Raw genomic sequence first — 112,989 nt, forward strand, 5'->3', positions numbered from 1 at the left:
CGGCACAAGAAGATCGCGCCGATGCTGGGTGAGCGCATCGACGACGACACGGTGATCGTGCATCCGTCCGAACGCGGCCACATCAAACAGATGTTGCTCAAGATCGGCTGGCCCGCCGAGGACCTGGCCGGTTACGTCGACGGCGAGGCGCATCCGATCGAGCTCGACTACACCGGCGGGGCCTGGCATCTGCGCGACTATCAGGAGATGGCCGCCGATTCCTTCTGGGCCGGCGGCTCCGGTGTGGTGGTGCTGCCGTGTGGTGCGGGCAAGACGATGGTCGGCGCGGCCGCCATGGCCCGGGCCAAGGCCACCACCTTGATCCTGGTCACCAACACCGTCGCCGGCCGGCAGTGGCGGCGCGAGCTGCTGGCGCGCACCTCGCTCACCGAGGACGAGATCGGCGAGTACTCCGGTGAACGCAAGGAGATCCGTCCGGTCACCATCGCCACCTACCAGGTGATCACCCGGCGCACCAAGGGCGAATACAAGCATCTGGAACTGTTCGACAGCCGCGACTGGGGCCTGGTCATCTACGACGAGGTGCATCTGCTGCCCGCGCCGGTGTTCCGGATGACCGCCGATCTGCAATCGCGGCGCCGGCTCGGGCTCACCGCCACCCTGGTGCGCGAGGACGGCCGCGAGGGCGACGTGTTCTCCCTGATCGGCCCGAAACGCTACGACGCGCCGTGGAAGGACATCGAGGCGCAGGGCTGGATCGCGCCGGCCGACTGCATCGAGGTGCGGGTGACGCTCACCGACGCCGAGCGCATGGCCTACGCCACCGCCGAACCGGAGGAGCGCTACAAGCTCTGCTCCACCGCGCACACCAAGATCGCGGTCGTCGAATCCATCCTGGCCAAGCACAAGGACGCGCCCACGCTGGTGATCGGCGCCTATCTCGAGCAACTGGAGGAGCTGGGCGCCGCCCTGGACGCGCCGGTCATCCAGGGTTCGACGAAAACCAAAGAGCGCGAAGCACTGTTCGAGTCGTTCCGGCGCGGCGAGATTCCGGTGCTGGTGGTGAGCAAGGTCGCGAACTTCTCCATCGACCTGCCCGAAGCCTCGGTCGCGGTGCAGGTTTCGGGTACCTTCGGGTCCAGGCAGGAGGAGGCGCAGCGACTCGGCCGGCTGCTGCGCCCGAAGCAGGACGGGGGACAGGCGCATTTCTATTCGGTCGTCGCGCGCGACACGCTCGATGCGGAGTACGCCGCGCATCGGCAGCGTTTCCTGGCCGAACAGGGGTATGCCTATCGCATTACCGATGCTGACGACTTGCTGGGACCGGCCATCGGATAAGCGGAGGCCCCACCTCCACAACCTGTGCTAGGAATGAGACGTGCGACGCTTCGAATTCGTGGTGGACCGCAGCCATGCCCATGCGGTCAACGAAGTTGTCGCGGATCTGCGCCGGTTGCGCATCAGCGCGGTGATCGCCGCCGCCGTCGCGGCGGCCGTCACCGACTACCTGGTGTGGTTGAACCATCCCTGGTCCTATCTGCTGGCGGTGGCGTCGGCGCTGGGTGCGGTCACTGCGCTGTGGGTGGCGCTGTGGGCGCCGCGGCGCTCCCGCATCGACCGGCTGTACGCCGAAGGTGAACTGGTCCCGGCCGTCGTCTCGCACACCTACCCGAGCGGGATGGTGCTGCTCGCGCTGGTGAACCTCGGCCGCCCGGAGGCCGGCGAGACCCGCTACGCCCTGGTGGTGCGCAAGGTGCGAGCGCTGCCGGGTCATGAAGCCAAGACCGGCGAGCGGGTGCCCTCGATCGCGGTGCGCGGCGATCGCACCTCGCGGGCCGTCGGTGAGCTGCGCCAGAGCGTCAATGCCATGCCCATCGCCTGGGGCACTCGCGACGGCGGCGTCATCGAACGGGCCCGCGCCGCGATCAGCGAGGTGGAGTGGCGGCTGCTGTCGGACAACCTCGCCCTCGCTGACAAGGTCCGCCGTAGCTCCGCCAAACGTTTGCTGCTCGACCCCCAGCACCTACCCGGCGACCTCGGCTCCTGAGCGGCCGCGGATGGTCGCGGCCCCGGCGAGTCGGCGGCGTCGGCCGCAGCGGCGGTCGAGGCGACTACCATCCATCGGGGCCGGTGCGCCGGTACCGGATGCTGTCGAACGAGGGGTGTGGGTTCGTATGAGGTTGTCCGGCTGGTCGGTCGTCGCGGTGGCGGCGGCGCTGGTGTTCGGGCTCGCGGGCCCGGCGGGCGCGCAGTCGGCGAACGATCCGCTGGCCGGGTCGCCGGGGCTGGGCGATCCGTACTATCCGCTGGACGGCAACGGCGGCTACGACGTGCGCCATTACGAGGTCGGGATCGGCTACGAGCCGATCTCCCGGCAGCTCACCGGCTCCACCCGCATCGACGCCACCGCCACGCAGGCGCTGACCGCATTCAATCTGGATTTCGCCGGGCCGCCGGTGCAGCGGGTCACGGTCAACAACATCCCCGCCGGATTCGAGCGCCACGGCGAGCACGAACTGACCGTGCGGCCCTGGCTTCCGCTGCTGCCCGGACTGCCGTTCACGGTGACGGTCGAGTATGCGGGCCCGGCGGTCGACGGGGAAGACTCGGGCTGGACCTTCGCGCCCAGCGGCGGCGCCTTCGTCGCGGGTGAGCCGCATTCGGCCACCAGCTGGTACCCGCTCAACGACACCCCGCGCGACAAGGCCACCTTCACCTTGCACGCCACCGTCCCGGCCGAATGGGAGGTGGTCTCCAACGGCATCCGCACCCGCGACGAGGTCCGCGACGGCTCGCGGACGGTGAGCTGGGAGGCGCGCCAGCCCATCCTCGGCTACCTCACCACCATCGCCATCGACAAGTTCACCTATCTCGAACAGCGCCGCGCCAACGGCACCCCGCTGCTGAGCGCCTTCGCCCCCGGCGCCGCCGACAACCGCGAGCACGAACAGCGCCTGCCGGAGATCCTCGATTTCACCGAATCCCTGTACGGCCCATACCCGTTCGATACCTCCGGCGGCATCTACGTCGATGCCGAGCTGTCGTTCTCGCTGGAAACCCAGACCCGCCCGATCTACGCGCCGTGGACCGACCTGCAGACCGTGGTGCACGAGATCGCGCACCAGTGGTGGGGCGATTCGGTGTCGGTGTACAGCTGGGCCGATATCTGCCTCAACGAATGCCTCGCCAGCTACACCGCCGACTATCTGTGGCCGGAACGGATGGAAGGCGCCGACGTCGACGCGATGTATCGCGCGACCATCGCGGAGGCGGCATCCATGCCGCATTTCTGGGACATCCCACTGCAAAACCCCGGCGCCGGAAACGAATTCACCTCGGTCTACTACCGCGGGCCGCTGTTCCTGCACGCGCTGCGCAAGCAACTCGGCGATGACGTCTTCTTCGCCGCGCTGCGCGAGTTCGTCACCGTCCATGCCTACGGCAATGCCTCGATGCCGCAGTTCCGCGAATTCATGCAGTCGAAGTCCGGTACCGATCTGAGCGGTTTCTTCGCCGCATGGCTCGATCAGGCCGCCCCGCCCGCGGACGAGTACCTGTACCCCGGTGACCTCAGGACCTGAGTGGCGCACACACGCCACTGTGTGAGCAGAGTCACTGGCAGGCAGGAATATTGAGCTCAGCGGGGGTGATCGCAGCGGTCGCGGCGATCGGGTGGCCGGGCCATACTCGTGAGGCGTAACAACGCGCCATCCGGCACCGACTCAGTGTTCGGATTGGACGTACGTCCATTACGTGGGCGGAATGTGGAAGGCACTACTGGTGAATTATTTCGGTTTCCAAATGCTCGGCCGGCTTCTCCCGAGCATCCTCGCCTTGTCGATTCTGGGCTTCTCCAGCATCTACTGAGCCTCGGTACTGTGCTCCGACCAGATGCGGTCGTCGTGATCGTGCGGGTATCCTCACCCGCGCGTTCATGATCCAGTGAACGCTTCGGTGAGAGAGGTTTTCACGTGAAGTTCCCAGGAACGCGGCTGCTGGCGCGCATCATGCTCGCCTTCGTCGCAGCGGTCGCGCTGGCGGTTGCGGTGACCGGCTGTTCGATGTTCGAAGACGCGGGCAAGTCCGACACGGCGAAGTCCGAGGTCGGCGACTGCATCAACGTCATCAGCAGTTCGGCGGTCGACTCCGAGACCGAGCCGGTGGATTGCTCATCGGACAAGGCCGTCTACAAGGTCGTTCAGACCCACGACACCAAGACCGAATGCGCCGAGGACTACACCTCCTACGAGGAGACCCTCAACGGCGGAACCACCGCGTTCCTGTGCCTGGCGCCCAATTTCAAGCAGGGCAGCTGCTACGCCGACAGCATGCTCTCCGGCTACAGCTTCGCCGACTGCGCCTCCCCGGAAGCGAGCTTCCGGGTGATCCAGCGCATCGATGGTGAGGTCGACGAGCTGCTGTGCGGCGCGGACGCCAACAAGTTCATCACGGTGGCCGATCCCAAGACCACCTTCTGCCTGGGCGACCCCAAGGCTTGATCCGCGTATTTCCAGCAGGGCCGTGCCATCCCGGCACGGCCCTCGCTGTTTGTGCGCCTATTCCAGCAGCGCGACCGACGCGATCCGGTGCAGCGTGAAGTGCCGGACCGCGCCCGTCACCGGATCCAGCGCATCGAGCTGACCGTTGCCGATGCGCACCGGTTCCACCACCCGCTGGATCGCCGTTCCCGCCGCGTCGACATAGCCGATGTTCACCGCCCGGCGCCCGCGCGCGGCCAGTTGCAGCAATGCCAGGGTCGCTGCGGTGCCGGTGCGGGTGCCGTCGGTGCGCACCGATTGCGTCGAGCGGGCGCCGGCCGCGCGCTCCCCGGCGCGTAGTTCTCGAACGAGTAGTTCCAGTTGTTCGGTGCTCGGCGGCACCGGTCGATAGGCCTGGCGGGCATTCGGGCGCACGGCGATGCGTGCGCCGCGTCGCCGCAGATCCACGATCATTCCGGCCGAATCCTCTCCGGCGGGAGTGAAACCCGCGGCGCGCAACCGGTCCAGCAGCTCGCCCAGCGGCGCCTGCGAGATGGCCACGGTCGGTGCGATCGCGCGCAAGGCCAACTCCGCCGCCACCGGGGCATTGAGTACCTGGGTCAGCAGGGCGGGGTCGTCGCTGCGCACGAACGACTGCGCCATTCCGGCCCGCAATTGGCCGTGCCGGCGTGCGACATCGTCGATCAGGTAGGTCAGCGCCTGCGGGATCGGGGTGCGCGAATGCCGGGCGAACAATCCGTGCAGTTCGGCGGCGGTGAGCCCGGAGTCGAGCGCGCGCCGCACCGAGGTCTCACCGATGCGGTATACGGTGGCCGCACCCGCTGACTCCACATCGGCGACCAGTTCGATCCGGCTCTGCAGATCGGCAGTCAGCGGACCGGGCGCGATGACCGTCAGATCCGCTTGCACCAGCACATGATCCACCGGATCGGGCAGCGCCTGCTCCATCGCCGCTTCGGCCGCACCCGCGTGGTCGGGCTGCTCGCCCAGCAGTGCGCGCCCGGGCGCACTCAACGCGCCGCGACCGATGATGCCCAGCGCCGTCGCCTCACCGAAGGTGCGCTCGACGGCTTCGAGCCGGAAATGCCTGCGCCAGCGCGGTGCCCGCCAGGCCAGCAGCCGCGCCGCACCGGACGGCTCGAGTGCGGTGCCCGCGGGCAGTTCGGCCAGAACCGCCAGCATGGCGCGCCGGTCGCGCATCGCGTGCGGTGAGCGCAGTTCATGGGCGAGGGCGGCCAGCGGTTTGTCGTTGGCGTCGCGCATGCCGATCATCCACGGCACCCGATCCGATTCCAGCCAGGCCTGCGCCAGCGTCACCCAGCGCCGGGCCGGCGGGGCTTCCAGCCAGGAGTCGGCGGCGGGGGTGGGGGCCCAGAAATCGTCGGTGGTGTCGATATCGGGCGGCGGATCGGGCAGGCCGCGGTCGATCAGCTTGGCGGCGGCCAGCAGTTCGATGAGCAGACCGGTGCGTTGTTCGTCGGTGCCTGCGTGTTTGGCGATCCGGCGGGTCTCGCGCACCCCGAGTCCGCCCGCACGCAGGGCGGGCGCAGGCACCTGGCCGAGCACCTCCAGCACGCTCGCGCAATGGCGCAGCAGCTCACCGACCTCACCGGCGCACACCGCGTTCACCTCGTCGGGTGCGTGGCTGGTGGTGGCCGGCGTCGGCGGGGTGAGCGCATGCGGGTCGGTGACGGGCTCGCCGCGCAGCACCTGGGCGACGGTGAGCGGCAGCTCGACGGTCTCCGCGTCCAGCGGCCGCAGCAGCCGGCGGCTCAGCAATTGCTGCACCGGCCGATCGGGTGGGGTGCCGGGGGCGGCGTCTTTGGTGCGCCCGCGCGGTCCGGTCGCGGCCAGCTTGTCCAGCAAAGCCCGTTCGGTGGGGGAGATCTCGGCCAGCTCGGCCGTCACCTCCGGTTCGGTCAGCCCGTCCGGCAGTTCGGTGGTGCTGCCCATCGGCCACGGGAGTGCCTCCGCGGCGGCGGGAACCACACGCAGTGCGTCACCGTCGGACCAGACCAGGGCCCGCTCGGTCAGTCGCTTCAGCGCGGCGTCGACCGGTGCGGCCTTGACCCGATCGCGCAGCGTCTTCTTCAATTCGCGACGGGTCAGCGGCGGCTGCGCGGAGGCAGCTCGCACGGCCAGGGTCTCCACGATGGCGAACTCGAGGGTGTCGAGCTCGTCGGCGGCGCGCAGCACCGAGGCCCGCTGTTCGGCGCGCGCGGCGAGCACCGTCATCGAGGAGGGCAGCGGCACCGCCAGATCGGGCCGCAACTCGAGCAGCGACACCAGCTCGGCATCGCTGCGGGCGCCGAGCCAGTCGGCCAGAGAGTCGGTACCGGTCATCGGATTCAGCCTACGATGTGTGCCCGCACACCGCCGGAGCAGGAGCCGCGGCCGGCCTGCCACCGCAGCCGGGCCGACCATGTGCCCGGTTCGATGCGGGCACATGCCAGAATGGGCGCGTGGTGAACAAATCGAAGAAGCCCTACGTCGACAACGGCTGGCCGCAGGTCGAAGACGGTGAGCATGCGGTGACCGAGCTGTCGTCCTCGCGCTCCGGCAACCTGTCCCCGTTCGGCGAGGACACCGAGTTCCCGTTGCCCGTCGACCAGCTGCCGTACGTCCACCCCCACACCGTTATCAACCGCTGAGCCGCGCGCCCCGGCCGCCGACGTCGTCGCGGCCCGTGGGCGCCCCGGAGGCCTGGCTTCCGGTAGTTCATCGCATTCGGCGATGCTCCGCACCCGCCGTCCGCGTCGACGCCTGTCCGCGGACGGTTTTGGTGTGTCCGGACACGTTCCGGTGCGGCCGGCGCCGAAGCACCTTCGCGGGCAGAGTCTCTGGGGACCGCGGTGTGCACCGTCGGAGCCGCGGCCGACGTATTGCGAGCCCGCATAACACGTGAAAACGACTGTGGCCCCGGCATCCGATGGGATGCGGGGCCACAGTCGTTTATGAGACTCGGGCTCAGGAGGGGAGCAGACCCTTGTTCGCCTCGAAGAAGTTCACGACGGCCGGGTCGAGCTTGGTGCCGTTGGCCTTGGCGGCGTTGAACACATCCAGCGCCTGCTGCGGCACCTGGACGCCCTGCGCCTGCACCACCGCGATGGCGCGGTCGACGGCGTCGAAGACCTGCTGGCTGCTGTCGGCGGCCGCCTGCTGCGGCGCGGCCTGCTGCTGCGGGGTGGGCTGCCAGCGCGGGCTCTCGGACTCGGCGGGCACCGAACGCTGGGTGGGGCCGCTGCTGAGGCCGAGCGAGGCCGAGCACGAGGGCCAGGCGCCCCAGCCCTGGGAGGCGAGCACCTTCTCGGCGACCGCGATCTGCTGTTCGCGGGTGGCCTGGTTCGCGGTGGGGGCGTACTCGCCGCCGCCATGGGCCCGCCAGGTGCTCGGGGAGAACTGAAGTCCGCCGTGGTAACCGTTTCCGGTGTTGATCGCCCAGTTACCCCCGGCCTCACACTGCGCGAGTCGATCCCAGTCGGAGTCGGGTGCCGCGCTGGCGTTTCCGGCGAAGGCCACACCGGCGGTGCCCATGATGGCGCCGGTGACGGCGACCTTGGCTACGGTGCGCCCGGTGGAGGTTGGCTTGCGATGGCGTCCACTCATATCGGGTTCGTCTTCCTCTCGTACGCACCTGCGAGGCGCTCTCGCTCGGGTTCGGACTGAGAGGTCGTCCGTCCCGCCCTCACCCCTCAATTCCGTCGGGGGTCCGGTACCCGCGGGGTGAGGTTCGGTGCGGCGGGCCGGTGGTTGGTTGCCGGGTGGACCGGCTGGGTAAGACGGTACGACGAACTCCGCGAAAAATCACCATTTGGTAACCGGCGTGTATGTGGGGGTCTCGGAGCGGTCTCGGACCGGCATAGACCCCTCTGTGCAGCTAGGCGGGGTGCGCGATGGCCGAGGCGGCTGCAAGAACGTTCTGTTATCTGGCCGTTATGTGACGAGGATCACAGGCGGGATTGGGTAACGATTGCCCTGGGTAACTAGTTGTAGTCACTTGGCTCGTCGCCCGGAGCGCAGGGTGAACACCAGCGCCAACACGAATCCGATCGGCGTCAGCATCGCCAGTAGGTACAGCCACAGCCCCGGTTCGCCGTCGGTGAGGATGGGCGTGAGGAAAATGGCGACGATCGCCAGCAGGCCGACCGTGAAGACACCGAGCGCGAGCTGGAGCAACCAGTCCCCGGAACGACGCGGCGGGCGACCCGATGGCGGCTGCGAGGGAGTGTTCGTCACCGCTGCACCGTAAAACTGATGTGCTTACGCGGTCGGCACCGGGGTAGACTCGACGGCAATGCGCGTCCTGCATACCTGTGGGGCGCGTTCTTTCGCACAAGGGCAAGACCTGATCGCGGCACGGCCGCGCGGGTGCTTCGCATAGGGATCTGCCCGGGCCGCAAGGGTCCGGGTTTCGAATGATGAACGGGTGAGCGCAGTGCCGACCGGCAGGGTGAAGTGGTACGACGTCGAAAAGGGCTTCGGCTTCCTTTCCCAGGACGAGGGTGAGGACGTCTACGTCCGCTCTTCTGCGCTGCCCCAAGGCATCGAGACCCTCAAGCCGGGCCAGCGCGTGGAGTTCGGGATGGCCGCGGGCCGTCGCGGACCGCAGGCGCTGAGCCTCAAGCTGCTCGAGGCGCCGCCGTCGGTGCGACAGGGCCAGGAGCGGGCCGGGCGCAAGGAGCCGGCCGCGCGCAGGCATACCCCCGACGAGCTGCACGGCATGGTCGAGGACATGATCACCTTGCTCGAGGCCAAGGTGCAGCCCGACCTGCGTAAGGGCCGGTACCCGGATCGCAAGACCGCACAGCGGATCTCCGAGGTCGTCCGGGCCGTGGCCCGCGAGCTCGATCACTGAGCGTCGTCACCAGCTGACAAGAAAACGGTCGCGGGCATCGTGGATGCCCGCGACCGTTTTGCTGTGACGAGATCTACTCGGCGGTCCTGATCGACCACGCCGCGTGCGGCACGTAGAACTCCGCGCCGGTTTCGTCGCGCGCCAGGATCGGCAACTGCATCTCCACGCCGACCAGCCGCAGATCCGGCTCCGGCTGCGACTCGACGGTGATCGCGCGCACTCCGTCCGGGAATTCGGTGTGCCTGCGCACCTGCGCGATCTCCTCACCCGACGGCAGCGCGTACACCTGCTGGATCAGCCAGGGGGCGTCGGCGATCTCGCTGGGCAGCGACAGTTGCAGCGGATAGCCGGGCGGCACCTCGAGGCTGACGGTCTCGCCGTAGCGGCAGTCCTCCATCCGCACCGTGCAGTACATGAACGGAGCCACGGTGACCGTGCGGCCGTGCGCGTAGGCGGTGATCTCCGGATCGTGCTCGTCGGCGTTGCGGACCAGCACCGTCAGCACGCCGACGAAGGCGGTCGAGAGCACGAGTACACCTGCGGTGAACAGCGCGACGATGGTGCGGGCGTTGGGTTTGCTCACCGGATGGGGTCTCCTCGTTCGATGTCGGCGGTGCGGCCGCGGCGGCGGGCGGCGACCGGGGTGTCGGCGGTGCTGTGGTGCGGGACCACCTGCTCGGCGTGCTGGGGCCGGTTGCCGCCCAAGCCGGGCAGCAGCGAATGGCCGCGATAACTCACCACAGTCTGGACCAGGCCGGCCACCAAGATCACCGACACCACCGCGAAACCCTTCCAGTAGTCGGTCGGCAGCAGCACACCGGCCGCGCCGCCGGCTACCCAGCTGAGCTGGAGCACGGTCTCCGAGCGCCCGAACCCGGACGCGATCGACTCCGGCGGCAGATCGTCCTGGATCGCGGCGTCCAGCGACACCTTGGCCAGCGCGCTGGCGCAGGCCGCGACCAGTGCCGCTAGTGCCGCGCCCAGCAGGTTGTCGGCGAAGATCGCGAACAATGCGACCACCGCGCAGGCGGCCGTGCAGTTGACCACGATCAGCGAGGGCCGGCCCAGTTTGATCCGCGCACCGCTGGCATTACCGGCGAAGTTGCCGATCGCCGCGGCCGCGCCCACCACGCCCAGCATGGCCGCCTGCTGCACCGGACGGTGTTCGGTGGCCTTCGCGACGAACGCCACATAGAAGGTGAGGAAGCCGGTGAGTACGCGGATGCTGCTGTTACCCCACAGCCCGGTCACCACCGCGCGGCCCAGCGGCTGACGTCGTTTACCGGCGGGTACCGCGGACTTCTTGCCCGACGGGATGACCTCGGTCTCGGGGTCGTCGCCGTGATAGCTCAGCGTGGCAGGCACCTCGCCCTCGGTGATCTCCACCCAGCGCGGGATCCGCAGGCTCAGATAGGTACCGGCACAGGCGATGCCGACCGCGAGCACCAGCGCGCCCGTCGAACCGAAGGCGGCGGCCGCCAGCGCGGCGATCGCGCCCGCGCCCATCGTGCCGCCGACCAGGCCGAACACCGTCAGCCGGGAATTGGTGCGCACCAGGTCGATTCCCGGTGGTAGGACGCGTGGCGTCACCGCGCTCTTGAGCACGGCGAAGGATTTGCTCAGCACCATCATGCACAGCGCCAGCGGATACAACGCCCAGGTGTCGAAGTCGACGACGAGCACCACCGCCAGCACCGCGCGCACCGCGAACGACGAGGCCAGCGCGAGTCTGCGGCCGCGCTGCAACCGGTCCAGCGCGGGCCCGATCAGCGGTGCGATCACCGCGAACGGGGCGATGGTGATCAGCAGATACAGCGCCACCTTGGTCTTGCTCTCGGCGGTGGCGCTGGCGAAGAACAAGGTATTGGCCAGCGCGACGGCGATCGCGGCGTCGAGAGCGAAGTTCGTCATCGTCGCGTAGGTCAGCGCGGTCAGGCCGGATTTGTCGGCGCCGTCGGCCTTGGCCGCGCGCTGGAAGGTGGCGAAACCCTTCTCGGTCAACTCCCGGCCGCGCAGCGCGGCGACCCGGGTGACGGTGAGCTTGCGCGGGACGCGACGGTCGTCGACGCGGCTCTCGGTGCTGTCGGCCTTCTCGCGCCGGTCGTCGACCCGGCGCGGCGGTTCCTCCTTGCGCATCGACCGCGTGAAGCGCCCACCCGAACTCCGGCCGGGCTCGTGCTCGACCTCCGTCAGCGGACGGGTCGGCGGCGGGGCGGTGCCGGGATGGTCCGGCGGCAGCGGCGGCAGCGGACGACGTCGCCGCGGCGCATTCGGTGGCGGATACCGGTCGAACCCGGGATGCCGCTCATACGGTGGATACTCTTCGCCGTCCCACCGACCGCGCGCGGGACCGGGGGGATCGCTGGGAGTATTGGCATCGCCCCGGAAGCCGGGGGGTTCCTGCTTCTTCAACGGTTGCCTCCCAGCTCTAAGAGCGGGGTGGACTCACACCATCTCCACAGGCTGCGACGGCCAGCCCGGCCGCCAGAATATTCTTCGCCGCATTGACGTCGCGGTCGTGCGAGGTGCCACAGGCGCACGTCCACTCTCTCACATCGAGCGGGAGCTTCTCGATGATCGCTCCACACGCCGAGCATCTCTTGCTCGACGGATACCAGCGATCGATCGCTATCACCTGTCGGCCGTACCAGGCTGCCTTGTACTCCAGTTGCCGCCTCAGCTCCGACCAGCTCGCGTCGACGATCGCACGCGCAAGGGTGCGGTTGCGCATCATGTTGCGTACCGGCAAATCCTCGATGATGATCACTTGGTTTTCGTTGATCAGCCTCGTGGACAGTTTGTGCAGGTGATCCCGCCTGCGGTCGGCGATACGGCCGTGGACTTTCGCCACCGCGGCGCGGGCTTTCGCCCGGTTCTTCGATCCTTTGTGCTTTCGGGCCAACCTGCGTTGCGCAGATGCGAGCCGCCGCCGGTCTCGTTGCTCGTGACGGGGATTGACAACCTTCTCGCCCGTCGAGAGCGTGACGAGTGATTCGATGCCGACGTCGATCCCGACGGTTCCGGACACCTTGGGTAGTTCGTCGATCGCGGTCTCGACAAGCACGGAGATGTAGTACTGGCCCCGAGCGTTCAGGGACACAGTCACCTGGGACGGCACCGCGGACTTCGGCAGAGGACGTGACCAGCGGATGTCCAGCGGCTGATCCTGCTTCGCGAGTGTGATCCTGCCGCCACGAAAGGTGAAACAGTTTCGGAAGTAGGTTGCCGAGTCGAGCGTCCGGCCCTTCCGCTTGAAGGCCGGGTACTTCGCGCGCTTGGCCCAGAAATTCACGAATGCGGCGTGCAGATTCCGCAGCGCTGCTTGCAGAGGACCCTTCGACGGAGCCCGCAACCACTCCGTTTCGGGGTTTCGTTTCCAAGCCGTGAGCATCTTGTCGGTCTCGGCGTGTGTCAACCGCCGCTGCTCCTGCTTCCACGCCCGGGAACGTTCGGCGAGCGCCCGGTTGTAGACGTAGCGGGTGCACCCGAATGTCTTCGCGAGTTGATCGATCTGCTCGGGGGTTGGGTAGAAGCGATAGCGGTATGCACGCTTCACCAGCTTGTCCCCCATACCTAATAGGGTAGCGCGAGGTTCTCTCGTCATAGGTCGATCGCGCTATCCCCGGGCAGGAGGCCAGAGCCTGCGCGTTACGCGGCTGGGTCACAACGTCAATTCTGGCGCACAACCGCGGGTGGGGCTCACGCACTCTCCGGCGAATCCGCCGAAAGTGACGTGGTTCGCCTAGGGGGCGGGGACGAAACGGACCTCGAACATGGTGGGCCAGTACTTGCCGGTGAGCAGGAAGCGGTCGGTGCCGGGGATCTGGGCGATGCCGTTGAGGACGTCGGTGCCCGCGCGTTCGCCAGGGCTGAGCAGGCCGGAGGCGTCGATGACGGCCAGGACCTGCCCCGTCTCGGGGTCGATGCGCAGAATCTCGTCGGTGGGCCAGGTGTTGGCGTAGACAGAGCCGTCGGCGGCGCATTCCAGCTCGTTCAGCCGGGCCGACGGGCGGCCTTGCAGCTCGACCGAGCCGGTCGGGGCGAAGGTGACCGGGTCGCGGAACGTCAGCGTGGCCGAGCCGTCGCTCATCACCAGCTGCCCGTCGCGGGTGCACAGCCCCCAGCCTTCGCCCTCGTAGGAGACCTGTCTGCGTTCGGCCAGCGTCTCCGGGTCGCGGGCGAAGGCGATGCCGTCCTTCCAGGTGAGCTGCCACAGCGTGTCACCCGCGACGGCGATTCCCTCACCGAACAGCGGTGGTGGAAGTTCCGCGGTGGCGAGTTCGGCGCCGGTGGCGCGGTCGACGGCCCGCACGCCCGAATCGCCCGACATCCCGGTGCTCTCGTAGAGCACCCCGTCGGTGATCTGCAAGCCCTGGGTGAAGGCGCGCCGGTCGTGCGGTGCCGTGCCGACGACCTCGACGACCAGGTGCGGCGCGCTGTCGGCCGGGTCGTCGGCCCGCGCGCAACCGGTCGCGGTGAGCAGGCAGAGCAGGGCTGCGACGGCCAGCGAACGCCGATCGGTCTCCATACGGCAAAATGTAGGCCGTGAGCGCAGTTTCTGTTTCGGACTCCGGCGTGCGGCCCGTGCTGGCCGACGCCGTCGAGCTTGCCCGTCGTGCGCTCCTCGAGCTGGAGCCATCCGGGGTCGGTGCGCATCTTGGTGTGTCCGCCGAGGACGACAACGCGGCAACCCACCGTTTCGAGGCCACCCTGACCGGCTATCGCGGCTGGCAGTGGGCCGTCGTGGTGGCGGCCCCGCCCGGTGCGGACCATCCGACGGTCAGCGAGTCGGCCCTGCTGCCCGGCCCCGACGCCCTGATCGCGCCCGAATTCGTGCCGTGGGATCAGCGCGTGCGCCCCGGCGACCTGGCCCCCGGCGACCTGCTGGCCCCGCCGCCCGACGACCCGCGCCTGGCCCCCGGCTACACCGCCACCGGCGATCCCGAGATCGACGACGTGGCGTACCAGGTGGGCCTGGGCCGCTCCCAGGTGCTCAGCCTCGAAGGCCGCGAGGAGGCCGCCCAGCGCTGGTACACCGAGTTCGGCCCCGACACCGAGATGGCCAAGGCCGCCCCCGGCACCTGCGGCACCTGCGGTTTCTACCTCCCCCTGGCCGGCGCCCTGCGCGCAGCCTTCGGTGTCTGCGGTAACGCGATGGGCGCCGACGGCCACGTCGTGCACACCGAATACGGCTGCGGCGCGCATTCCGACGTCACCGTGCCGACCGGCGCGGGTTCGCCACTGTACGAGGCCTACGACGATGCGGCGGTGGATCTGGTTCCGACCGAATCGCTGCGCGGCGCGGGCAGCGATGCGGGCGCCGGAGAGACGGCGTCGGCTGAGAGCGCTTCCCGATCCGCTGGTGCGGACGGCAGCGTGGACGGGCCGGCCGATGCCTCTGCGAGCAACGGGGTTGCCGAGGCGAGCGGCGTCACCGACGAACCCGGCCAGAAGCAACCTGCCGATTCCGCAACGGACCGACCCGCTCAGGTCGCCGAAGCCACTCCCGCAGCCGGCGCCCGCGAGGCGGACACCGCTGAGCGCGTCGAGTCGGCCGAAACCGCTGCGGCTGATGCCGGCGCGCCTGTCGGCGTCGAGGTTTCTGATGCCGCCCAGACGGCCATTGCCGCCGAGCCCGCTGATGCTTCCGGCGTGACTTCAGCTGCCGAGGCTGCCGAAGGCGCACCCGAGTCGGACACCGCCCGGCCCGCTGACGCCACTGGTGGCACTACAGCTGTCGAGTCTGCAGAGCCCGCTGATGATGAGGCCGCGGTGGCCGAGCGCGCAGATGCTTCCAGCGGTGCTGCTGACCAGCACGCCGACGCGATGAACACCGTCGAGCCCGCCGACTCGGTCCGCGACCGGTCTGCTGACGCGGCGGAAGCGAGCAGCGACGAGGCAGCTTCGAATGTCTCGCGGGCGGAGCAGTCCGGCGCTTCGGTCCCGGAATCCGGATCCTCCAATGGCACCGGGGAATCCAGGGAAACCGCTGAGCCCGGCGATCTTCCGGCGACGGATGCCCAGTCGGAGTCCGGGTCATCGGCGCTGAGCTGAACGCGGCGGGGGACGATCCGTTCGGTACGGCGTCCCTGCGTGCCGGTGTGCTCACGGCCTGGCGGGATTCGCCGACGCGGTTGCGGGAGGATGCGGCGACCGAGGCCGATCTGGTGCGGGCCGGGTATCGGGACCGGCTGCTGACGGAGTTGGCGCAGAATGCCGCCGATGCCGCCGCCAAGGTGGACGCGCCCGGCCGGCTCGCGGTCTGGTTGGCCGGCGACGCCCTGCACATCGCGAATACCGGTGCACCGCTGGATCTTTCCGGCGTCCATGCGCTGACGGCGCTGCGTGCTTCCGGCAAGTCGGACCCGGCCGCCACGGTCGGCCGCTTCGGCGTCGGTTTCACGGCCGTGCTGACGGTGAGCGACGAGATCGAGATCCGATCGACTACCGGCTCGCTCCGATTCTCCCGCGCGGAGACGCTGGAGGCGCTGCACCAGAACGACATTCATGTACCCGGCGAGACGGAAACCACCGCCGCCGAACGCTGGCAGCCACCCGCGTTGCGTTTGGTGTGGCCGAGCGCGGACGGCCCCGCACCGGGTTTCGATACCGAGGTCGTGCTGCGCCTGCGCGATGACGTCGACCCGCAGGCCTTGCTGACGGCCCTGCGGTCCGAAGCCGCCGAACTCCTGCTCGAACTCCCCGCCCTCCGTGAGATCCAGGTCGGCGACGACGAATTCATCAGCACCACAAGCGATTCGGCACACGGTCTCCAAGAGCTGCACATCACCGGCCCCGATCTCGATCAACGCTGGTGGCAGTTCCGCACCGCCCGTGCGCGCTGGCTGCTGCCGATCCGCGACGGCCGTCCGGTACGTGTCGCGCCCGACGCCCTGCGTGCCCCGACCCGCTCCGACGAGGAGCTCTCCCTCCCGGCCCTGCTCATCGCCGACATCCCCATGCAGCCCGACCGTCGCCGCCTGCTCCCCGGCGCCCACCTGGCGGAACTGGCCTCGGGGTACGCCGATTTCGCCCGCGCCCTGCCCCCACGCGACCGCCTCACGCTGGTCCCCGTCCCGGGCTTCGCCCGCAGCGACGCCGACGGACTGCTCCGCGAAGCCCTCCTCCGCGAACTCCAAACCCACCCCTGGCTCCCGGTACTCGCGACCGGCCAGGGTTCCGGCCCAACCGTCACCTCGCCCGATGAACCCGAAGCCTTCATCGAACCGCCCGATACCGCCCGACTCGCCGCCCACGACACTGATCTCTCCCGCCACGCCGACGGCGCCGCCATCCCCACCCGAGCCAGCGTCTTCCCCGACCTCACCCCCGAACTCGCCACGCTCTTATCGGATGTCCTAGGCCCCCTTGTGATCCCGGAACTCTCCGGCGGCCCACATGCCGAAGCCCTGTCCGTCCTCGACGTGCACCGCATCGGTCTCGCGCGCCTGGCGGAACTGTCGGCCGGACTGGACCGCCCGCCCTTTTGGTGGCAGGAGCTGTACGCGGCCCTCGAGCCGTACGTCACCGACCCGCTGGCCGTCGAAGAGCTCGGCGCGCTCGCTGTCCCGCTGGCCGATGGGCGCCTGGTCACGGGCCCGCGCACCGCCGTCCTCGATGACGAACTGCACGCACCGATTCCGGTGCACTGGGCGCGGCTGATTCATCCGGAGGCGGCGCATCCGCTGCTGACGCGGCTGGGCGCACGGCAGGCGACGGTGCCCGATCTGCTCTCGGATCCGGGGCTGCGCGCTGAACTCGAGGATCACCCGGGCGATCCCGACACCACCGACGCGGTACTGCGGCTGGCGGCCCAAGCCGATCCGGCGAACCTTCCGTCATGGCTCGGCCTTCTCGAATTGCCCGATGACACAGGCGAATTGCTCCCGGCCGATGAGCTGCTGCTACCCGGTGCGCCGCTGCGGGCGGTGCTGGTCGAGGATTCTCCGTTCGGCACTGTCGACCAGGATGTGGTCGACCGCTACGGAGCCGATGCCTTGCGGGTGGTGGGTGTCGGCTGGGATTTCGCGATCGTCACCGAGACGGACCCGACCGGTCCCGATCACGACCTCCCAGACGAAGAGGCCTGGTGGGCCGGGCTGCCCGAGGATCCGCCGGAGCTGATCGCCGTGCGCGACCTGGACCTGGTCGACGACGTCGCCTGGCCGCAGGCCCTGCGCCAACTGGCCACCGCGGAACGCACCCGCCCTCTGCTGGCGGACCCGAACGGCTACACCGCCTGGTGGTTGCGCCGCTTCGCCCGGATCGACGGCACCGAGCTGGGCCTCTTGCGCCATCCCGACGAACCCGAATTCGCCGGTCTACTCCCCGAATTCACCGCACCCGGCTTCTCGCGCGCCGAGATCGACGCCCTCCGCCCGGTCCTCGCCGACCCCGCGACGATCACCCCGCCGCTGGCCGAGGCACTGCTCGCCGCCCTCGCAGACCCGGCGAAATCCCCGACCCCGCAGGTCATCGCGCGCACCCACGCGCTGCTCGCCGCCGCCGAGGAACATCTCGACCTCACCGAACTGGAACTGCCCGACCTGGTGCGCGCACTGTCGGGCGAAACGGTCGATCCGGGGGAGGCGATGGTGCTGGATCAGCCATGGTTCGGCCTGGCGATCCCACCGCACAGGCTGGTCGCGGGCGCGGTCGAGTCCGCCCCGGCCTTGGCCACTCTGCTGGATCTTCCACTGGTGTCGGAAGTGGTGACGGCGGAGGTGATCAGCACCGGACGCGCGAGCAGCTGGGCGAGCGAACCGATGGGCGTGGTGCTGCGTCAGCTGTTCGATCTCCCCGGCGACGACGGTGAGCTGATCGTGCACGACGAGTTGCGCGTGCGGCTGTCCGGCGCGGTGCAGCACACGGCCGAGGTGCTGTGGTGGCGCGACGGCGACACCACACACATCCGGAACCCGCAGGCCCGCGGCTGATCCGGGCGGAATCTACTTCGCGTAAGTGCTCAGCATCTCGCTGAGCACATCCAGCTGGGTGCGTACGCTTTCGCTGTCGTTGTCCACCAGCCAGCGAAGCACGATCCCGTCGATCACGCTGAGGGTGAACCGCGACAGGGTCTGTACCGGCACCGACCATTCCGTGGACGTCGCGTCGCGGGCGTGGTCGAGGATATCGGCGACGGTGGAATCGTTGAACGCGTACTGTTCCCGCGCGATCGCCAATTTCGCCGGTGTCTGTTCGCCTTCGCGCAGCGCGTAGGTGGTGGTCTCGTAGGTGAGCAGCTGACGTTCCGGGGTGGCTTCGATGTTGAGCCACATCAGTTCCAGACCGTTGCGCACCAGAGTTTGCAGGGCCGCTTTTCCGGTTCCGGCTTCCTGCCAGACTGTTTCATTGGCGTCGACGGAATCGCGCAATTCCATCGATAGCGCTTTGACCAGCTCGGTCATCAGCGCGTCCTTGTTTTCGAAACAGTAATGCACCACACCGAGCGAGACGCCGGCCGCTTGCGCGACATCGCGCGTGGTCACGCCCGCAACACCCTTTTTCTCGGCAAGGCCGATCGCGGCCTCGATAAGGTGGGCCCGTCGTTCTTCGACGCTCAATCGGGAGGACACCTGAGCGAGTTAAGCGCTCGCAGGGCGAACAGTCAATTCGCCGTCCCGGAAAACTCGTACTGGACGACTGTCCAGATCTGTGGTTCGCTGCCAGGGATCGAAGGGAGTCTGTGATGCCGGTTACCCGCAGGATGCTGCTCGCCCGGACGGCGGTCGGCTCGGCCGCCCTCGCGGCGGTGCCCGCATTGCCGGGCGTTTTCGCGGCGACGGCGGGCGCGGCAGCCGGCGAATACGAGATCGGCGCGGGCCTGTCCGACATCACCGGACCGGCCGCCGAATGCGGCATGATGGGCTACTCGCAGCTGGAACAGACCACCGCGGGCATCCATCTGCGACCCCGGGCCAGGGCGTTCATCATCGGCGCGGGCGGGCGGCGGATCGTGTTCGTCGTCGCCGACAACGGCATGATCTTCCAGTCGGTGCACCGCGGGGTGCTGCTCGCCCTCGCCGAGCGCTTCGGCGACCTCTACACCGAGCAGAATGTGCTGCTGACCTCGACGCATTCGCACGCCACCTGCGGCGGCTCCAGCCACGACTACGCCTACAACCTCTCGATTCTCGGCTTCCAGCAGCAGGTCTACGACGCGGAGGTGCAGGGCATCGTCGAGGCCATCGCGGCCGCGCACGCCGACCTCGGACCCGGCTCGCTGGCGGTGGGCCGCGCGCAGTTGCGCGACGCCAGCGTCAACCGGTCCCGAATCGCCTTCGACCGCAATCCCGATGCCGATAAGCGCTATTTCCCCGACGCCATCGACCCGGCGGTGACGGTGCTGTCGTTGCGCAAAGGCGGTCGTGAGGTCGGCGCCATCACCTGGTTCGCCACCCACAACACCTCGATGACCAATGAGAATCGGCTGATCAGTTCCGATAACAAGGGCTACGCCTCGTTCAGTTTCGAACACACCGAGCACGGCGTGCGTTATCTGGACGGGCGTGCCGATTTCATCGCCGCCTTCGCGCAAACCAATGCCGGTGATATGTCGCCGAATCTGAATCTGCGGCCCGGGTCGGGACCGACCGATGACGAATTCGACAACACCCGCATCATCGGCGATCGGCAGTACCGCGCCGCGAAGTCGGCTCTGTCGGCGGCGAAGTCGATCAACGGTCCGGTGGACGCGATGCTCTGCTACATCGATCTGGCCGATATCGCCGTCGACGGCCGCTTCACGCCCGATGGCCTACCGCGCCGCACCGCACCGGCCGCCGCCGGTGTTTCGCTCATCGCGGGCAGCGTGGAGGACGGCCCCGGCCTGCCGGGCGGCCCGATTCCGGAGGGCGTGACCAACCCGTTCCTGGCCGCGCTCGGTGATCCCGGCGCGCCTGCGCCGGCGTGGCTGTCCGACGCGCAGGCCCCCAAGGCGATCGCGGCGCCGCTCGGGCTGCTGCCGCCGGTGCCGTGGGTGCCGAATGTGGTGCCGATTCAGCTGGTGCGCATCGGTGAGCTGTATCTGGCGGCGGCCGGTGGTGAATTCACCATCGTGTCCGGGCTGCGGGTGCGCCGGGCCGTCGCCGCGGTGCTCGGCGTGGATGTCGAGCAGGTGCTGTTGCAGGGCTATGCCAATGCCTATCACGAGTACGTGACCACGCCGGAGGAGTACGACGTCCAGCAGTACGAGGGCGCCTCGACTCTCTACGGCCGCTACACCCTCTGCGCTTATCAGCAGGAATTCACCCGGCTGGCAACGGCTTTCGCTGCTCGTCAGCAGATCGCGCGTGGCCCGGCCCCGCGTGATGTCTCGGCCTTGCAGCCGAATTTCGTCCCCGCACCGGGACCGGATGCGACGCCGCCGGGCCGCGGTTTCGGTGACGTCCTGGTGCAACCGGCGCCCACCGCGGCACCCGGGACGCGGGTCGAAGTCGAGTTCGTCTCGGCGCATCCCAAGCACAATCCCCGCCGCAACGGCACCTTCCTGGAGGTGCAGCGCCGCACGGCCGCGGGCCGGTGGGAGCGGGTGGCCAACGAGGGGGAGTGGGCGGTGCGGTTCCATTGGCGCTCGCCCGGCCCGGGAATCTCGGTGGCCCGGTTCACCTGGGATATTCCGGGTGATGCGGCGCGCGGACGGTACCGGTTCGTGCATTTCGCCGACCGGCTGGGCGCCGATGGCTCGCTGACGCCGATCGTCGGCACCAGCAACGAATTCGGTATCGCCTGACGGCGCAGCCGGGGCCGGGCTCAGAGCCCGGTCTGCGCGCCCTTGTCGCCGCGCCGAGCGCCACGGCGCTGGATGAAGAAGATCGTGTACCCGAGCAATCCGACCGCAAGTCCCATCAGGCAGACCGGACGCGCGGTCTCCCAGCGGTCTCCGCTCACCCACACCACGACCGTGGCCAGCGCCCACAGCGCGCAGCCGACCGCGAGCACCGGCCGTGGGTCGGTGAGCCGGGGCGGGATCTGCGGCACCTTCGGGGTCACGGAACTCAGCCTAGGCGAACATGCGTGAACTCCGGGCACCGTCCCGTATCGTGCTCAACTGTGACAACGCCATCGGAAGTTCGGGAGCTCGCGGGTGAGCTGTCGCTGGCGGTCGTGCGTTTGACGCGGCATCTGCGCGGGCGACGGACCGATTCGCAGATCTCGCTGACCCAGCTGTCGGTGCTGGCCACCCTGCACCGCGACGGCGCCATGACCCCGGGTGCGCTCGCCGCGCGCGAACGGGTGCAGCCGCCGTCGATGACCAGGGTCATCGCCTCGCTCACCGATCTCGGCCTGGTGGTGCGCAAACCGCATCCCACCGATGGCAGGCAGATCATCGTGTCGCTGTCACCGTCGGGCCGTGCCCTGATCGCCGATGAGGCCAGCGCGCGCGAAGCCTGGATGACCGATCAGCTGTCCACCCTGGCCCCGGAGCAACTCGACGTGCTGGCCCGCGCGGTCACGATCATGAAGCAGATCGTCGCCGAATCCGAATAACCGGCTCAGGACGAGTAGCGGTAGTTCGGCGCGAACGCCTGATCCGAATCGACGATGTCCTTGCCCAGCGGGAACAGCGCCAGCGGGATCAGCTTGAGATTCGCCCAGCCGAACGGGATGCCGATGATCGAGATGAACAGCGGAATGCTGGTGAGCAGATGGCCAAGCGCCAGCCACCAGCCCGCGACCACGAACCAGATGATGTTGCCGATCAGCGATCCCGCACCGGCGCCCGGCTTGTCGACGGTGGTGCGGCCGAACGGCCACAGCACGTAGGCGGCATTGCGCAGCGCGGCGATGCCGAACGGGATGGTGATGATCAGAATGAAGCAGATCACCGCCGCCACCAGGTAACCGACCGCCATCCAGAAGCCGGCCAGGATCAGCCAGAGGATATTGAGGACCAGCCGGATCACCTGCATGCCTCCAGCATGCCAGGACCGGCCCGGGTTGCGCATCCGATCGGGCCGGTCCGTGGCGGCCGCGGTCAGAAGAACCAGCCGACCTCCGCGTCGCGATCAGCGGAAAAGGCCTGCTCCATCGCACGCACCAGCCCGGAATCCTTGGCCCGCAACCGGTTCGCCGCGGCGAACGCGCGAGCCGGATGGGCGCCGAGATACATGCTGCCGAGCACGTCGATGCCCAGTTCCAGGTCGGCGTCACGGTCGGTCGGCGCACACTCGGCCACACCGTCGCGGACCCGCAACGCGAAGGTACCGCCGGCCTCGCGGAACGGATCGTGCACCGCGAGCACCACGTCCAGATCGGCTGCGTAGGCGCGGGCGGTGAGCGCGGCCGGAATGTCCATGAGCCGCAACCACAGTCCGTCGAAGCGGCCGGTGGTGCGGACCTGACGCGGATCGGTGAGCAGATAGGGCAGCGGATCGTCGTCGGTGACCACGGCCTCGATCCGGTCGATCAGATCGAGCCCGAGCAGTACCCGCCACAGCGCCGCGTGCGCGTCGGTGGTGATGGCGCGCAGTTCGCTCACCTCGACCACCGAGCCGTCGGCGCCGTGCCGGTAGCGGTAGAGGGCGTAGCCGTCAGGATGCACCAGGCTGAACAGGTCGGTCCCGCCGCCGCGGAACCGCTCGGGATCGGCGAAACGGATCGCCCACGCGCCATCGGGCCGCACCTGCGCGCCGGGGACGAGCCTGCGCCAGCGGTCGTAGACATCGCGGATGCGCTCCTGCGCGGCGCGCAGCGGAATCAGCTCGACGCCGCCCGGATCGGGAACCATCGGCAGGAAGGCGGCGCGCCGCCGATCCACCCGGATGGCCTTCTCGACCACCGTTGGCCCGTAACCGAAGCGCCCGTAGATGCTGCCCTCGCTGGCGGTGAAGATGGTCAGCGGCAGCCCGGCGGCCTCGGTGCGGCGATGCTGCTCGGTGTACATCGCGCGCAGGATGCCCCGGCGCCGATGCGTTGGCGCCACCGCGACGCCCGCGATCCCGGTGACGTCGACCTCGCGGCCACCGGGGACGGTGAGCGTCATCGTGGTGGACTGGGTGTGCCCGACCACCCGGCCGCCCACCTCGGCGACCAGCGCCTGCTCCGGCGGGAAGATGCGCGGGATCTGCTCGTTCTCCACCGCCGAGGTCCGGGTGGCGAAACACGTCTCGAGCAGCAGCAGGATCGCGTCGCCGTCGTCCGGGCGCGCCGATCGGATGACGATGTCGTCGTGGATGGCCATACCTCGAACGATGGCACTGTCGCGCCGCCCGCGCACCCGATTTTCCGGTCGGGCCGCCGCCACCGCGGCCGGGCGGGATTGGCAGGATGTCGGCTGTGGCGGTGGTTGTGGATATCGACGAGGTGGACGATCCGCGGGTCGACGACTTCCGGGATCTGAAGTCGGTCGATCGCAGGCCGGACCGTCCCGGCGGCAAGGGCCTGGTGATCGCGGAGGGCACCGTGGTGGTGCGCCGGATGCTGGACTCGCCGTTCCGCCCGCACGCCCTGCTCGGCACCGCCAAGCGGTGCGCGGAACTGGCCGGCGACCTCGCCGATGTGGACGCGCCGTACTACCGGGCCTCGCCCGAGGTGATGGCCGAGGTGGTGGGCTTCCACCTCAATCGCGGGGTGCTCGCCGTCGCGCATCGCCCGCCCGAACGCACCCTCGACGAGGTGCTGGCCGGGGCCCGCACCGTCGCCGTGCTCGAGGGCGTCAACGATCACGAGAACCTCGGCTCGATGTTCCGCAACGCCGCGGGCCTGGGCGCCGACGCGATCCTGTTCGGCGAACGCTGTGCCGACCCGCTGTACCGGCGCGCGGTGCGGGTGTCCATGGGGCATGTGCTGCGGGTGCCGTTCGCGCGGGTGCCGGACTGGCCCGGCGGCCTGGACCTGCTGCGCCGGGAGGGGTTTCAGATCATCGCGTTGACGCCCGACCCGTCGGCGGCCAACCTGGCGACGGCCATGACCGGCGCACGCGTCGCGCTGCTGCTGGGTGCCGAAGGCCCCGGCCTGACCGAAGAAGCCATGGCCGCCACCGATATCCGGGCCCGCATTCCGATGAGCCCGGGCACCGATTCGCTGAATGTGGCGACCGCCGCCGCGATGGCGTTCTATGAACGGGTGAGGACGACATGAGCGATCTGTCGAACAACCGCTACGACCCGTACCACGACTGCCAGGATCCGACCCCGTGGGCGGCAGGTATCACGGTGACGGTGCTGGTCGCGGCACTGACGACGGTCGCGGTCTACGCCTTCGGCGCGGCGCTGGCCGAGGTCCATCCGCTGCTGGCGGTGGGAGTCAATGTGGTCGCGGTCGGTGGGGTGGCGCCGACAGCGTGGCGCTGGCGTAGCGCGCCGGTGACCCGCTGGGTGCTGGCCGGTGGAGCCATTGGGGTGCTGCTGGCCTGGATCGGTCTGCTACTCGGGGTGTGAGCGTTGAGCCGGTCGGTAGAGCCGGCCGGTCGGGAGAGCGGGCCGGTCGGGAGAGCGGGCCGGTCGGGACAGCGGGCCGGTCGGGACAGCGGGCCGGTCGGGACAGCGGGCCGGTCGGGACAGCGGGCCGGTCGGGAAAGCGGGCGCGCCTCAGCCCGCGTCGTCGATGATCCGCACCTCGCTGCTGACGCCGAGGAACGCGGTGGGCGTCAGCCCGAACATCGCCCGGAACACGTCGCTGAAATGCGAGGGCGAGGCGAAACCCGCGTCGACCGCCGCCCTGGTCAGATCGTGGCCGGCGGCGTAGGCCCGGCCCACCCGCAGCATCCGGGCCCACTGCACGTAGCGGCGGAAGCTGGTGCCGGTCTGCTCGGCGAACGTGCGCAGGAAATGTGAGGTGGAAAGCCCGGCGAGACCGGCACTTTCCGCGGCGCGCTGGGGCCGGGCCGGGTCTGCGCGAATCGCGGCGGCGATGGCGGCGATGCGCGGATCCCGCACCGCGGGCACCGGGATGCTGGCCAGCTCGAGCAGCTGTTCCACCTCGGGCTCGGGACCGTCGCACAGTGCGATGAGGTCGGCTTCGCGCACCTGGTCGGCCGAATAGTCCCCGATCGACCTGGTCATCCCGCCCAGGCAGCGCGCCACCCGCGCCGAGGTCGGATCGAAGAAGCAGAACAGCATGCGCCCCTGGCTCTCGACCAGATGATGCGTCACCCGGGCCCGGAAAAGGAAGCTGCGCGCGGTGATATCGGGTCCGTCGGTCACCCGGACCCGGAACGGCGCGTCGACCCCGACCCCCAGCGAGGCGATGGCGGTGGAATGCGCGGCCAGACCCAGGCTCGGCCCCAGATAGACCGCATGCCCCGGCCGGATCCACAGCCGCGCCGTCGCGGTGCCGGAGCACGTTTCCGGAAGTGCCGACCGTGTCATGGGCGCGACGATACCGGGACGACAACGCGCACGGCAGGCACCTCAGCCAGACCGACCACGCGGCGGCACCGCCGCGACCAGCAACGACGAGCAGGAGGCGGCATGACCACCGACCGAACCCAACCGGCAACGAAGCCCTCGGCGATCGCGCTCCGCGACGTCACCGTGGACGACGCCCGCCTGCACTACGCCGAGGCGGGCACTGGCGACCCGCTGGTCCTGCTGCACGGCTGGCCGGAAGACCACCTCGCCTGGGAACACCAGATCGCACCGTTGTCGCGGCTGCGCCGGGTGATCGCACCGGACTGGTTCGGCTCGGGCGAATCCACTCGAGCCCCCGGATGGACCTGCGACTACGACAGCGAGGTGGACCGGATCGCCCGGATGCTGGACGCACTCGGCCTGGACCGCGTCGATTTCGCCTGTCACGACTACGGCGGCTTTCTCGGCCTCGGTTTCGTGCAGCGTCATCCCGACCGGGTCCGCCGTTTCGCGCTCCTCAACTCACGCGCGCAGAGCACCTTCACCCCGGCGTTCTACCTGCTGTTCGGGCTGTTCACCGTCGCCGCCCGGCACCGGCTACTGCGGCCGCTGCTCACCACCCCGCCGATCTACTACGTGCACCGCCTGGGCTTGGCCGCGTTCCTGCGCGACGGCACCTTCGACGCCGAACGGCTCGACCACTACCTGGCCATGCTGCGCACACCGCAAGGCCGGCGCGACTATGCCCACTTCTGGGCGGGCTACGAGGTGAAGGACCGGCCGGAACTCGCCATCCGGCTGGCCGAGATCACCTGCCCGACCACCATCATCTGGGGCACCCGCGAATACGCCATCCCATTGAGTACCGCCGAACGACTCGCCCGCGATATCGACGACGCCGAACTGGTGCGCATCGACGCGGGCCATTTCCTGATGGAGCAACGTCCGGATGAAGTGACCGATGCCCTCCGCCGCTGGTTGCAACGGCCCGCGCCGTGAACCGCGCTCGGCTCACCCCACCGGATCCCCGCGGCGCAACCACGACAGCAGCCCGCGCCGCGGCTTCCCGTTCGCGATATGCGGTTGACTCTCACCGACCGGCGCCCCCGGATCGGGCGCCTGACCTTTCGGGTATAGCGTGAACCCGCAGACCGAGATATCACCGGGCAGCAGCGCGCCCTCCGCGGCCGGTGCGCGGTAATGGAAACCGAGCCATTCGTTATTGGCGGCGTCGGCGAAATCGGGCGGATCGAACGGCAGGATCTGCGGGTCGGGCATATCGCCCACCTGCAATCGGACCGGATGCTCACCGGCCCAGTACGAGCGTTCCCACACCAGCGGCAGGCCTTCGTCTTCCAGGATGTGCACCCGGTTGGCGCTGAACGAACGCCGGAATTCCCCACGCTCCCAATGCGCGAACGAACCCCAGCTGTGCGCGGTGTCGAAGGCGATCAGATAGGTGTGCTCGGAGGCCAGCGGCCGGATCAGCGGCGTGGGCAGCGCGGTCGGCCGCACCCGCGCCACCTGCGGTGAACACACCACGGTGACACCGGGATAGCAGCCGATGTACACCTCGTCGGCGTCGGGACCGGCGCAGCCGCCGAGCGTGCCGACCATGATCGGCACGACGTCGTTGCCGGGATGCAATTGCTCGGCCAGCGCACGCGCGGCCTCGGGATCGCATTCGTGATCCGCGCGCAGCACCGCCTGCGGGTCGGATGCGTCGACGTACCAGAGCGACGAAGCCTTGGACAGCATTTTCGGCACCTCCCGAGTTGCACGAAAAGAGCTCCGCGAACTTCGGGCAATCCCCGCCGCGCCGAACGCGTCCGGGCCTGCCCGGCGCCGACCTAGATCGACCCCGCGTCGACCGAGATCGACCCCACACCGAAAAATCTACTCGCCCCGGCCGCGTCATGCGGCGGCTTCGCTGGGTTACGACATCGGCCTACCTGCGCCGACGCGGCTCAGTGGCCGGAGCTGCGAACGCCGAGCAGCACGTCTTCCCACGACGGCATCGGCGCCTTGCCGCGCTTGGTGCGGGCGGGCTTGGCTTTCGCGGCGGCCGGCTTGGCGTCCTCGGCCGCGGCGCTCTTGGTTTCCGGCTGGGCCGATTCCGTTGCCGCCGCGGGAACCTCGACGGTGCTCGTCGCGGCGCGCTCGGCAGTGGGCTCGGCCCGCGGTGCTTCGGTCCGGACCTCGGGCTCGGTCCGCGCGGCGGGCTCGGCCTCGACGCGGCCACCGGCCGACGGCGCCTTCGGTCCGACCGCGGCGCCACCGGCGGCCGAACCACCGGCTGCCGGAATCGAACCCGTGGTCGAGGCCGGAGACGGCAGCGCGGTGGCACCACCGGCGGCGACCGCGCGCTGCCCGTAGAACTCCTCGATCACCGGCTGCTGCGGCGCGAGTGCGGCGGATTCGCGCGGCTCGGCGGGCGGTTCGACCGGGGCCGGGGCCTCGGGCTCTTCGGGCAGGATCGTCGCCAGCCCGCGCAGTGCGCGACCGAAATCGGGATCGATCAGATCGGCGGCCGGATCATCGAGCGGGGAAACCGTGCCACCGTGCGCGTCCGGCTGGTAGCGCCAATGCGCTGCGATCTCCGAACGCCCGTTCTGCCACTGCAGCTGGGCGACCCAGAAACCCTTCTCGTCTTTCCAGGCATCCCATTCGGCGTTTTCCAGCGTGTGCCCGCGCGCGGTGAACGCGGCGGTGACGACATCGATGAGGATTTCCACCGCGGGACCGTCGGGCCGCACCGGATGCGCCTTCTGTGCGAGTTCGGCGGCGCGGGCGCGTTCGAGCAGCACCGGATAGGCGAAACGTTCCACCCGGCTGGCCGGCATGCCGGATTCCTGGGTGACCTGCTCTACGGAGGCACCGGCGCGGATACGGGCCTGGATATCGCGTGGTCGCATAGTCGCTTCCATTTCGATCTCGATCTGGCCGAATCGGGCAAGGTCTCCGCGGGCAGCGGCACGCAGTTTGTCATCGGCGGGAAGCCGGAATTTCTGGCCGCTTTCGGTGTCCACACAGACGATATGGGCGGAATCGGGCGTCACGCCGATCACTCGAAGTTCACGCACCGTTACCTCCTTATCGCGTCGGCTCGCGACACCGCCCACGTTCTGGAACAGTAGTGCACTTCTGTAAATCCCGCCGCAAGACACGCGGCATCGAAATCTACCCCCAGGGCACCGCGCACGGCTAATCTGCTCTATTCCGTTGCGAACCAAGCAGTTTCCCGGGCTTGACAAAAAGCGAACCCGCCACGCGGTCGGCGCGGCGGGTTCGGGCTGGTTTCGGGTGGGTCAGCTGAGCTTTTCCACGACCCAATCGACCGCCTTGGTCAGCTGGCTGACGTCGTCGGGATCGATGGCCGGGAACATGCCGATACGCAGCTGGTTACGGCCCAGCTTGCGGTAGGGCTCGGTGTCGACGATGCCATTGGCGCGCAGCACCTTGGCCACCGCGGCGGCGTCCACCGAATCGGCGAAATCGATGGTGCCGACGACCTGCGAGCGGTGCGCCGGATCGGTGACGTACGGGGTGGCGTATTCGCTCGACTCGGCCCACGAGTACAGCCGCGACGACGAATCCAGCGTCCGCTTGACCGCCCAGTCCAGGCCGCCGTTGCCGTTGAGCCATTCGATCTGGTCGGCGAACAGCAGCAGGGTGGCCAGCGCCGGGGTGTTGTAGGTCTGGTCCTTGGTGCTGTTGTCGATGGCGATCGGCAGCGACAGGAAGTCCGGGGTCCAGCGGCCCGAGGACTTGATCTCCTCGACCCGGGCCAGCGCGGCCGGGCTCATCAGCGCGATCCACAGGCCACCGTCGGCGGCGAAGCACTTCTGCGGGGCGAAGTAGTAGACGTCGGCGTCGGTGATGTTCACCGGCAGCCCGCCCGCGCCGGAGGTGGCGTCGATGGCGATGAGGGCGTTCTCCGAACCGGCCGGACGCTGCACCGGGATCGACACACCGGTGGAGGTCTCGTTATGGGCCCAGCCGATGAGGTCGGCGGACGGGTCGGCGACCGGCTCCGGCGCGCTGCCCGGCTCGGCCGAGACGATAATCGGGTCGCCGATGAACGGGTTGTTCTTGGCCACCGAGGCGAACTTCGAGCTGAACTCACCGTTGGTCAGGTGCAGCGAGCGCTCCCGGATCAGGCCGAAGGCCGCGGCGTCCCAGAACGCGGTGGTGCCGCCGTTGCCCAGCACGACCTCGTAGCCGTCGGGCAGCGAGAACAGCTCGCGCAGCCCCGAGCGCACCCGCGCCACGACGTCCTTGACCGGCTTCTGGCGGTGCGAGGTACCGAATACCGAGGCGCCCACCTCGACCAGGGACCGCAACTGCTCCGGTCGCACCTTGGAGGGGCCGCAACCGAAACGTCCGTCGGCAGGCTTGAGGTCGTCGGGGATGGTCGGGAACGCACTGGTCATGGCGAACAGCGTAGTCGCGGTATCGCTGTGGTGTGTACCACCCTCCGGCTAACCTGAACCCTCATGAGCATGCTGTCGGCAAACTCCGGGCGGCGATGGCGGGCGCGGCGACTACGGGGTGGTGCGGGGAGGTGGGGGACACGGCACGGCCTGCGTTCGATGCGGGCGAACCGCCGTGCTCAGCGCGATGCCGGACCGCCGGCGATGCGGCGCACGGGCATCGGACTGTGGTTGCTCGGCGTCGGCCTGACATTGTCGAGCCTGCGCCCGCGCCTGCCCTGGCGGGCCGGCGCACGATCGGGCGTGCTGAGCGGGGCCGCGCGCCGTGAGCTGCTGTTGCGCGGCACGCACGGCACGGCCACCGTGCTCGGGGTGCGCCCGCGCCGCAGCGAGGCCGGGCACGTGTTCTGGGTGCGGGTCCAGCTCGACGGCGAACCGCCCTACGAGACCCGGGTGCGGCAGCGGGTGCGCGAGGCGGATCTGGACCGGATGCGTCCGGGTGACGTGATCTTCTGCCGGGTCGACCCCGGCGACCGTGAGCGGGTGGTGCTGCACGTCTCCAATGACGCCGATCCCGGCCGGGTCGGCATCGCCAAGATCCTGTCCGACGGCCGCCGTGCCCAGGCCACCGTGCTCGCCGCCACGCCCATGGCCGCCGACTACTCCGGCCGCGACGATCCGGTGCTGCGATTGGACCTGGAGCTGCAGGCCTGGGACGAACCCGCGCCCTGGCGGGTCCGGCTGGTGCAGCCGGTCCCGCTGTCCGCGATCAGCCTGGTCGACCTGGGCAAACGGCTCGAAGTCGCCTTCTTCACCGTCGACAAGGGCGAATCGGTGGCCGTCGACTGGGCCGCATCGCTCGGCGAGCGCTAGACCGGCGCGAACGCCGACACCCGTGGGCGGACCGGCCCGTCATGCGGTGATGCGGGCCGGCGAGGCCGCAGTGGTCGGGTAGCGACACAAGCCGCAACCCGGCGGAATCAGCTGTGCGCGATCGACGCCCAGCCCGCGACCTCTTCGGGCTTACGCGGCCCCGGCCCGGTGTAGATGGCGGCCGGGCGCACCAGCTTGCCCAGCTGCTTCTGCTCCAGGATGTGCGCACACCAGCCCGCGGTCCGGCCGCAGGTGAACATGGCGGGCATCATGTGCGCGGGCACCTCGGCGAAGTCGAGGATGACCGCGGCCCAGAACTCCACATTGGTCTCGATGGCGCGATCCGGGCGACGTTCGCGCAGCTCGGCCAGCGCGGCCTGCTCCAGCGCGGCGGCCACCTCGAAACGCGGGGCGTTCAGCCGCTCGGCGGTGCTGCGCAGCACCCGGGCACGTGGGTCCTCGGCCCGGTAGACCCGGTGGCCGAAGCCCATCAGCTTCTCCTTGCGGTCGAGGATGCCCTTGACCAGCGCGCGGGCATCGCCGGTGCGCTCGACCTCTTCGATCATCGGCAGCACGCGTGCCGGGGCGCCGCCGTGCAGCGGACCCGACATGGCGCCGATCGCGCCGGACAGCGAGGCGGCCACGTCCGCGCCGGTGGAGGCGATGACGCGGGCGGTGAAGGTGGAGGCGTTCATGCCGTGCTCGGCGGCCGAGACCCAGTAGGCGTCGATGGCCTCGGTGTGCCGCGGATCCGGGTCACCCTTCCAGCGAGTCATGAACCGCTCGGTGACGGTGGTGCATTCGTCGATCTTCTGCTGCGGCACCGCGGGCTGGTAGATGCCGCGCGCGGACTGCGCCACATACGACAGCGCCATCACCGAGGCGCGGGCCAGGTTCTCCCGCGCGGTCTCGTCGTCGATGTCGAGCAGCGGCTCGTAGCCCCAGATCGGGGCGAGCATGGCCAGGCCGGCCTGCACGTCGACGCGGACGTCGCCGGTGTGCACCGGCAGCGGGAACGGTTCGGCGGGCGGCAGGCCACGGCCGAACTCACCGTCGACCAGCAGCGCCCAGGCGTCACCGAAGGTCACCCGGTTGGCGACCAGATCTTCGATATCCACCCCGCGGTAGCGCAGTGCGCCGCCGTCCTTGTCGGGTTCGGCGATATCGGTGGTGAACGCGACGACACCCTCGAGACCGCTGACGAAATCCGGGGGAACCGCGGGGCTGGTAGTCATGTGGTGACTCTCCTTGCACGTCGGGTCGCATGGCTCGCGGTGCACGGTGGTCGCGGCACATGCCGATCACCAAAACCTTAGCCCCTGGCTACTGCGGAGTAACGTCTGCCCCATGCGTGACCTGGACAATTCCTACCCGGATCTCGCCGCCATGCGCGTCGAGTACGGCGGCGGGCCTTTCGACAGCGAAGGCGCACCCGGTACCGGCGCCCGCGATGCCGATCTGGACGAAAACTGGCTGGCCGGCGGCTGGGAACCGTTGCTACGGCACTGGATCGAGCAGGCCACCGCCGTCGGGATCGCCGAACCCAACGCCATGGTGCTGGCCACCGTGGCGCTCACCGCCGACGGCACGCCGCGTCCGGTCGCGCGCACGGTGCTGTGCAAGGGGCTCTCGCCCGAAGGTGTGACTTTCTACACCAATTACGACTCGGCGAAGGGCACGCAATTGGCCGCGGTCCCGTTCGCGGCGGCCACCTTCGTCTGGCCTGCGCTGGGCCGGCAGGTGCATGTGCGCGGTCCGGTGCAGCGGGTCTCGGCCGAGACCACCGCCGTCTACTGGCGCTCGCGTCCGCGTGATTCTCAACTCAGTGCGTGGGCCTCGCATCAGTCCCGGCCGATCGCCTCGCGCGCCGAACTCGATCGCGCGCTGGCCGAGACCACGGCGCGATTCGCCGGCGTCGACGAGATTCCGGTGCCACCGCACTGGGGCGGATATCTATTGCGGCCGGACGAGGTCGAGTTCTGGCAGGGGCGGCAGGGGCGTCTGCACAACCGCATCCGGGTGAACGTCGACGGCGACACGATGACGGTCCAGCGCTTGCAGCCCTGATCCCCGAATCCATCCAATGATGTGATGAATAAGGTCTGGCCCGATCGGGTCCGGCTCGCATAATCTGCGGCTGGTGAGACTGCTCGCCGACACCAGGCCACTACGCGATCCGGACTATCGCAGGCTGTGGACCTCCGGCATCGTCACCACCATCGGCGCGCAACTCTCGGTCGTCGCGGTGCCGACGCAGATCTTCCAGCTCACCGGCAGTTCCGGCTATGTCGGGCTGGCCGGGCTGTTCGGGTTGGTGCCGCTGATCGTGTTCGGGCTCTGGGGCGGTGCCCTCGCCGACGTGATGGATCGGCGCACCCTGCTGCTGATCACTAATACCGGCACCGGACTCACCGCCCTCGCCTTCTGGATCCAGGCCGCGACCGGCGCCGGGAATGTGTGGCTGGTGCTCGGCCTGTTCGCCGTGCAACAGGCCTTCTTCGCCGTCAACCAGCCCACCCGCAGCGCCACCATTCCCAGACTGCTGCCGGAAAGCCAACTCGCCGCGGCCAATTCGCTGTCGATGACGGTCACCCAGTTCGGCGCCATCGCCGGGCCGGTGCTCGCGGGCGCGCTCATCCCGCTGATCGGGTTGTCCACGCTGTACCTGATCGACGCCATCGCGCTGCTGGTCACGCTGTGGGCGGTGTGGCGACTGCCGTCGCTGCCGCCGACCGGATCGGTGCGGCGCGCGGGTCTACGCACGGTGTTCGACGGCTTCGCCTACCTGGCCACCCAGCGGATCCTGCTCGCCTCCTTCGCCGTCGACATCATCGCCATGGTCTTCGGCATGCCGCGGGCGCTGTTCCCGCAGATCGCGCACGAGACCTTCGGTGATCCGGCCACCGGCGGCGTCGCGCTCGGGCTGTTGTTCGCGTCGATGTCGGTGGGTGCGGTGCTCGGTGGCGTGTTCTCCGGGTGGATTCCGCGGGTGCGCAGACAAGGCCTCGCGGTGATCGTCTGTATCGCGTTATGGGGGCTTGCCATGGTCGGCTTCGGGGTCGCGGTCGGGTTCACCGGGCGCGGTCTCGGCGTCGCCGCCGGGCTGTGGATCGCGCTGGCCTGCTCGGCCTTCGGCGGTGCGGTGGACATGGTCTCGGCCGCGCTGCGGATGACGATGTTGCAGACCGTGGCGACCGACGAAATGCGTGGCAGGCTGCAAGGAGTGTTCATCGTCGTGGTCGCGGGCGGCCCGCGAATCGGTGATGTTGCGCACGGTTTTGCCGCCGCGAGCCTGGGTACCGCCGTGGCCGCCGCGGGCGGTGGAGTGCTGGTGGTGGTCGGTGTGGTGCTCGCGGCGCTGGCTTTCCCGGCCTTCGTGCGATACCGGGTGGGCCGGTCAGAGCCGAAACCGGTGCTCGCTTGAATACCCCGCACCTCACCGCTCGCCGGTACGTTTGTGAGATCGTGCGGTGGGCACCCTCCTGCCCGAGCCCGGCGAAGCAGCGACTAGCGTCATGGTCAAGCGCACCGCCGTGCCGACCGCACCCGGTGCCGACGGTCATAGCCTGAGAGGGATCCTTCCGTGCCCGAGAATCACATCAACGACGCCAAGCCGGTGCTGACGTACCCCGGCGGCGAGTACCCGATGACGATCGCCGACGCCTCCGAGGGCAACGACGGTATCGATCTGGGCAAGCTGCTGGCGAGCACGGGATACACCACCTACGACCCCGGCTTCGTCAACACCGCCTCCACCAAGTCGGCCATCACCTACATCGACGGCGAGGCGGGCATCCTGCGCTACCGCGGGTACCCGATCGACCAGCTGGCCGAGCGCTCGACCTTCATCGAGGTCAGCTACCTGCTCATCTACGGCGAGCTACCGACCCAGGCCCAGCTCGAGTCGTTCACCGACAAGATCCGCCGCCACACCCTGCTGCACGAGGATCTCAAGCGGTTCTTCGACGGCTTCCCGCGCAACGCGCACCCGATGCCGGTGCTGTCGTCGGCGGTCAACGCGCTGTCGGCCTACTACCAGGACTCGCTGGACCCGCGTGACCCCGAGCAGGTCGAGCTGTCCACCATCCGCCTGCTGGCCAAGCTGCCCACCATCGCGGCGTACTCGTACAAGAAGTCGGTCGGCCAGCCGTTCCTCTACCCGGACAACTCGCTGAGCCTGGTGGAGAACTTCCTGCGGATGACCTTCGGCTTCCCGGCCGAGCCCTACGAGGTCGACCCGGAGATCGCCGCCGCGCTGGACATGCTGCTGATCCTGCACGCCGATCACGAGCAGAACTGCTCCACCTCCACCGTGCGCCTGGTCGGCTCCTCCGACGCCAACCTGTTCACCTCCGTCTCCGGTGGCATCAACGCGCTGTGGGGCCCGCTGCACGGCGGCGCCAACCAGGCCGTGCTGGAAATGCTCGACGACATCAAGGCCCAGGGCGGCGATGTCAAGGAGTTCATCCGCAAGGTCAAGAACAAGGAAGACGGCGTGAAGCTCATGGGCTTCGGGCACCGCGTCTACCGCAACTACGACCCGCGCGCGGCCATCGCCAAGAAGCACGCCGACGCCATCCTGGCCAAGCTCGGCGGCGACGACGAGCTGTTCGACATCGCCAAGGCGCTGGAAGAGGCCGCCCTCACCGACGACTACTTCGTCGAGCGCAGGCTGTACCCGAACGTCGACTTCTACACCGGCGTCATCTACAAGGCCATGGGCTTCCCGACCCGCATGTTCACTGTGCTGTTCGCGATGGGCCGGCTCCCGGGCTGGATCGCGCACTGGCGTGAAATGCACAGCGAGCCGCTCAAGATCGGCCGCCCGCGCCAGATCTACACCGGTTACGGTGCGCGCGACTACAACGAGATCACCAACCGCTAGAACACACATATCGAAGGGGATATGCGAATGAGCAAGCCGGAGATCGAATTCCAGGCGGGCCCCGCGCCCACCGAGCTCGTCATCAAGGACATCACCGTCGGTGACGGCGCGGAAGCGGTGCCCGGTGGCACCGTCGAGGTGCACTACGTGGGCGTCGAATTCGACACCGGCGAGGAGTTCGATTCGTCGTGGAACCGCGGCGAATCGCTCACCTTCCCGCTGCGCGGCCTGATCCAGGGCTGGCAGGACGGCATCCCCGGCATGAAGGTCGGCGGCCGTCGTCAGCTCACCATCCCGCCGGAGCTGGCCTACGGCCCCGCCGGTGCGGGCCACAAGCTCTCCGGTAAGACCCTGGTCTTCGTGATCGACCTGCTGGACGTCAAGTAAGTCCCGGCTTCCGACCGCGGCCCGTACTCCTCGAGTGCGGGCCGCGGTCGTGTTCCGGGCAGGTCAGGACGCGGGATTCGCGGCGGCCGCCTGGGCGGCGTCGAACGGGGCGCGGTCGAAGATGATCCGGATATGGGTGATCCGGCCGTCGGCGACGGTGTAGAGCTCGGCGCCCGGTGCGTGCGGCACCGGGATGGTGGTGGTGTCGTACATCAGCATCGCGGTGTCGTCGTCGCCGAACGCGGCGAGCAGCTGCGAGCTGGTCATGATCTGGCTGAACGGTTCCATGAAGCCGCGGAACTCGGCCAGACCGGTGATCTGCCCGGACGGCGCCTCGCAGACGAGGTCGTCGGCCAGGTAGGTGATGGCACGGTCGAAGTCGTGGCCGGTCCAGGCGCGGTGGTAATCCAACGCGGTCTGCAAGGCAGGGCTGGTGGTCATGATGTCCTTCCGGGTCGGTGGGCCGCTCGCTGCCGCCCTCACCAGTTCTGACACCGCGGCGCCGGCGAACGGAACGCGGCGGGCGAATCCATTCGGATGGCACGATGGCCGGGTGGAGCAGACCGTCCTCGAACGGGCCCGCGCCGGTGACGAGCGGGCATTCCAGGAGCTGACCGAGCCGTACCGCAGGGAACTGCTGGTGCACTGCTACCGCATGCTCGGCTCGCTGACCGAGGCCGAGGACACCCTTCAGGAGACGCTGCTCGCGGCCTGGCGGGGGCTGCCGGATTTCGAGCAGCGGTCGTCGGTGCGGACCTGGCTGTATCGGATCGCGACCAATCGGTGTCTCAACGTGCTGCGGGCGGCGCGGCGGCGTCCGCCGGAACCGGTGCCGCCGTTTCGTCCGCCCGAACCGACGCGCCGGGATTCGATCACCTGGCTGCAACCGGTCCCCGACGACGTGCTCGCCGGGGTGGCCGATCCGGCGCCGGGGCCGGAGGAGAAGCATGAGGCTCGGGCGACGGTCGAGCTCGGCTTCGTCGCCGCGCTGCAACGACTTCCACCCCTGCATACCGCGACGGTCGTGCTGCGCGATGTGCTCGGGTTCCCGACCGCCGAGGTCGCCGAACTGCTCGACAGCACTCCGACGGTGGTGAAGGGCACGCTGCAACGCGCGCGAGCCACCCTGCACCGCGAGCGCGGCAGCCTGGAGCGGACGCGTCCGGGCTCGTCCACCGAACAGTCGCTCGCACAACGTTTCGCGGAGGCCTACCTGGCGGGTGATGTGGACGGTGTCGTTGCCCTGCTGACCGACGACGCCTGGCTCACCATGCCGCCCGCACCGCACGAGTACCACGGGCGGTCCGCCATCGCCGAGTTCCTGCGCGCCTCGTTCGGTTACCGCGGCGACCGGCGGGCGCACCTGTGGGCGACGAGCGCCAATACCCAGCCGGCCTTCGCGACCTACCTCGATGATCCGGACGGGTCGTCCGCGTCACCGGCCGGGCTGATCGTGCTGACCTGTTCGGGGGAGCGGATTTCCGCGCTCACCCGGTTCCACCTCTACGATCTCTATCCGCGTTTCGGAATGCCGGATCGGCTGCCGGCCGAGAACGATTCACCTGCCTGATCGCTCATTCCCGCACGATCTCCACCGGATCGGTGAGGGCGAGCGCCACCGCCGAATGCTGCGCCTTGCCTCGCTGCGGCAGCGCCGCGAGGGCCTTGCCGGTCTGGGTGTTGAGGTTGGTGACGATGCCCTGCAGCTGCCCGATGCCGGTCTCGATCATGCCGATGGCGGCCAGCAGCTGGGCGCCGCCCTGTTCGGCGAGCTGCGGCAGCGATTCGGCGAGCTGGGCGCCCTGAGCCAATTGATCGCTCGCACCGGTCAATCGGGCCACCACGGTGCGCAGCAGGGTGCCCAGATCGGTGTTCGGATCGACGGCGGCCCCGGTTAGCGTGCCGAGGCCGGTGAGTTGCGCCCCCGCCTGCCCCGACACATCGCGCAGCGCCTGCAACTTGTTGATCACGTCGGCCACCTGCGGATCTCCGGCGAACGGCAGCCCCCGCAGCAGCGGCAGGATCTGATCGAGTCCAGAACTCATCGTGTTCGCCGTCTGCTGTACCTGGGCGATGGTCAGATTCGTGGAATCCAGCGCCGCCGCCAGCTGTTCGGCCTGCGCCGCGGCCCCGTCGACGGTGTTGTTCAACAGCTCGATCGCCGAAGTCAACTGCGCCGAACCATTCTTGGCCATATCCAAGAACCCCAGCAACTGATCGGCCCCCGCCGTGAACTGATCCGCTCCCGCAGCCGCCGCATTCACCCCCGCGTTCAACAACTGCGCACTGAACTGCACACTCGTCATCTGCGTCCGCGCCGCCGCCATAGCCGACAACGCCGCCTCCACCCCCACCGCCCCGATATGCTGCCGCACCACCGCAACAGCCCCGTCCACAACTTCGTCATCGGCCTGGGAATTCGCCGCCACCGTCACCTGCGCCCGCCGCGGCTGCGCCCCCACCAACGTCCCCATCGATTCCGTCAGATCAGCCGGCAACGTGATCACGGCCGCATAGTCGCCGCCGTCCGCTTCCCCCGGCGCCACCGTGGCCCACTCATAACCACCGACCTGCTGAACCGCCTGCACCACCTGCTCACCCGTCGGCCCGGAATCGGCATTGACCAGAGCGATCCCGCTCGGCGCTGCTGACGACCGAGCACAGGCAGCGAACCCACCCACAGCCCCGGCCCCGACAACAACAGCAACGACAAGTGCCCACCGGGCCCGTTTGTTGATCACCCGGGAGAGGCTAGAGCCCAGTTATGGCGCGCCAGTGGGTGATTCTCTGAGGATTCGGTAAGGGCTGCCGCGGTTCCCCTGGATGCACTCGGCCGACTCCCGAACGCTATGTGGACGATGGTATGCGTTGAGAAAAACTGCGACTTCCAGAACTTGCTGCCGCCCGCTGTGACTATCGGGCCGACCAGATTGCCAGCTGCCCACCCGGCAGGCATACGACACGGTACCCCCGTGGACCGACGAGACTCCACGCCTCGTATTCCATGTCCGGAAGCACGCGGACGCTCACGCCCGTATCCAGTCCCAGCTCCAACGAGCCCGAGCTATCGATGGTGGCAGTCTCGACCACTGCACCGACCAAGGTTTGGATCTGCTCGCGGTGTTCCTGGTAGCGCTCGTACTCAACCTGGTTTGCCGGTTGAGATCCGTCCGCGATCTCGAGATCACACTCGATCTGCAGTTCGTATTCGAACGATTCGCCTAGCCATGCGGTAACCGTGTAACCGATGGTCACGCAGGACACTCTCATGCCGGATACTGGTGTCCTCATAAACCCTTAGTATCCGCTCTGGCTCCGCGCAAGGTAGGCTTGATTGAAACGGCGCAGCGGGCGTTCATCGGCACGTCTCCCGCGGGGTTCCACGCCACGGATCGCCATAACTCTCATACGGATTGCCGAGTTCTCTCAACCTCTGTTCGCCGACGACAATGAGATCGGCCCGGAACGCCTCATTCGAACCGATGGCATCATCGTCGATCTGAAGGTAACCGGGAACTCCGTTGTAGCCATGGGTAATTCGATCGATTGCTTCATCAATCGATACAGGCCATGGCTCCCAGGAACTGTAGTCCCCACCCGGCGGTTGGGCCCCGAACAACTGCAGAGCAACTTCCCGCAGCTACTGCCGTAACAACTCTTCGAGTATCGGCCCGGAGTCGGGGATTCGATGCCACCACCAGGGGCGTGCAGAGGTATCTTCATCGGCAAATGATTGTACGAGTCCCTTTGTGTCTGGAACGGTTATCGATCGAAACCTATCGTCAAACGGCTTGATCGTATCCATCAGTCGACTCACAATCGGTCCCGAGAAGGCGTGGAGGCAATTTTCGAAGGAGCTTCGCATCGACATGGCGGCCAGCAGGTCGTAGCCGCCCCACGCAGTGCGGTCCATCATCGACTTGGGGCGGTCCGTGTCAATTTTTTCAACATGTGCCGCCCAGGACGCCGCGAGATCGAGAATTGTCACCTCGGTTGATCCGAGACGATACTTGTTGACTTCGATCTGACGAAGGTCCTCTTCGTCGAAGTTGTCGGAAAGATCTTTCGGAGTGATGATCATTGCGATTACCTTTCTGGGTAGTAGGTCGTGCTCCTCCAAGGCATGTCGCGATTAACAATCACTCTTACGCCATTGTAATCGTAGCGAACTGAGTTTCCTTTACCTGGCGAGGTTGTTCCCTTTTCGAGGGCTTCCTCGATCTCCCGAAGGCTTGGCCTACGCATCGTTGGGTGGTCATCTCCGGCGTGGCCGCGGGCAAGTTCTGCAATCTCTTCTCGTGAGAACCCTGTCCCCTCGAAGTCATGATCGCCGGCTTGATCGTCCGGGATGTCGTCAGGGAGGTCATCGTCGATGAAAACCTTCATCGCGATGATCCCGGCGAGCCCACCGATTACCGTGCCGAGGGAGGGCACGTCGTCGAACGCACCCACCTTGCCTGCTGTGACGGCGCCGCCCGCGGCAGCGGCTGTCAATCCGATGGCCTGAAACAGTTTGCTGGCTCTGTAAGCGGTGCCGATGGCGACGGCGGCGTCCGCGGCGACGACGGTGACTGTTCCGCCGGCGGCGGCGAGGCTTGCGCCGAAGGTGAACCAGGCCGATGCGGCCGCGACGACCAGGGTCGCGGTGATCGCGACAAGCGCAGTCTTCAAAGCCGATTCGAAAGCAGCGCGGACATCGACTGTTCCCGTGTGGAATTCCGTGACCGGTGCCGCGATGCTGCTTGTGGCGGCCGCGAGTTGAGTGGCACCGCCGTGCAGCGTGTCGAGATAAGCGTGGATCTTGGGGAGATTTTCTGGGTCGACGGTGTCGTCAAACAGGGATCTAATCGATTGGATTCGGGCGGCCGCGCCGGTAATGGCTTCGTGTTCGGCGAAGGTCTTCCAGACTGAGGATGCTTTGTCGAGCTTGTCGGTGTCGCCGTTGGGTAGCTTGCCGAACTCTTCGCCTACCTTGGACAGCACCGCGTCGAAGAGTTCTTCGACACCGACGGAGTCGTCGCGTTTGATCCCGTGTCCGTTGTCCGCGGTCGACGTCGGAATTGAGACTCTATGCTCAGACATCGCATGAATCGTTGGTTGTGGCGCGCGTATCCCACCAGGCTCTTGTCCGTAGTGATAGCCGATGGCGTATAGCGAATAGCCGAAATTCGTGAGCGCATCAGCGAGGTGAGTGCAGGTCTGCATCGTGTCGAGGGCGACCTGATCGTACTTCTCGCCCCACTGTTTACAGCCGGGTGCATCTCCGGCCATACCAGCACATTCACCCTTTACTGCGTCGTGTACTGGCTTGTCGGCGGCTCGCAGGTCTTGTGCGAGCTCATGACACCGTGCCGCTGCCTCATAGAAGGTCTGCCAGTCGACACGCAACGTGTCGTTCATGCTTGCCCACTCGACAGGATTCGAGAATTTGCGGCGATCGCCCGCGTGTACCGGCCGTGCGCGGTCTTCGCGGCCTCGCTCATATCCAGAATGCCTTCTGCGAATTCGCGTGCGCCGACGGCCCATTGCCGGTGCGCGTCGGCGTATGCCTGAGCCGCTAGGCCTTCCCATCCTGTGCCCTGGAGCCCGGCAACTTTGTCATCAATGTCATCGAGATGATCGGCGATGAAACCGGCCAGGCCGGCCAACCGGGCGACCAGATTCTCCAGTTCGGTGAGATTGACTTCGAACTCGGTACTCATGACACGATGTTCAAGCTCGACTGCGTGACCGCGGCCGCAGTGCCTTCGTCGCTCGCCTGATAGTTATCGGCCGTCACACCCAGCTTTTCGGCCATCCCCGTCAGCGCCGCAATGATCTGCACACCGCCGTCGCGTAGTTCGGTCCAGCCCTCGGTGAACTGGGTGGCCGCCCCGCCCCGCCAACCCCCGTCGGTCAGCGAATCCACGTCCCGAGCCGCAGACTCCAATGCTGACCGCAGTGCGTCAGCCACTCCGTAGACATACTGGCCGACCGCACGCACCTGCTCGGGCACAACCATGATGGTTTCGGCGGATGCCGGATTCTCCCCCGTACTCACGGCCCGAACGATACATGCCGGCAGCAGCGGAGGTCCACATCCGTTTGGGCCGATCGTTCGCAGTCAGAGCCGCTTCGGTCGGTGTAAACGAGGTGAAGCTCGGAGACCTGCCGCCATTGCGATTATGTGCTATCCGGCTCCACCCGGCCGAGCTGGAAGGTCGAGAACCAATCGGACCCCGCCGAGAGTTCCGTTGTCGAAATATGCGCGGCCGCCGTGTAATTGGGCTTGCTGGGCGACCAATGCCAAGCCCAGCCCCGATCCACCTTTGGTGGCTTGGGAGCCGCGGTAGAAGCGGTCGAAGACGGCTTGGCGTTCGGCTTCGGGGATGCCGCGGCCGTTGTCGTCGATGGTGACGATGATGTGGCCGGCGGGGGCGCGGTGGGCGGAGACTAGGGCTTCGGTGGCGCCGCCGTGTTTGACGGAGTTGGCCAACGCGTTGTCGACGGCCAGGCGCAGGCCGGCGGGGAGGCCGCGGGTGACCAGTTCGGCGTCGGTGTCGATGCGGACGGTCAGGCCGGGGAAGTGGCGCATGGCGTCGTGGGCGGCCTGGTCGCACAGGTCGCCGACGTCGGTGTCGACGTGGTCGCGTTCGTGGGTGAGGTCGCCGGAGGCCAGCCGTTCCAGCGCGGACAGGGTGGCTTCCACGCGGCCCTGGCTGCGATGCAGGTCGTCGAGGATTTCGGCGCGCTGGGCCTCGTCCAGGTCGAGGGTGCGCAACACCTCCAGGTCGGTGCGCATGGCGGTGAGCGGGGTGCGCAGTTCGTGGGCGGACACCGCGGCGAAATCGCGGGCGGTTTCCAGGGCGGCGGCGGTTTCGCCCTGGGCCTGGTCGACTCGCGACAGCATGGTGTTCACCGCTTGGGCGAGTTGCTCGGCCTCGAGCACACCGGAACCGTCCACCGGCTGCGGCGGATGTTCTGGATCGCGGTAGCCGCTACGCGCCCCCACCTGACGGGTGAGGTCGACGATCGGCCGCACGGCCCGTCCACCGAACAGCCAGCCCAACCCGGCCGCCGCGGCGATGGCCACCAATCCGCCGGCCAGCACCCACCGCTGCTGCTCGGCGGTGGCGCGGGCGGCGTCGGCATTGGGGATACCCAGCGAGACGGTCCGGCCGGCCTGCTGGTTCTCGGTCGTGGTGAGCACGCGATAGGACGCGCCGTCCACGGTGACGGTGTGCGAACCCGTTGGCAGATTGGGCAATTCGATGGCGGTGGTCGCGGTGAGTTCACCGCTGTCTCGGACGGTGAGCGCCAGATTCTCGTTCGGCCCGATCAAGTTGACCAGCCCGACCGCGATCACCGGATCGATCAACACCAACCGCGACGCCAGAGTGAGCTGCTGATCGGTCTGCTCGACGTTCACGCGCTCGATCGCCTGCAACGTGATGACGCTCAGAATCGTGATGATGAGAATCGCACCCGCCGCCGCCGCTCCCGCCACCCTGGTGCGCAACGAGTAGGCCCGGCGTCGACGCGAAGACGCGCCACGATCGGACGGGTCACTACCGCCCGGTGGCGAGCCCGCACCAGGAGTTTCCGGCGACCCGGCGCTCACAATCGATCACTCATTTCGGCGCCCGCAATACGAACCCCACCCCGCGAATCGTGTGCAGCAACCGCGGCGTCCCTTCCACCTCGAGCTTGCGCCGCAGATACCCGACGAACACATCCACCACATTGGTGTCGGCGGCGAAGTCGTAACCCCACACCAGCTCCAGCAGCCGTTCCCGGCTCAGCACCACCCCGGCATTGCGGGCCAGCGTGGACAGCAGTTCGAATTCCCGCTTGGTCAGGTCGATTTCGCGGCCGTGCAACAGCGCGCGATACCCGGCGACATCCACCTCCAGCGGCCCGACGGTCACCGCGCCCGGTGTGGCGGCGGCGGGGGTGTCGGTGCGCCGGCGCAGCAACGCCTTGATCCGCGCCACCAGCTCTGCCAGCACGAACGGCTTCACCAGATAGTCGTCGGCGCCCGATTCCAGCCCGGCGATCCGGTCGTCGACCGAACTGCGGGCACTGAGCACACAGATCGGGACCTCGTTGCCCATGGCGCGCAGCGCGGTCACCACCCCGGCGCCGTCGAGCACCGGCATATTCATATCGAGCACGATGGCGTCGGGGGAGTGCTCGTTGACCGCGCGCAGGGCCGCACCACCGTCACGGGCGACTAGGACCTGGAAGCCGGACAGGCGCAGCCCGCGCTCCACCGAGGCGAGCACGTCCTCGTCGTCGTCGACGACGAGGACGGTCGGGTTCGTTGTGCGATCGGCGCTCACGTCGTTCATTCTGCCGTCGATTCCCGGCTCGCCCCGGTCACGACGCTCGCCGGGTTGACGGGCGTGAGCACCGCTGCGCTCAGTAGTTCTTGCAGGTGTCGGCGACCTTCTGGATGGTCTGGCTCACGCCCGCCGCGCGCGGGTCGTTCTGGGCCTGCTGGGCGGCCTCGGGGTTCTCGTCGAGGTAGCGCTGGAGTTCGGCGCGACGCTGTTCGACCGGCTGATCGAACTTGGCCTGGAGTTCGGCCTTGATCTCCGGGTTGGCGTCCAGCATCGCGGCCAGCTGCGGTGCCTGATCGTGCAGCGCGGCGTCGACCTGGGCGAACGAACAATCCGATTCCAGCAGCGGCGCCGCCAGCTCCATCGGGCCCGCGGACGCGATGGCCGGGCTGAGGAAGGCGGACACGGTGGCGGCCCCGGCCACGGTGAGTGCCGCGAGGGTGGCCTTGCCACGAAAACGTTTCATATTGCTGCCTCCTACAAGATCGGTGACGGACGCCTCGACGGTATTGCCCGGTGCTGGCACGCGTGTGAACCGTTCCTGTGAAAACTCTGAGGAGCCGAGCAGATCCGTTACGGGGCGACCGGATTCGAATCCGGCACGACCTCCCCGTTGCCATTGCCGTCGCCGTTGCCGGGGCGGCTGGTGAACAGTTCGGGCTGCGCGGCCAGGATCTGATCTTCCAGCGCAACAAGCACGGCCGGGTCCTCGATCGTGGATGGGACCTCGTATTCCTCACCGGCGGTGATCTGCCGGATGGTCTTGCGCAGGATTTTGCCCGACCGGGTCTTCGGCAGCCCCGCCACGACCACGGCATCGTGCAGGGTCGCGATGGCGCCGATCTGCTCGCGTACCCGCTGGATCAGCTCCTCCTTCAGCTGCTCCTTGTCCACCTCGACGCCGGTCTTCAGCACCACGTACGCGATCGGCCGCTGCCCCTTGAGTTCGTCGGGCAGCCCGATCACCGCGCATTCGGCCACCGCCTCGTGACCGGCGATCGCGGCCTCGATGCTGCCCGCCGACAGCCGATGCCCGGCCATATTGATCACATCGTCGCTGCGGCCGAGCACGAACAGATAGCCGTCATCGTCGAAGTAACCGGAGTCGCCGGTGAGGTAGTGGCCGGGATAGGCGGACAGATACGAACGCTGGTACCGCTCGTCGTCGTGCCACAGCCCGCTCAGCGCGCCCGGCGGCAGCGGCAACCCGATGACGATATTGCCCTCGACATTCGCCGCCACCGGATTGCCGTTGGAGTCCAGCACCCGCAGCCGGTACCCGGGCACCGGCACCGAGGCCGAGCCGGGCTTGATCGGCAGCTGTTGCAACCCCAGCGGATTGGCGCAGATCGGCCAGCCGGTTTCGGTCTGCCACCAGTGGTCGACCACCGGGCAGTCCGGACGGTCGGCCAGCAGGGTATCGACCGCCCATTCGTAGGTCGTCGGATCCAGCCGCTCGCCCGCGCAGAACAGCGCCCGCAGCGAGGACAGGTCGTAGGTGTGGGCCAGCGTGGCCTCGGGGTCGGCACGGCGGATGGCGCGCAGCGCGGTCGGCGCGGTGAACAGCACGTGCACCCCGTATTCGGCGACCACCCGCCAGAAGGCGCCGGCGTCCGGGGTGCCGATCGGCTTGCCCTCGTAGAGCAGCGTGGTGGCGCCGACCAGCAGCGGCGCGTAGACGATGTAGGAGTGGCCGACCACCCAGCCCACATCGGAGGCCGCCCACATCACCTGACCAGGCCCGACGTCGTAGATATTGCGCATCGACCAGCTCAGCGCCACCGCGTGCCCGCCGTTGTCGCGGACCACGCCCTTGGGACGGCCGGTGGTGCCGGAGGTGTAGAGAATGTAGAGCGGATCGGTCGCGGCGACGGTCACCGGCTCGGCCAGTGGCGCGTCCCGTACCGCTTCCTCCCAGTCCATCCAGCGCGCGGCCACGGTGTCGGCCGAGCTCGGCAGCGATTCGGTGGCGGGCTGCGGCGCCGGGAACGGGATGGTCGGGAAGGCGGCACGCTGCTTGACGATGACGTTGCGCGGCGCCGTCGTCTGGGCGAGGTCCAGCGCCTGCATGACGATCGGCGGATATTCGATCCGCCGCCCGGGCTCCAGCCCACCGGAGGCGGTGATGATCAGCACCGGCTCGGCGTCATCGATCCGGGCGGCCAGTTCGGGCGCGGCGAACCCGCCGAAGACCACCGAATGCACCGCTCCGATCCGCGCGCAGGCCAGCATGGCGATCACGGCCTCGGGGATCATCGGCAGGTAGATCACCACCCGATCGCCCTTGGCGACACCGAGTCGTGACATCGCACCCGCGAAGCGTGACACTTCGGTCAACAGCTCGGCGTAGCTGTATACCCCTCTGTTACCCGTCATAGCCGAGTCGTATATGAGGGCGGGCTGGTCGGCTCGGCCGCCGGCGCCGTCGGAACCTTCGGGCAGTTCCCGGACGTGCCGGTCGAGCGCGTTGAACGAGGTGTTGAGCGTGGCGTCGGGGAACCAGCGGGCCGCGGGCTTGGCCGTGGTGTCGATCACCTGCTCCGGGGGTACCTCCCAGTCGATGGCGGTGGCAGCATGGGCCCAGAACTCGGCGGGATCGACGAGGCTGGTCTGGTAGACCGGTCGGTACTCGTTCCTCGCGTTCAACCCGTGCTCCCTAGCCTCGCTTCGATGCCCGCTCGATAGATCAGCACGATTGTGGCAGACTTCACGCGACGCCCGGGTGGGTGCCGCGACCTTTGGTTTTGCCTGGAACAGGCTGGTCACTGGGCGAGTGCCGATGCGGGGTCAACCAAGAAGTTATTGATCCGTTAGAATCTGATGTCACTTATTCGGTCCGTCGAAGACGCAATTTCTCGGCCAGCCGCAGATCTCGGCCAGCACTGTCTGTCGAGCCAGCATGCGATTGTTGAGGTTCCGCTGATGGCGCGTGGCTGGGGCCAGTTTGGAAAGTGAGTGGGAGATGCGTGACGCCGCTAGGTCCGGCAGAAAGCGCTGGGCGCTCAGCAACTGGGACCTGCGCTGGAAGGTTACGGCGGTTCTCGCCGTGCCGCTGGCGGTCGCGGTCGGACTCGGCGTGTCCAAGATTTCGTCCGAGTGGAGCGAGGCCAATCGCCTGGCCTCCGCCGCCGACAACGTCGAGGTCATTCCGGTCGTCACCGGTCTGAGTGCCGCGACCTCGACCGTCGCGGGTTCGCAGGTCATCAATATCGGTGGCCGGTCGCTGGTCACCGAGGAGAACCTGGTCGACCTGGACAAGGCGATCACCGCCGCCGAAGACGCCATCGGTGAACTCGCCGATCTGCCGAGTGCGCAGCAGCCCTTGCAGGAGATGCTCGATCAGGCCAAGCAGGTGCGCGCGCAGGGGCTGGCCCCCACGACGCTGCCGCCGCTGGCGGCCCGAGACCAGATCGACCGATACCGCAGCAACGGTGTCGAGGCGGTCGAGCAGATCGTGGCCCAGGTCAGCGACCCGAACATCGATGCGGCCAAGCTGCGCCTGGTCGACGCGCTCAACATGCGCGCCACCATGCTCGGCGAGGTCGTCGGTCTCGCGGTGTATCTGCAAGACCGCGAGGAGGGGACGCAGACCTACCTGGTCGCCACCAATACCGAGCGTGCGCTGCTCGGCCTGCTCGCCGAGCGCTTCCCCGCCGACGACCGCAACATCAACGATCTGCGCACCGGGATCGAAGCCCGTGAGGGCATGCTCACCGGCCCGCAGGCCCAGTCCGGGCAGCTGCCGCTGGGTGAGGCCCGGCAGTCGATCCTGTCCAGCCTCGACACCACCGAGGCACTGGTCGCCTTCTCCACCGACGACATCGTCAGCGGCGTGCGCGATCTCGCCGACAACGCCCGCTCCGACGCCATCATGTACAGCGTCGTGGTGCTGCTGACCATCCTGGCCGCGCTGCTGCTCGCGGTGTTCGTGGCCCGGTCGATGATCGTGCCGCTACACCGCCTGCGCCTGGCCGCGCTGCGCGTCGCCGAGAGCGATCTGCCGCACGAGGTGGCCCAGCTGCGTAACGGCGCCTCGCCGGAGGAAGTGCCGCTGGAGCCGATGCCGATCCGCTCCGAGGAGGAGATCGGTCAGCTGGCCCGCGCCGTCGACGACATCCACGGCCAGGCGCTGCGCCTGGCCAGTGATCAGGCGCAGATGCGCTCGCAGGTCAACGACATGTTCGAGACCTTGGCTCGCCGCTCCAAGTCGCTGGTCGACCATCAGCTCACGCTGATCGAGGCGATGGAGTACGACGAGAAGGACCCGCGCCTGCTGGAGAACCTCTTCCGGCTCGACCACCTCGCCGCGCTTATGCGCCGAAACGGCGACAACCTGCTGATCCTGGCCGGTACCAAACAGCGCCGGGCCAAGTCCGCGCCGGTCGAGATCGCCGACGTGCTGCGTGCCGCGATCTCCGAGGTCGAGGACTACGAGCGGGTCAAGCTGGGCGCCACCCCGCGGGGTTCGCTGAAGGAACCGGCCGCCTCCGATCTCGCGCACCTGTTCGCCGAGCTGCTCGACAACGCGCTGCGGGCCTCGCCGCCGGAAACCGATGTGAAGTTCACCTTCGCCCAGGCGCACGATCAGGGCCTGCTCATCGAGGTCGCCGACCGCGGTATCGGTATGCCGCCCACCGAGATGGCCGAGATCAACCGCAGGCTCGAAGCCACCGCCGAACCCGGCCCCGACACCGCCCGCCACATGGGTCTGTTCGTGGTCGGCCGGCTGGCCGAGCGGCACGGGCTCACCGTGCGGCTGCGTCCGACCTTCGACACCGCGCGCGACCCGGGCGTCACCGTCACCGTGCATGTGCCGGTGGGTCTGATCGTCGCCGACAAGAGCGGCTCCGGTCCGCTGGTTCCGCAGCCGTCGCCGACCCCGCCCGGTGGTATGCAGCGGCCCTCGGCGCCGTCGTCGATGCAGATGCGCTCGGTCAGCCGCACTCCCGGCGGCAACATGATGGTCACCGTCGATCCCGGCGTGAGCGGTCCGATCCCGGCCAGTGCCGAGGATCGCGCGGCCGCGGCCGGTGCGGCCGCCACCGCCGGTGGTGGTCTGCCGCAGCGTCAGCCCGGTTCGGCGATGGCCTCGGGTCTGCGCGGTGAGGCCGAGCAGTCCGGTGCCACCCTGCGTCCCGCGCCGGGGCAGCAGCAGGGCACCGGCCCGCAACGCGGCAAGCTCGCCGCCGCGGCCATGCCCAAGCGCAATGTCGTTCCCGGCGGCCCGGTGCCGCCGCGTCCGGGTGGGCCGCAGGCCGAGCGCCCGGCCGCCACGCCGCCGCCGCGCGATCCGAACACCGGCTTGCCGCAGCGTCAGCCGGGTTCCAACGGGGTGCCGCAGCCGAGTGGCGGGCTGCCCCAGCGTGAGGCCGGTCCGGCCGCGCAGCCCAGTGCGAACGGCGGTCTGCCGCAGCGTGGTCCGAGTGGGCTGCCGCAGCGTCAGCCGGGTCAGGCCGGGCCGGGCGCTGGTTTGCCGCAGCGCGAGCCCGGGCAGAGCGGTTTGGCGCCGCGTGAGGCGGGCCCGAGTGGCTTGCCGCAGCGTGAGCCTGCTGCCGGTGGGTTGCCGCAGCGTGAGGCTGGTCCGAGTGGGCTGCCGCAGCGTGAGCCTGCCGCCGGTGGTCTCCCGCAGCGTGAGCCTGCCGCGGGTGGTCTGCCCCAGCGTGAGGCCGGCGGATTGCCGCAGCGTGAGTCGGGTGCGAGCGGGTTGCCGCAGCGTGAACCTGCTGCAGGTGGTCTGCCCCAGCGTGAGTCCGCCGCGAACGATATGCCTCAGCGCGAAGCCGGCGGTCTGCCCGAGCGTGAGGCGGGCGGACTCCCGCAGCGTGCGGCGGGCGGTCTGCCGCAGCGTGGGCCCGGTCAGAACGGCCCCGCGCCGCGTGAGGGCGGCCCGAGTGGTCTGCCGCAGCGTGGGCCGGGTCAGTCCGGTCTGCCGCAGCGTCAGCCCGCGGCGGCGCAGTCCGGTGAGATGCAGGCCGCCGGTGCCGCGGCCAACGGCAGCGCGCAGCCGACGGCGGCCCCGCGCCGACCGGAGGCCAACCCGCGTCACACGGAGCTACCCCAGCGACAGATGGATCTACCCCAGCGTTCGACCACCGAACTACCACAGCGTCAGACCGAACTGCCCTCGCGTTCGACCGGCCCCGGTGGCCTACCGCAGCGTCAGCCGGGCAACGGCCTGCCGCCGCGGATCGAGAACGCGCCGGGTGTCGGTCTGCCGCAGCGCGACAGCGCTCGCCCCGCCGGCGAGTCCGGGGAATCCAACGGCTCCGGCGACGCCGGCCGCGATCGCGGCAGGCACAGCTACCGGGCCAACCCGGAGCGCACGGCGTCGTTCTTCCAGACCCGGTTGCAGCCGGCCGAGGAAAGCGGCTCGGTGATGGGCGGAACGCCGATCTTCGCCGAGATGATGTCGGCCTGGCTCGCGGATCCGAACTCGGACCGATCCCAGACCGCCGCTTCCTTCGAATCACCCGGTGACGAAGGCTGGCAGGCAGCACAGCGGGCCAGCGAAGCGAAGCCCACCGCCACCACGGCAGCCGGTCTGCCGCAGCGTAATCCGGGTGGACGTCTGGTGCCCGGCGCCGTCAGCGGCGCCGTGGATCGGGCACCGAGGCGCGACCCCGAATCGATTCGGTCCAGCTTGAGTCGTCACCAGCAGGGCGTTCGGGATGGCCGTGCAATGAAGGCAATGAACCTAACCGGAGACAAAGGAGACCGATGAACCCCGATCTAGGTGGTAGTGGTACGAACCGTCAGCTGGATTGGCTGGTTTCGAACTTCGCCAACGAGGTTCCTGGCGTAGCCCATGCCGTGCTGGTCTCGGCCGACGGTCTGCTGATGGCCGCGAGCGCGCAGCTGCCGGTCGATCGTGCCGAACAGCTATCGGCCGTCACCGCCGGGCTCGCCAGCCTGTCGGTGGGTGTGTCGAACCTGTTCGAAGGCGGCACCGTCCTGCAGTCCGTGGTCGAGATGGAGCACGGCTACCTCTTGCTGATGGCCGTCGGCGACGGCTCGTACCTTGCGGTCCTGACCAACACCTCGTGTGACATCGGTCAGGTGGGTTACGAGATGGCGTTGTTGGTCGAGCGTGTTGGCCAGACAGTTCAGGCCACTCCACGCGTCACGATGGGTTCCTGATGGTGGGATGGACATAGAAGATCATGGTGTGGGGAGCGCCGAGCCCAGCCTCGTCCGCCCGTATTCGCTGACCGCGGGCCGTACCCGGCCCAAGGTCGAGCTCGCGCTGGAGGCCCTCGTCGCATCGCATCCGGTCGCCCTCGAGCGGCAGTTCGAACTGACCAACATCGAAACGTCCATCGTGGAGTTGTGCAGAGAATCGCCGTCCGTGGCTGAAGTTGCGGCTCGATTGGGTATACCCATCGGGGTGGCGCGTGTGCTCGTGGCAGATCTCATCGAAGCGGGGCACGTTCGCGTTTCGGCCACATTGAAAGACGACTCCAGCGACGATGAACGTCGCGAGCTGATCGAAAGGGTTCTCAGTGGACTCCGGCGTATTTGATTCGACGGCGCAGGTCGATACCCGTACCGCCAAGCCGGGTTCGGCCAAGATTGTGGTCGCGGGTGGTTTCGGTGTGGGTAAAACGACATTGGTCGGCGCCGTCTCGGAGATCGTTCCGCTGCGCACCGAAGCGTTGGTCACCAACGCGAGTGCCGGAATCGATAATCTGACCGGCATTCCGATGAAATCGACCACCACGGTGGCGATGGACTTCGGCCGCATCAGCCTCGCGGACGACCTCGTCCTGTACCTATTCGGTACGCCCGGCCAGTACCGCTTCTGGTTCATGTGGGACGACCTGATCCGCGGTGCCATCGGCGCTGTGGTGCTGGTCGACACCCGCAGGCTGGAAGACAGCTTCGCCGCCGTCGACTACTTCGAAGCGCGCAACCTGCCGTTCCTGGTGGCGCTCAACGAGTTCGACGACGCGCCCCGCTACCCGATCGAGGACATCCGGCAGGCGCTGGCCGTCTCCGGTGATGTGCCGATCATGTCCATCGACGCCCGCCGCCGCGAACCGGCCAAGCAGGCGCTGGTGGCGCTCACCGAATACGCGCTGCGCAAGGTGATGCAGGGCTATTGATCGGCGCCGGCGGGCAGCGACGCAGCGGTTCGTCGGTAGGCGACGGCGCGGGATCGGGGAGGATCTGCGCCGCCGAATTCCTCGAAGCGTTGCTCGATCCGGGCACGTTCCGCAGCTGGGACCGGCCACCACTGGCCGTGGACGCGTCCCCGCGCTATCGCGATGAGCTGCGCGCTGCGGCGGAACGCGCCGGTACCGATGAATCGGTGCGCACCGGCGAAGGCCTGCTGCGCGGCCGCCGGGTAGCCGTGATCGCCTGCGAGTTCGGCTTTCTCGCGGGTTCGATCGGTGTTGCGGCGGCCGAACGCATCGTCACCGCTGTCGAGCGGGCGACCGATCTCGGCCTGCCGCTGATCGCCTCACCGACCTCCGGCGGTACCCGAATGCAAGAGGGCACCGTCGCTTTCGTGCAGATGGTCAAGATCGCCGGTGCGGTCGCCGCACACAAATCGGCCGGTTATCCCTATCTGGTGTATCTGCGCGACCCGACGATGGGCGGCGTCTTCGCCTCCTGGGGATCACTGGGCCACATGACCTTCGCCCAGCCCGGCGCCATGATCGGCTTCCTCGGGCCGCGGGTGTATCAGGCCCTTTATGACCAGCCGTTTCCGAGCGGTGTGCAGACGGCGGAGAATTTGTACCGGCACGGCGTCATCGACGGGGTCGTGGGGCTTTCGGTCTTCCGGCGGATCGCGCATCGGGCGTTGAGTGTGCTGAGCGGGGTGCCGGATCCCGATGCGGCGCCGCCTGTTTCGCCGCTCGGCTCGCTTGGCATCGACTCGAGTGGTGCCGCGCTGGGGAATCAAGCTGCTGAGGATGCTTGGCAGTCGGTGCTGAGCTCCCGCCGCTCCGACCGCCCCGGTCTCCGTGAACTGCTACGCCATGTGACGCAACGGGTTCCGCTCAGCGGCACCGGCCAGGGCGAGACCGACCGGACGGTGGTGCTGGCCTTGGCGCGATTCCGCGGTCAGCCCTGCGTCGTATTCGGTCACGACCGGGCCGGGCAGGTGGGGGAGAACACCATGGGGCCGGCGGCGTTGCGGGAGGCGCGGCGCAGTATGCAGCTGGCGCAGGAGTTGGGGGTGCCGTTGGTGCTGGTGATCGATACCGTCGGCGCGGCGCTGTCGAAGGAGGCCGAGGAGCGGGGGCTGGCTCCCGAGATCGCGCGGTGCATCTCCGATCTCGTCACGCTGGATACTCCCACCATCTCGGTCCTGCTCGGCCAGGGCACCGGCGGCGGCGCGCTGGCCCTGCTGCCGGCCGACCGGGTGCTGGCCGCGACGCACGGCTGGCTCGCCCCGCTGCCGCCGGAGGGTGCGAGTGCGATCGTGCATCGCGATACCGGCCACGCTCCGGAACTGGCCCGCTCCCAAGGCATCCGGGCTGCCGACCTGCGGGCCGCCGGGATCGTCGACCGCATCGTCGCCGAAAAGCCGGATGCGGCAGACGAACCCATCGAGTTCGCCCGCCGCATGGTCGCCGCCATCGGCTCCGAGCTGGCCGGACTTCGTGCTATGCCGCTGGATGAGCTGCGAGCCGCCCGGCACCTGCGTTACCGCCGCCTCGGCCTCCCGCGCGCGGATTGACCTTCGACGGGCTCGATTCGCGCCGACCGACATCGCGTCCGACGCGCTCTCAGCTCTCCGGTTCGGGGTCAGGCCGATTCCACCCCAGGATCATCGCCGGCGCGCATCCACCGGCGAGCAGTGCCGCGAGCATCATCACGCCCCCGGCATACGCGGTGCGGAAGGAGTCGGCCTCGGGGAGCAGCGCACCGGAGAAGATCAGGAACAGCAGCGGGGGCAGGGTGAGCATCTGGGTCAGCGACAGGCCGGCTGAGTGCGCCTTGTTGCGTTCGGTGATCTCCAGCTCATCGAGCACTTCCTCGGGCGCGTGGTCCTGACGATTGGAAGCGATGCGCAGCATGACCCAGGCGATCATGAACACCACCGCGGCGGGCAGGGTGGCCAGTGCGGCCATATTCACGCCGAATGCGCACAGCAATCCGGCCACCGCGAGCACGAGCAACGCCGCCGCCACGATGACGACGAGCAGGCGCCGCCGTCGCCGCGTGCGCCAACCGGGCAGCAGGCCGGCCGTCCGCTCCTCCTGGACCAGCCAGCGACGGACTCGATATTCCTGGTAGCGGTCGAGCAGACCGGTGGTGGCGTGGGTCATTTCTGTCCTTTCGTCCGGGAGTAGAGCTCGGCCGACAGCGGGCCGAACTCGGTGCGCGAGAAGACGGCCTCGACGGGCAGGTCGAACACGTCGCAGATGCGCAGGGCCAGGTCGAGGCTCGGATAGTGGTCGCCGCGTTCGAGCGCCCCGATGGTCTGCACGTTGACGTTCACCTCCTCGGCCAGCGCGGCCCGGCTCATTCGATGCTCGGCACGCAGCACCGCGATCCGGTTGTAGATCGGGAGGGTTTCCCCTCTTCTTACTGGGCTCACACAACACATTGTTGGGAAAACCCAACATCCTGTCAAGCGTGAGTCAACACGTACCGGCTGCTCGTTGACCATGGCGCCCGGCGCTTCTACGGTCGAATCCGTGACCTTCAGAAGCGAGACCTGCGCCATTCCCTCGATCGTGCTGAACGACGGGAACGTGATCCCGCAGCTCGGGTTCGGGGTGTTCCAAGTTCCGGCCGACGATGTCTTTCCCGTGGTCACGGCCGCCTTGGAGGCCGGGTACCGCAGCATCGACACCGCGGCGATCTACGGCAACGAGGAGGGAACCGGCCGGGCCATCCGCCAGTCCGGCATCCCGCGCGACGAGATCTACGTGACCACCAAGCTGTGGAACTCCGAACAGGGCTACGACTCCACGCTGCGCGCCTTCGACGCCAGCATGCAGCGGCTGGGCCTGGACTACCTCGATCTGTATCTGATCCACTGGCCCGCGCCGTCCGCGGATCGCTTCGTCGACACCTTCAAGGCGTTCAAGGCCCTCAAGGCCGACGGCCGGGTGCGTTCGATCGGGGTCTCGAATTTCCGGATCCCGGATCTGGAGCGGGTGATCGGGGAGACCGGCGAGATCCCCGCGGTCAACCAGATCGAGTTGCATCCCCGTCTCACCCAGCGTGAGCTGCGCGAATACCACGCCGAGCATGCGATCGCGACCGAGGCGTGGAGCCCGCTCGGCCAGGGCACGCTGCTCGACCACAAGGTGATCACCGAAATCGCCGGCGAGCTCGACCGCACCCCGGCGCAGGTGATCATCCGCTGGCATCTGCAGCTGGGCAATATCGTCATCCCGAAGTCGGTGACGCCGTCGCGGATCGTGTCGAACTTCGATGTGTTCGGCTTCGAACTGTCCGGTGAGCAGATGGCGGCGATCAGCGCCCTCGACGACGGCGGCCGCGTCGGCCCGGATCCGTCGACCTTCGCTGCCGGTCTGGACTAGCAGCTGCCACCCGCGCGGTGGCCAACCGCTGGCTCCCGGGCCCGGTCTCGCCTGGCCGGTGCGCTCCGGATGGCGTCGGCTAGCGGCTGCCCACGCCCAGATAGGCCGCCAACTCGACCGCTGCCGCCCGCCCGGCCCGATTGGCGCCGATGGTGCTGGCCGAGGGCCCGTACCCGATGAGGTGAATGCGCGGATCCACCGCGACCTGGGTGGCCAGCCGTCCGGTCATGGTGATGCCGCCGCCCGGTCCGCGTAGCCGCAGCGGCGCGAGATGGTCGAGCGCGCTGCGGAATCCGGTCGCCCACAGGATGACCTGCGCGGGCTGGAACGTCCCGTCGGCCCAGCGCACACCGTCGGGTTCGATGTGATCGAACATCGGCAGCCGGTGCAGGACGCCGCGATCGCGGGCCGCGCGCAGCCGGTCGTCGAGCGGCAGGCCGGTCACCGACACCACCGAACCGGGCGGCAGTCCGCGCCGCACCCGGTCTTCCACGATGGCGACCGCGCGCCGCCCGTCGTCCTCGGCGAACGGGGTCTCCCGGAACTTCGGTTCCGTGCGGGTCACCCAGGTGGTCGTGGTGACCTGGGAGATCTCGTCGAGCAGCTGTACCGCCGAAATGCCGCCGCCGACCACCACGACATGCTTGCCCGCGAACTCGTCCGCGGTCTGATAGTCGCGCGTGTGCAGCTGACGTCCGGCGAAGGTTTCCGCGCCCCGATAGCGCGGGATGAACGGATGCTCCCAGGTGCCGGTGCCGTTGATCAGGCCACGGACCCGGATGGTGCCCGCCGAATCGGTTTCCGCGTGCAGCACACCGCCGCGATCGGTGGACTCGGCCGGATTGTCATCGTGCGCCCGGCGATCGCAGACGACCTTGACCGTCACCTGCCGCCGTACCCGCAGGTCGAACCGCTTTTCGTAGAGCTCGTAGTAGCGCGGGACGGCGGTCGCCGCGGGAGCCGACTCCGAGCCGTCGGGCAGGGTCTCCGCGAACGACATCCCCGGTAGATCGTGCACCCGGTTCACCGTGGTCAACGTCAGCGAGGGCCAGCGGAACTGCCAGGCGCCACCCGGGCCGGGCGCGTGATCAACGATCAGGAAGTCGCGTTCGGGCTCCAGCCCGCGCCTGCGCAGGTGATAACCCGCCGACAACCCGGCCTGCCCGGCGCCGATCACCAGGATCGGGTAATCCACCGCGGTCGGGTCGGCATCGCGTTCGCCGGAGGACGTCGTCTGATCGGACAGCACAGTTCCGATCGTATGCATGCGCGCGGTTCGCCGGGCCGCGCGCGATCTGCGGACCGTGCACCTGCGGCCGGCTGTGGTCTCGCCGTGACGCTGCACTTGCGCGCCTTCGCGTCCGTCGCGCGCCCGACCCGGGTCATGTCCTCGGAGGCGCGGATCGGCCCGTCTGTGACCGCGCACATTCGCGCCGCGCCCGGACTGTGTCAGCTCCTGTGGCAGCATGAACGCAACAGTCGGAATTCGTTCAGCTGGGGAGGAAGCATGCTCGGTGTCAGCCGCGATGGTGACGTCGTCACCATCGAATTACAGCGCGAACAGCGCCGCAACGCCCTGAACATCGAGCTGGTCACGCAGCTGCGTGATGCGGTGCTCGATGCGGCCGAACAGGCACGGGTCATCGTGCTCACCGGACGAGGGCCGATCTTCAGTGCCGGCGCCGATCTCGGCGGGGTGTATTCCGAGGAGTTCCTCGACCGGCTGCTGGAGATGCTGCACACTATCGAATCGGCGCCGGTTCCGGTGATCTCGGCGATCAACGGCGCCGCCCTCGGTGCGGGTGTGCAGCTGGCGCTGGCTTCGGATCTGCGGGTGCTCGAACCGGATTCGTACATCGCCATTCCCGCCGCCAAGCTGGGCATCAGCGTCGACCGCTGGACGGTGCGCCGGCTGGTCTCGCTGATCGGCGGCGGCCCGGCCCGCACCATCCTGCTGGGTGCGGAGTCGGTGTCGGCCGAGGACGCCTACGGCTTCGGCTTCGCCAACCGGATCGGCACCCTCGACGACGCGCAGGCCTGGGCCAAGTCCATCGCCGAACTGGCGCCGCTGTCGCTGCGTCATCTCAAACTGGTGCTCAACGACGACGGCACCCGCGACCCGGAGAACGCCCAGCAGCGTGAGGCGCTGGAAGCGGCCTGGTCCAGCGCCGACGCCCAGGAGGGCCGCCTGGCCAGGCAAGAGAAGCGCGCGGCGAAATTCCAGGGGCGATGATGCGGATGCGACGAGTCGTCACCACGGCCGCGGGCGCGCTCGGTCTCACCTGGGTGGCGCGGGCGCTGTGGGGCCTGCCGACGGCGATGGGCGCCTCCATCTCGGCCATCCAGCCCTATGCGACGGGCTCCACCAGCTACCGCAACCGCCAATTCCACAACACCGAGCCCAGCAGCCAGATCGCGCCCGGTGCGGCGCCGTCGCTGCTGCGGTCGTTCCTCACCCAGCGTCATGCCGGTCGCCCGGCGCGGCCGGTGCCGCTGGTGACGCCGCAGCTGCCCGCGCAGGCCGCCGATCTGGCCGTCACCTGGTACGGGCACGCGACGGCGTTGATCGAGGTCGACGGCTACCGCATCCTCACCGACCCGGTGTGGAGCGAGCGGGTCTCGCCCTCGCCGCTGGTGGGTCCGGCCCGGCTGCATCCGGTGCCCGCGCCGCTGTCGGAGCTGCCGTCGGTGGACGCGGTGATCATCTCCCATGACCACTACGACCACCTCGATGCCGCCACCGTGCGGGCGCTGGTGGCCGGGCAGAGCGCGCCGTTCGTGGTGCCCGTCGGCATCGGTGCGCATCTGCGGCACTGGGGTGTGCCCGATCAGCGGATCGTCGAATTGGATTGGGGCGGTTCGGTTTCACTGTCCGAACTGGGTCGCGCCCGGGACGGCGAAGACCTGACCATCACCTGTGTGGAGGCGCGCCACTTCTCCGGCCGCGGCCTGATCCGCAACACCACGCTGTGGGCGTCGTGGTCGCTGGCCGGCCCGACCCGCCGGGTCTATTTCGGCGGCGACACCGGCTACACCAAGGCCTTCGCGGAGGCCGGAACCACGCTCGGTCCCTTCGATCTGACGCTGCTGCCGATCGGCGCCTACGACGAACGCTGGACCGATGTGCACATGAACCCGGAGGAGGCGGTGCGCGCGCACGCCGACCTGTGCGCCGGCGACCCCACCCACGGCCTGCTGGTGCCGATCCACTGGGCGACGTTCAATCTCGCCTTCCACGGGTGGTCGGAGCCGGTGCAGCGGATGGTGACGGCCGCGCGGGCGGCGGGCACCATCGTGGCGGTTCCGAAGCCGGGGGAGCGTCTGGATCCCGATGACCTGCCGTCCGGGCAGTTGTGGTGGAAAGATATCGGGTGAACACCTCAACGACGGCACAAGGAAGGACGTAGGACATATGAGTCTGTTGGACACCTTGAAGGGCCTGGTCGGCAAGGGTCAGGAGGCTGCGGCCAAGAATTCGGACAAGATCAATCAAGCCATCGACAAGGGTGGCGAGTTCATTGATCAGAAGACGAAGGGCAAGTACTCCGACAAGATCGAGAAGGGCAAGGAAGCCGCCAGGAAGGTCGTTCCGCCGGAGCAGCCGGGTCAGCAGCCGGGTGGCGGCCAGGTGCCTCCGCAGGCCTGATCGCGCCGACGCCGCCCGCAGGGCAATGACTGTCCGCAGGCCGAGCGCGGGAACCGGATGAACGCCGGTTCCCGCCGCCGGGCCACGGACAACGGGTCGCGCCGCAGCTTCCGCGATGCGGCGGGCGAACCCGTCATTCGGATCGAACTGAGCAACCTCGACAAGGTGCTCTACCCGGCGACCGGGACCACCAAAGGCGAGGTCATCGCCTATTACACCGCGATTGCCCCCGCCATGCTGCCGCATGTGGCCGGCCGCCCGGTCACCCGGAAACGCTGGCCCAATGGCGTCGAGGAATCCTCCTTCTTCGAGAAGAACCTCGCCGAACATGCACCCGACTGGCTGCCCCGGCGGGCGATGCGCCATTCCGACCGCACCGTCACCTATCCGCTGATCGATTCCGAAGCCGGCCTGGCCTGGATCGGCCAGCAGGCCTCGCTGGAAGTGCATGTGCCGCAATGGCGTTTCGACGGCGAGCACATGGGCCCGGCCACCCGGCTGGTCTTCGATCTCGATCCGGGCCCCGGCGCCGGGCTGGCCGAATGCGCCACGGTGGCGCTCGAGGTGCGCGATATGGTCGACCGGATCGGGTTGCGCGCGTTCCCGGTCACCAGTGGTAGCAAGGGAATTCACCTGTATGTGCCGCTGGACCGGGTGCTGAGCCCGGGCGGTGCGTCCACCGTCGCCAAGCAGGTCGCCACCAATCTGGAGAAAATGCATCCCGAACTCGTCACGGCGACGATGGCGAAGAAGGTGCGCACCGGAAAGGTCTTCCTGGACTGGAGTCAGAACAATCCGGCCAAGACCACCATCGCGCCGTACTCGATGCGCGGGCGCGCGCAGCCCAACGTTGCCGCGCCGCGCAGCTGGGCGGAGATCGAGGACCGGGAATCGTTGCGGCACCTACGCTTCGACGAGGTGCTGGCCCGTTTCCAAGCCGACGGTGATCTGTTGGCGGGGCTCGATCCGCCGATCTCGCAGGCCGGTGCCTCCCGGCCGGACCCGCTGAGCGTCTACCGGTCCATGCGCGACCCCGCGCGCACGCCGGAACCCGTGCCCGCGCACCCGCCGACGCCCGGGCCCGGCAACCGCTACGTCGTCCAGGAGCATCACGCCCGCCGCCTGCACTGGGATGTGCGGCTGGAACGCGACGGCGTGCTGGTGTCGTGGGCCGTGCCGAAGGGCCCACCCACCGACACCAAGGAGAACCGCCTCGCCGTGCACACCGAGGACCATCCGCTGGAGTACCTCGATTTCCACGGCTCCATTCCGAAGGGTGAGTACGGCGCCGGAACCATGACGATCTGGGACTCGGGCACCTACGAGACCGAGAAGTGGCGCGACGACGAAGTGATCGTGGTGATGCGCGGCGAACGGTTGCACGGCCGATACGCGCTGATCCGCACCGGCGGCAAGAACTGGCTGATGCACCTCATGAAGGAGCAGCCGGCCGAAGGTGACGGGGCCGCGCCGTCTGGCAATGGACGGCGAGCGGCGAAAGAGTCCGCCGAAGTGCCCGAGCGATCTGGTGGTGCGGACCTACCCCGCGGGCTCGCGCCGATGCTCGCCACCACGGGCGAGGTCGCCGAACTGGATCCGAAGGAATGGGCCTTCGAAACCAAATGGGACGGCTACCGGCTCATCCTCGAATTCGACCACGGCACACCCACATTGCGCAGCCGGGCGGGCAATATCGTCACCGACCGATACCCGAAGATCGCCGCCTTGGCCGAGGAATTGGCCGGGCATCGTGTAGTGCTCGACGGTGAAGCGGTCGTGTTCGACGACAACGGTGTCGCCAATCTGGCTCTGCTGCAGGCCGATACCCGCCGCGCCGAACTCGTCGCCTTCGATCTGCTCTACCTCGACGGCACCTCGCTGATCCGCAAACGCTACAGCGACCGGCGCCGGGTGCTCGAGGCGCTCGCCGCCACGACATCAGCGCTGTCGGTCCCGCCACAGCTCGAGGGCACCGGCGAAGACGCGCTCAACGCCAGCCTCGAGGTGGGTGCCGAAGGTGTCGTCGCCAAGCGCAAGGACTCGGTCTACCTGCCGGGCAAACGCGGCCACTCCTGGGTCAAACAGCGCAACTGGCAAACCCAGCAGGTGCTCGTCGGCGGCTACCGGGGCAGCGCGGCGCGACCGTTCGCCTCTTTGCTGGTCGGGATCCCCGACAACGGGAAACTCATCTACGTCGGCCGAGTCGGCACCGGATTCAGCGAGGACGAGATGCGCGCGCTCGCCACACGGCTGCAGCGCCGCCGCCGCAAGACCAGCCCGTTCGTCAACGAGATGTCGCGCGAGGAAACCAAGGACGCGACCTGGGTGACACCGGAGATATCGGGCACGGTCCGATTCATGAACTGGACCGACAGCGGGCGGCTGTGGCATCCGGCCTGGTTGGGGCGGGCCGACTGAAACCGGGTCACGGCAACAGGGGGGGCAAACCAGCCTCCGATGTGATCCAATCGCAGCTGTCGTACCCGGGCGGCGGCCGTGCGCGCGGGTATGGTGATCGCGATTCGAACGCGGCTCGACCCGAGGAGTGCACGTGGATTTCAAGAACCTGGCCGACAAGGCGATGGACCTGGCGGCGAAGAACGCCGACAAGGTCGATGCCGTGATCGACAAGGCCGGTGACATCGTCGACCAGAAGACCGGTGGCAAGTACGCCGACAAGGTCGACACCGCACAGGAAGCCGCGAAGAACGCCGTGCGCAAGCAGCAGGGCTGAGATTTCCGGTCAGCAAACGGAACTGGGCCGATCGCGTGGGTGCGCGATCGGCCCAGTGTTGTGTTCGGGTGGGTTCCTGATCAGTTGGTGCCGGTCTGATCCATCCACTTGGTGGTGCCCGGCGGGGCATTGAGAGTGTTGATGAGGTCGATTCCCGCGATGATCAACGCGGGACCGCCGACGACCAGCGTGCCGATGATGCTGCCGATGCCCGCGGCGAGCGGAACCGTGGCAAGCCCGAAAGCCCCACCAAGGAATCCGATGGCCCCGACTGCGGCGCCGATTGCCAACCCGATGAATCCGCCGACAGCCGTAGCGATCCCGAACTGAGCCAGGAACGCATCCTGCGCCCGCTGGTTCTCTTCGAGCGAGGCGACCGGCGTCACCGGGACCGGACGGGCTCGCGTGTAATCCTTGACGGCGGTCAGCTCGAGTACGCGCCCCTCATCCCGCACCATGTGCGGCATCGGGAATTCCAGTCCGTCGTGCCGGAAGGCCAGCGGCATACTTACCGCCGTGTTCCCCGCGGAGTCCTTGATATTCACCGTATTACCGGCGACTTCGAACGTACCCCCGGTCAGCGTGGTGATGATGCGGTCGCCGACCAGCTTCGCCTCGTAGCCGATGTCGGGTACGGGTGCCGCGGCCGGCTGAGCATGGGTGGTGCCTGCGCCGACCACGATGGCGGCCGCTACTGGCACCACCAACGCGGCGATTTTGCGGAAAATCATTCTGTTGTTCCCATCTTCATCAGGTTCCCTACCGAACGCTCCACGCGTTGTGAATCATCCCCGCCCCACGCGCGGAACCTTGTGATCAAGTGGACAGCTCTCCCGGACGCCACGTTACAGCCGGTCGCTCGTTTGAGACGACGGATTTACGGGTATCAGTTCAGGTTTGGGTCAGTACCAAACCTGCCGCCCGTTATAGCGCCCGGCTATCGGGAACCGTGATGGATGGTTCGGCTATTCGCCCTTGCCCAGTGCGTCGGCGATCGCCTGGTCCTGGCTCTCCAGCGAGGTGGCCGTGTTCGTGGCGCCCGAGCCCATCGCGGACAGCGTGGTGCTCAGGATCTCCACCGCCTTGAGCGCCTTCTCGGCGCCCGGAGTGTAGTTGCCGGCGAAGCTCTGTCCGATCTCGTCGGCGCCCCAGCATTCGCCCTCGGCGTCCAGCGCGGACTTCAGGGTGCTCAGGGCATCGGCCACCTGGGTGGACAGGCTCTGGAACCCCGGCTCGGTGGCCTTGATCGCTTCCGGATCGGCCTTCAAGGTGCTCATCACCGACCGCCTTCGAGGTAGCTGCGGTTGCGGTAGTACTCGTCTTCGTCCTCGTCATCGAGCGGTGGCTGCGACGACGCCGGGGGCGGGGCGTCCTGCACGACGGGCGGTTCCGGGATGAGCTTGTCGACCAGATCGCGGATGCTCGGCGCACCGGGCACCAGATCGGGCAGATCGGGCAGATCGTCGGCGGCGGCCTCGACGCCCGCGAACGCCTGCTGCGAGACCTGCACACCCTCGCGCGCCGCGGCCTGCACGGCCTCGGTGATCGAGCGGCCGAGCCGCTCGGGGTTGGAGCGCTTGAACGCCTCCGGTTCGATGTGCACATCCAGCGGGATGCCCGCGGCATTGCTGGTGACCCGGACCAGATTGTCCGACGACCAAGCGGTGACCTGCGCGGTGGCGATCTGTTGCTGCGCGGCGGCCAGATCCTGGCGTTGCCGTTCGAAGATCTCGAGCATGTCGCCGACCTGCGCGCGCAACGCGTCGTTGCGTGAGCGCATGGCCTCGCGGTCGTCATTCATCGCCTACCCCTGTTCGCCAGACTCGGTCCGTACAACTATTTCGACGCGGCCGGCCTGCGTTCGGTTCCATCGAATTCGCCGGTGCTGTGTCCTGAGTTTGTCACAGCAACAGCAGGTCGATCATGACGGAACCGAGGCATACCGCGACGACTACGCACAGCGCGACGGCGTCGGCCCGGCGGGGTGATGCCGGATTGGCGGTGAGCTGCCCGGTGCCGCCGCGCGCGGTGATCGCCTCACCCAATTCGCCTGCGCGCCGGGTGGATACCGCCATGGCGGCGGTCAAGATGTCGATAAGCCCGTTATCGGCGGCGCGGTGCAGCAGATCGTCCTTGGGGCGCAGCCGCCGGGCGGCGTGCAGCACCCGGATCTCCTCGATGAGCAGGGGCAACCCGCGCAACGTCAGCGCGACGACCACCGCCCACTCGTCCACCGGGACGCGCAGCTTGCGCAGCGGTGCGCCGAGCTTGGCCAGCGCGGGCGCGATCTCGCTCATCGGCGTGGTCCAGGCGATCAGGAACGACGCGGCCACCAGGATCAGGCTGAACACCACCACCTGGGCGAAGCGCAATACCGCCGTGCCGCCCACCGGGATGTTGACCAGCACGCCGATCCCGGTCAGCCCCCAGAACCACCACGGCAGCCGCGGCAGCGTGCCCAGCGGCAGCCGCGCGATGACGCCGACCAGCACCAGGAAGGCGGTCATCATGCCGAGCACCGGCCAGGTCGGCCACAGCATCAGCACCACGCTGATCAGGAAGACGCCGACCATCTTGGTGCCGGCCCAGAGCCGGTGAATCGGGCTGCGCCCCGGGACCTGCCGCAGCAACACCAAGCTCATGACCGGCCTCCCTGCTCCATCCGCCACGCGGTGCCGGGTAAGGGCTGAACCCGCGCGGTCTCGGCGGACCGCACCGGTTCGCTCACCGCGTGCACCGATTCGGCGATCCGGCCGTCGCGCAGATGCACCGTGCGGTCGCAGATGGCGGCCACATCGTCGACGTCGTGCGAGATGACGATGAGCGTCAGCCCCGAATCCCGCAGCCGGGCCAGCAGGTCGACGATATCGGCGCGACCCTCCGGATCCAGCCCCGCCAGCGGCTCGTCCAGCACCACCACCTGCGGTCGGCTGGCCACGATCGCGGCGAGCACCACGCGCTTGGCCTGACCGCCGCTCAGTTCCTCGATCGACCGGGCCGCCAGTGAGCGATCCAATCCCACCGCGTCCAGCGCCCGCCCGACCGCGCCGGACCCGGTGGCCCGGCCGCCCCAATCGGCGATCTCGGCGCCGACCGTCTGCCGCTGCAGTTGCAGTCGCGAATGCTGGAACGCCAGCTCCACCCGGCCGATCTGCGAACTCACCGGCTTGCCGGACAGCTCGCAGCGGCCCGCGGTCGGCTTGATCAGGCCCGCCATGATCCAGGCCAGCGTCGATTTGCCCGAGCCGTTCCCGCCGACCACCAGCAGCGCCTCGCCGCGCCGCACCGTCAGGTCCACCCCGTGCAGGGCCGGCGCCTGCCAGGGCGTGCCCCGGTTGTAGGTGTGCCGGATATCGCGCAGCTGCATGATCGGCTCACCCATCGGACGCCGGCGCGGATCATGGCGCGGCTTCGGCCAACCGGGCAGCCGCTGCACCGCGCGCCCACCGGCCAGGTGCACGACGCGATCGGCGGCGGCCGCGTCAGCCTCGTGGTGGGTCACCAGGACCACGGCCATCCGGTGCCGTTTCGGCAGCTCGGCCAGCAGCGCGACCAGCTCGCGGCGGCCGTCCGGATCGATCATCGAGGTCGCCTCGTCGGCGATGAGCAGCGCGGGCCTGCGCGCGAGAGCGGCCGCGACCGCGAGCCGCTGCTGCTGGCCACCCGACAGCGCCGCGGTCTCGCGCTCGCCCATGCCGTCGAGCCCGACTTCCCGCAGCAGCCCGTCGACGTCGACCTGCTCGGCCAACGCCGCGGGCAGGCCCCACACGACGTCATCGGCGACGAGCACGCCGAGGGTCTGGCTCTCCGGTCGTTGCAGCACCAGCGCGGTACCGCCGAGATGTCCGAGCCCGGCCGAACCCGGCCGCTCGACGGTGCCCGATGACGGCGGCAGCCCGGCGAGCAGCCGGGTCAGCGTCGATTTGCCGGAGCCGTTGTGGCCCACCACGGCGACGAATTCGCCGACGTCGACGGTGAGGTCGATCCCGGTCAACGCGTCCGTGCGAGCGCCCGGATAGCGGTATCCGGCCGCTCGCATGCGCACCGGCAGCGGCGCCACCGGCCGGTCGTCGGCCGGGGCATCGAGTCGGTCGGTGCCGGGCAGCCAGGCCAGCCGATCCAGGACCGAGCCCAGAACGAACCAGGAGATGAGGGCGGTGAGCACGGTGCCGAACAGCACACCGCCACCGACGTAGATCCACCAGAAACGCAGCACCGCCTCGGTCACCGCGGCGACGCCGTCGCCGAGTGGTTCCAGTTGCGGAGCCCGCCCGGCCAGGTCCTTCACACCTTCGGAGGTATTGCGGATAGTGTCGAACAGCAGGTTGCGGGCCTGGGAGAACACCAGCAGGAACCCGATCGAGAACGCGGCCCACCCCAGACCCGCGAGCAGTGCCAGTCCGAGTACGGCGACGACGCCGCCGCCTCGGCGTTTGACCCCGCCGATGATGCCGCCGATGGTGGCCGAGGCCGCCATGCCGGTGGCCGGGAGCAGTCCGGCGGCGACGAAGGTGACCAGGGCGGCCGCGATGGTCGTGGTGAGCACGGCGCGGAAGCGGTAGCGATGCGCAAGCAGCCCGAGCGGGACGGCGGCGACCAGTTGCAGGGCCGAGGCCAGCGGAACCACCGAACCGATCGTCACCAGCCCGACGGTGACCCCGCCGAGGACCGCGCCGGTGGCCAGCTCGATCGGCCGTAGCGGGCCGTGTTCGCCGCGCAGGGCCGGGTCGGTGGACACATCACTCACGGCACAAGTCTGCCAGCCCGGATCGAGGGTGTTGCATCCATGCGCATGTACGCATATGTTGTCAGGTGTGGGACATGATCATTCGCATGGGCATGGGATAGCGCCGGAGAGCGCGTCCGGGAAATATCTGGGCCGGCTGGCGCTGGCGCTGGCCATCGGCGTCGGGTTCATGCTGGTCGAGTTCGCGGTGGCGTTCGCCACCGGCTCGCTGGCGCTGCTGTCGGATGCCGCGCACATGCTCACCGACGTGGTCGGCATCGGCATGGCGCTGTCGGCGATCCTGCTGGCCCGGCGCAGCCGCCCGACCTACACCCGCACCTTCGGCTACTACCGCGCCGAGGTGATCGCCGCGCTGGCGAACGCGGTGCTGTTGTTCGTGGTGGCGGGCTATGTGCTCTACGAGGCGCTGGCGCGCATCGGTGAACCGCCGGAGGTGCCGGGCTGGCCGGTGCTGATCGTCGGCGCGACCGGCCTGGCGGCCAATATCGCGTCCTTCCTGCTGCTGCGCAGCGGTGCCAAGGAGAGCCTGAATGTGCGCGGCGCCTACCTCGAGGTGTTCGCCGACATGATCGGCTCGTTCGGCGTGCTGCTGTCGGCGGCCATCACCCTGACCACCGGCTGGCGCTATGCGGACATGATCATCGGTGTCGCGATCGGCCTGTGGGTGCTGCCGCGGACCTATGTGCTGGCCAAGCGTTCGCTGCGGATCCTGTTCCAGCACAGCCCCGAGGAACTCGACGTGGAACAGGTCGCCGCCGAACTGGGTGCCGTCCACGGTGTGGCCGACGTCCACGACCTGCACGTGTGGACCCTCACCTCGGGCATGGAAGTCGCCTCCGCGCACATCACCACCGCCGAGGGCGCCAGCGGCGATCAGGTGTTGCGCGCCGCCCAGCACGTGCTGGCCGAGCGCTTCCACATCAGCCACGCGACCCTCCAGGTGGAGACCTCCGACTGCGCCCGGCGCTGCGCGGAGCTGTCCTGGTAATCGACACTTTCGGCCATACTGTTGTCCATGGTGGACAGTCCGGTACGCGATTGGGATTTCCCGCGCGGTGTGGCCAGCGTGGCGCTGCTCACCGGTTATGCCGGTGAGCACGGCGTTTCGGTGGACCGGATGCTCGACGGCACCGCCCTCACCGAACGCCTGCTGCACGATCCGGACGCCCAGATCGACGCGCGCACCGAGCTGACGGTGGTCCGCAATCTGGTGCGGGCGCTGCCGGATCATCCCGCGCTCGGCGTCGAGGTCGGGCGCCGCTACCGCATCACCACCTTCGGCATCTTCGGCTTCGCCTGCATCAGCAGCCCGACCCTCGGCGAAGCCATTGCCTTCGCCCTGCGCTACCTCGACCTGAGCTTCACCTTCTGTCTGCCGGTGGCCGAGATGCGCGATGACGAATTCGTCGGCTGGATCCACGCCGAATCGGTGCCCGCCGACGTCCGCCAGTTCCTCATCGAACGTGACGTGACCGCGATGCACCAGGTCATGAGCGACCTCCTCGGCCGCCACATGCCGCTCACCCGAGCCGAATTCACCTTCCCCGAACCCGATTACGCCGACCGTATCGCCGAAGTGACCGTCGTGCGCCCCCGCTTCAATCGCCCGCAGAACTTCTTCGCCTTCGACCCCAGCATCGTCGACCAGCCCCTCCCGCAAGCCAACGAACACACCCTCGCCATCTGCCTCGCCCAATGCCGCGACCTCGTCCACCGCCGCCGCGCCCGCACCGGCATAGCCGCCGAAGTCCGCTCCCGCCTGATCCCGCAGGGCGGCACCGACGGCCTGGCCGCCCCACCCGGAATCGACGCCGTAGCCCGCGACCTCAACATGAGCACCCGCACCCTGCGCCGCCACCTCGACGCCGCAGGCACCAGCTACCGGGCGTTGCTCGACGAGATGCGCCGCGCCCTCGCCGAAGAAATGCTCAGCACCACACCACTTTCGGTGAGCGACGTGGCAATTCGCCTGGGTTATGCCGAGGCGTCGACCTTTATCTACGCGTTCAAGCGGTGGACGGGGACGACGCCCGCCGCCTACCGCCGGCAGCGCACGGTTCGGGTGTGATCTCTACTGCCCCAATGGTTGCAGCCCGTCCAGCACCTCCGCGAACTCCAATCATTCCCGGCGGGCATGGGTGTGGACGATGACCATCAGTGCGCCTCCTGGGATGCGTTTCGCAACCGTGCTGGACATTCCACGTGGGCTGATCGGCCAGACCGCGACGACAGATCACGGACGTCGAACCCGCACCGATGAGCTTTTCCCGGCGCGTCCGTCTGTACACGTGAGATCGACTCACGGAAGGCTGGCCCCATGCGGAAACTGAGCTTTGGCATGAACGCGACCCTGGACGGCTACATCGCCGCGCCCGGCGACGACCTCGGCTGGAGTGGGGGTGACGGCCCGGACTCCTCGCCGAGCGACGAACTGTTCCAGTGGTGGTCCGACCGCGTCGCCGCGACCAGCCTGGCGCTCTACGGCCGCAAACTGTGGGAGGCGATGAGCTCCCACTGGCCGACCGCCGACCAGCAGCCCGGTGCCACACCGGCGGAGATCGAGTACTCCCGTCGCTGGCGAGACATGCCAAAAGTCGTGTTCTCCTCGACGATCAACACGGTCGACTGGAACACCCGCCTCGTCACCACCGACCCGGTCCCCGAAATCACCCGCCTCAAGTCCGAGGACGGCGGCCCGATGGACATCGGCGGCGCCACCCTCGCCGGCGCCGCCATGCGAGCCGGCCTGATCGACGAGTACGTGCTCGTCACCGCCCCGGTCCTGGTAGGCGGCGGCACCCCGTTCTTCACCGCCCTGGACAACTGGGTGAACCTGAACCTGGTGGAAACCCGCACGTTTCCCGGTGGGCTGCTGCTGACCCGCTACGAAACGAGACGCTGAGCAAGCGGTTACGGCACACCCGGGATCTTTGCGCGACTACTGCGCCCAGTCGTGCGAGGGAGGCACTACAACCCGTCGAGTGCGATCCGCAGTTGGTTGACTTCGTCCACCAGTGGGTCCTCGGACGGGTCTTCGGCCTCCGGTTGCGGATCCTGGGCGTAGTTCTCTACTTCGGATGTCACGCTGTCGAGAACCTCTTCGAGCCGTCCGGTGACTTGCTCACCGTTGTCCGCCGATAGTCGGCGCGCGACCAGCCACTCCTGCACGAAGTCCGCACGCGTCATTTCGCCGTCAGCGAAGGTCTCCATGAGGGTGAGTTGGTGCGCAGTCGCGCTGTCGTCGGGGACTTCGGAGGGCTTCTGCCACATCGCTATCGGTCCTTTCGAATCTCCCGTCCCGTCGGCGTCACCCTCGGGACCTCGACGCCTGACGCTATCCGAACCCACCGACACCGGCCGAGATCGCCCGGGCGAGCAGGCAGGCGTGAGCGGCCATAGGATTCTGCGTCGGTGGCACTGCGTTCGGGCTAGGAGTGGGTGTGGGACGGACCAAGCCGTTGGTCGGGCCGATGGCGGTGGTGTGGATCCTGGGGGTTCCGGTCGCGGCCTTCTTCTTCATGGTCGGTGCGGTGAACCTGGGTTTCAGGGCCGCCGACCGGTCGGGCTCGGAGGCCGCCATGGCGCTGTCCCTTCCGGTGACCGCGCTGCTCGGGATGGCCGCGTGGATGGGGGTGCTGAACTGCGCCTGGCGGTTCCGGCGGAATTACCTGCGGCGGGTCGGAAGCACTGTGGAAGCGGTCGTGATCGAATCGGATCTACGCCGCAAGAGCGGCCGGGCCTTCTTCAACTTCGATCTGTGGCGGGTCCGCATCGAAGTCCGATTCCCGCATCCCGACACCGGCGCCGAATCCCGCGTGCAGAAGGAGTATCTCTACCACCAATTCCGCGAATCCCGAGCGCGCGCATTGGTCGAGCAACTGCACCCCGGGACAACGATCCCCGCAGTGGTCCACCGGAAGACCGCTCTGCTGGCGATCCCCCAGCGACCGGTCTGGACGGATATCTGGTGATTCGGTTGAACTGAAGAGCGTTCGGCCCGTCCTGGTGTCTACTGGCGGTATGGCGCTCTGGGCTCGATTCGTTTCCGCGTGTACCCAATTCACCAGTCAGCGGGGGATTTATCTGGGGCGACGGTCCACCAAGCTTCATGTGCGCGCGTACCGGTGGTCCAAGGGGCGGGTCGGCGGGCGCCTCGTCGGATGCCCGGACGCTCGCATTCTGCTGCTCGATCATGTGGGCGCGAAGTCCGGCGTGCGCCGGACATCGCCATTGGTGTACATCGAGGACGGTGACATGGTGGCGGTGGCGGCGTCGAAGGCCGGTCAGCCGAATCACCCCGCGTGGTTCCACAACCTGACCGCGCGCCCCGATACCACCATCCAGCTCGGCCCGGAAACGCGTCCGGTCCGCGCCCGGGTCGCCAGCGATGCCGAACGTGAGCGCCTCTGGCCGAAACTGGTAGCGGTCTTCCCTGATTTCGAGTTCTACCAGCAGCAAGCCGGCGACCGGACCATCCCCGTCGTGATCTTGGATCGGCGCTGATCGACCCCTCGTCGGGCAATGGAAACGCACTTATTATAGGTGCGTTTACCATTGCTTCCCGCCCCTCAGTACGGCGCGACGCCGATCCATCCACCCATTGGAACGCTACGGAAATGTGTTGTCAGGGCGTGGTTTTCGTCGATGACGTGGAGGGCGACGGCGGGGTCGGGGGCGTAGTCCATGACGCGGTCGGGGAGGGCGAGTTCCCATTCGCCGCCGAGGACGGAGGCGGTGCTGGGGGCTACCAGCAACGGTTTGCCGGCGAAGGTGGTGGTGGCGGCGGAGTGGGCGTGGCCGGTGAGGACGGCGAGGATGCGGTCGTCGGCGGCTACGAGCTCGGCCAGGCGGTCCGGTTCGGCGAGGGCGATCTCGTCGACGACCGGGCTGTAGAGATGGGCGGGGGGATGGTGCAGGGCCAGCAGGATCGGACCACCGGCGGGGGCGTCGGCGAGGACCGCGCGCAGCCAGTCGTAGGTCTCGTCGGTGAGGTGGCCGCTGGGTTCGCCGGGGATGCTGGAATCGAGCATGACCACCGTCAGCGGGCCGATTCGGTGGGCGTGGTTGATCGGTTCCGTCGACGGCGGCAGGCCGAGCAGGACTTCGCGGAAGGCGCCGCGGTCGTCGTGGTTGCCGGGCAGGGCGTAGACGGGGATATCGGCTTGTAGGGCGATGCGGGCTTCGGCGTACTGGTCGGGTTTACCGGAATCGGTGACGTCGCCGGTGACCAGAATGGCGTCCGGCCGTCGGCGTAGGTCGGCCAGGTAGGCCATGACCCGCTCCGCCCGTTCGACGTTGCGGGGCTTGAGATCGAAATGCGTGTCGCTGACCTGAGCCACCAGGATCATGCCCATCTGCTTTCTCTGGGGGATCGCTCCATTGCGAAACAGAGTGCACCGCACCTCCCGCAGTGCCCTGTTTCAGGCTAGTTGACCAGCGGAATTGTTGTCGTCATGAGGCTCACCACCTCGATTTCCGTAACCGCGAGACCGTGGTACACCTCATGTTGAACTTTCCAGCGATGATCCGTGCCGTCTATCAGGGGAGCGCCGAACGCACGCCTGCGAGTTCACCCCAGCCGGTCGTCCGCACTCCGCAACAGCTCCGCCAATGCGCCCGGCTCGCCGGACAGCGGCGCCCAGAAACCGTCGCCGGGATCCGCCTGCAGGTTCAACTCCGGCGGCGTCCGCCAATCCGCCGCCAGCCGCAGCCGCCAAGAGTGCAGGTAGGTGCGGTCATGAGCGCCGGATTTGTCGAACAGCGGGTCACCGGCGATGGCGTGCCCGATCCAGGCCAGGTGCACGCGCAACTGATGACGCCGGCCGGTGACTGGGCGCAGCGCGAGGACGGTGTAGCCCTTGTCGCGCAGCACCGTGGCGAAGCGCGTGGTGGACGGATAGTTCTTGGTATCGAGCAGATCGCCCGGGTCCACGAACCAGCGGTCGCCATCGGTCCGAATGCTCTCCCGGGGCGCCGCTATCCGCACCCGGTTCTTCCGCCCGACGCTCAACGGCAGGTCGATGGTCCCGGCGTCGGGCAGCTCGCCCTCGGGTGTCGTGACGATCGCGAGATAGGTCTTGCGCGCGGTCTGCTTGTTGAACTGCCTGGTCAGCTGCCCGTGCGCGGCGAGTTCCTTGGCCAGCAGCACCACTCCCGACGTCACCTTGTCGATGCGGTGCACCGGATACAAGGTCTCGCCGACGGCCGCCGCGGCCTGCACGATATCGGTGTCGTGCCGTTCCCCGGTGACCGAAATCCCCGCGGGCTTGTTCACCGCGACGATCGCGTCGTCCTCGGCGATACGGCAGCGTTCACGCAGGTCGGGCCAGTCGATATCCACCGGGCCGAGCCTAGATGAGCACTTGCTCCGCCTCCCCGCCACTGGGCAGGATCACCGACCGGGCCTGCGGATCGGTCCCCGCACCCGATCGCCGGCTCAGCGGTTCTTCCCATTCCGCCGCAGCACATGCGGCCGCAGCCGGTTGAATCCGCGCACGCGCACGCTGCGCAGGTGCCGGATGGCGAATTCGGTTTCGCCGGCGAGTTCGGCGGCCGCGGAATCGTCGACGAGGACGGTGCCGGGTCGCGCTACGCCGGTCAGCCGGGCGGCGATGTTCACCACCGAGCCGTAGAGATCGCCGAACCGTTGCAGCACTGGGCCGTAGGCGAGGGCGACGCGCAGCTCAGGGGTGGTCCCGACGGTCATGGTGGTCTCTTGGATGGCCAGCGCGATCCGGGCCGCCTCGGCCGCGGTTTCGGCGGCGAACATGACTTCGTCGCCGACATTCTTGATCACCCAGCCGCCGTTCTCGGTGATGGCGGCGGTGGTGGTGGATTCGAAGGCCTCGAGCAGCGTGGACAGCTCGTCGGGGTGCAGATGCCTGGTCAGCCGGGTGTAGCCGACCATATCGGCGAATCCGACGGCCAGCTCCCTGGTCGAATCGGCGGCCGTGCCCGCGCCGTCGAGCGAGCGGGCCAAGGCGGCGGCGAGGTGCCTGCGCCACGCGTAGGCCTGTAGTTCCTCGAGGATCCGCACCGTCTCCTCGGTCGCTTGCCGGGCGATCGAGGCCGGATCGGCGTCCGGATCGGCGGCAGCGACGCGGCGGGTGATCTCGTCGAGCACCAGATCCACCTGCCATTCGGCCAGCCGCGCCATCGATTGGCCGATGGTGCGGGCGGTCGCGGCCTGTTGCCGCAGATCGGTCGAGGCGAGCACGCCGAGTTCCTGGAACTCGCGCACGGCGCGCACGTCGGCGTCGGTGTAGTCCAGCGTCGCCTCGTCGCTGCCTGCGGGGAAACCGAGCGCGACCCACAGTCGGCGCGAGACGTCGACGGGCACGCCGGTCTGCCGGGCGACGTCGTCGCGGTTGTAGCGCCGTGTGCCGTCGAGCAGATACGTCTCGACGACCGACTGCACCAGTTGCGTCATCTCCGGCGACACCATGCCCGAAACCCTACGGGGCGCAGGGCCGCCGAACGAGGGTCTCGCCACGACATTGTGGCTTCACACGAAATCAGCCGAACGCGATCGGCCGGTCGCTCGGCAGATTGACGAAACTCGGCGCGTTCGGATCGAGCACCAGATGCTGCGGTTTGAGTTCACTGGCATTGAGCATCGGCCGGAACGCCAGCGCCTTGGGCGAATTACCGGCGAAGACGTCGACCCGCAGCCGATGCCCTGGTTGCAGGATCGCCTGCGTCGGGATGACGGCGATATCGAGCGTGATCGCCTCGCCCGGCGGCACCGGCAGCACGCTGTCGAGGGTGATCGGGTTGTGCGGTGCGGTGAGATCGCCGTTGGCCGAGCGGGTGCTCTTGGCCTCGTCGATGGCGCGCAGCGAGGAGGTGAGCTGCCCGGTCGACAGCACCGTCGAGGTCCCGTCGGGCGCCACATCGTTGACGGTGACGTTCCAGTACCCGTCGGCGGCATCGTGCACGGTATTGAGGTGGACGTTGATCGGCCCGGAAATCACTGTCGGCGCGGTGATCTCGGCGCTGGTGAAGGTGAGCCCATTGCGTTCGGCGATCCGGGAATCCTTGGCGCAGGCGTCGATCACCGCGGTCATCCCGGCCGAACCCTGCGCGGCGTCGCGTGAGCAGGCCGTGGTGAGACCGGGTGCGACGGTGAGCCGGGTGATCTCGGGAGCCGGCGCCGCGGTGAGCGAGCCGTCGTGCAGGCTGTCGCGGGTGGTGCCGCTGGGCGCGCCGGACAGATAGACCCGCCGATGCGTCATCCCGGGCTGCGGGAACTCACCGAGGGTGACCCAGCCGCCGCCCTGCTCCCACACCGTGACCGGCCCGAACCCGGTGACGCCGTTGTCGATGTCCTTGAGCCAGTGGTCGAACCAGGCCCGCTGCAACACGTCCAGCCGGGCCGGCGCGCCCGGAACACCGGTGCCCGCACCGGGATTGGCGTGGTAGGTGTCGCCGACCACGAGCTTCTTCTGGTCGGCGGGCAGCGGGATGGCGTTGTAGAGGGTGGTGGCGCTGTTGGCGAAAATGTCGTGCCAGCCGCCGTAGACGAAGGTGGGCACGCCGACCTTCTCCGGGTGGCCCATGATGCCCTCCCGGAACGCGCTGTCCTCGTCGAGCGCGGCCGAGAGCGCGGGCGGCACATTGTGCAGCGACGGCGTCAGCAGGGCTTGGGCCAGCAGGTCGAAGTTGGTGAGCGGATCGCGGCGGCGATCGTTGAACCAGCGCCAGTCGAAGGTCCCATCGAGCATGGAGCTGATATCGGGCAGCAGTTTCGCGTTGTTCACCGAGTTCAGCCACATCGGCAGGAAGGTGGTGCCGATGCCGCCGCCCGGTGCCACCACATCGCGCATGAGGTCGCTGCCGGGCTCCACGGGGAAGATCGCGCGCAACGACTCCGGCGGATTCTCCGCGGCCCGCAGCTGATTGATGCCGGAATAGGAGCCGCCGCTCATCGCGATCCGGCCGTTGGACCAGGGCTGGGCCGCCGCCCAATCGATCACCTCGCGGGTGTCGAGCTGTTCACGAGCGCCGAGGGTGTTCCAGGTGCCCTGGGAGAAACCGGTGCCGCGGACATCGGCGACGACCTGGGTGTAGCCGCTGCGAATCAGCTTGCGGTCCAAGCCCAGAACGGTCTGGATGGTGCCGCCGTCGAGGGCGTGCAGCAGATCCTCGAAACCGCTGACCGGGGTGCCGGACAGGTTGATCCGGCCCACCAGATCCATCGTCAACTGCTGCAATCCGGGCATCGAGATGGCCGAATCGATCAGATTGGTCATCAGTTTCGTGTACGGCGTGAGGTTGACGATGGTCGGCAGCGGCGCGGTTTCGACCTGGCCGTCGGCGCGGATCGGCCGGTACACATTCGCCTTGAGCACCACGCCGTCGCTCATCGTGATGGGTACGTCCCAGTCGATGTGCACATCGGGATACGGCTGTGGTCCGTCGTGGGTCTGAGTCCATTGGCGCGCCAGTTCATCCGGCGCGACGGCGGGCGCCGGCGTCTCGTAGACGACCTCGCGGTCGGTCACGGTGGCTACCGCCGCCGCCCCGCCGGTCATCAGGATCACCAGCGCTGCCGCCACACCCTGAACCCGCCGGGTCAACCGCATCGACACCCCTCCGCCTCATGGTTTTCGCATCCGGCGCACATGTGATTCAGACCATAGCAATCGGCTCTGGAATCGTGGGGATGGCTCGCCAGGCCGATCCGGTATCGGCGAAGGTATCGACCGGCGCCGCCGCCCTTTCTGGACGCGAAGCGGGCTCCAACGGGCCGGGTGGCCGGCGCCGATCAGCCGACGGGCTTGCGTTGCGCCCGCAGCACCACGTCGCTGGTGTGATGGGTTCCCGGCGGCCCCGGACGGGTGCGCGGCCGAGCCGAATTCACCAGCACCGTCCACTCGTCGCCGAGCAGTTCGGCCACCTGCTCGGGCTGGTAGTAGTCGCGCGGATCGAACCCGTGCTCATGATCGGGCGGGAAGTCGGCCGGATCGTGGCCGACCACGAGCAGTGTCCCGCCCGGCGCCACCGCGGCGATCAATCCGCGGATTGTGGTGTGCTCGGGTTCGAGCTCGATGGGGAAGTAGTGCGCGGAGACCAGGTCGAACGAGTCCGGCGGCGGCGGAGTGGCGGTGAGATCGGCATGCGACCACGCGACCTCGTGGTTGGTCGTGGCCGCGCGCTCCAGGGCGACTCGGGACACGTCAACGGCGGTGACCTTCCACCCGTGCTCGGCCAGCCAGCGGGCATCAGCACCCTCACCGCACCCGACATCGAGCGCCTGTCCCGGCGTGAGCCCACTCACCTCCGCGACGAGCACATCGTTGGGTAGGCCACTGAACAACTGGTCGCGGCTGCCGTACATCTCGTCCCAGAACTGCTGGTCCATCGCGTTTCTCCGTCTCTCGAAGCTGATGACGACAGCATGCGGCCGACCATGCGAACTTGACAAAGAAATTTGCCAGAACTGCAATATCGGTATGGAACGGGACTTCGACGAGGTGATCGACGCGGTCGGTCCCCGGCTGCGGGAGCTGCGCCGCCGCAATGGCACCACCTTGGCCGCGCTCTCCGAACTGACCGGCATCCCGGTCAGCACGCTGTCGCGGCTGGAGTCGGGGCAGCGCAAACCCAGTCTGGAGCTGCTGCTGCCGTTGGCCAAGGCGCATCAGGTGCCATTGGACGAGCTGGTCAACGCACCGGAGACCGGCGACCCGCGCGTCTACGCGCGCCCGTTCACCCGCAACGGCCAGACCGTCATCCCGCTGACCCGCAAGCCCGGCGGCCTACAGGCCTTCAAGCAGATCCTGGCCGGACGCCCCGCCGACCGCGAGCCGGACCCGCGCACCCACGAGGGTTATCACTGGCTCTACGTGCTCAACGGCAAACTGCGGCTGATCCTCGGCGATCGCGACATGGTCCTCACCGCGGGCGAGGTCGCCGAATTCGACACCCACCTGCCGCACTGGTTCGGCAATGCCGACGAACACCCCGTCGAATACCTCAGCATCTACGGTCCGCAGGGCGAACGGTTCCACATCCGGGCCCGCTACCGGCCCGAGTGATTACAGCCGTTCGATGACGGTGGCGTTGGCCAGACCGCCCGCCTCGCACATGGTTTGCAGGCCCCACCGTCCGCCGGTCTGCTCCAGGTGGTTGACCATGGTGGCCAGGATGCGGGTGCCGGACGCGCCGAGCGGGTGGCCGAGGGCGATCGCGCCGCCGCGCGGATTCAGCTTGGCCGGATCGGCGGCGAGTTCGTGCTGCCAGACCAGCGGCACCGGCGCGAAGGCCTCGTTGACCTCGTAGGCGTCGACGTCGTCGATGGTCAGCCCGGCCTTGTCCAGCGCCTTGCGGGTGGCCGGCACCACGGCGGTGAGCATGAGCAGCGGGTCATCGCCGACGACGGCGAACGCATGGAACCGCGCCCGCGGCCGCAGCCCGAGCTTGCTCGCCATCCGCTCGCTCATGATCAGCGCGGCCGAGGCGCCGTCGGTCAGCGGCGACGAGTTGCCCGGCGTGATCGACCAGTCGATCTCCGGGAACCGCTTCTTGTAGGCGTCGTCGACGAAGGCCGGCTTCAGCCCGGCGAGCTTGTCGACGGTGGTGGCGGCGCGAATGGTTTCGTCGGCGTCCAGCCGGCCCGCGGTGACCAGCTCATTGGCGAACCCGCCCGCTTCGGCGGTCTCGGCGGCCAATCGGTGTGAGCGGGCGGCGAATTCGTCGAGCCGGCCGCGATCGAGCTTCCAGCGCGCGGCCAGCAGTTCGGCCGAAATGCCTTGCTGGACCAGCCCTTCCGGGTAGCGGTGCGCAATCGGGCCGCGGTTGGCATCCTGGCCCGCGGCATTGGAGAACATCGGCACCCGGCTCATCGACTCCACGCCGCACGCGATGGCGATGTCGTAGGCGCCGGAGATCACGCCCTGCGCGGCGAAATGCGCGGCCTGCTGGCTGGATCCGCACTGCCGGTCGACGGTGGTGGCGGGCACCGACTCCGGGAATCCGGCGGCGAGCACCGCGGTGCGGCTGATGTTGAACGCCTGCTCACCGCTTTGCGTGACGCAGCCGCCGATCACATCGTCGACCAGCGCGGGGTCGAGGTCGTTGCGGCCGAGCAGATCCGAGAGGACGCCGGCCAGCAGGTTGGCGGGGTGCACGTCGGAAAGCCCGCCACCGGCCTTTCCCTTGCCCGAGGGGGTACGCACGACGTCGACGATGACCGCGGTCTCCATGACCAACTCCTGACTTCCGGCCGACCGGTCAAGTTAATGACCATTCCGCAGTAAGTTAACACGGATTCGCGTTCGTCGGCCAGAGGGAGTCGTTACGCGCGCACGATGATCACCGGGCATTCCACCGAGTGCAGCACCGATTCGGAGGTCGAACCGAGCAGCATGCCGGTGAACCCGCCGCGTCCGTGACTGCCGAGCACCACCAGCTGCGCGTTCTCGGCCTCGCGGGACAGCGAGCGGGCGGGGCGATCGCGTTCGAGCACGCGCTGCACGTCGACGTCGGGGTAGCGCTCGGAATAGCCGGCCAGAGCCTCGGCCAGTGTCGCGGCCTCGATGTCCTCGCTGTCGACCCAATCGAGCATCGGCACGTCCATGCCGGTGACGTCGGTCCAGGCGTGCAGCGCGATGAGTCCCACGCCGCGCCGGGAGGCCTCGTCGAAGGCGAGTTCGATCGCCGGCTCGCTGTTGCGGGTGCCGTCGACGCCGACCAGCACCGGCTTCGCCGCGGACACCGGGTCGGTCGCGGACACGTCGCGAATCACCGCGACGGGGCATTTCGCATGCCTGGTCACCGCGGTGCTGACCGAGCCGAGCAGACTGCGCCGGTACGCGCCGAGCCCGCGGCTACCGACCACGATCATCACCGCATCGGCCGAGCGCGCCAGCAGATACGGCACGATCCGGCCGTCGATCAGCTCGGTCGAGACGCCGGGAACCTCGGTCTTCTTCGCGAAATCCGCGGCACGCTCGAGGGTCTGCTCGGCTCGGCGCTGGGACCCGGCGATGTCGTCGGCGGAGAACAACACGCTCGGGCGCATATCCGACGGCAGCTCCGGCGAGCAGACGATCGCCAGCGGCCGGGCCCGCGACGCCGCGTCGGCCGCCGCCCACGCCACCGCGTGCATGGACTGTGGCGAGCCGTCGACAGCCACCACGATCGGCGCGTCGGCGGGCATGATTCGGGGATTCGACATGACGGGCCTCCGGGTGTCGAGGCCGGACCGGGCGAGCATCCGACCGTGGCGGGCGCGGTTGATCTCATCGGTGACGCTTGCGCCCAGCCTACGGCCCCACGCCGAGCCCGCCCCGGAATCCTGCTGAAGTAGGCTGACGCCTCCAGCTCACCACGGGAAAGAGACCATGTCGCAGTTCGAGAATGTCAGTGTCGCGAAGAAGGCCAACGTCTACTTCGATGGGAAGTGCGTCAGCTACAGCCTCGAGCTGCCCGACGGCACCAAGAAGTCGGTGGGCGTCATCCAGCCGGCCACGCTGACCTTCGGCACCGCGGCTCCCGAGGTCATGGAACTCATCGAAGGCGAGTGCGCGGTCACCTTCGCCGGTGCGGACGAGGCCGTGGTGTACCGGGCGGGCGAGTCGTTCTCGGTGCCGGGCGACAGCTCGTTCGACATCGAGGTGCGCGAGACCATGCATTACGTCTGCCACTACGGCTGACCTTCGCGAGGTCCTTCCGCCCCGGTAGCGCGATGCTGCCGGGGCGGACTCGTCTGCGGCTAGGCCGACGTAACGGCCGGCGCTGCCTCCGGCCCGAGCAGCGTGACGGCCTGGAGTGCGAGATGCAGCTCGGCCGACTGGACCGGATCGGCGGTATCGCGTCCGGTGAGGTCGCGGATCTTGCGTAGCCGATAGCGCACGGTATTGCGATGGCAGTGCAGTTGTTCGGCCGCGGCGGCGGTGGAACCGCGGCATTCGTACCAGGCACGGAGCGCGTCGATCAGGTCGTCGCGCTCGGGCTCGGGCAGGCCGAGCACCGGCCCGAGGATCTGGGTGGCGGCCAGCCTGCTCGCCTCGGGCAGCATGACCAGCAGGTGGCCGACGGGCTGATCACCGAACCGGACCGCGGTGCGCGCACCCGCCCGGACGCTGCGGGCGGCCAGCCGCGCTTCGGCCAGTGCACCGGGAATCGCTTGCGGGCTGGTGAAATTCGTGCTCACCCCGATACGTCCCTCGACCAGGCCGGCGAGCTTCGTCACGGCGCGGTCGATCGACGCGGGCGATCCGGCGCACAGCAGTCCGGCGTGGGTGTCGATCTGGGAATCCCACACCGAGCGGGCCCCGGCATCCTTGACCGCGGTGACGAGGTTGCCCGGCAGTGCCGCGCCGGGATCGTCGGTCTCGATCGACACCACCGCGTAGGTGCCGTGTTCGGGCAGGCCGAGGGTGCGCAGGGCGGTCAGGACGCGAGCGGGATTTCCTGAGTTGTCGTCGAACAGGGTGCGGATCAACCGGCTCTGGGCCTGGGCATCGGCGTGCGCGAGCAGGATCTCGGTCTCGCGATAGGACTCGACGGCGGTGTCGGAGTAGGTGTCGATGAGTTCCCACAGCGCGGTGGCGAGGTCGCGCAATTCCGCGTCGCCGGGTTCGGGGGACCGCGCGGTGAGCTGCTCCCAGATCAGCCGGCCGCCGAGCCGGAAGGCGTGCAGCAGCGCGGCGATCGGTACCCCGCGCTCGGCCTTGAGCCGCCCGACCGCGCGCGCCGGCTGCAACCGGACGGGCTCGGCGCCGCCGAGTGCGGTGATGATCGCGGTCAGATTGCTCAGGCACGCCGCATGGAGTTCCTCGGCGGTGAGCAGGCCGGCATCGCCGTAGGAGCGGTCGGCGACGACGATCCGGGCGACCAGTTCGTCGGCCAGTTCCCCGACGCGCTCGAGCAGATCCAGCGCGGGGCGGGCCGGGGTTGTTCGAGGTGGAGCGGTCACGCCGCCAGGGTACGCGTACCGGAGTGATCTGCGCCACCGTCGATTGTTGCCTCGCACAATCGGCCGTGCCGGGCAGCGGATCGAACCACGTGGTCTTCCTCGGAACATAAGCCGAGGTCAGTCGTTCACGAGTGCGCTCGAGCCGCCGCGATTGTGCGCGGGCACAAACGCGACGCCGCATGTCCGCTACGGCCGCACATGGCCGCGGGAGTGGTCCAGGACACACAATTGGTCGATCCCGTCCGCAGCGCGACTGTGCGCGGACCGCCCGACGTCTTGGAGGATCGAAGGTGGTTACCAGTGTGGCGCCGTCGACGCACGCCGCCGTTGACACCGCCCTGTCCGAACTCGCCGAGGGCGAGCGGCGGTGGGCGGCCCTTCCGCTGAGCGGCCGGCGCGAACTGCTCGACCGGATGCGTGAACTCACCCGCAGGCACGCCGAGGACTGGGTGGAGGCCGCCGTCCGGATCAAGGGGCTCGACGCCTCGTCGCCCTTGGTCGGCGAGGAGTGGATCTCCGGCCCGTATGTGCTGGCCGCGAGCCTCGGCGCGCTGTCGGAAACGCTCGGCGTGCTCGAGCAGGGCAAGTCGCCGCTCGACAAGGCGAACTTCGGTGTCGCGGGGGATCACGTCACCATCGACGTCCTCCCGGCGAGCGTTTTCGACGCGCTGCTGCTCAACGGATTCAGCGCTCAGGTGTGGCTGCAGCGGGGTGTCAGCAGTGCCGCCGCGAAGGCCAATGCCGGTCTGGCCCAGCTCGATCCGCGCCGCACCAACGGCATCGGCGTGGTTCTGGGCGCGGGCAACATCATGTCGATCGCGCCGCTGGACACCCTCTACGAGCTGATCGCGCACAACCGCGTGGTGGCGCTGAAGCTCAACCCGATCACCGACCCGCTGCTGCCGGTATTCACCAAGATCTTCGCTCCGCTCATCGAGCTGGGCGCGGTGCGGGTGCTGACCGGCGGCGCGGACGTGGGCGGCTACCTGGTCACCCATGATCGCGTCGCCCACGTGCACATGACCGGCAGCGCGAAGACGCATGACGCGATCGTGTGGGGGACCGGCGCCGAGGCCGCGGAACGGAAACTGGCCGGCACCCCGAAGCTGGACAAGCCCGTCACCAGCGAACTCGGCGGCGTCTCGCCGACAATCGTGCTGCCGGGCGAGTGGAGTTCGGCCGATATCGCCTTCCAGGCCGAGCACGTGGCGACCCAGCGGCTGCACAACGGTGGGTACAACTGCGTGGCCGCGCAGTCGCTGATCATCTCCGCCGACTGGCCGCAGAAGGACGAATTCCTCACCGCGCTGCGGACCGCCGTGGCGAACGCACCCGCACGGCGCGCCTACTACCCCGGCAGCGATGACCGTGTCGGGCAGGCGCTGGCCTCCTACCCGGACGCCGAACGTCTCGGGCGCAGCGGTGAGCGCGTGCTGGTCACCGGTGTGCGACCGTCTCCGCACGAGCCGCTGCTGGCCGAGGAGTACTTCGCGCCGGTGCTGGGTGTGGTCGAGTTGCCGGGCACCGGAGCGGATTTCGCCCGCGCCGCGGCCCGGACGGCCAATGACGATTTCGTCGGCACGCTGGGCGTCAACATCATCGCCGCGCCGGACACCATCGCGAAACTGGGCGCGGCCTTCGACGACATGATCGAAGACTTGCGCTACGGCACGATCGCGATCAATGCCTGGACCGGCGTCGGCTTCCTGACGCCCACCGCCACCTGGGGCGCCTTCCCGGGCCACACCCTCGACGACGTGCAGAGCGGTATCGGTGTGGTGCACAACGCCTGGTTGATCGACCGGGTGCAGCGCACGGTGGTGCACGGACCGTTCCGTCCCGCGCCGCGGTCGCTGCTGAAGGGGGAGCTCGCCATTTCGCCGAAGCCGCCGTGGTTCGTCGGCAACAAGACCGCCGCGAGCACCGGGAAACTGCTCACCGGATTCGCCGCCGACCCCGGCTGGACTCGCCTGCCGATGATCTTCGCCTCCGCGCTGCGCGGCTGAGCCCGAACTGGAGAAAACACATGAGTACCAACACCATTGCCGATTACGTCGTCGTCGGTACCGGCTCCTCGGGCGCGGTGGTGGCCGCACGGCTCAGCGAACGCTCGGCCGATACGGTGATCGCGCTGGAAGCCGGACCCGAAGACAAGAACCAGGCCATCCACATTCCGGCCGCTTTCTCGAAACTGTTCCAGACCGAGCTGGACTGGAACTACCTGACCACCCCGCAGCCAGAGCTGGGCGACCGGCAGATCTTCTATCCGCGCGGCAAGATGCTCGGCGGCTCGTCGTCGATGAACGCGATGATGTGGGTGCGCGGGTTCGCCGCCGACTACGACGAATGGGCTCGGGCCGCGGGGGAGGGCTGGTCGTTCGCGAATGTGGTCGAGTACTTCCGGCGGATCGAGGCCGTCGAGGGCGCCAGGGAAGCCGACGAAGGCCGCAGCGGACCGCTGCACATCTCGCATCAGCGCTGCCCCAGCCGGTGGACCGCGGACTTCCTCGCCGCCGTCGAGCACGCCGGGTTCAAACGCGAGCGGGCCAATCTTGCACAGCCCGAAGGGTTCACCCAGACCATGGTGTGCCAGCACCGTGGCGCGCGGTGGAGCACCGCCGACGCGTATCTGAAGCCCGCGCGCAAGCGGTCGAACCTGACCGTGCTCACCGGCGCGCACACGACCAAGGTGCTGTTCGAGGGCACCCGGGCGGTCGGTGTCGAATACCGCAAGGACGGCCGGACCCAGACGGTGCGCGCCCGCAAGGAAGTCGTGTTGTGCGGCGGCGCGATCAACAGCCCGCAACTGCTGCAATTGTCCGGCATCGGCGACGCCGAACAGCTTCGCGCGCACGGTATTCCGGTGCTGCACGACCTGCCCGAGGTGGGCGCGAATCTCGCCGATCATTTGATCGCGCTGATCGGTTTCGCCGTCGACTCCGGCACACTGTTCGCTGCCGAGAAGCCGCTCGAGCTCATCAACTACCTCGCCCGGCGGCGCGGCATGCTCACCTCCAATGTGGGTGAGGCCTACGGTTTCGTGCGCAGCAGGCCCGACCTGGAGCTGCCCGATCTGGAGATCATCTTCGGACCCGCCCCGTTCTATGACGAGGGCATCGGCGTCGCGCCGGGCCACGGCATCGCCATCGGCCCGATCCTCGTGCAGCCCCGCAGCCGCGGCACGGTGACGCTCGCCTCGGCCGACCCGCTGGCCAAGGCGGTCGTCGATCCGAAATACCTGTCCGACAGCGACGGCGCCGACCGCGCCGCGATGCTGGCCGGGCTGCACACCGCCCACGACATCGTCACCTCGGCGCCGCTCGGCTCCCGGATCGGCCGGTTCCTGCAGCCCAAGCGCGAACAGCCGACCATCGCCGAGACCCTCGAAGACGCCCTCACCTGGCATTCGCACACCCTCTACCACCCGACCAGCACCTGCCGGATGGGCAGCGACGCCGCCAGCGTCGTCACCCCGGAGCTGAAGGTCCGCGGCGTCCAGGGCTTGCGGGTAGCCGACGCCTCGGTGATGCCGACGATCATCCGCGGCCACACCCACGCGCCGGCGGTGGTGATCGGGGAGAAGGCGGCCGACCTCATCCGCGCCGACAACCGCTGATCATCGGCGGGGGCAGAGTCGGGTCGACGCGGGCGCGAGACTGTCGCTTTCGCGCTGCCGCCGTGGTGACCGCGTCGGTCCGATCCTACCCCGACGGCGTCCGCTCCCGTTCGGGTTCCTGCGGCCAGCAATCGACCCCGCTCGGGTCGGCGATCGCTGCCCGGTGCACGTACACCGGGTCGCGGCCCGCTCGCCGCTGCCGCTGGTAGTCGTCGAGGAGCCGGAAGGCGATGGCGCCGAGCGGGATGATCGCGGCCAGGTTGACCAGCGCCATCACACCCATGGAGACGTCGGCGAGGTTCCAGATCAGGCTCACCGAGCCGAGCGCACCGCCGAAGACCGCGAGCAGCACCAGGATTCGGTAGGTCCGCAAGGCGGAGCGTCGGGCGGTGAGGAATTCGATATTCGATTCGCCGTAGTAGTAATTGCCGATCAGCGAGCTGAACGCGAGCATGAACACGATGACGGTCAGCAGGTGCCCGGACCAGGAACCGAGGGTCGCCTCCAGCGCGCTCTGGGTGAGATCCGCGCCGCGCCGCTCGGACGGTTCGGGGTTGGTGGTCAGGATGATGAAGGCGGTGATGGAGCAGATCAGCAGGGTGTCGAAGAAGACGCCGAGCGACTGCACCAGGCCCTGTTTCACCGGATGCGAGACATGCGCCGAGGCGCCCGCGTTCGGGGCCGACCCCAGGCCCGCCTCGTTGGAGAACATGCCGCGGCGGATGCCGTGCTGAATCGCCGCGCCGACGGTGCCGCCGGCCACCTCACGCAGGCCCAGCGCACCACCGACGATATCGCCGAGCACCCGGGGCAGGTCGCCGATGTTCAGGATCACCACCATCACGCCGAGCAGGATGTAGAGCACCGCCATCAGCGGCACCAGCACCTCGGTGATATGCGCGATGCGTCGCACGCCCCCGAAGATGACCAGCGCCAGCAGGCCGGCCAGGCCCAGGCCGAGCACCGTCGTCATCAGTGAGCTGTCGGTGGACAGCGACCGTTTCGTCACGCTCGCGATGGTGTTCGCCTGCACCGCGTTGAAGACCAGACCGAACGTCACCGTGATGACCACCGCGAACAGCACACCCATCCACCGCCGGTTCAGGCCGCGCTCCATGTAGTAGGCCGGCCCGCCGCGGAACGTCCCGGGTGCTCGATCACGCACCTTGTACAGCTGCGCGAGCGTCGACTCCACGAATGCCGATGCCGCGCCGACGATCGCCATCGCCCACATCCAGAACACCGCACCCGGCCCGCCCAGGGTGATGGCCGTCGCCACACCCGCGATATTGCCGGTGCCCACCCGTGCGGCCGCGGAAATGGTGAACGCGCCGAACGCCGACACCGGCCGCTTACCGTCCTCGGCAACCTCGGTGCGTTCGGTAATGGTCCGCAGCATCTCCGGCAGCAACCGCAGCTGCACCATCCGCCCCCGCCAGGTGAAATACAACCCGGTCGCGACGACGAGCGGGATCAGCAGCCACGACCACATCGCGTCATTGACGTCGACGATCAGGGAATCCAGTGTGCTCACCCACAGCAGGCTACGGACTGGCTAACGCTGTGCGGGGCACGCCCTCGCCGCGGGTCGCGATCCGGCCCCTCAGTCCTCGGACCGGTACTTCCTCGATACCGACGCGGCGCGTGCTCGGGCTTTGTCGGTGCTCTTGCCGACCATGGTCACCCGGCCCGCTTTCACATCGGCGCGCAGCTCCTTCCCGAGCCCCACGCACATCGCCACCAGAATCAGGACGAATGGCGACGCGACCACGATCGCACCCCATTGCAGGGCATCCAGTCCGCCCACCACCAGCAGCGTCAACGCGACCGCGCCGACGAGCAGACCCCAGGCGATCACCAGCCATTTCTTCGGTTCGTCGGCGCCTTTCGAGGAGAAGGTGCCGAGCACGATGGCGCCCGCGTCGGCGCCGCTGATGAAGAACACCCCGGCCAGGATGATCACCGCGATACTGGTGACGGTGGACAGCGGAAACGCCGCCAGCACTTCGAAGAACGCCGCCTGCGCGCTTTCCGAGGCGACGGCCGCGATATCGCGCTCACCGCTCAATTGCAGGTCCAGGGCCGCGCCGCCGAGGATGGAGAACCAGACGATCGTCGCGAGACTGGGCGCGATCAGCACCCCGAAGACGTATTCGCGGATGGTGCGTCCACGCGAGATCTTCGCGAGAAAACTGCCGACGTAGGGCGCCCACGAGATGCCCCAGGCCCAGAAGAAGACGGTCCAGTCCTGCATCCATTGCCCGTCGGCGAAGGCGCCGGTCTCGAACGACATGGGCAGGAAGTTGAAAATGTAGCCGCCCATGGCCTGCGACAGCAGATTGAAGATGAACGAAAACGGTCCGAGCACCAGGATGAACACGCCGAGCGCGATGGCGAGCAGGGTGTTGAAATCGGCGAGCCGTTTGATGCCTTTGTCCACGCCCGCGACCGCCGAGAAGATGAAGGCCGCTGTCAGTAGACCGACCACGAGAACCAATACCAGCGTGGAACTTTCGATATCGGAGATGAATCCGAGCCCGGCGATGATTTGCAGGGTGCCCAGGCCGAGGGTGACCGCATTGCCGACCATCGTCGTCACGATGACCCACGTGTCGATGCCCCGGCCGGCCAACCCATCGGACCGCGTGCCGATCAACGGCCGCAAGGTCGCGCTGACCAGCGACGGACGCCCTTTGACGATCGTCGTATAGGCAAAGGCCAGCCCCGCGACGCCGAAGAACGCCCACGGATGCAGCGCCCAATGGAAGATCGAATACTGCATGGCGACCACCGCGGCCGCATCTGTGCGTGGCTCTGGTCCGCCGGGCGGCGGTTCGGCCCACAGTGTCACCGGCTCGTAGGCGCCGTAGAAGATCAAGCCGATGCCCACGCCGAGGGCGAACATCATCGCGATCCAGGAAAACGTCGAATAGGCAGGCTCATCGCCGGGATCGCCCAGTTTCACCCGCCCGTACTTGCTGAACGCGAGATAGAGGATGAAGAACACGAACCCGGCCGTCGCCATGACGAACACCCAGCCGAACTGTCTGGCGATAAAGGCGTAGATGTGTTCACCGGCCACGCGCATCTGATCCGAGAACGCTACGCCGATGAGCAGGAACACGATCGTCAGCGCGGCGGCGACGATCGTCACCGGCATATCGATGCCGGCGCGCCACCGTTGTTCGTCCTGCCCTCGTGAATCTTTCATTGATTCCCCACCTCAGCCGGCCGAGTTGCGTTGGGCGTTCGGGCAAATCCTGCGGACTCTACCGCGGCAGCGGTCCGCGGACACCGCCACCGGTGTCGATTGTGCATAGATCGTCGGTCCGGACCGATGGTTCCGGCATTTCCGCTTCGGTGAAACCGTAGGGCGCGGTGAGTTCGAGGATCCGCCCTTCCCTGCGCAGCACGGCCAATTCGCGGTTGTAGGCCTCGCGCAGCGATCCGTCGGTTTTCCGGAATCCGGCCGCACCGCAGCCGAGCCGGGGCTTTCCGTCGACCACGGTGGTGAACGGCGGCAGGAGTTCCACCGCATTCGCCCATTCCGAGGGGCCGCCTTCGGGTCCGGCCGGCCCGGACCGCCTGGCGCGTTCGAGCATGGCGCGCAAAGAAATACTCGTCAGCGCGAAGGCATCGACCTGTCCTCGGGCGACCTGCGCGAGACCTTCGTCCTGGCTGCCGACCACCCTGATCTTCTCGTTGCGGACCCCGGCCGACTGCGCATACGACTCTTCGACGGCGGCCGCCAGCACCGCCACGGTCGCGGCGGTGCGGGCGATCGAATCGAAATCGCTGAGCTGCTTCGGATTGCCCTTACCCACCAGCAGGGCCGATTGCGCGCAGTAGATGGGTTCGCTGAACGCGATCTGCTCGCACCGCGCCTTGTTGACGAACATGCCCGCCGATATCACGTCGAACGCGCCGGAATTCACGCCGCCGATCAGGCTGCGGAACGGCACCAGCACGCCCTCGAGCCGGTCGACGCCGAGCCGCTCGAATACCGCGCGATCGACCGCAGGCATCGCGCCGACCAGGCCGTTGTCGTCGTAGGCGTAGGGCCGCTCGCCGGAGTAGCCGACCTTGACCACGCCCGCGTCCCTGATCTTGTCCAGGGTGTTGCCAAGCCCGACCGCATCACATCCGACGATCAGCCCCGGCGCCGTCAGCAGGCCCCCGCCGACCATGGTGACCTGCAGGAATCGTCGCCTCGACCAGGTACGCGCCATACCGCCATCCCTCCGCCGACAACGTTGTCCGCCCTATGATCCACCCGCGGCGGCGGCTCGTGCAGGCGTTCGCGGCTAACTCACCGCGCGGCGGCGATCACCGAGGCGAGGCCGCCCGGCGCCATGAGGGCGCGGCGGTCGGTGACTTCCGCGCCGTTGACGTAGACGGTGGGCGTGCCGGTGACGCCGGAGCGGAGCACCTGGTCGGTCTTCGTGCGCAGATAGCTGTCGAACTGACGGTTGATAATGCATTCGGCCACAGCGGAATCGGTGTATCCGGCCGATTCGGCGATATCGATCAGTGTGCTGTCGGGCAATCCCTCGCCGCCCTCGACGGGCTGTTGGACGAACATCTCCGACAGCCAGCTCTGGTAATTGTCCAAGCCGCTGTTGGCCACGCAGAACGATGCGTTGCCGGCGCGGGAGGAGTATTCGGTCTCGCTCATGCTGTCCAGAAAGGTGATGACGCTGTATTCGACGGCGGCGCTGCCATCGCGCACCACGTCCGCGAGCACCGACCCGTTGGCCTCCTCGAACTTCTGGCAGGCGGGGCATTGCAGGTCCATGACGACCCGGACGGTCACCTCCGCGTCGTCGTCGCCGACTCGCACCGCACCGTCGGCCAGCACGTTCTCCGGGGTGGTGCCGTCGGACATCGCGGTGGCGGTGCCGGTGACCGTCGAGGTCACCAGGCCACGCGCCAGCAACCCGATGCCGACCGCCGCGGCGACCAGCACCAGCACCAGAAAAGGCATGAGCACGACCAGAAGTCGTTGATTCGATTGCTGTTTCTGCGGCGGCGGCCATCCGCCCGGATAGGTGTTCACGTCCCATGCTTTCCGCTAGCCCGATAGTCCCGGGCCAGCCTAACGGGAGGCCGGGTGCCCGTCGCGAAAGCCGCGAACGCGCTGGTCACAGCTCCGGTGGTGGAGGGGATCGCACGTGTCGGTTTCGTCCAAGACATCAGCGGTGGCCGTTCCTAAGCTTGGCGTCGACAACGAACGAGGCACACATTCAGGAGGATTTCGATGGCACGCGAACTGGTCTACACGGGTTTCATGTCGCTGGACGGCGTCGTGGATTCGCCGGGCGGCACGGCCGAGGGGCATCGCAGCGGCGGTTGGGTCATGCAGACCGAGTTCGTCCCGGAGGCCTACTCGCTCAAGGCCGAGGAACTCGCCGATACCGGCGCGTTGATGTTCGGCCGCCGCAGCTACGAGGCGTTCGCGCCGATCTGGCGCGATTCCGAGGATCACGCCGCCTACAAAGACCTGCCGAAGTACGTGGTGTCGTCGACGCTGACCGAGGACGACCTGATCGACGGCTGGGGCCCGATCACCATCCTCCGCTCGGAGGACGAGGTCGCGAAGCTCAAGCAGACCGACGGCGGCGGCATCTTCATCCACGGCAGCGCCGAACTGGCCCTGCGCCTGGCCGAAGCCGGCCTGATCGATCGCTACAACCTTCTGGTCTTCCCGGTGCTGCTGGGCGCGGGCAAGCATCTGTTCCCCCGGACGGATCGGGAGAAGCAGCAGCTGCGGCTCCGGGATCAGGCCGGCTACTCCAACGGGGTCACCAAGCTGATCTACGACGTGGTGCGCTGAGTGGGGTCGAGGGCGAGCGGGCCGCCGGCCTGGGCGCGCAACTGTCCAGCGGTGCGCCCGATATAGCGGCGCAGCGCGCGGGCCAGATGCGGTTCGTCGTAGTAGTCGAGCTTGACGACCACGTCGGCGGGCGTTTCCCCGGTCATCAGCAGGAACGCCGCGGTGCGGGCGCGTTCGATCTGGCGGATCGCGCCGTGGGTGAGCCCGGTGGCGGACCGGAACCGGCGCTCCAGCGTCCGCTCGCTGACCTCCGGTGGCGAGCCTTGCAGGGTGGCCGCGACCAGCGGATCGCGCACCACCGCCCCTTCCTGGACCAGCCGCTCTACCAGCGCCTCCGCGTCATCGACTCCCGGAATCTCGCGGTGCGCGCCATCGAGCCAGAACTTTCGTTCGCTCACATCGGGCAGTGCGATCCCGCCGTCGACCAGGGTCGGCGTAGCCACGGTCCGCAGTGCGGTGCCGACCTTGAACTGGATGCCGGTGAACACCGCGCCTTCGGGCACGGGCGCCGTCCCGGTCCGCGTCTCCGGGCCCGTCACCGCCGCGAACCGGCGCCCCTCCTGCTCCCAGAACACCAATCCCCAGGTCTCGCTGGCGACCGACGTCATCGTGGAGACTTCCTCGGCACGGCACATCCATATCGATTCGACCCAGGGCGAATCGGACGCGCGTGTTTCGAAGAGCAGTCCCACATCGGAATTTTAAGCGTTGAGCGGGAAGCGGCCCGGGTCGACGAGCACCCGCTCGGATCTCATAGGCGCGCCCAGGCCATCTCCGCACCGGGTTCGGCCGACAGCGTGCCGCTGGATCCCGCCGGCAGATAGGCGAACTCTCCTTGCTCGACCACGATGGTCCGGCCGACCGGGCCTGCGCCGCGGATCTGAAATCGCCCCGTGGTCGCCACGATCACCTGATCGTTCGGGGCATCGAACTCGACGCGGGCGCCCGCACGGATGAAACCCACCTCGAAATGCTGTCCCGCCTCGGCAGCGAGGAACAGCCGGTCCGCACCGTGCCGCCGGTGGGTGTCGTGGCGGCTGGACACTATCCGCGCGAATGGTCCTGCGGTGGACTGTTCACGGGCGACTTCCCATTCCGCGAGTTCGATCTCCCACACCGGCGGAAATGCCAGCGCGAGCATGGCGAGATCCGCCGTGACGCTGAATTCGCCACGGCTCGCGGGGTGGAGATGAACCAGATCTCCGGGCCGGGCGACCGTGCTGCCGTCAGCGCTGTCAATCGTCATCGTGCCCGCGGTGACGATCCATACTTCCTCGTAGGGTGCCGCGAGGGGAGCACGTGCGCCGGCGCTCATCCGCGTGAAACCGGCGCTCATCCGGGCGTAGTCCGCGGCTACGGCGGCGCCGATCCGAATTCCGTCGTCGATCTGTTCCCAGGCGCGCACCTCACGGGGTGTGAACGCTCGAATGTGCCGCACGAGTTTCATTTCATCGGGCGCAGACAAGGTCGTCCTCCTGCTCACAAACGACATTTCCGGAACGGAACCGGGATGCGATGACCAGCCCGGCCGTCAGCGCCAGGACGACGGCGCCGATCCCCGCATAGACCTGGAGCCCGAAGCCGACCGCCGCGTGCACGACGGCCGACACCGCCGGTTCGCCGGTCGGAAGCCGCTGCGCCTGCGCAACCCCTTCGTGGACGCTCGTCTGGAGCATCCGACCGGCCGAATCGGAGACATCCGCGGGAAGATTGCCGCTGAGGTAACCGCGGTAGGCCACGACGCCGACGACACCCGCCGCCGCGATGCCGAGCGCGGTGCCGAGTTCCCCGCCCACCTCCTGCGCCGAGGCAGCCGAGCCGGTCTTCGCGGCCGGCGCGCTGGAGATGATCAGGTCACTGACCATCGCCCCGGCCATACCCTGGCCCAATCCGACCACGGAAATGGCCGCCACCAGGAACGCGAGCGGTGTGCTCGGGCCGGAGAAGACGGCGACACCGAGGCCACCGCTCGCGGCGATGAGAACTCCACACGTGACAACCGCCTCGGGCCGCCACCGCCGGGCGAGCCGGGGCGCCAGCATCGCTCCGGCGATATCCAGCACGATGTAGGGCATCGTCCACAGTCCGGCGCGTAGCGGCGACAGCCCGGCGACCAGCATCAGGTATTGGGTGAAGAGGTAGAACATGCCCGTCACGCCGATACCCATCAGCAGTAGCGTCACCAGGGATACGCGCACCTGCCGATGGCCGAGCAGATCGAGGTCGAACAAGGGCTCCGGTATCCGGCGCTGACGCCGCACGAACAACCCCGAAACGGCAAGTCCCACCAGGATGCACACAACTTGCGGCCATGCGGTGCCTCCGCCTGCGGACTGCCCGGCGGCGAGTTCTTGGAGCCCGTAGACGATGGCCAGCATCGCCGTCACGGACAGTGTGACGCTGATCGGATCGATGCGAGTGGGATTGCGTTCGGCCCGTTCCGGGAGCAGCCGGGTTCCCGCGATGAGCAGCAGCACGAGCGGCGGGACATTGACGAGAAAGACCGTGCCCCACCAGAAGTACTCCAACAGCGCACCGCCCAGCACGGGCCCGATGGCGCCGCCCACCGTGAACGCGCTGAATGCGATCGCGATGGCGAGGCGACGTTGGGTGTCGTCGCGGAACATGGTGCGCAGCAAGGAGAACAGCGAGGGCATCAGCGTCGCCCCGGCGATGCCCAGCGCAGCTCGGGCGACGATCAACATCGCCGCGGTCGTGGAAAAGGCCGCCACCACGGAGAGGACTGCGAAGGCCGCCGATCCGGTCAGCAGCAACCGGCGCGGGCCGACGCGATCGCTGAGTCTCCCCGCAGTGACCAGGAATCCGGCGATCAAGAAGCCGTAGACGTGGGTGATCCACATCGTCTGGGAAGCACTGGCGTTCAGGTCGGCGCTGATGGCGGGCAAGGCGAAGAACAGCACGGTCAGGTCGGTCGCCAGCGCGAGCATCGGCAGCAGGAGCAGCCCAAGGCCGAGCCATTCGCGGGTGGTCGCTTGGGTAGTCTGCATCGCCACTCCCTCAGAAATACGTTACAGAGTGTCACGTTATGAGTGAGCGTAACAGGTTTCATTACGTGGTGTCACGTAATGAATAGCTAATCTGGAGCAATGGGAGACAGCACGAGCAAACCGCGCGGCCGGCCTCGCGATACCCGCATCGCGGAATCCGTGACGGCGGCGACGCTTCAGCTGCTCGAGGACGGCGGCTACGCGGCCGTCAGCGTGGGTGAGGTCGCCCGGTGCGCGCAAACCTCACGCCCGGCGATCTATCGCCGCTGGTCCGGGCGGCCCGAGCTGGTCCTCGCCGCGATCGAAAGCCGCCTGACCACGCCGGTCCCACCCGACACCGGATGCACGCTCTGCGATATCGCCGACAGCCTCTCCATCTTCCTCACCGCCTACCGCACTATCCGCCCCGAGGTCTTCAGCGCCCTGTACGCCGACTGCGTGCCCGACCCCGAACTGCATCGCCGCTACCTCGAGGCGGTGATCGAGCCATCCAGAAAGGCCGTCCGCGAAATGCTGCGTCGCGCCGTCGACCGCGGCGATCTCCGCGACGACGTCGACATCGAGCGGCTACTCGACATAGTCGCCGCATTCGTCCACTACCGAGCCCTTTTCGGCGACCACCTCGACGATGAGGAAGCCGAACGCACCATCGAAACCATCATGCGCGGCGCCGCCGTCGACTACGACGCCCTACTCGCGCACAGCCGGGCCATGGATGGTGGACATGTCGACGGGGCGGGGGAGCATCACGTGCGGATCGGCGGTGCGGGGGCGTAGTAGCCGCGTTCCGAGGCTGGGCGTCCCACGGCCTCCTGTCTTGACTCCTCGGTGCAAGCTGTCTAACTTGGTGGTTGCAATTTGCAATCAGATGGAGGAGTGGTCATGGGCAAGGTTCGCGTCGATCTGAATATCTCGCTGGACGGGTACGCGACGACCACCGACCAAACCCCCGAAGACCCGATGGGCCAGGACTGGAACCGCCTCGTCGCGGCCTACGCGGCGACCCGCACGTTCCGTGAGCGCGTTTTCGGCGACACCTCCGGCGCAGGCACCACCGGCGTGGACGACAAATACGCCGCCGCCTACTTCGAAGGCATCGGAGCCGAGATCATGGGTGCCGGCATGTTCGGCCTGCACGCCCACCCCGGCGACCCCGACTGGCAAGGCTGGTGGGGCCCCAACCCACCCTTCGGCGTCCCCGTCTTCGTGCTCACCCACGAACAGCGCCCGACGTTGGAGATGGCGGGCGGCACCACCTTTCATTTCCTCCAGGAAACCCCGGAGGACGCTCTCGCCCTGGCGCAGAAAGCGGCCGGCGAACTCGACGTCCGCATCGGCGGCGGCATCTCCGTCGTCCGCACCTACCTGGCCGCAGGCCTCGTCGATCAACTGCACGTCGGCATCACCCCGATCCTGCTCGGCCGCGGCGAGCGGCTGTGGGACGACCTGCGCGAGCTCGAGAGCGGCTACACGGTGGACAGCGAAGTCGCTGAGAGCGGGACGATCCACGTGACGTTCTCGCGCTGAGGGTTTCGGTGATGGCGGCGCGGCCCTATGGATCGGGCCCAGCTCCGTTTGTACGCTGACCGCTGCGGGATCCGGCCCGGCGGTGCTTGGGGAGGTGCGGTGTCATGACAGCCGATGCTGGAACCCCTGAATGGATGCGCCATCAGATCACGGCCGTGGAATACGACTCCTGGTCCGAGGAGCGGTGTGCAGGCATCGAGATCGTCGACGGAATGGTCGTTGCGAGCCCGAGCGCATGTTGGTGACGATGCTGCATCTGACTACTGGACGTGAGAGCGAATCGATGGATCAGGCGGGGACGACGCCGACGCGCTGCGCGAGTTTGCCGAGTTCGCCCGTTGTCAGGTCGCGGCGCGCGGTGCGCATCATGTGGCCGACCAGTTCGCGGACGTGGCTCATGTTGCGAACATGTTGGGGCGCGGTGTGTTCGGCCCGCAGCAGTGCGTATAGCGAATTGCGGTAGTCGCGCTTCATCGCATGGGCGCGGCCGATTTCGACGAAGTACTGAGCGCGTCGGCCTTCGGCTGGCAGCTCGTTCGCCGACAGACTCGGTGCGAGCGCGAGGACCTGGCCGGGTTCGCGGCGCTCCATCGCCGCCGACATGCGCCACAACTGGACGTTCGCCGGGCCGAAGGTGGGATTGCGCAGGATCGACTTGCCCTGTGGTGCGGCGGCAAGTCTGCCCGCTTGTTCGGCCGCTTCGTCCAGATGGGGTTCCGGGTCGCCGCCCATGGCCGCCGTTACCAACGATGCCTGTAGGTGCAGCATCCCGTACGTTTCGATCTCGCCGACCGTGCGCACGTCGGCAGCGATCTTTTCGGCGGTGCCTTCGGCGTGCTCCAAAGCAGCGGGCAGTGACCCGGGCCGGGACAGGAGCACCTGACTGCGGGCGAATGCGGTCGCGGCGAGAGCGGCCGTTCCGCCGATGTTGCGGGCGGCGTTCTCGGCCTCCTGCGCGGCCGTCCAGGACAGTGCGCCGTACCCGCGCGCTTTCAGTGCCGCGGCTGTCGTGTGCGCGGCCATGCTCAGCACGTCCCACGCCCGTTCCCGGTCGGCGTCGGCACCATCGCGGATGTGCCGGTAGCAGTCGGTGAGCATCGGCGCGAGCATCGGCCCCAACGCCGCATAATCGCACGCGATGCGCAGCTCTGCGGCACGCTGTGCGGCCGTGCTCAGTTCGTCCAGGGTGCGCGGTGGCGCGGCGTGCGTGACATTGCCTGCCGACCACAACGCGATCTCGATATCGGGCACCGACGAGTGGAACCCGGCCGCGGACGGATCCAGCCGTTCTTGTTCGTGCCCGGTCAGGTCGCCCATTGTGACGCCCAGCGCCGCCGCCAGCGCTAGCAGGGCGCGGCGCGAATCAACGGGCCGGAGGCCGGCCTCATACTTCGCGACTACCGACCGGCTGATCCCGGCACGGTCGGCGAGCACCTGCTGGGTGATGCCCCGCCGCGCGCGAATCTGGCGTACCCGCTGGCCGATGTAGGTGTCTGGCTCGTCGGTCATGCCACGTACCTGCGCTTTCCCTATCGAGTTCCAACGCCCTATGAGCATTGTTCCCTACCGGAACAACTCGCGCGCCCGTCGGCGGAAAGCTGATCGCACGCCCCGCCGCCGGGTCGAGCTCGGTTCCCCGGCGGTGGGCGCACACCAGCAGGGGACCGACAGGGGAGACGATGACGCCGACCGCGTTCGGATGGATCGATCATGAGGTGAGTGCCGCGCCGGAGTGGGATGCCGCGCAGTTGGCGCGGTTCGCGCGGCATCTGGGGTACCGGATCGTGTGGCCGGACGAGCGTTCGGTGCTACCCGTCGCGGATCAGGTGCGTGCTGCCGGGGTCGAGGTGGTGATCCTGCCTGCTCCGGAGCATCTCGGTCCGCTGGAGCTGAACCGCGTCATGCACATTGCCGATGTGGAAGTGATGCGGCCCCGGTTGTCGTTCGCCCGTTGGTATTCGGCCGGGTCGGCGCGGTGATCGCAGTCGGGTGGGTGATCGTGGTCGGTCTTCCGCTGGTGGTGCTGGTGTGGGCGGTGTGGCCACGTCGGTAAGTCCGGGCCGCGCAGCGCGGAGGCGAAGATCATCGGGTGTGTAGGCGGGAAAAGGCAGGCGGCCGGCGGTCAGCCCTGTTCCGAAGGGCTTACCGCCGGCCCGCGACCGTCCTCACTGGGCCGACGCGCCTTCCACACGCGCGAGGTTGCGGTCGGCCCACTCGGCGAAGGTGGGGCCGGCCAGGGTGGCGTGCGGGTTCGGGAGCAGCCCGCCGCCCTCGTTGAGCGGGGTGTCCAGGTTGGCCGGGTCGCTGACCTCTTCGATCCGGATGCCGAGGCCGAGCCGTTCGGCGACGAGCGCGGCGGCGTCCGCGAGGCGCTCCTCGCGAGGACCGGCGACCTCCGGGATCTGCTGGGCTTCAGTGGCATTCGGGTCGAAGGCCAGGCGGACCAGTTCTTCGGCGACGGTGCGGGCGGCGACCAGCTGGGTCCGCATGCGCGGCAGCTGCGCGACCTCGCCCCGGATGCCCCAGCGCAGCAGCAGTTCCACGAACTCGTCGAACTGCGCGGCCCGCAGGATGGCCGTGGGCACGGGGCCGGCGAGCACCTCGCGTTCGTGGACCTGCTTGGCGAGGTTGTAGCCGGCCTTGGCGGCGTCGATGCCGATGATGGACACCACCACCAGCCGCTGCACTCCCGCCGCCTGCCCGGCGGCGTGCAGGTTCCGGGCGGAGGCGGTGAAGAACTCGATGGCCTCGGCCTCGTCGGGCGAGGGGGTGCTCGCGGCGTCGATGATGATGTCGACGCCGGTCAGCGCCTGCGCCAGGCCCTCACCCGTGACGATGTCCACGCCCTGGGAGCGCGACATCTCGACGACCTCGTGACCCTGTTCCCGCAGCACGTCGACCACGTGGCGGCCGAGGCGTCCGGTCGCGCCCGCGACGGCGATCTTGCTGTGCTGGTCGATGTTGCTCATGTCCTGCTCCTTCGTTCGGGTTCATGGAGAGGACGACGCAGCGGTTCTGGGTGTGACACGGGGCGAGAAATTTTTTCGACGGCGTTGTCGAGCCTCCGCCGGGCGCAGCGATGGCGACGCCCGGCGGTCCAGGTCCGTGATGCGGGGAGCAGGACTCATCCAGCGATCTCGCGGACCGCGTCGGCGATCGCCGCGAAGTCCTTGCTCAGGATCTTCGAATGATTGCTCGAAACCTTCGCACTGAGAACGACGTTCGGATTGTTCGCGAACACCGGCTCGAGCGCGGTCCGCGCCTTCTCCATCTCGCCGTCCTCACTGCCCAGGCTGTTCCCGGTCGCCACCACGAACCGCACCGGCCGCCGCAGCCGCTCGAGCACCGGGCCACTGGCGTCGGCGATCTCATTGAGTTCGATATTGACCTCGGCATGCTCGGCAGCGCTCATCCGCGCCGCCATCCCGAACGGACGAGTCAACGGAAGCAGGAACCGCATGCGGTGAAACAGCTTCCGAATCCGTTCGGCACCCTCGGGACCGGTGAGCCCGTAAGGCGCGGAATCGACAGTGACGACCCCGGCGACGCGCTCAGGATTGCGATCGGTCCAATGCCACGCCAGCACACCGCCATAGGACCAGCCCACGAGAATCGCGCGCTCCACCCCGCGTGCGGCGAGCACCGCGTCGATATCACGCAGACACGCCTCGAAGGAATAGTCGGCCGACCGCTCGGACTTGCCCCGAGCCCGCTCGTCGAAGGTGATGTGCCGCAACCCGGACCCGAGCTCGGCAATCACCTTCCGCCAATGCTTGTGATCGGCGTAAGCGCCATTGAGGTAGAGCACCGGAGTACCGGCGCCCCCGGAGTCCGTCACATACAGTGCGGTGTCATCGACAGGCACCATGCCGGTCCACGCCGAAGCGGTCGTGTTGCTGATCGAGGTGTTCGCTGTGTTCGTCATGCGAAAACCGTCGCCGACCGGGCTGACACCGGTCTGACACCGGGCTGATACATCCGCTGACACGGCATTTGCCCAGCCAACAAAATTAAGGCCAGGAATGAAGCCGACGGTTACGATCGAAACCTTCGAAGCAGGGAGCGCAGTGGATCTCAGACCAGTGCCGGAGCGGAAGCTTGGACCGCACCCGTTGACGGGGGATGGGATCGCGGCTTTGCTGGCCCGATACGCGTTCGGTGACTCCTGCCTCCGCCGCGTCATCCTTGATCAGGAATTCGGTCGGCAACCGCGTGGACGGGTCGTGAAGCTCGTGATCGACGCCAGAGTCGTGAGTGAGAACCTTCGTTGGGAACCGGTGTGCCTGGAGCTGCTCGACGTGCGGCGGTTCCGCATCGACGAGAGTGCAGGTTTCGCTGGGGTGCTCTACGACTCCCCGCAATTCACCCACTTCGATGGGCTGTTGCAGGTCGACCTGTGCGCCGAACGCTTCGGGAGCCTGCGTCCGGAGAACCTCGAGGAAGTCTTCGACGGCTCCGACTTGGTCTTCGCAGCGGCCAGCGGCACTTGGAGCGCCCTGCATCTGTGGGATCGGTAAGACTGTCCTCGATTGCGTGTCCCGGTCTCACCCACTGGTTTTAGTTTTCGGGGACGTGGCGCTATACCCCGTAGGTCTCGCGAAATGCTTCACGCACCTCGGCCGCATCTGAGGTGCTGCGACCCTCGATCCCGGAAACCACTTCCGACACCCGCCAGTAGTTCGATGGCACCAGGCGCCCCGAGGTCACGGCCGCCAGCGCGACATCCGCCGCCTCATCCGGTTTGTCCGCTGCGACCAGGGCCAAGCCCAGATCCAGGTTCGCTGAGGCGACGCGACGCGGCCGAATCGTCACGGTGCCTGCAAGGTCGGCGAGCACGTGCCGGGCGTACGACTCGGCCGCCGGATCGCCCAGCCAGGCCAACGTCGTGGCCACATACGCGTCCGACTTCGCGGGGTCGTAGCGGAAATGATGTTCCGGTCGGTCCGGTATACCCAGTCCGGACACCAGCCTGCCCACCTTGCGCAGCGCCGCGTACGTGCCCTTGCCGTCACCGAGTCGAGCCAGAGCGCGACCCTCCTGAGCCGTGGCCTGGATGAACGCCGAGCTGTCGGCCGGCGCAATGGCCTGGGCTGCCCGGGACAATTCGGCGGCTTCCTCGAACGCGCCGCTGGTCAGTCGATGCCAGGCTCGCGTCTCGAGACACCACGCGGCGATCTCCGGATGTTGTGCTTCGGCTGCGAGCTGCCATGCCAGGTGGCCTCGTGCGGCCGCCGCAGAGGTCTCGCCGATATCGATATGGCAGGTGCTCGCCAGCAGCGATAGCCAGCCGACAGCGACAAGCAGACGGCGGTGCTGGTCGAGGGTCTTCCGGCTGTCCATGAGGCGCCCGGCATAGCCGAGGTGGCGGCGGATGCTGACGAGCAGATCGCCGGGTGGGGTCGTCGGATAGGCCGTCGCCAAATCGTCGACCGCCTGTTCCAACCGGTCCAGGGTGTCGCCGCCGATATCCGATGCGGCCGCACGCCGAATCCACTCTGCCGCAGCCCTTTCGCCATCCGCCGGTTCGATGAACAGCGCCGAACCGACCCCGAGCGCATCGGCATACGCGCGCACATGTTCCGGCTTGACCTGTCGGCGCCCCGTCTCCAGCATCCCGAGCAGTGGCTTGCTGTAATGCGTGCGCGCGGCCATGGCCGACAGGCTCAACCCCGCCGCCTCCCGCGCATCCCGCAGCGCCTCACCTGTGACGATCTCCGCGCCGGAGTCCATGAGTCCACGGTAGCGGTGCATGGCCCTCCGCTGTAGACGTGTGTGAACGGCGAGACCGTTCCCGGCGGAAAAGTGCAGGCATAGCGTTTGATCGCAGCCCCGCCGCCGGGCCGAGCTCGGTTCCCCGGCGGTGGGCGCATTCCAGCAGGGGACCGACAGGGGAGATGATGACGCCGACTGCGTTCGGATGGATCGATCATGAGGTGAGTGCGGCGCCGGAGTGGGACGCCGCGCAGTTGGCGCGGTTCGCACGGCATCTGGGCTACCGGATCGTGTGGCCGGAGGAACGGTCGGTGCTACCGGTCGCGGATCAGGCGCGTGCTGCCGGGGCCGAGGTGGTGATCTTGCCTGCTCCGGAGCATCTCGGTCCGCTGGAGCTGAACCGTGTCATGCACATCGCCGACGTGGAAGTGATGCGGCCCCGGCTGTCGTTCGCTCGCTGGCATTCAGCGGGTGCGGGGCGGTGATTGCGGTCGGGTGGGTGCTCGTGTTCGGTGTCCCGCTGGTGGTGCTGGTGTGGGCGGTATGGCCGCGTCGTTGATGCTGGTGGGGATGGGCCAAAGAACCCGGTCGGCGGTCAGTCGCGCCCGACCGCGCGGATGGCCTCGGTGACCGCGGCCAGCGCCATCAAGCGGACGGTGTCGACGGCGGCGTCGATCTCGCCGGTGGCGGCGGCGATGAAACCGTCTCCGTCGAAGCGGGTGTGGGGTGGGGTGAGGGCGCGGGAGAGGCCGTCGTGGGCGCCCTGGGCGACGATGTGGCAGGCGGCCTTGTCGATTCGGGCGTTGGTGATCACGGCGCCGATGGTGGTGTGTACGCGGGATTCGGCGAAGTCGAAGGGCTGGTTCAGGTGGGCGACCGAGTCGAGGGAGATCTCGGTGGTGCCGTCGTCGATGTCGCCGAAAGCGTTGACCACGCACAGCGCGCCCACGACGAGATCGCCCAATTGCCTTTCCGCGTAGGAGATTCCGCCTGGCCGGCGCAGTTGCGGGCCGCGCCAGTGTCCGACGTAGGCGCCGGAACCGGCGCCGATACGGCCGTGCAGTACTTGTTCGCCGGTGCTGGCGCAGGCGGCGGTGTAGCCGTGCTCAGCCATCGGTCGCGCCGTCGGATCACCGGCGGCAAGGTCGAACAATGCCAAGGTGGGCACGATGGGGACGCTGCCGCCGGGTGTCGGAACGCCGCGCCCGCGTTCTTCGAGGTAGCGCATCACGCCGTCGGCGGCAGCCAGCCCGAAAGCCGAACCACCGGTCAGCACAATGGCATCCACCGCGGTGACCATCTTGTCCGGAGCCAGCGCGTCCAGTTCGCGGCTGGCCGGAGCCCCGCCCCGCACCTCACAGGAAGCCGTCGCCCCCTCCGGGAGCACGATCACGGTGCAGCCGGTTTCCCCGACCGGATCCGACCAGTGGCCCACACTCACCCCGGTCACGCTGATCGTCATCGTCGACCCCACTTCCCGCCGGCGCATCGTGCCGATCTCCTCGTTCGAGCATGACACGACCGAGCGCCGATTCCGGCTGATGTGGTGAATGCATCACGCTGGCTTCAATGCACGGCCGAGCGTGGCGAAAATACTCCGTGCGGCGCGCTGATCGTGGAGGAAAGACGCTCTGACCAGCGTCGATGATGTGCCCTCGGCGGGATTCGAACCTGCGACACACGCTTTAGGAGAGCGGTAAATGCCCGGTTTGCCGGGTATTGGTGTCGTTGGGATCGTTGGCGATATTGGTGCGACCAGGGGAAATTCGGTTGGGTTCGTTGGTGGGGAATGGCGGCGTGTGGCGCTGCTGCGTACTCACTGCGTACCGAGCCCGGCGGGGGCTGGCCCTGGTGGTTGGTGGGCTGCGCATGTCGGGGGCTGGCTTCACCGCCTGCCCCATAGGGCCTGCCCTTCTCGCGTAGAGGCTCCGGGGTCAAGGGTGGGCTTGCCCATCACGCAGTGACGCGCAGCGCCCTTGACGCTGGAGGGGCGCGGGAACACAATGCAGGCCACCAACCACCAGGGCCACGCGGCCGAAGGACGCGCACCGACTACCAAGCCAACCACGACGGCACGGGCCGGTCGCTTTTTCTGCAACGGAAGAGAAGGGGGCCGAAGCCCCCTCGGGTTAGTCGTCGTCGCGGGCGGTGAGGGCTTCGAGGTAGGCGGCGTGGCAGGTGGTGCAGGCGTGGTCGTGTTCGTCGCCGGGCACGTAGTACGGGAGGGTGCCGGTGGCGGGGTTGGTGCAGCCGGGGGTGGTGCAGGCGGTGGGGTGGATGGTGGCGTTCATGGTGAGGGTTCCTCTCTGTCCGGGTCGGTGGAATCTGGGCTCCGCCCGGACCAGGCCGGACCCGCCCTCGCAATGGCTCGGCGGCCGGGGGTCGCGCGGCTCCTTGCCCTCTTGAAGGTCACCGCAGCTTGAGGCTGGGACTGTGCCGCGTGGCCCCCGGCCGTCGACACCGCTTGGCCGTTGCGAGGGTGGGGCCGGTCTGGTACGCCCTCGGCAGATTCCTCCGGCCCGGACAGAGAGGAACACGGTGAACGCCACCAGCCGCCTGTCTGCGCCACCCCCGGCTGCACCAACCCCGCTTGGTGACCAGCGGGCTATGTGCCCGGCGACGAACACGACCACGCCTGCATCGCAACGCAACGCAACCAGAGCCGTCACCGTCCACGGCAACCCCACCGCGGCTTCCTCGGCAAGTCCTACCTCGGACGGGACCACAGCCAGGCCCCACGTACGAGGCCGGCCGATTCGTGGGCGAGCTGCGGGAGAGCAAGCCCGGTAGGGCAGACGTCGTGCCCAGCACTGCTCGGTTATTGCAAGGTGGCCAGATATGTCATGGAGCTGACCTTGTTGGCGCTAGCACGTCGCCGACGTGCCGACGCGCCGGGGCTGTGAGGTACGAGCGAGACCCGCTGCGCGTCGTAGCGCGGCGGCGGCGCGCTAGCGCCGCCTGGCCGCGCCTTGATCCTATATAGCCAAATTCGGCAGCAACCGCTCAACGCGAGGCGCGGACGGATCAGGGCCAAACGACGGCAACCGACTTGTCGTCGTGACGCTTTGCGCGCGGGAGCGCCTGTCCGTGGGGGTCGGTTGTTGCTTCCCAGCTCTGGCAGTGGCGAAGAAGGTCGATCAGCCCGGCGTTGGTCAGGCTGGCAACTGCGCGCCATCCGACACCAAGCGCGGGCAGCACGTCGAATGCACCGTCAGTTGCGGCGATGGCCCAAACCACCTCGTCTCGTGCGTAGCTGGTAGTCAAGGCGTGGTCGGATGCGCGAGGATCGGCCTCGGCCACCCAGAAGCCTCCCGGCTGGTTCCGCTGTTTTCGTTCGGCTCGCTGGAGCGACTGGAGTAGGTCTCGGTGCGCCCGGTCGTATCCTGCGCCCGAAGCAAGGCGGTGGCGGTAGCGGTCAGCGTCCGGGAGCTCGAGGCGTTCCAGTCGATCATCACTGTGGACATGTTCAGTGCCATCGGTAGTTCGGACGATGGCGGCCGCATCGCCCAGGACGAGAAGATCAACAGTGGCTGGCGCTACGCGCACTATGGAGACCGTGCTCGATGGCGACGTGCCTGGCGTGAGTCGCAGCAGTGCCGCTGTTGAGTCGATAGCGTCGGCCAGGGCCGTGCGCAGATCGTTCGATGCGTCGATGCGGTGCCCTAGCTCGGTGGCGAGCGTGTCGACGTACTTGCCTGCGCGCGGCATCGCCGGGTCATGCGCGGTCGCCCCGTCGAGAACGATCACGGCATGGTCTGAGATCGCAATCCGATCCTCGTCAGATTGTGCAGGCAGCTGGGCCGAGTGGACGATCATCGATTACCCGCGAATCGTGTAGGGGCCAGCAAGCAAGCGGCTATCGGTCACCATGAAGTCTGCGTCGAAATCGCATTCGATCACCCCGCTGGTGAACTGGGCCGCGTTGTCGTAAACGGTCGCCAGATTCGCATGCAGCCAGTGAGCAACGCCAAGTGACCCAACGCTGGTGATACCCGCGATGTGCACGACCACCCGGCCATCGAGTACGCGCCTCGAGAAGTAGCCGATGTCGGTGTAGTCTGCGGCCGGGGACCGGAATGGTGAAAAGTGCCTGCGTCCGCTCCGTGCGTCCACGATGGACCAACCTTCGTCGGTCCGGTCGAATGACAGCACCGCGTCATCGGCCAGCAGGCGGAGCGCGACGGGTGCCGACTTGGGTCCGCACACGATGATGCAATCACCAGTCGGGATATCCTCGCGATCTGGGTCGATGGCAAACCGGCTCGTCGCGAGTGAGAACTCGGCCAACGTCCGCTCAAGTGCCTCCTGGGTGGCTTGGTCGTTCGCGTCGAAAAACGGGCGCTCCCGGCCTTCTTCGAGGCCGAATCGTCGCGGAATACCGATAGCAACAGGACCGACGCCGAAGAACGCTCGCTGGGGCTTCGGGGCCGTGGTACGAATCTGGCTGATTCGGCCTTTCGTGACTCCGAGTAGCTCAGCAATTTCCGTGTAGCTCAAGCCATTTCGGTGCGCATCCTCGATTGCCTCCTTACGGAGTCGAGCTAGTTCTGTGGCGCGCTGTTGGTACGTCGTGATGAGGTCCGTAGCTCGCTGACCACGGCGAATGGGGTCCGGGTCATTCCGGACCTGCTCGAACTCGTCGGCGATAGACACAACCCGAGTTTAGATCCCCTTGACGACATGTCGAGCCCGCGCGTACCCTCTGGTTTAGACCCCCTCAACTGACACCAACGATGCGGCGGTCAGAGTTTAGGGGCCATAAACCACAGGGATGCGGGAGGCAATCGTGGCGATTCAAAACTTGGCAAGCACTGCCCTTCGTCCGTCGCGGCTGAATGCGGCGGGCTGGTGTGTTCACTGCTTGGGCCGCTTTTGCGAGTCGGCTCGCTGCATCGATGCGCATGCGCGGTCGGTGTGGGAGGTGTGTGACCGCTGCGGGGGCACCGAGTACGTGAATGGGCATCGTGATCCGGCGACGGCTGCGGGTCGGTGCGATTGCGTCGGGGGTCTGGTCGAGGCGACTCCGGCCGGTGCGTCGGTGAAGGCGGTGGCTCCTGTGGTGGAGCTGCGGCCGGAGCGGGTGTTCGAGTCCTGGCCTGCCGGTGGCGGTGCCCCGGTTCGGTGGGCGGGCCGGTGATCGCGGTGGCGGCGACGGATCGGTTCGAGACGGTCGAGTCGGTGTGGGTGGTGACCTATCGGCCGGGAGAACCGCGCAACGGTGCCTCGGGGCTGGTGCCTCGCCGGACCAGCGCTGTCCCGGCCTGGGACTACTACGCGGCTGCGCGGCGATACGCGGCGACGAATCGGAGGGGCGATTGATGACGGCATCGGTGGCCGAGCGGGTGACGGCGGCGGATCGGCGTTCGGAGCTGAATCTGGTCGAGTTGGCGCAGGCGGTGGCCGAGGAGCGGGGCGTGTGTCGTCGTCCGTTGGCGATGCTGGCCACCGACAGCGATACCGGGGAGACGAAATATGTTGCGGCCCCGTGTAAGTCGACGCTGGAGTGTGTATGCCCGGCATGTGCGGCCAGGGCTCGGGTCTTGCGAATTCATCAGGCCCGGGAGGGCTGGCACATCGAGGAGGAACCCATGGTGGAGAAGAAGCCACCCACCCCGCAACAGGTGGAGCTGTTGCAGACGCGAGCCGATCTCGCCGCTGATTACGCCGAGGCCAAGGACGGCGGGGATACCGAGACCATGGACGCGATCCGGGAGGTAGTGGCCTCCCTGGATGAGGAGTTGCGGGCGTCGGGTATCCGGGGCAGGTTGCCCAGCTTGGACCCGGAGGTGAAGGCCACCCGGAAGCGGTCGACCAAGCGGCGTCAGGCGGCCCCGGACCTGCCGGTGAAGAAGGTCTCCAAGGCCACCATCGGCCGGGAGTATGCGGGCAAATACCGGCCATCGATGTTCCTGACGCTGACGCTGCCGTCGTATGGGCGGATCGGCCCGGATGGTGCGCCGGTGGACCCGGAGTCCTACGACTACCGGCAGGCGGCCCGCGACATCATCCACTTCGCCGCGCTCTATGACCGGTTCATCCAGAACTACCGACGTGCGACCGGCCGCGATATCCAGTACTTCGCCACGATGGAACCGCAGAAGCGTGGCGCCCCGCACTTGCATGTGGGTGTGCGGGGCTCGGATCCTCGGGCGTTGATCAAGCAGGTGGCGGCGGCGACCTATCACCAAGTGTGGTGGCCGCACTTCGACCGCGAGGTCTACAGCGACGGCCGGATGCCCTACTGGGACCACCAGCAACAGCGGTTCCTGGACCCGGACACGAAGGAGCCCGTGCCGACCTGGACTGAGGTCCTGGACCTGATGGACTCGGTAGACGACCTCGAACCCGCGCACGTGATCCGGTTCGGTACTCAGATCGATGTGAAGGGCATCCTGGGCGGCACCCCGGAAGCCGACCGCCACATCGGCTACCTGACCAAGTACCTGACGAAGTCGATCAGTGAGGTGATCGAACCGCAGTCCCAGCGCGCGGCCGACCACTACGACCGGCTACACGCCGAGCTGTGCCGTACGCCGTGCTCGCCGACGTGCGGGATCTGGTTCCGCTACGGCGTGGTCCCGAAGAACGCCAAGGCCAAGACCATTCCCGGTGTCTGCAAGGGCAAGGCCCATCGCCGCGAAACCCTCGGTCTGCGGGGTCGTCGGGTGTTGGTGTCGCGCAAGTGGACCGGCAAGGACCTGGCCGACCACCGAGCCGACCGCGCCGAGTTCGTCCGCCAGCGCCTCGAAGACGCTGGCATCTCCAAGGCCGAGACCGCGAACTGGACGATCAGCCCGGCCGAGCCCGGCGACCCCAACGTGCCACCCCGCGAGCACCTGATCATGTCCATGGTCTCCCAGAAAATCGCTTGGGACGCCGAATACACCCGCGCCCAACTCGCGGCAGCAGAAGCCACAGCCACGCCACCGGACGTTCAGCACGGCCCGACCAACCACGCGGCAGCATAGGGGGATTGAGAGATGGAAGAGACCTACCTGCGGGCCAAGGACTGCGAAGCACTGACCGGAATTCCCGAGGCCACCTGGCGATGGTGGGCACACGTCGGCCGTGGACCGGCGAGCTTCAAGCTCGGGCCTCGTCGCCGGGTCTGGCGCAAGTCGGTGATCTTGGCGTGGATCGCGGAACAGGAAGCCGCGGCGACGCGCGATGCGGCATGAGCAAGGTACGGCGCAATCGGCGCGCGGGCGTCGAAGACCTGTGGACTAAGGAGCAGCGCCAGGAGGACGGCACGACTATCCGTGTGCCGTCCAAGCTCCACGGTAAGGGAATGCGTTGGCGCGCAAGGTATGTCGACGGTCGGGGCGACGAGCACACCAAGCGGTTCGCTCGGAAGGTTGATGCCCAGGCGTGGCTGGACGGGCAGACGACGGCGATAGTAACCGGTCTTCACGCTCCGCCCTCTGCTGGCCGCGCCACCATCGATGTGGTTGCGACTGCGTGGCTGGCGGGGCATCCGTCGTGGGAGGCGTCGACGCGTTCGCGGTACAAGTCGATTGTCGAGAAGCACATCCGGCCTCGATGGGGCAATGTGCGTTTGGTCGATCTGGCGCACGACGATATTCAGGCGTGGGTCAATGAGCAGGTGGTGGCCGGTGCGGCGGGTGGCACTGTCCGGAAGAACCTCGGTGTGCTGTCGCAGATATGCGATTACGCGGTGGTCACTCGCCGGATTTCCGTGAACCCGTGCGGCACTGTGGACCGGCCGAAACAGCGTCTCGCGCAGCGTCGGTACCTGTCCGGCCTCGAGGTCGAGAGGCTGGCGGAGGCGGCCGGTAGTGACTGGCTGACGGTGATGGTCCTCGCATACTGCGGCCTGCGGTTCGCGGAACTGGCCGGGTTACAGGTTTCGGCAGTGTCGTTGCGGCGTCGGCGTTTGCAGATCGAGCGGACAATCACTGAGGTAGATGGGGTACTGGTGACCAAGGCCCCGAAGGACCATCAGCGACGTAGCGTGCCGATCCCGGCATTCCTGGTCGAACCGCTGAAGGACCACATGGCCGGCCGTCGCCCTGACGCTGAGGTATTCACGTCTCGGCAAGGCGCGGTCCTGCGGGTACGGAACATGCGTCGCGCCTGGTGGGACGACGCTGCAAAGGCGGCAGGTCTGGCCGGACTCACGCCTCACGAACTCCGGCATACGGCTGCGTCGCTTGCGGTCTCGCAAGGTGCGTCGGTCTTGGCTCTGCAACGGATGCTCGGGCACGACAAGCCCAGCACCACCCTGGACTTCTACGCCGATCTGTTCGATGACGATCTGGACGATGTGGCGTCCCGTCTCGACTCGGCTCGGGTCGACTTTGCCGCTGCGTACCGACTGCGTACCGAGCGGGCTGCGGCACCCGAAGACGGCGAGCGGAAAACCGCCTGACCTGCGCAAACTCTGTGCCCTCGGCAGGATTCGAACCTGCGACACCCGCTTTAGGAGAGCGGTGCTCTATCCCCTGAGCTACGAGGGCCAGTCCGGTGGGGGACGGTGGGAGTCTACCGGGTGTGGGGCGGGGGGACAGCATCTGTGGGGAGTGCGATGCCGGATCGGGGGTATGAGGTGGGGGAGGACGGATTGTGGAAGGAGATGGGGATGCGGCGGATGTCGGTGGTGATCGTGGGGGTTATGGCCATGGCGGGGGCCGGTGCGGGGGTGGCGGGGGCTGAGACCGGCGCGCCTGCTGCCCGGGTGGGGGAGCAGGCGCGCACGGCCGTCGTGGCGGTGCCGTGCCCGCCGTTCGGTTCGCCGGTGTTGTGCACGCTGGCGAAGATTCTCAACCCGTTGCTGCCCGCGACCGGGTCGGTCGGGCTCTGAGCGGCGTCAGCTGACGGGGACGCGGGACTCCTGGTAGTCGGCCGGGTCGAAGCGGCGGGTCTTCCAGCGGTAGAGCAGGGTCGCGCCGGGCCAGTTGTTGGTGATGCGGCCGGAGGCGTTGCGGTACCAGCTGGAGCAGAAGTTCCAGGGGGTGTCCTTCAGTCGGTTCTGCAGCCAGTCGTCCCAGTTCTGTTCGGTGTCGGCGCGGGCGGCCAGGCCGCGGCCAGGGTGCTCGCCGAGGTATTCGATGATCTGGCGGATGTAGCGGGCCTGGGCCTCGAGCATGTAGATGATGGAGCCGGAACCGACATTGGTGTTCGGGCCGTACATCAGGAACAGATTGGGGAAGTCGGGCACGGAGACGCCGAGGTAGGCGCGGGCGCCTTCGGCGGCCCAAGTGTCGGCGAGTTTGCGGCCGCCGGTGCCGTAGATGTTCATCGGCGCCAGGAATTCGGTGCCCTTGAAGCCGGTGCCGTAGATGATGACGTCGACCTCGTGCTCCACCCCGTCGGCCGTGCGCACGCCCTTCGGGGTGATCTCGGTGATGGCGGTGGTCTCCACGTGCACGTTCGGCTGAGTGAGCGCGGGGAAGTAGTCGTTGGACAGCAGGCCGCGCTTGCATCCGGCCTCGTAGTCGGGAGTCAGCTTGGCGCGCAATTCCGGGTCGGGGACCTGCTTTTCGCGGTGCCGGTCCGCGATGGCGACCACGGGACCTTTCAACCCGGGGACATCGGTGATGGCCAGGGCGATGAACTCGAAGAACGACCATGCCACGAACCGTTCGGCCATCCGCAGCGGCGGTAGGTATTTGAACAGCGTGTGGTGGATCGGCCGGTAGGCCACATCGGGTTTGGGGATGATCCAGGCGGCCGAGCGCTGGAACAGCGTCAGCTGCTCGACCTTCGGCTGGATCTGCGGAATGTACTGGATGGCGCTGGCGCCGGTGCCGATGCACGCCACGCGCTTACCGGTGAGGTCGACGCTGTGGTCCCATTCGGCGGAGTGGAACGCGGGCCCGGCGAAGGTGTCCATGCCGGCGATGTTCGGCATAGCGGGCCGGGAGAGTTGGCCGACCGCCGAGATCAGCACGTCGGCGGTCTGTGTCGAGCCGTCGGACAGGCGCACCTGCCACTGCGCGGTGGTCTCGTCGAATTCGGCGTCGGTGACCTCCACGCCGAACTGGATATGCCGGGTCAGCCCGTATTTGTCGGCCACGCCGCGCATGTAGGCGTGGATATCGGCCTGCTCGGAAAACCGCCGGGGCCAATCGGATTTCGGCTCGAACGACCAGGAGTACAGCGGCGAGGGCACATCGCAGGCGGCACCGGGATAGGTGTTCTCCCGCCACACGCCGCCGAGATCTGCGGCCTTTTCCAGGATGGTGAACCCACCGATCCCGGCGCGGCGCAGCTCCAAGGCCATGCCGAGCCCGCCGAAACCGGCTCCGATGATGATGATCGACGGCGATGTCATGGTTCGAGGGTAGGTGCGGAAACGGGCAGGTCCGAAGAGATCGACGGACAACAAATCCACATTTCCGGCCATCGGGTCACTGCCGGGCGAGCAGACGGCGATGCGTCTACCCCCGCTGGTCCCGTCCTCGTCGGTTCGATACCGATGCCGCCCACGTTATGCGCGTGCATCTGTACGTGAATCCCCTGCCGTCGAACATGCCTGGTGTCGCAGAGAAACCGCAGTTCAGAGCGCTGTCGGGTGGATCGGTCGCGGCGAGTCATTCGAGATGCAATTCGCACAGGTCTCGGTCGGGTCTATTTTTCGCCGCCGGAGTTGGCGCGAGCGGGCACCGGCCACTAGACACGAGACGGGTCCGTTCGTTCGGGAGCCCGGTGCCGGCGGCAAGCTGGGGGTGCCGCCGGCACGCCGGACCGGAGGGGTTGATATCGGTTCCCATCGGCGCCCCATTCGATCGTCGGCGCTCGATCGATCGGCTCGTCTAGACCCGCACCGACATCAACGCCGTAGCGCTACCCGAAGCGGACGGGGTTGCGGAGTCGTAGGGCGAGCCCGACCCCGGCCAGGGCTTGTGACCTACCCCACCCCACACCTGCCTACCCTTGGTAGGCTCCCGTGTGATGTGGCTCATGCCCTGGTCGGAGTGCCTTGGCATGGCCGTTCGCCCGAGAGTGAGGGGTCTTTTCCGATGTTGAGCACCATGCAGGACGACCAGCTGTCGCTGGCGACGTTGTTGCGGTACGCGTCGACGTTCGTCGGCGATGCCACCGTGTCCACCTGGACCGGGGACGGCGTGCGGACCATGACCTACCGCGAGGTCGGCGCCGATGCGGCGCGGCTGGCGAACGCGCTGCGTGGGCTCGGGATCGGCGAGGGCGATCGGGTCGGCACGTTCATGTGGAACAACAACGAGCATCTGGTCGCCTATGTCGCGGT

110 protein-coding genes and 1 tRNA gene (2 of these 111 running past the window's edge) are annotated in these 112,989 nt (G+C 68.1%); 50 read left to right on the plus strand and 61 right to left on the minus strand.

The window, feature by feature from the left end:
• The 4 genes from NOCYR_RS03240 to NOCYR_RS03255 all read left to right on the plus strand — a co-directional run.
• Positions 1–1,299: the 3' portion of a DNA repair helicase XPB gene (locus NOCYR_RS03240; RefSeq protein WP_014348925.1), read on the plus strand. It extends 360 nt beyond the left edge of the window; only the last 1,299 of its 1,659 coding nucleotides appear in the window; the start codon falls outside the window, past its left edge; its stop codon occupies positions 1,297–1,299.
• Positions 1,300–1,339: 40 nt separating this feature from the next.
• Entirely contained in the window at positions 1,340–2,008 is a 669-nt protein-coding gene (locus NOCYR_RS03245) for a DUF3239 domain-containing protein (protein WP_014348926.1), read from the plus strand.
• A 127-nt stretch (positions 2,009–2,135) separates the two neighbouring features.
• The gene (locus NOCYR_RS03250; protein ID WP_014348927.1) at positions 2,136–3,542 is read left to right on the plus strand and encodes a M1 family metallopeptidase; all 1,407 of its coding nucleotides are present in this window, start codon (positions 2,136–2,138) and stop codon (positions 3,540–3,542) included.
• A gap of 390 nt (positions 3,543–3,932) precedes the next feature.
• On the plus strand, positions 3,933–4,460 hold the full coding sequence (locus NOCYR_RS03255; protein WP_014348928.1) for an LppU/SCO3897 family protein: 528 nt from the start codon (positions 3,933–3,935) through the stop codon (positions 4,458–4,460).
• Positions 4,461–4,517: 57 nt separating this feature from the next.
• On the opposite strand, the gene NOCYR_RS03260 is transcribed toward NOCYR_RS03255, so the two are convergent.
• A complete protein-coding gene (locus NOCYR_RS03260; protein WP_014348929.1) occupies positions 4,518–6,803 on the minus strand; it encodes a helicase-associated domain-containing protein in 2,286 nt (761 codons plus the stop codon).
• A gap of 119 nt (positions 6,804–6,922) precedes the next feature.
• Between NOCYR_RS03260 and NOCYR_RS03265 the strand changes: the two genes are divergently transcribed.
• Positions 6,923–7,111 (plus strand): hypothetical protein, encoded by a 189-nt coding sequence (locus NOCYR_RS03265; RefSeq protein ID WP_048832713.1) that lies wholly within the window; start codon positions 6,923–6,925, stop codon positions 7,109–7,111.
• A 316-nt stretch (positions 7,112–7,427) separates the two neighbouring features.
• Here the strand turns inward: NOCYR_RS03265 and NOCYR_RS03270 are convergent, their stop codons facing one another.
• On the minus strand, positions 7,428–8,066 hold the full coding sequence (locus NOCYR_RS03270; RefSeq protein WP_014348930.1) for a resuscitation-promoting factor Rpf1 domain-containing protein: 639 nt from the start codon (positions 8,064–8,066) through the stop codon (positions 7,428–7,430).
• Between the two features lie 387 nt (positions 8,067–8,453).
• Positions 8,454–8,696, minus strand: a complete 243-nt coding sequence (locus NOCYR_RS03275) for a hypothetical protein (protein ID WP_048832715.1) — start codon at positions 8,694–8,696, stop codon at positions 8,454–8,456.
• Between the two features lie 199 nt (positions 8,697–8,895).
• Here NOCYR_RS03275 and NOCYR_RS03280 point away from each other — a divergent pair, with 199 nt between their 5' ends.
• Entirely contained in the window at positions 8,896–9,315 is a 420-nt protein-coding gene (locus tag NOCYR_RS03280) for a cold-shock protein (RefSeq protein WP_014348932.1), read from the plus strand.
• A 73-nt stretch (positions 9,316–9,388) separates the two neighbouring features.
• On the opposite strand, the gene NOCYR_RS03285 is transcribed toward NOCYR_RS03280, so the two are convergent.
• From NOCYR_RS03285 to NOCYR_RS03300, 4 genes are all read right to left on the minus strand, one after another.
• Positions 9,389–9,898, minus strand: coding sequence for a DUF2771 domain-containing protein (locus tag NOCYR_RS03285; RefSeq protein WP_014348933.1), 510 nt, complete (start codon positions 9,896–9,898; stop codon positions 9,389–9,391).
• The gene (locus NOCYR_RS03290; protein ID WP_014348934.1) at positions 9,895–11,727 is read right to left on the minus strand and encodes an MFS transporter; all 1,833 of its coding nucleotides are present in this window, start codon (positions 11,725–11,727) and stop codon (positions 9,895–9,897) included. Before NOCYR_RS03290 ends, NOCYR_RS03285 begins: the two co-directional genes overlap by 4 nt.
• A gap of 16 nt (positions 11,728–11,743) precedes the next feature.
• Positions 11,744–12,886, minus strand: a complete 1,143-nt coding sequence (locus NOCYR_RS03295) for an RNA-guided endonuclease InsQ/TnpB family protein (RefSeq protein ID WP_014348935.1) — start codon at positions 12,884–12,886, stop codon at positions 11,744–11,746.
• A 171-nt stretch (positions 12,887–13,057) separates the two neighbouring features.
• Positions 13,058–13,843, minus strand: coding sequence for a glutaminyl-peptide cyclotransferase (locus NOCYR_RS03300; RefSeq protein ID WP_014348936.1), 786 nt, complete (start codon positions 13,841–13,843; stop codon positions 13,058–13,060).
• Between the two features lie 17 nt (positions 13,844–13,860).
• On the opposite strand from NOCYR_RS03300, the gene NOCYR_RS03305 reads away from it, so the two are divergent.
• Together NOCYR_RS03305 and NOCYR_RS03310 are read left to right on the plus strand one after the other, a co-directional pair.
• Complete coding sequence (locus tag NOCYR_RS03305; RefSeq protein WP_167330481.1) at positions 13,861–15,369, plus strand: DUF3027 domain-containing protein; 1,509 nt, start codon at positions 13,861–13,863, stop codon at positions 15,367–15,369.
• A gap of 47 nt (positions 15,370–15,416) precedes the next feature.
• Positions 15,417–18,251 (plus strand): sacsin N-terminal ATP-binding-like domain-containing protein, encoded by a 2,835-nt coding sequence (locus NOCYR_RS03310; RefSeq protein ID WP_014348938.1) that lies wholly within the window; start codon positions 15,417–15,419, stop codon positions 18,249–18,251.
• 12 nt (positions 18,252–18,263) lie between these two features.
• On the opposite strand, the gene NOCYR_RS03315 is transcribed toward NOCYR_RS03310, so the two are convergent.
• Entirely contained in the window at positions 18,264–18,890 is a 627-nt protein-coding gene (locus NOCYR_RS03315) for a TetR/AcrR family transcriptional regulator (protein ID WP_048832719.1), read from the minus strand.
• Between the two features lie 113 nt (positions 18,891–19,003).
• On the opposite strand from NOCYR_RS03315, the gene NOCYR_RS03320 reads away from it, so the two are divergent.
• Entirely contained in the window at positions 19,004–21,046 is a 2,043-nt protein-coding gene (locus NOCYR_RS03320) for a neutral/alkaline ceramidase (RefSeq protein ID WP_048832720.1), read from the plus strand.
• A 20-nt stretch (positions 21,047–21,066) separates the two neighbouring features.
• Here NOCYR_RS03320 and NOCYR_RS03325 read toward each other — a convergent pair whose 3' ends face one another.
• Entirely contained in the window at positions 21,067–21,306 is a 240-nt protein-coding gene (locus NOCYR_RS03325) for a DUF2530 domain-containing protein (protein ID WP_014348941.1), read from the minus strand.
• Positions 21,307–21,366: 60 nt separating this feature from the next.
• Between NOCYR_RS03325 and NOCYR_RS03330 the strand changes: the two genes are divergently transcribed.
• A complete protein-coding gene (locus NOCYR_RS03330; RefSeq protein ID WP_048832722.1) occupies positions 21,367–21,804 on the plus strand; it encodes a MarR family winged helix-turn-helix transcriptional regulator in 438 nt (145 codons plus the stop codon).
• A gap of 5 nt (positions 21,805–21,809) precedes the next feature.
• Here the strand turns inward: NOCYR_RS03330 and NOCYR_RS03335 are convergent, their stop codons facing one another.
• Entirely contained in the window at positions 21,810–22,226 is a 417-nt protein-coding gene (locus NOCYR_RS03335) for a YccF domain-containing protein (protein WP_014348943.1), read from the minus strand.
• Positions 22,227–22,291: 65 nt separating this feature from the next.
• Complete coding sequence (locus NOCYR_RS03340) at positions 22,292–23,497, minus strand: GNAT family N-acetyltransferase (protein WP_014348944.1); 1,206 nt, start codon at positions 23,495–23,497, stop codon at positions 22,292–22,294.
• Between the two features lie 95 nt (positions 23,498–23,592).
• On the opposite strand from NOCYR_RS03340, the gene NOCYR_RS03345 reads away from it, so the two are divergent.
• Together NOCYR_RS03345 and NOCYR_RS03350 are read left to right on the plus strand one after the other, a co-directional pair.
• Positions 23,593–24,396, plus strand: coding sequence for a TrmH family RNA methyltransferase (locus NOCYR_RS03345; protein ID WP_014348945.1), 804 nt, complete (start codon positions 23,593–23,595; stop codon positions 24,394–24,396).
• Positions 24,393–24,695 carry a DUF2537 domain-containing protein gene (locus NOCYR_RS03350; protein WP_014348946.1) on the plus strand — a complete coding sequence of 101 codons (303 nt, stop codon included), beginning with the start codon at positions 24,393–24,395 and terminating at the stop codon, positions 24,693–24,695. The genes NOCYR_RS03345 and NOCYR_RS03350 overlap by 4 nt, the downstream gene beginning before the upstream one ends.
• Positions 24,696–24,845: 150 nt before the next feature.
• Here the strand turns inward: NOCYR_RS03350 and NOCYR_RS03355 are convergent, their stop codons facing one another.
• On the minus strand, positions 24,846–25,625 hold the full coding sequence (locus NOCYR_RS03355; protein ID WP_014348947.1) for a helix-turn-helix domain-containing protein: 780 nt from the start codon (positions 25,623–25,625) through the stop codon (positions 24,846–24,848).
• A 102-nt stretch (positions 25,626–25,727) separates the two neighbouring features.
• Here NOCYR_RS03355 and NOCYR_RS03360 point away from each other — a divergent pair, with 102 nt between their 5' ends.
• The gene (locus NOCYR_RS03360; RefSeq protein ID WP_014348948.1) at positions 25,728–26,606 is read left to right on the plus strand and encodes an alpha/beta fold hydrolase; all 879 of its coding nucleotides are present in this window, start codon (positions 25,728–25,730) and stop codon (positions 26,604–26,606) included.
• Between the two features lie 12 nt (positions 26,607–26,618).
• Here NOCYR_RS03360 and NOCYR_RS03365 read toward each other — a convergent pair whose 3' ends face one another.
• The 3 genes from NOCYR_RS03365 to serC all read right to left on the minus strand — a co-directional run bounded on the left by NOCYR_RS03365 (position 26,619) and on the right by serC (position 30,040).
• Positions 26,619–27,365 (minus strand): DUF6928 family protein, encoded by a 747-nt coding sequence (locus NOCYR_RS03365; RefSeq protein ID WP_014348949.1) that lies wholly within the window; start codon positions 27,363–27,365, stop codon positions 26,619–26,621.
• A 209-nt stretch (positions 27,366–27,574) separates the two neighbouring features.
• Positions 27,575–28,690 carry a septation protein SepH gene (gene sepH, locus NOCYR_RS03370; RefSeq protein WP_014348950.1) on the minus strand — a complete coding sequence of 372 codons (1,116 nt, stop codon included), beginning with the start codon at positions 28,688–28,690 and terminating at the stop codon, positions 27,575–27,577.
• A gap of 225 nt (positions 28,691–28,915) precedes the next feature.
• Complete coding sequence (serC, locus tag NOCYR_RS03375; RefSeq protein ID WP_014348952.1) at positions 28,916–30,040, minus strand: phosphoserine transaminase; 1,125 nt, start codon at positions 30,038–30,040, stop codon at positions 28,916–28,918.
• Between the two features lie 204 nt (positions 30,041–30,244).
• Here serC and NOCYR_RS03380 point away from each other — a divergent pair, with 204 nt between their 5' ends.
• Positions 30,245–30,913, plus strand: coding sequence for a hypothetical protein (locus tag NOCYR_RS03380; protein ID WP_014348953.1), 669 nt, complete (start codon positions 30,245–30,247; stop codon positions 30,911–30,913).
• A 107-nt stretch (positions 30,914–31,020) separates the two neighbouring features.
• Here the strand turns inward: NOCYR_RS03380 and NOCYR_RS03385 are convergent, their stop codons facing one another.
• Positions 31,021–32,148: a citrate synthase 2 gene (locus tag NOCYR_RS03385; RefSeq protein WP_014348954.1), complete on the minus strand. Its 1,128-nt coding sequence runs from the start codon at positions 32,146–32,148 to the stop codon at positions 31,021–31,023.
• Between the two features lie 112 nt (positions 32,149–32,260).
• Here NOCYR_RS03385 and pdxH point away from each other — a divergent pair, with 112 nt between their 5' ends.
• From pdxH to NOCYR_RS03405, 4 genes are all read left to right on the plus strand, one after another.
• Positions 32,261–32,980 (plus strand): pyridoxamine 5'-phosphate oxidase, encoded by a 720-nt coding sequence (gene pdxH / locus NOCYR_RS03390; RefSeq protein ID WP_014348955.1) that lies wholly within the window; start codon positions 32,261–32,263, stop codon positions 32,978–32,980.
• Positions 32,981–33,050: 70 nt separating this feature from the next.
• Complete coding sequence (locus NOCYR_RS03395) at positions 33,051–34,337, plus strand: MFS transporter (RefSeq protein ID WP_048832727.1); 1,287 nt, start codon at positions 33,051–33,053, stop codon at positions 34,335–34,337.
• 159 nt (positions 34,338–34,496) lie between these two features.
• Positions 34,497–35,798, plus strand: a complete 1,302-nt coding sequence (locus tag NOCYR_RS03400; protein WP_014348957.1) for a citrate synthase — start codon at positions 34,497–34,499, stop codon at positions 35,796–35,798.
• A 27-nt stretch (positions 35,799–35,825) separates the two neighbouring features.
• Entirely contained in the window at positions 35,826–36,185 is a 360-nt protein-coding gene (locus NOCYR_RS03405; protein ID WP_014348958.1) for an FKBP-type peptidyl-prolyl cis-trans isomerase, read from the plus strand.
• Between the two features lie 63 nt (positions 36,186–36,248).
• On the opposite strand, the gene NOCYR_RS03410 is transcribed toward NOCYR_RS03405, so the two are convergent.
• Complete coding sequence (locus NOCYR_RS03410) at positions 36,249–36,626, minus strand: nuclear transport factor 2 family protein (RefSeq protein ID WP_014348959.1); 378 nt, start codon at positions 36,624–36,626, stop codon at positions 36,249–36,251.
• A 112-nt stretch (positions 36,627–36,738) separates the two neighbouring features.
• Between NOCYR_RS03410 and NOCYR_RS03415 the strand changes: the two genes are divergently transcribed.
• Positions 36,739–37,755: an RNA polymerase subunit sigma-70 gene (locus NOCYR_RS03415; protein ID WP_014348960.1), complete on the plus strand. Its 1,017-nt coding sequence runs from the start codon at positions 36,739–36,741 to the stop codon at positions 37,753–37,755.
• A gap of 4 nt (positions 37,756–37,759) precedes the next feature.
• On the opposite strand, the gene NOCYR_RS03420 is transcribed toward NOCYR_RS03415, so the two are convergent.
• From NOCYR_RS03420 to NOCYR_RS03465, 10 genes are all read right to left on the minus strand, one after another.
• The gene (locus NOCYR_RS03420; RefSeq protein ID WP_014348961.1) at positions 37,760–38,776 is read right to left on the minus strand and encodes a membrane protein; all 1,017 of its coding nucleotides are present in this window, start codon (positions 38,774–38,776) and stop codon (positions 37,760–37,762) included.
• Between the two features lie 322 nt (positions 38,777–39,098).
• Complete coding sequence (locus NOCYR_RS29015; RefSeq protein ID WP_014348962.1) at positions 39,099–39,476, minus strand: DUF6188 family protein; 378 nt, start codon at positions 39,474–39,476, stop codon at positions 39,099–39,101.
• Positions 39,477–39,825: 349 nt separating this feature from the next.
• Positions 39,826–40,266 carry a hypothetical protein gene (locus tag NOCYR_RS03430; protein ID WP_048832731.1) on the minus strand — a complete coding sequence of 147 codons (441 nt, stop codon included), beginning with the start codon at positions 40,264–40,266 and terminating at the stop codon, positions 39,826–39,828.
• Positions 40,267–40,271: 5 nt separating this feature from the next.
• Complete coding sequence (locus tag NOCYR_RS03435) at positions 40,272–41,585, minus strand: hypothetical protein (protein WP_014348963.1); 1,314 nt, start codon at positions 41,583–41,585, stop codon at positions 40,272–40,274.
• A complete protein-coding gene (locus NOCYR_RS03440) occupies positions 41,582–41,887 on the minus strand; it encodes a WXG100 family type VII secretion target (RefSeq protein ID WP_014348964.1) in 306 nt (101 codons plus the stop codon). The genes NOCYR_RS03435 and NOCYR_RS03440 overlap by 4 nt, the downstream gene beginning before the upstream one ends.
• On the minus strand, positions 41,884–42,225 hold the full coding sequence (locus NOCYR_RS03445; RefSeq protein WP_048832732.1) for a WXG100 family type VII secretion target: 342 nt from the start codon (positions 42,223–42,225) through the stop codon (positions 41,884–41,886). The genes NOCYR_RS03440 and NOCYR_RS03445 overlap by 4 nt, the downstream gene beginning before the upstream one ends.
• A gap of 129 nt (positions 42,226–42,354) precedes the next feature.
• Positions 42,355–43,683, minus strand: a complete 1,329-nt coding sequence (locus NOCYR_RS03450) for a sensor histidine kinase (RefSeq protein ID WP_231856022.1) — start codon at positions 43,681–43,683, stop codon at positions 42,355–42,357.
• Positions 43,684–43,795: 112 nt separating this feature from the next.
• Positions 43,796–44,515, minus strand: a complete 720-nt coding sequence (locus NOCYR_RS03455; protein ID WP_014348967.1) for a response regulator transcription factor — start codon at positions 44,513–44,515, stop codon at positions 43,796–43,798.
• A 70-nt stretch (positions 44,516–44,585) separates the two neighbouring features.
• Positions 44,586–44,972 (minus strand): hemophore-related protein, encoded by a 387-nt coding sequence (locus NOCYR_RS03460; RefSeq protein WP_014348968.1) that lies wholly within the window; start codon positions 44,970–44,972, stop codon positions 44,586–44,588.
• Positions 44,973–45,079: 107 nt separating this feature from the next.
• Positions 45,080–47,152 carry an AMP-binding protein gene (locus NOCYR_RS03465; protein ID WP_014348969.1) on the minus strand — a complete coding sequence of 691 codons (2,073 nt, stop codon included), beginning with the start codon at positions 47,150–47,152 and terminating at the stop codon, positions 45,080–45,082.
• A 316-nt stretch (positions 47,153–47,468) separates the two neighbouring features.
• Here NOCYR_RS03465 and NOCYR_RS03470 point away from each other — a divergent pair, with 316 nt between their 5' ends.
• From NOCYR_RS03470 to NOCYR_RS03490, 5 genes are read left to right on the plus strand one after another with little or no spacing between them, the layout of a single operon-like run.
• Positions 47,469–51,227, plus strand: coding sequence for a sensor histidine kinase (locus NOCYR_RS03470; RefSeq protein ID WP_081505292.1), 3,759 nt, complete (start codon positions 47,469–47,471; stop codon positions 51,225–51,227).
• A complete protein-coding gene (locus NOCYR_RS03475) occupies positions 51,224–51,643 on the plus strand; it encodes a roadblock/LC7 domain-containing protein (protein ID WP_036533017.1) in 420 nt (139 codons plus the stop codon). Before NOCYR_RS03470 ends, NOCYR_RS03475 begins: the two co-directional genes overlap by 4 nt.
• A 7-nt stretch (positions 51,644–51,650) precedes the next feature.
• A complete protein-coding gene (locus NOCYR_RS03480) occupies positions 51,651–52,025 on the plus strand; it encodes a DUF742 domain-containing protein (RefSeq protein ID WP_014348972.1) in 375 nt (124 codons plus the stop codon).
• Positions 52,006–52,608 carry a GTP-binding protein gene (locus NOCYR_RS03485; RefSeq protein WP_419538283.1) on the plus strand — a complete coding sequence of 201 codons (603 nt, stop codon included), beginning with the start codon at positions 52,006–52,008 and terminating at the stop codon, positions 52,606–52,608. Before NOCYR_RS03480 ends, NOCYR_RS03485 begins: the two co-directional genes overlap by 20 nt.
• Positions 52,608–54,194, plus strand: a complete 1,587-nt coding sequence (locus tag NOCYR_RS03490) for an acetyl-coenzyme A carboxylase carboxyl transferase subunits beta/alpha (protein ID WP_048833886.1) — start codon at positions 52,608–52,610, stop codon at positions 54,192–54,194. Before NOCYR_RS03485 ends, NOCYR_RS03490 begins: the two co-directional genes overlap by 1 nt.
• 49 nt (positions 54,195–54,243) lie before the next feature.
• Here the strand turns inward: NOCYR_RS03490 and NOCYR_RS03495 are convergent, their stop codons facing one another.
• The gene (locus NOCYR_RS03495; RefSeq protein ID WP_014348975.1) at positions 54,244–54,786 is read right to left on the minus strand and encodes a hypothetical protein; all 543 of its coding nucleotides are present in this window, start codon (positions 54,784–54,786) and stop codon (positions 54,244–54,246) included.
• Positions 54,783–55,058, minus strand: coding sequence for a helix-turn-helix transcriptional regulator (locus NOCYR_RS03500; protein ID WP_048832735.1), 276 nt, complete (start codon positions 55,056–55,058; stop codon positions 54,783–54,785). The genes NOCYR_RS03495 and NOCYR_RS03500 overlap by 4 nt, the downstream gene beginning before the upstream one ends.
• A gap of 100 nt (positions 55,059–55,158) precedes the next feature.
• Between NOCYR_RS03500 and NOCYR_RS03505 the strand changes: the two genes are divergently transcribed.
• Positions 55,159–56,013, plus strand: a complete 855-nt coding sequence (locus NOCYR_RS03505; protein ID WP_014348977.1) for an aldo/keto reductase — start codon at positions 55,159–55,161, stop codon at positions 56,011–56,013.
• A 79-nt stretch (positions 56,014–56,092) separates the two neighbouring features.
• Here the strand turns inward: NOCYR_RS03505 and NOCYR_RS03510 are convergent, their stop codons facing one another.
• A complete protein-coding gene (locus NOCYR_RS03510) occupies positions 56,093–57,208 on the minus strand; it encodes an NAD(P)-binding domain-containing protein (RefSeq protein ID WP_048833887.1) in 1,116 nt (371 codons plus the stop codon).
• A 312-nt stretch (positions 57,209–57,520) separates the two neighbouring features.
• Between NOCYR_RS03510 and NOCYR_RS03515 the strand changes: the two genes are divergently transcribed.
• The 5 genes from NOCYR_RS03515 to NOCYR_RS03535 all read left to right on the plus strand — a co-directional run bounded on the left by NOCYR_RS03515 (position 57,521) and on the right by NOCYR_RS03535 (position 62,393).
• On the plus strand, positions 57,521–58,246 hold the full coding sequence (locus NOCYR_RS03515; RefSeq protein WP_014348979.1) for an enoyl-CoA hydratase: 726 nt from the start codon (positions 57,521–57,523) through the stop codon (positions 58,244–58,246).
• The gene (locus NOCYR_RS03520; RefSeq protein ID WP_048833888.1) at positions 58,246–59,388 is read left to right on the plus strand and encodes an MBL fold metallo-hydrolase; all 1,143 of its coding nucleotides are present in this window, start codon (positions 58,246–58,248) and stop codon (positions 59,386–59,388) included. Before NOCYR_RS03515 ends, NOCYR_RS03520 begins: the two co-directional genes overlap by 1 nt.
• A gap of 37 nt (positions 59,389–59,425) precedes the next feature.
• Positions 59,426–59,659 (plus strand): antitoxin, encoded by a 234-nt coding sequence (locus NOCYR_RS03525; RefSeq protein WP_014348981.1) that lies wholly within the window; start codon positions 59,426–59,428, stop codon positions 59,657–59,659.
• Between the two features lie 57 nt (positions 59,660–59,716).
• Positions 59,717–62,077 (plus strand): ATP-dependent DNA ligase, encoded by a 2,361-nt coding sequence (locus NOCYR_RS03530; RefSeq protein ID WP_014348982.1) that lies wholly within the window; start codon positions 59,717–59,719, stop codon positions 62,075–62,077.
• A gap of 133 nt (positions 62,078–62,210) precedes the next feature.
• Positions 62,211–62,393 (plus strand): antitoxin, encoded by a 183-nt coding sequence (locus NOCYR_RS03535; RefSeq protein ID WP_014348983.1) that lies wholly within the window; start codon positions 62,211–62,213, stop codon positions 62,391–62,393.
• A gap of 80 nt (positions 62,394–62,473) precedes the next feature.
• Here NOCYR_RS03535 and NOCYR_RS03540 read toward each other — a convergent pair whose 3' ends face one another.
• The 5 genes from NOCYR_RS03540 to NOCYR_RS03560 form a co-directional block, all read right to left on the minus strand.
• Positions 62,474–63,124: a hypothetical protein gene (locus NOCYR_RS03540; RefSeq protein WP_014348984.1), complete on the minus strand. Its 651-nt coding sequence runs from the start codon at positions 63,122–63,124 to the stop codon at positions 62,474–62,476.
• A gap of 234 nt (positions 63,125–63,358) precedes the next feature.
• A complete protein-coding gene (locus NOCYR_RS03545; protein ID WP_014348985.1) occupies positions 63,359–63,670 on the minus strand; it encodes a WXG100 family type VII secretion target in 312 nt (103 codons plus the stop codon).
• Positions 63,670–64,194, minus strand: coding sequence for a YbaB/EbfC family nucleoid-associated protein (locus NOCYR_RS03550; RefSeq protein ID WP_014348986.1), 525 nt, complete (start codon positions 64,192–64,194; stop codon positions 63,670–63,672). The genes NOCYR_RS03545 and NOCYR_RS03550 overlap by 1 nt, the downstream gene beginning before the upstream one ends.
• A 100-nt stretch (positions 64,195–64,294) precedes the next feature.
• Positions 64,295–65,035 carry an energy-coupling factor transporter transmembrane component T family protein gene (locus NOCYR_RS03555; RefSeq protein ID WP_014348987.1) on the minus strand — a complete coding sequence of 247 codons (741 nt, stop codon included), beginning with the start codon at positions 65,033–65,035 and terminating at the stop codon, positions 64,295–64,297.
• A complete protein-coding gene (locus NOCYR_RS03560) occupies positions 65,032–67,131 on the minus strand; it encodes an ABC transporter ATP-binding protein (RefSeq protein ID WP_014348988.1) in 2,100 nt (699 codons plus the stop codon). Before NOCYR_RS03560 ends, NOCYR_RS03555 begins: the two co-directional genes overlap by 4 nt.
• A gap of 76 nt (positions 67,132–67,207) precedes the next feature.
• Here NOCYR_RS03560 and NOCYR_RS03565 point away from each other — a divergent pair, with 76 nt between their 5' ends.
• The 3 genes from NOCYR_RS03565 (at position 67,208) to NOCYR_RS03575 (ending at position 70,042) form a co-directional block, all read left to right on the plus strand.
• Positions 67,208–68,128, plus strand: a complete 921-nt coding sequence (locus NOCYR_RS03565; RefSeq protein ID WP_048833890.1) for a cation diffusion facilitator family transporter — start codon at positions 67,208–67,210, stop codon at positions 68,126–68,128.
• Between the two features lie 27 nt (positions 68,129–68,155).
• Entirely contained in the window at positions 68,156–69,208 is a 1,053-nt protein-coding gene (locus tag NOCYR_RS03570; protein ID WP_014348990.1) for an AraC family transcriptional regulator, read from the plus strand.
• 249 nt (positions 69,209–69,457) lie between these two features.
• Complete coding sequence (locus NOCYR_RS03575; RefSeq protein ID WP_014348991.1) at positions 69,458–70,042, plus strand: dihydrofolate reductase family protein; 585 nt, start codon at positions 69,458–69,460, stop codon at positions 70,040–70,042.
• 65 nt (positions 70,043–70,107) lie between these two features.
• On the opposite strand, the gene NOCYR_RS03580 is transcribed toward NOCYR_RS03575, so the two are convergent.
• Complete coding sequence (locus NOCYR_RS03580) at positions 70,108–70,410, minus strand: hypothetical protein (RefSeq protein WP_014348992.1); 303 nt, start codon at positions 70,408–70,410, stop codon at positions 70,108–70,110.
• Between the two features lie 170 nt (positions 70,411–70,580).
• Between NOCYR_RS03580 and NOCYR_RS03585 the strand changes: the two genes are divergently transcribed.
• Positions 70,581–71,111, plus strand: a complete 531-nt coding sequence (locus NOCYR_RS03585) for a hypothetical protein (protein WP_014348993.1) — start codon at positions 70,581–70,583, stop codon at positions 71,109–71,111.
• 139 nt (positions 71,112–71,250) lie between these two features.
• Positions 71,251–71,643: a nitroreductase family deazaflavin-dependent oxidoreductase gene (locus tag NOCYR_RS03590; RefSeq protein WP_014348994.1), complete on the plus strand. Its 393-nt coding sequence runs from the start codon at positions 71,251–71,253 to the stop codon at positions 71,641–71,643.
• 65 nt (positions 71,644–71,708) lie between these two features.
• Here the strand turns inward: NOCYR_RS03590 and NOCYR_RS03595 are convergent, their stop codons facing one another.
• The 5 genes from NOCYR_RS03595 to NOCYR_RS03615 form a co-directional block, all read right to left on the minus strand.
• Positions 71,709–72,488 (minus strand): metallophosphoesterase, encoded by a 780-nt coding sequence (locus NOCYR_RS03595; RefSeq protein ID WP_014348995.1) that lies wholly within the window; start codon positions 72,486–72,488, stop codon positions 71,709–71,711.
• A gap of 221 nt (positions 72,489–72,709) precedes the next feature.
• Positions 72,710–73,480, minus strand: coding sequence for an RluA family pseudouridine synthase (locus NOCYR_RS03600; protein WP_014348996.1), 771 nt, complete (start codon positions 73,478–73,480; stop codon positions 72,710–72,712).
• 96 nt (positions 73,481–73,576) lie between these two features.
• Positions 73,577–74,584 (minus strand): adenylate/guanylate cyclase domain-containing protein, encoded by a 1,008-nt coding sequence (locus NOCYR_RS03605; RefSeq protein WP_014348997.1) that lies wholly within the window; start codon positions 74,582–74,584, stop codon positions 73,577–73,579.
• 70 nt (positions 74,585–74,654) lie between these two features.
• Complete coding sequence (locus NOCYR_RS03610) at positions 74,655–76,724, minus strand: CocE/NonD family hydrolase (RefSeq protein ID WP_014348998.1); 2,070 nt, start codon at positions 76,722–76,724, stop codon at positions 74,655–74,657.
• 182 nt (positions 76,725–76,906) lie between these two features.
• Entirely contained in the window at positions 76,907–77,503 is a 597-nt protein-coding gene (locus tag NOCYR_RS03615) for a class I SAM-dependent methyltransferase (RefSeq protein WP_014348999.1), read from the minus strand.
• 91 nt (positions 77,504–77,594) lie between these two features.
• On the opposite strand from NOCYR_RS03615, the gene NOCYR_RS03620 reads away from it, so the two are divergent.
• Positions 77,595–78,179: a helix-turn-helix domain-containing protein gene (locus NOCYR_RS03620; protein ID WP_014349000.1), complete on the plus strand. Its 585-nt coding sequence runs from the start codon at positions 77,595–77,597 to the stop codon at positions 78,177–78,179.
• On the opposite strand, the gene NOCYR_RS03625 is transcribed toward NOCYR_RS03620, so the two are convergent.
• Entirely contained in the window at positions 78,180–79,346 is a 1,167-nt protein-coding gene (locus NOCYR_RS03625) for a thiolase family protein (protein ID WP_014349001.1), read from the minus strand.
• Between the two features lie 92 nt (positions 79,347–79,438).
• Entirely contained in the window at positions 79,439–80,320 is an 882-nt protein-coding gene (locus tag NOCYR_RS03630; RefSeq protein WP_014349002.1) for a universal stress protein, read from the minus strand.
• Positions 80,321–80,486: 166 nt separating this feature from the next.
• Here NOCYR_RS03630 and NOCYR_RS03635 point away from each other — a divergent pair, with 166 nt between their 5' ends.
• Complete coding sequence (locus NOCYR_RS03635) at positions 80,487–80,798, plus strand: pyrimidine/purine nucleoside phosphorylase (protein ID WP_014349003.1); 312 nt, start codon at positions 80,487–80,489, stop codon at positions 80,796–80,798.
• 59 nt (positions 80,799–80,857) lie between these two features.
• Here NOCYR_RS03635 and NOCYR_RS03640 read toward each other — a convergent pair whose 3' ends face one another.
• Complete coding sequence (locus NOCYR_RS03640) at positions 80,858–82,063, minus strand: PucR family transcriptional regulator (protein WP_014349004.1); 1,206 nt, start codon at positions 82,061–82,063, stop codon at positions 80,858–80,860.
• A 290-nt stretch (positions 82,064–82,353) separates the two neighbouring features.
• Between NOCYR_RS03640 and NOCYR_RS03645 the strand changes: the two genes are divergently transcribed.
• Positions 82,354–84,069, plus strand: coding sequence for an aldehyde dehydrogenase family protein (locus tag NOCYR_RS03645; RefSeq protein WP_231856024.1), 1,716 nt, complete (start codon positions 82,354–82,356; stop codon positions 84,067–84,069).
• Positions 84,070–84,089: 20 nt separating this feature from the next.
• Entirely contained in the window at positions 84,090–85,679 is a 1,590-nt protein-coding gene (locus tag NOCYR_RS03650; RefSeq protein WP_014349006.1) for a GMC family oxidoreductase, read from the plus strand.
• Positions 85,680–85,764: 85 nt separating this feature from the next.
• On the opposite strand, the gene NOCYR_RS03655 is transcribed toward NOCYR_RS03650, so the two are convergent.
• The 4 genes from NOCYR_RS03655 to NOCYR_RS03670 form a co-directional block, all read right to left on the minus strand.
• A complete protein-coding gene (locus NOCYR_RS03655; protein WP_014349007.1) occupies positions 85,765–87,213 on the minus strand; it encodes an alanine/glycine:cation symporter family protein in 1,449 nt (482 codons plus the stop codon).
• Positions 87,214–87,282: 69 nt separating this feature from the next.
• Positions 87,283–88,890 (minus strand): BCCT family transporter, encoded by a 1,608-nt coding sequence (locus NOCYR_RS03660; RefSeq protein ID WP_014349008.1) that lies wholly within the window; start codon positions 88,888–88,890, stop codon positions 87,283–87,285.
• A 58-nt stretch (positions 88,891–88,948) separates the two neighbouring features.
• Positions 88,949–89,908, minus strand: coding sequence for a transporter substrate-binding domain-containing protein (locus NOCYR_RS03665; RefSeq protein ID WP_014349009.1), 960 nt, complete (start codon positions 89,906–89,908; stop codon positions 88,949–88,951).
• Positions 89,909–89,988: 80 nt separating this feature from the next.
• Positions 89,989–90,735: a DsbA family protein gene (locus tag NOCYR_RS03670; RefSeq protein WP_014349010.1), complete on the minus strand. Its 747-nt coding sequence runs from the start codon at positions 90,733–90,735 to the stop codon at positions 89,989–89,991.
• A gap of 201 nt (positions 90,736–90,936) precedes the next feature.
• Between NOCYR_RS03670 and NOCYR_RS03675 the strand changes: the two genes are divergently transcribed.
• The gene (locus NOCYR_RS03675; RefSeq protein WP_014349011.1) at positions 90,937–91,512 is read left to right on the plus strand and encodes a dihydrofolate reductase family protein; all 576 of its coding nucleotides are present in this window, start codon (positions 90,937–90,939) and stop codon (positions 91,510–91,512) included.
• Here the strand turns inward: NOCYR_RS03675 and NOCYR_RS03680 are convergent.
• From NOCYR_RS03680 to NOCYR_RS03690, 3 genes are all read right to left on the minus strand, one after another.
• A complete protein-coding gene (locus NOCYR_RS03680; protein ID WP_014349012.1) occupies positions 91,494–92,120 on the minus strand; it encodes a helix-turn-helix domain-containing protein in 627 nt (208 codons plus the stop codon). The two genes, NOCYR_RS03675 and NOCYR_RS03680, sit on opposite strands and share 19 nt — an antisense overlap.
• Before the next feature lie 143 nt (positions 92,121–92,263).
• A complete protein-coding gene (locus NOCYR_RS03685) occupies positions 92,264–92,977 on the minus strand; it encodes a hypothetical protein (protein WP_158430109.1) in 714 nt (237 codons plus the stop codon).
• A complete protein-coding gene (locus tag NOCYR_RS03690; protein ID WP_014349014.1) occupies positions 92,961–94,520 on the minus strand; it encodes an MFS transporter in 1,560 nt (519 codons plus the stop codon). The genes NOCYR_RS03685 and NOCYR_RS03690 overlap by 17 nt, the downstream gene beginning before the upstream one ends.
• 99 nt (positions 94,521–94,619) lie before the next feature.
• On the opposite strand from NOCYR_RS03690, the gene NOCYR_RS03695 reads away from it, so the two are divergent.
• Positions 94,620–95,297 carry a TetR/AcrR family transcriptional regulator gene (locus tag NOCYR_RS03695; protein WP_014349015.1) on the plus strand — a complete coding sequence of 226 codons (678 nt, stop codon included), beginning with the start codon at positions 94,620–94,622 and terminating at the stop codon, positions 95,295–95,297.
• A gap of 105 nt (positions 95,298–95,402) precedes the next feature.
• The gene (locus tag NOCYR_RS03700; protein WP_014349016.1) at positions 95,403–96,047 is read left to right on the plus strand and encodes a dihydrofolate reductase family protein; all 645 of its coding nucleotides are present in this window, start codon (positions 95,403–95,405) and stop codon (positions 96,045–96,047) included.
• 288 nt (positions 96,048–96,335) lie between these two features.
• On the opposite strand, the gene NOCYR_RS03705 is transcribed toward NOCYR_RS03700, so the two are convergent.
• The gene (locus NOCYR_RS03705; protein WP_014349017.1) at positions 96,336–97,556 is read right to left on the minus strand and encodes a helix-turn-helix domain-containing protein; all 1,221 of its coding nucleotides are present in this window, start codon (positions 97,554–97,556) and stop codon (positions 96,336–96,338) included.
• A gap of 170 nt (positions 97,557–97,726) precedes the next feature.
• On the opposite strand from NOCYR_RS03705, the gene NOCYR_RS03710 reads away from it, so the two are divergent.
• On the plus strand, positions 97,727–98,026 hold the full coding sequence (locus tag NOCYR_RS03710) for a hypothetical protein (RefSeq protein WP_014349018.1): 300 nt from the start codon (positions 97,727–97,729) through the stop codon (positions 98,024–98,026).
• Between the two features lie 186 nt (positions 98,027–98,212).
• Here the strand turns inward: NOCYR_RS03710 and NOCYR_RS03715 are convergent, their stop codons facing one another.
• Together NOCYR_RS03715 and NOCYR_RS03720 are read right to left on the minus strand one after the other, a co-directional pair.
• On the minus strand, positions 98,213–99,016 hold the full coding sequence (locus NOCYR_RS03715; RefSeq protein WP_014349019.1) for an SDR family oxidoreductase: 804 nt from the start codon (positions 99,014–99,016) through the stop codon (positions 98,213–98,215).
• Between the two features lie 155 nt (positions 99,017–99,171).
• Positions 99,172–100,230, minus strand: a complete 1,059-nt coding sequence (locus NOCYR_RS03720) for an alpha/beta fold hydrolase (protein WP_231856025.1) — start codon at positions 100,228–100,230, stop codon at positions 99,172–99,174.
• Positions 100,231–100,297: 67 nt separating this feature from the next.
• Here NOCYR_RS03720 and NOCYR_RS29025 point away from each other — a divergent pair, with 67 nt between their 5' ends.
• Entirely contained in the window at positions 100,298–100,564 is a 267-nt protein-coding gene (locus tag NOCYR_RS29025) for a hypothetical protein (protein WP_148280518.1), read from the plus strand.
• A gap of 61 nt (positions 100,565–100,625) precedes the next feature.
• Here NOCYR_RS29025 and NOCYR_RS03730 read toward each other — a convergent pair whose 3' ends face one another.
• A complete protein-coding gene (locus tag NOCYR_RS03730) occupies positions 100,626–101,777 on the minus strand; it encodes a helix-turn-helix domain-containing protein (RefSeq protein WP_048833893.1) in 1,152 nt (383 codons plus the stop codon).
• 167 nt (positions 101,778–101,944) lie between these two features.
• Between NOCYR_RS03730 and NOCYR_RS03735 the strand changes: the two genes are divergently transcribed.
• Complete coding sequence (locus NOCYR_RS03735) at positions 101,945–102,244, plus strand: hypothetical protein (protein WP_014349023.1); 300 nt, start codon at positions 101,945–101,947, stop codon at positions 102,242–102,244.
• 110 nt (positions 102,245–102,354) lie between these two features.
• Here the strand turns inward: NOCYR_RS03735 and NOCYR_RS03740 are convergent, their stop codons facing one another.
• The 4 genes from NOCYR_RS03740 to NOCYR_RS03750 form a co-directional block, all read right to left on the minus strand.
• A complete protein-coding gene (locus NOCYR_RS03740) occupies positions 102,355–103,248 on the minus strand; it encodes a P1 family peptidase (protein ID WP_231856026.1) in 894 nt (297 codons plus the stop codon).
• 640 nt (positions 103,249–103,888) lie between these two features.
• Positions 103,889–104,050: a hypothetical protein gene (locus NOCYR_RS29595; RefSeq protein ID WP_014349026.1), complete on the minus strand. Its 162-nt coding sequence runs from the start codon at positions 104,048–104,050 to the stop codon at positions 103,889–103,891.
• Positions 104,051–104,783: 733 nt separating this feature from the next.
• On the minus strand, positions 104,784–105,575 hold the full coding sequence (locus NOCYR_RS03745) for a hypothetical protein (RefSeq protein ID WP_048832747.1): 792 nt from the start codon (positions 105,573–105,575) through the stop codon (positions 104,784–104,786).
• A 3-nt stretch (positions 105,576–105,578) separates the two neighbouring features.
• Positions 105,579–106,412 carry a sigma-70 family RNA polymerase sigma factor gene (locus tag NOCYR_RS03750; RefSeq protein ID WP_014349028.1) on the minus strand — a complete coding sequence of 278 codons (834 nt, stop codon included), beginning with the start codon at positions 106,410–106,412 and terminating at the stop codon, positions 105,579–105,581.
• A 665-nt stretch (positions 106,413–107,077) separates the two neighbouring features.
• Here NOCYR_RS03750 and NOCYR_RS03765 point away from each other — a divergent pair.
• From NOCYR_RS03765 to NOCYR_RS03775, 3 genes are read left to right on the plus strand one after another with little or no spacing between them, the layout of a single operon-like run.
• On the plus strand, positions 107,078–108,727 hold the full coding sequence (locus tag NOCYR_RS03765; protein WP_081505297.1) for a replication initiator: 1,650 nt from the start codon (positions 107,078–107,080) through the stop codon (positions 108,725–108,727).
• Between the two features lie 12 nt (positions 108,728–108,739).
• Positions 108,740–108,937 carry a helix-turn-helix transcriptional regulator gene (locus NOCYR_RS03770; protein ID WP_048832752.1) on the plus strand — a complete coding sequence of 66 codons (198 nt, stop codon included), beginning with the start codon at positions 108,740–108,742 and terminating at the stop codon, positions 108,935–108,937.
• Positions 108,934–110,148, plus strand: a complete 1,215-nt coding sequence (locus tag NOCYR_RS03775; protein ID WP_197538404.1) for a tyrosine-type recombinase/integrase — start codon at positions 108,934–108,936, stop codon at positions 110,146–110,148. The genes NOCYR_RS03770 and NOCYR_RS03775 overlap by 4 nt, the downstream gene beginning before the upstream one ends.
• Before the next feature lie 15 nt (positions 110,149–110,163).
• Here the strand turns inward: NOCYR_RS03775 and NOCYR_RS03780 are convergent.
• Positions 110,164–110,236, minus strand: a tRNA-Arg gene (locus NOCYR_RS03780).
• A 68-nt stretch (positions 110,237–110,304) separates the two neighbouring features.
• Here NOCYR_RS03780 and NOCYR_RS29600 point away from each other — a divergent pair.
• Positions 110,305–110,580 carry a hypothetical protein gene (locus NOCYR_RS29600; protein ID WP_158430111.1) on the plus strand — a complete coding sequence of 92 codons (276 nt, stop codon included), beginning with the start codon at positions 110,305–110,307 and terminating at the stop codon, positions 110,578–110,580.
• A gap of 6 nt (positions 110,581–110,586) precedes the next feature.
• On the opposite strand, the gene NOCYR_RS03790 is transcribed toward NOCYR_RS29600, so the two are convergent.
• Entirely contained in the window at positions 110,587–112,053 is a 1,467-nt protein-coding gene (locus tag NOCYR_RS03790) for a flavin-containing monooxygenase (RefSeq protein WP_014349032.1), read from the minus strand.
• Between the two features lie 688 nt (positions 112,054–112,741).
• Between NOCYR_RS03790 and NOCYR_RS03795 the strand changes: the two genes are divergently transcribed.
• A protein-coding gene (locus NOCYR_RS03795; protein ID WP_014349033.1) for a long-chain fatty acid--CoA ligase crosses the window boundary here: on the plus strand, positions 112,742–112,989 show its start. 1,399 nt of this gene lie beyond the right edge of the window; only the first 248 of its 1,647 coding nucleotides appear in the window; the start codon lies at positions 112,742–112,744; its stop codon lies beyond the right edge, outside the window.

Origin of the sequence: Nocardia cyriacigeorgica GUH-2, assembly GCF_000284035.1 — a bacterium.
GTDB classification, from domain to species: domain Bacteria; phylum Actinomycetota; class Actinomycetes; order Mycobacteriales; family Mycobacteriaceae; genus Nocardia; species Nocardia cyriacigeorgica_B.

Coding starts and splice junctions, on each gene's coding strand:
- NOCYR_RS03765 (WP_081505297.1), top strand. CDS start 107,078: ATGACGGCATCGGTGGCCGAGCGGGTGACGGCGGCGGATCGGCGTTCG.
- NOCYR_RS03455 (WP_014348967.1), bottom strand. CDS start 44,515: ATGAACGACGTGAGCGCCGATCGCACAACGAACCCGACCGTCCTCGTC.
- NOCYR_RS03735 (WP_014349023.1), top strand. CDS start 101,945: ATGACGCCGACTGCGTTCGGATGGATCGATCATGAGGTGAGTGCGGCG.
- NOCYR_RS03790 (WP_014349032.1), bottom strand. CDS start 112,053: ATGACATCGCCGTCGATCATCATCATCGGAGCCGGTTTCGGCGGGCTC.
- NOCYR_RS03580 (WP_014348992.1), bottom strand. CDS start 70,410: ATGTGGCAGAAGCCCTCCGAAGTCCCCGACGACAGCGCGACTGCGCAC.
- NOCYR_RS03720 (WP_231856025.1), bottom strand. CDS start 100,230: ATGACGCGGCGGAGGCAGGAGTCACCGAACGCGTATCGGGCCAGCAAA.
- NOCYR_RS03460 (WP_014348968.1), bottom strand. CDS start 44,972: ATGAAACGTTTTCGTGGCAAGGCCACCCTCGCGGCACTCACCGTGGCC.
- NOCYR_RS03680 (WP_014349012.1), bottom strand. CDS start 92,120: ATGACGTCGGTCGCCAGCGAGACCTGGGGATTGGTGTTCTGGGAGCAG.
- NOCYR_RS03615 (WP_014348999.1), bottom strand. CDS start 77,503: ATGGACCAGCAGTTCTGGGACGAGATGTACGGCAGCCGCGACCAGTTG.
- NOCYR_RS29015 (WP_014348962.1), bottom strand. CDS start 39,476: ATGAGGACACCAGTATCCGGCATGAGAGTGTCCTGCGTGACCATCGGT.
- NOCYR_RS03495 (WP_014348975.1), bottom strand. CDS start 54,786: ATGACCCACGCCACCACCGGTCTGCTCGACCGCTACCAGGAATATCGA.
- NOCYR_RS03520 (WP_048833888.1), top strand. CDS start 58,246: ATGCGGATGCGACGAGTCGTCACCACGGCCGCGGGCGCGCTCGGTCTC.
- NOCYR_RS03340 (WP_014348944.1), bottom strand. CDS start 23,497: ATGGCCATCCACGACGACATCGTCATCCGATCGGCGCGCCCGGACGAC.
- NOCYR_RS03360 (WP_014348948.1), top strand. CDS start 25,728: ATGACCACCGACCGAACCCAACCGGCAACGAAGCCCTCGGCGATCGCG.
- NOCYR_RS03270 (WP_014348930.1), bottom strand. CDS start 8,066: ATGAGTGGACGCCATCGCAAGCCAACCTCCACCGGGCGCACCGTAGCC.
- NOCYR_RS03745 (WP_048832747.1), bottom strand. CDS start 105,575: ATGATCGTCCACTCGGCCCAGCTGCCTGCACAATCTGACGAGGATCGG.
- NOCYR_RS03700 (WP_014349016.1), top strand. CDS start 95,403: ATGGGCAAGGTTCGCGTCGATCTGAATATCTCGCTGGACGGGTACGCG.
- NOCYR_RS03775 (WP_197538404.1), top strand. CDS start 108,934: ATGAGCAAGGTACGGCGCAATCGGCGCGCGGGCGTCGAAGACCTGTGG.
- NOCYR_RS03300 (WP_014348936.1), bottom strand. CDS start 13,843: ATGGAGACCGATCGGCGTTCGCTGGCCGTCGCAGCCCTGCTCTGCCTG.
- NOCYR_RS03545 (WP_014348985.1), bottom strand. CDS start 63,670: ATGAGCACCTTGAAGGCCGATCCGGAAGCGATCAAGGCCACCGAGCCG.
- NOCYR_RS03350 (WP_014348946.1), top strand. CDS start 24,393: ATGAGCGATCTGTCGAACAACCGCTACGACCCGTACCACGACTGCCAG.
- NOCYR_RS03480 (WP_014348972.1), top strand. CDS start 51,651: ATGGACATAGAAGATCATGGTGTGGGGAGCGCCGAGCCCAGCCTCGTC.
- NOCYR_RS03410 (WP_014348959.1), bottom strand. CDS start 36,626: ATGACCACCAGCCCTGCCTTGCAGACCGCGTTGGATTACCACCGCGCC.
- NOCYR_RS03295 (WP_014348935.1), bottom strand. CDS start 12,886: ATGGGGGACAAGCTGGTGAAGCGTGCATACCGCTATCGCTTCTACCCA.
- NOCYR_RS03715 (WP_014349019.1), bottom strand. CDS start 99,016: ATGAGCAACATCGACCAGCACAGCAAGATCGCCGTCGCGGGCGCGACC.
- NOCYR_RS29595 (WP_014349026.1), bottom strand. CDS start 104,050: ATGAACGCCACCATCCACCCCACCGCCTGCACCACCCCCGGCTGCACC.
- NOCYR_RS03625 (WP_014349001.1), bottom strand. CDS start 79,346: ATGGAGACCGCGGTCATCGTCGACGTCGTGCGTACCCCCTCGGGCAAG.
- NOCYR_RS03380 (WP_014348953.1), top strand. CDS start 30,245: ATGCGGCGCACGGGCATCGGACTGTGGTTGCTCGGCGTCGGCCTGACA.
- NOCYR_RS03515 (WP_014348979.1), top strand. CDS start 57,521: ATGCTCGGTGTCAGCCGCGATGGTGACGTCGTCACCATCGAATTACAG.
- NOCYR_RS03540 (WP_014348984.1), bottom strand. CDS start 63,124: ATGATTTTCCGCAAAATCGCCGCGTTGGTGGTGCCAGTAGCGGCCGCC.
- NOCYR_RS03610 (WP_014348998.1), bottom strand. CDS start 76,724: ATGCGGTTGACCCGGCGGGTTCAGGGTGTGGCGGCAGCGCTGGTGATC.
- NOCYR_RS03690 (WP_014349014.1), bottom strand. CDS start 94,520: ATGCAGACTACCCAAGCGACCACCCGCGAATGGCTCGGCCTTGGGCTG.
- NOCYR_RS03595 (WP_014348995.1), bottom strand. CDS start 72,488: ATGATCCTGGTGGCTCAGGTCAGCGACACGCATTTCGATCTCAAGCCC.
- NOCYR_RS03770 (WP_048832752.1), top strand. CDS start 108,740: ATGGAAGAGACCTACCTGCGGGCCAAGGACTGCGAAGCACTGACCGGA.
- NOCYR_RS03710 (WP_014349018.1), top strand. CDS start 97,727: ATGACGCCGACCGCGTTCGGATGGATCGATCATGAGGTGAGTGCCGCG.
- NOCYR_RS29600 (WP_158430111.1), top strand. CDS start 110,305: ATGCCGGATCGGGGGTATGAGGTGGGGGAGGACGGATTGTGGAAGGAG.
- NOCYR_RS03605 (WP_014348997.1), bottom strand. CDS start 74,584: ATGGTGTCGCCGGAGATGACGCAACTGGTGCAGTCGGTCGTCGAGACG.
- NOCYR_RS03695 (WP_014349015.1), top strand. CDS start 94,620: ATGGGAGACAGCACGAGCAAACCGCGCGGCCGGCCTCGCGATACCCGC.
- NOCYR_RS03550 (WP_014348986.1), bottom strand. CDS start 64,194: ATGAATGACGACCGCGAGGCCATGCGCTCACGCAACGACGCGTTGCGC.
- NOCYR_RS03260 (WP_014348929.1), bottom strand. CDS start 6,803: ATGACCGGTACCGACTCTCTGGCCGACTGGCTCGGCGCCCGCAGCGAT.
- NOCYR_RS03730 (WP_048833893.1), bottom strand. CDS start 101,777: ATGGACTCCGGCGCGGAGATCGTCACAGGTGAGGCGCTGCGGGATGCG.
- NOCYR_RS03705 (WP_014349017.1), bottom strand. CDS start 97,556: ATGACCGACGAGCCAGACACCTACATCGGCCAGCGGGTACGCCAGATT.
- NOCYR_RS03440 (WP_014348964.1), bottom strand. CDS start 41,887: ATGAGTACCGAGTTCGAAGTCAATCTCACCGAACTGGAGAATCTGGTC.
- NOCYR_RS03405 (WP_014348958.1), top strand. CDS start 35,826: ATGAGCAAGCCGGAGATCGAATTCCAGGCGGGCCCCGCGCCCACCGAG.
- NOCYR_RS03320 (WP_048832720.1), top strand. CDS start 19,004: ATGCCGGTTACCCGCAGGATGCTGCTCGCCCGGACGGCGGTCGGCTCG.
- NOCYR_RS03475 (WP_036533017.1), top strand. CDS start 51,224: ATGAACCCCGATCTAGGTGGTAGTGGTACGAACCGTCAGCTGGATTGG.
- NOCYR_RS03665 (WP_014349009.1), bottom strand. CDS start 89,908: ATGGCGCGTACCTGGTCGAGGCGACGATTCCTGCAGGTCACCATGGTC.
- NOCYR_RS03355 (WP_014348947.1), bottom strand. CDS start 25,625: ATGACACGGTCGGCACTTCCGGAAACGTGCTCCGGCACCGCGACGGCG.
- NOCYR_RS03530 (WP_014348982.1), top strand. CDS start 59,717: ATGAACGCCGGTTCCCGCCGCCGGGCCACGGACAACGGGTCGCGCCGC.
- NOCYR_RS03570 (WP_014348990.1), top strand. CDS start 68,156: ATGGTGGACAGTCCGGTACGCGATTGGGATTTCCCGCGCGGTGTGGCC.
- NOCYR_RS03470 (WP_081505292.1), top strand. CDS start 47,469: ATGCGTGACGCCGCTAGGTCCGGCAGAAAGCGCTGGGCGCTCAGCAAC.
- NOCYR_RS03620 (WP_014349000.1), top strand. CDS start 77,595: ATGGAACGGGACTTCGACGAGGTGATCGACGCGGTCGGTCCCCGGCTG.
- NOCYR_RS03635 (WP_014349003.1), top strand. CDS start 80,487: ATGTCGCAGTTCGAGAATGTCAGTGTCGCGAAGAAGGCCAACGTCTAC.
- NOCYR_RS03675 (WP_014349011.1), top strand. CDS start 90,937: ATGGCACGCGAACTGGTCTACACGGGTTTCATGTCGCTGGACGGCGTC.
- NOCYR_RS03630 (WP_014349002.1), bottom strand. CDS start 80,320: ATGTCGAATCCCCGAATCATGCCCGCCGACGCGCCGATCGTGGTGGCT.
- NOCYR_RS03575 (WP_014348991.1), top strand. CDS start 69,458: ATGCGGAAACTGAGCTTTGGCATGAACGCGACCCTGGACGGCTACATC.
- NOCYR_RS03740 (WP_231856026.1), bottom strand. CDS start 103,248: ATGCGCCGGCGGGAAGTGGGGTCGACGATGACGATCAGCGTGACCGGG.
- NOCYR_RS03430 (WP_048832731.1), bottom strand. CDS start 40,266: ATGATCATCACTCCGAAAGATCTTTCCGACAACTTCGACGAAGAGGAC.
- pdxH (WP_014348955.1), top strand. CDS start 32,261: ATGCGTGACCTGGACAATTCCTACCCGGATCTCGCCGCCATGCGCGTC.
- NOCYR_RS03385 (WP_014348954.1), bottom strand. CDS start 32,148: ATGACTACCAGCCCCGCGGTTCCCCCGGATTTCGTCAGCGGTCTCGAG.
- serC (WP_014348952.1), bottom strand. CDS start 30,040: ATGACCAGTGCGTTCCCGACCATCCCCGACGACCTCAAGCCTGCCGAC.
- NOCYR_RS03555 (WP_014348987.1), bottom strand. CDS start 65,035: ATGAGCTTGGTGTTGCTGCGGCAGGTCCCGGGGCGCAGCCCGATTCAC.
- NOCYR_RS03660 (WP_014349008.1), bottom strand. CDS start 88,890: ATGAAAGATTCACGAGGGCAGGACGAACAACGGTGGCGCGCCGGCATC.
- NOCYR_RS03525 (WP_014348981.1), top strand. CDS start 59,426: ATGAGTCTGTTGGACACCTTGAAGGGCCTGGTCGGCAAGGGTCAGGAG.
- NOCYR_RS03435 (WP_014348963.1), bottom strand. CDS start 41,585: ATGAACGACACGTTGCGTGTCGACTGGCAGACCTTCTATGAGGCAGCG.
- NOCYR_RS03250 (WP_014348927.1), top strand. CDS start 2,136: ATGAGGTTGTCCGGCTGGTCGGTCGTCGCGGTGGCGGCGGCGCTGGTG.
- NOCYR_RS03365 (WP_014348949.1), bottom strand. CDS start 27,365: ATGCTGTCCAAGGCTTCGTCGCTCTGGTACGTCGACGCATCCGACCCG.
- NOCYR_RS03650 (WP_014349006.1), top strand. CDS start 84,090: ATGAGTACCAACACCATTGCCGATTACGTCGTCGTCGGTACCGGCTCC.
- NOCYR_RS03335 (WP_014348943.1), bottom strand. CDS start 22,226: ATGCAGGTGATCCGGCTGGTCCTCAATATCCTCTGGCTGATCCTGGCC.